The following is a 113,097-nucleotide window of genomic DNA, read 5'->3' as shown; positions in this document are numbered from 1 at the left end:
GCGGCCACGGTCCTGAGCTGTATCGGCCAGATCGACATGAATGTCGTCGATACCCCCGGGGGGACGGCGACCGGTCGCGGCAAGCTGGTGTGCGCGGAACCCGGTAGGCCGGATCTGGCCGCCGCCATCGTCATCTCGGGATCCGTCACCGGCGGCGGCGCGAGGGTGACCGAGACGCGAACGTCCGACACCATCAGCTTCGAGACGGGAAAGGAGTCGCACCTCACGATGGACAGGAGGTTCGAGAGGTCCTCCGACGAAATCAAGGGTGACGCCGGTTCCGCGGGTAACGGCCGGGTCGACAGCGGGGAGTTCGCCGGTGCCGCCGCGCGCGACAAGGGCGTCGGTTCGTTCGTCATCGGAGCGACCGGCACGACCTACAGCATGGACCGGCTCACGCTCACACTCGACCGGTGAACATCGGAGCGACGGGCCCGCGAGGACGGACCGGCCGACCGGCTTCCGGTGTTCCCCCGGGAGCCGGCGGTCCTGCCGGTTCCCTCGGCGACGGGGCCGGGCTCAGCCGCCGAGCTTCGTCGGCGCGGGGAGCCCGCCACCGCCCAGCTTGGCCGGGTCGGGCAGCTGGGCGGCGTCACCCGTCCGCGAGAAGGTGTCCTTCCTGCCGTCGGCCCAGGAGACGACGAGCGTCTTGCCGTCCGCCTGGTCGACCTTGCCGGACGCGCGGTCGGTGTTGCCGTCGGCGCAGGTGAGGGTGAAGGTCACCGGCTTCTTGTCGACGCCCACGGTGCCGGTGCAGGCGCGCTTGCCGCTGTCGGCGTAAAGGGCGGCCTTGCCCTGATAGACGGACAGGCCGACAGGGCCGTCGCCGGACCGCGCGGCGTAGACGCCGTCGAGCGCGCTCCCGCCCTTGCCTCCGGAGGCCCCGTCACCCGCCGGCGGCGAGGGGGCGGCGGACGGAGCGCCGGCCTCCTTCTTGCCTCCGTCCTTGTCGCCACCGCTGCCGCAACCGGTCATCAGCACAGCGGCGACCAGCGCCGCCCCCGTGAACTGTGCTGCTCTGCGCACGATTTCCTCCGTGACGTCCAGTGGGACAAGAGGTCACAAGCTAACACCGGCCCTTCCGTCACGGGGTGTCATGAGCGCACGGTTACGTGGGTGTTACATCTTCCTTTGTCCGTCCGGTCGCGCGCCCGCCGTGAGCCGCGCCTCCCGTGGCGGGGAGGCGCGGCGACGGCCGGCCCGCGTCAGATCACCAGTGCCGCCATCGGCCAGCGCCGTACCTGATAGGGCGCCCACCAGACGTGGTCGCCGACCTCGATCGCCAGTTCCTCCTGGAGGAGGTCGGCCAGTACGGCCGGTGGGACGGAGGCGGCCGGAGCGCCGTCGGCCAGGGTGGCGATCGCACGCCGGTAGCCCGGGTCGTCGATGGTGAACCGGCGCAGCTGCCCGCGGCGGCGGTCGCGGACCTGGAGGAAGCCGGGCCCTTGGCGGTAGGCGCACTTGCAGAGGTAGAAGCTGTCGCGCCAGTTCCTCAGGGCACCCTCGGCGTCCGGGGGCCCGGACAGGGTGCGGGGAGGGTGGAGATGGCCCAGCGGTACCCATGCCTCCGGGGCGTCGGCGATACGGGCCTGCCAGTCCACCGCGACGGCCAGGCCGGTGAGCGCGCCGACCAGGCTCAGCGCACGGACGTCCCAGGCGGGATCCGTCGCGCCGGTCAGGTCCACCGGCCGGGGGAGGGCCACCCGCCGGGCGCCGGCGGCGAAGAGCGCGTCCGCGCCGTCGACGACGGGCCCGGAGGGCACCTCCAAGAGGCCCAGCTCCATGCCGGCCACCCGGCACACCGAACGGTCGTGGTCGCGCCAGGCGGTCACCGCGAACGCGGTGGCGGGCGCGGCTTCGGTGCTCGTGGTCATCGTCCTCCTCCGGACAGGTGCCCGCCCGCCGTCACGCGGGCGCCGACTCGAGCCGCGCCGCGAGGTCCGCGGCCTCCCGGGCGTCGTTCTCCTTGAGGTAACCGAGGCGCAGCAACTCCTGGTTGACGGAGGCCGGCGCCACGTGCACGTACTGACCACCGTCCTCGTAGACCAGGCCGAGGCTCCGCCAGTGCCGCAGTGTTTGCCGCACCCGGTCCTCCCCCGGATCGCCGGGGCCGGCCGGGGCCCGGTCGGCCCCGGCCCCGGCCGCCGCCCGCAGCTTGCGCGCGGCGGCGGTGACCGTGTGCGGCTGGTCGAGCAGGCGGAACAGCGCCGTCTCCTCGGGGCCGGTCAGCTCCAGGACGGTCCAGTCGAAGGCGCGCCGCCTGCTGACCAGCACGATCCGGTCGCCGAAGTCGCAATGGGTCAGACGGCTGCCCGCGTAGGCCCGCTGCCAGGTGGCGACGGCGGCGTTGAGCCGGTCGACGACCTCGTCGGCGATGCCGCGGGGAGGCACGTCGAAGATGTACGCCAGGTCGAACAACTCCGCCTCGGGCAGGTCGAAGATGAATCGATACTGCTGGGCCGGCCGGAGCTCGGAGAAGCCGAGTCCGGGGTTGTCGAAGTACGGGCTGAACCGCTCGACGGCGATCCGGGCGGACTGGCTCGCGGGTGGATTGAGGTGCTCCAGGGCGGGCATCTGGGCGACGGCGTCGTCGTAGTCCCCGGCCTCCTCGCCGGGGAACCCGTGCAGGTAGTTCCAGGCCACCGTGAGACCGGCCGTGGCGGCGTCGCGCAGCATGCGGACGTTCTGGCAGCCGGTGACGCCCTTGTCCATCAGGGCCAGCACCTTGCTGTTCAGGTTCTCGATCCCGGGCTGGACGTAGACGACCCCCGCCTCGGCGAGGGTCCGCAGTTGATTCAGCCGCATATTGGACTTGATCTCGTACTGGAGCCTGAGGTCGTAGCCGCTCTCCTTCAGCCGGGGGAGCAGCGACTTCAGGTAGTTCATGTCGAGGATGTTGTCGACCACGTACATGTCCAGGACACGGTGTCTGCGGGCCAGTTCCACGATCTCCTCGAAGAAGACGCCCGGGTTCTTGCTGCGGAACTGCATGGAGGAGCCGTTCAGGCCGCAGAACGTGCAGTGGTGCTTCTCCCCCCACCAGCAGCCGCGGGCCCCCTCCACGACGAGCTTGGGCTCGACCCAGGAGCGGGCGCGGGAGGACGCGAGGCGTTCGAAGTAGCCGGTGTAGTCGGGCGGCAGGATCGCCGCGGGCGGCAGCGGCCTGGTGTTCATGGGATTGACGACGGAGCGGCTCAGCCCGTCCCGCCAGCAGATCCCCGGCACACCGGCCGGCTCCTCCTTACGGCCGATCGCGGCCAGCAGGGCCGGGAACGACTCCTCCGCCTCGCCCCGCACCACATGGTCGACAAAGGTGAAGTTGCGGTGGAGCGCCTCGCCCTGCTTGCCGTCGCAGTTCGCGCCGCCCAGGACGGTGACGATGCCGGGGGCGAGCCGTTTGACGTGCCGCGCGGCGGCCAGCGCGGCGGTGTTCTGCTGGAAGGTGGAGGTGAACCCGACGACGTCCGGCGCCAGGTCCACGACGCGCCGGGCGACGTCCAGGACGAACTCCTCGGCCACGGTGTGCAGCATCCGGGCCTGCTCCAGCCGGTCTTCGGAGAGCCTCGCGCGTGTCGCCTCGGTGAACTCCTCGACCCGCCACCCCGGGTCGCCGTACAGGGCCGAGGAGAACACCCAGTCGCCACACCCGAGGAAGTACGAGGCGAGGGAGTAGTACTCGTAGTCGCGAAGCGTGAATCCGGTACGCCCGGTCACCCAGTCGACATAGTCGATGTTGGCGTGCATCACTTCGGCGTGGGAGTCCGGGACACGCTCGTCGACACTGCGTTTGAGGATTCCGAGGGCCAGCGACGGGAGGTCGATGGAGGCCCACGGCATGTTCACCAGGAGTATCTGCACGATCGACCTCTTTCGCGGGTCGTCGGTGGTCCGGGAGACGTGCGACGGCGGGGTGCGGCCGGCGGGCCGCCGAGGCGGAGGGGCGGGCCAGGGTCGCCTGGCCCGCCCCGGTCCGTTTACTCCCTGACGGCGGGGATGGGGATGTCGATGAGGCGCATACCGGTCTGGTACTCGCCGTCCTCGGCCTCCTCGAGTGGATCGTTGTGGATGATGTCCTTCTCCATGTCGTCCCTTTCGCTCGGCGGGCTGAGGTGGTGCCGGGGGATCCGGCCCAGTGCGTAGGGTGCGCCCCGGCCCGCCGTTTTTGAAGGGGTGTCACATGCGAAACGCGTGTGAAGAGTGGAGGAACGGCGTCCATCTTGCCGGGCCGGCCCGGGGCCCGGGCCCGGGTTCACGGCCCGGCCGCGGGTCCACGGCCCGGGCCCGGCTCCCTCATGCCAGCGGGAGCCACATCAGGATGTCGTCGCGGTCGTCACCCTCGCCGACGCGCAGCCCGCCGGGCACCCGGCCGACCTCCTTGAAGCCGTAGCGCGCGTAGAAGTCCTCGGTGCCCTCGCCGCCGCGCACCTCCAGCCGCAGCGCCTCCAGGCCGAGCGAACGGGCGAACGCGATCGTTTCCGTCAGCAGTGCCCCGCCCATGCCGGTGCCCTGGTGCGAGGGATGCATCATGACCAGGACCACCATGGCCCAGTGCCTCATCTTGAAGTCGGAGTTGAGCCTGAGGAACGCCGTGCCGACCAGGCGCCCGTCCGCGCCGCCCTCGTAGGCGCCCAGCATCCGCTGCTCGCCGGAGCCCACGACCTCGGCGACGCGCGCGGTGGCCGAGCGGACGGCCCCGGGGTCGACGGGCGGGACGAACCCGACGGCGCCACCGGCCTCGGAGACCTCGAACCAGAGCCGGAAGAACTCCTCGCGAGCCTCGGGGGTGAGTCGCGGGTCACGGAGAAAGGTAAGTGTCATGCCCGCGATGCAAGCATTACGGACGAGGGGTGCGCAAACCGAGGGCGCCGACGGGGGCGCGGGGCCCGGGGCGGCCGTGGCACGCGGCGGATCCGGGGCAACTGCGGTACGGACGGGACGGGTTGAGGGTTCTTCTGGTCCGGGGTGGCCGCTCTCGGAGCGAGGGGTCAGTCGCCGGCCGGGCGGCCCTGGGAGGCCAGGGTCTGGAGCGCCCCGGCGAGTTGGCCGGGGGCGAGCGGCGGTACGGGCAGCGGGCGGGCGGCCTCGGCCCGCAGGCCGTCCAGGAGCAGGCGGAGGTGACGTCGCCAGGCGCCCGGGGCGACGGTCTCGGAAGCGGGCACGACCCGGCCCAGGGCGGCCAGCGCGAAGAGCAGGTCCTCCACGACGACGTCGCCGCGCAGCGTGCCCTGGTCCTGGGCGCGGTGGATCAGCAGGGAGACCGTGCCGTGGTGATGGGCCTTGAGGGCCTCCAGGGAAGGGATGCCCTGAACGCCGGTGGTCATCAGGTCGTTGGCGCCCCGGTCCTCCGCCAGGCCCGCGAAGATGTACTCGAGGTAGCGGACCAGGCCTTCCCAGGCGTCCTCGGCGTGCCGGGCGTCCTCGCCGCGGCGCAGGGTGTCGGTGAGGCCCTCGCCGAAGACCGCCTCGATGAGCGCGCCCCGGGTGGGGAAGCGCCGGTAGAGAGTGGCGTTGCCGACGCCCGCGCGGCGGGCGATGTCGTCCAGCGGGGCGTCCACGCCCTGCTCGGCGTAGATCTCCCGGGCGGCGGCGACGAGCAGCTCGCGGTTGCGCCGGGCGTCGCGGCGCAGGGGGGCCGGGCGTTCGTTCCCGGCCGGTGACCCGCCGCCCTGTGTGCCGTCGACGCTCATTGCCGTCCCCCGCCCGATGTCGTCCTCGCCCTTGTGAGCAGCACCTTAGCAAGAAAGCGTGGACCACTCCCCGTTTCGTTGCTAGCGTTTCGACCGTCAAACGGGGAGCACTCCCCATTTGACGGGTCGTGGCCTGTCCGGGGTCATGACCGGACGACGAAAGGGCGACAACCCATGTCCACCATGCCCGCGTTCGCGGCCCTCGCCCCGGCAGGCACGGACTTCACCGCCGACCCGTACCCCGTCTACGCCCACCTCCGCGACAAGGGCCCCGTGCACCGGGTGGCCACTGAAGGCGCCGGGGACATCTGGGTGATCCTGGGATACGACGAGGTACGGGCCGCGCTCACCGACGCCCGGCTGAGCAACGACGTACGTCACTCCGCCCGCTGGGCGGACGACGGCGGCCACGCCATCGGCCGCAACATGCTCCAGACCGACCCGCCCCACCACACCCGGCTGCGCAGGATGGTCGCGGGGGAGTTCACCGCCCGCCGCATCGAGGCCCTGCGGCCGCGCGTGCGACAGCTGACCGACGAGCTCCTGGACGCCATCGCCCCGCTGGGCGGCGCCGACCTCGTCGAGTCCTTCGCGCGGCCGCTGCCCATAGCGGTCATCTGCGAGCTGCTCGGAGTGCCGGCGGCGGACCGCGAGGCGTTCCACGAGTGGTCCCACGACATGATCTTCCCGGCGACACCCGAGGCCGGGGCCGCCGCGGCCGGGGCGATGACCGACTACCTCACCGGCCTCCTCCGCGCCAAGGACCGGTCACCCGGCGACGACCTGCTCAGCGCGCTGGTCCGGGCCCGGGACACCGAGGACGGCCGGCTCTCCCCGGAGGAACTCCTCGGCATGGCCTTCCTGCTGCTCGTCGCGGGCCACGAGACCACCGTCAACCTCCTGGCCAACGGCACGTACGCCCTTCTCACGCACCCCGAACAGCTCTCCGCCCTGCGCGCCGGACCGGAGCTCCTCGACGATGCGATCGAGGAGATGCTGAGGTACGAGGGCCCGGTGACCTCCGCGGCGTACCGCTGGGCCACCGAGCCCGTGGAGATCGGCGGCGTGACCGTCCCGGCCGGCGAGGCCGTCCTGATCCTGCTCGGTTCGGCCTCCCGGGACCCGCGCCGCTTCGCCGGACCGGACCGCTTCGACATCCGGCGCCCCCGCACGGGCGGCGGCCACCTCGCCTTCGGCCACGGCGTCCACCACTGCCTGGGCGCCCCGCTGGCCCGCCTGGAGGCGGCGGTCGCCTTCCCCGCCCTGCTCGACCGCTTCCCGGACCTCGCCCTCGCCGTACCCCCGGAGGAGGTCCCCTGGCGCCCGGGCCTGATCCGGGGCCTGTCCCGCCTCCCGGTGCGCTTCCGGCCGCACGGCTGACGGCCGACCGTCCGTTCACGACGGTTCGGGGGAAGACGGGGAGGAACCGGCGCGGAACGAGGGCCGTGCGTCAGACTGACGGCATGGCTGCCGACATCTCGGAACTGGTGGAGTCCCTCGGCCTTCGGCCCCTTCGCGAGGGCGGGTGGTTCCGGGAGACGTGGCGGAGCCCGGCGGAGGCGGTTCCCGACGGGTACGGCGGGGCGCGGGCCTTCGCCACCGGGATCTATTACCTCCTGCACCCCGGCGAGACCTCGCGGTGGCACCGCGTCCGTTCGGACGAGCTGTGGCTGTGGCACGGCGGCGGACCGCTCCGGATGCGGCTGGGAGGGAACGGTCCCGCGCCGCGCGCGGCGGGGGCCGTCGAGGTGACGGTGGGCGGTGCCGTCGCCGAGGGCGAGCGGCCGCAGTTCCTCGTCCCCGGGCGCTGCTGGCAGACGGCCGAACCCGCCGGGGCCGAGCCGGTACTGGTGACGTGCGTGGTCGCCCCGGGCTTCGACTACGCGGACTACGAGGAGATCCCGTCGGAGTGACGGCGGCGCAGGCGCCCTTGACCCGGTGAGGCGCGCGGGCGGGACCGTGCCAGGAGCGGGTGACCGGGGGCGTTCGCTCGGCTGCCCCGGTGCCGAGCGGCCGTGTCCGGCACCGGGCGAGGCGCGGTTACGCGCGAGGGCTCGGAGCGCTCGCCGCCGCGTCACCCCGGAGGTGGGCGAGGAGCTCGTCCCCGCTCTCGTACGGGCGCTCCTCCGGGAGCAGGCGTTTCGCCGCCTCCGGGTCACCGGCGGTCACCAGGGCGTGGATCTCCCGGGCGAGCGGGGTCACGTCCGTGATGGACACGGTCCACTCGTCGGCGTAGCGGCGCGACGCCTCGCCGGCGAGGCCGAGTTGGAGGGAGCGGTGGGGGAGCGCCCGCAGGTTCAGGTCGCGCTCGGGGTCCCACTGCACCCTGGTGGGCGCGGACCTGAGGGCGCTTTTCCACGCGTCGTGGTCGGCGTGCACGGTGCGGTCGTAGTGGGAGAGACAGGCGTTGCCGAGCGCCCAGTCGAATCCGGCGCGGTCGATCTCGACGGCCAGCACGCACTCCTGATCGGCCTTCGTGGCCCAGCCGCAGCGGTACATCATCCACAGGAACGACGGCTTGATCCACGTCATGCGGTCGCGCTTCCAGGCGGCCGGGAAGCGGCCGTCACGGGCCGCGGGGAGGCCGAGCCGGGGTGAATACGCCTGGTAGACGGTGATCGTGGTGGGGGTGTGGGTCGCGCGGATACGGCGGTAAGGCTCTTGCATAGGCGTGAGTATCAGCCGTCCGGGCGAGCGGGGGAAAGCGAATTACACGAGGTGGGAGAGGGCGCGGCTCCTTCGCTCCTTCGCTCCTCCTATCCTTCGCTCCTCCTCTCCTTCGCCGACGCCGGGCGTCGGACGCTTCCGCCGGACGGGCCCGCGGGCTCCACCGAACGGGTGGATTGCGATGGGCTTGTCGGGCAACAGGCTTTACCTACGGCCGGGCGGCCCCCTGAATCGGGAGTGAAGGACGGTGCACACGGCGAGGAGCGCCCCGGTCCCCGCGGGCCCGCCCTCACGACCCCGCCGGGAGGCGACGACCATGGACGCGCACGACGAGAGCCGAGCCCACCGCCCCACCTTCCTCAACCGCCCTCCCTTCCTCAACCGTTCCGTCCGCCGCGGACGTTCCGGTGTGCTGCCGGGCGCGCTGGCGCTCGCCGCGGCCGCCGCGCTCCTGGGTACGTACGCGGCGGCCGCGCCCGCGTCCGCGACTCCGTCGGCCGCGTCCCCGCCCGCGGCGGACCTGTGCCCGACGGGGAACGTCTGTCTCTACGTCGGCGGCGTCGGCGTCCCCGAGCCGCTCCAGATCCGGCAGTGCCAGAGCCGGAAGTTCGGCACGCCGTTCCGGGCCAGGAAGGTGGAGAACAACACCCGGGTGAGCGCGCAGATCTCGACGGCCGGAGGCGACACGGTCACGGTGCCGCCGGGCCAGGCGGTGAACTTCGCTCCGGACCTGCGGGTCGCTTCGGCGGGGACCTCCTGCTGAGGCCCACCGCCGAAGCCCGGGAAGGGAGCCCGCCCGCCGCCCCGGCCCGCGCGAGCCCCGTCCTGGGGCCGGTGGGCCCGGGTGTCAGGGGCCCGTCACCGGCGCCTGAAGTTCGGTCACCCAGCCGTCGCGGTCGTCCGGGCACTCCAGGCTGATCTCCCGGGGGTGTCCGGCCGGCCTGAACCCGTTCTCGTCGATCCAGAGCGCCAGGGCCTGGGCCGTGGGCAGCACGGTGTCCATCGAGCCGCGGTGCACGATGGTCGCCGCCCGGTCGACGGGCGGCAGGTCGAGCACCCGGAAGGCACCGTCCTGGAGCGGGGCCGCGACCTGGACGGCGGCGTGGACGCTGATCCTGCCCCCGCCCTCCGGGGAGTCCTCGTAGTAGGCGACACCGGGCCCCGTGGGCGTGACACCGGCCGCCTCCAGGCGCCGGAACAGCTCGCCGTAGAGCGGCCCGATGACCGGGCCGATGTCCTCGGGCCCGAAGCTCGCGGCGGTCGCGGTCAGCTCCGCCACCCGGATCGCCGGCAGGCTCTTGACGACGACGTCGTTCGTGGGCATGTGCCCCTCGCTCTCGATCGACCGGAGCCTCGCCTCGACCTGGACCAGCCGCGCCGCCGCGGCGGCCATGGTGGCCTCCAGCTCGGCCCGCCGCAGCCGCAGCATGGCGCGCAGTTCCCCGGTGGTGACCCGCTCGTCCAGGATCCGTCGGACCTGCTGGAGGGTCAGACCGAGGTCCTTCAGCGCGATGACGCGGTTGAGACGGGCGAGCTGGGCGGCCGAGTAATACCGGTAGCCGGTGGCGGGGTCGACATGGGCCGGGCGCAGCAGTCCGACGGCGTCGTAGTGACGCAGCATGCGGACCGATACGCGGCCGTGCCGGGCGAAGTCTCCGATGGTGAACATGACGTCTCCGAGTTCAGCGCCTGACACGGTGTGAGGGTCAACACCCCTTCCCGCCCGGCACGCGACCACCCGCCGGTGGTGCTCCCGGTCCGCCCGGCGGCGCCCACGACCCCGGGTCCGGCGGCGTGCGCACGGCCCGGCGGCCGTTCCGTCGGCTCAGCAGCACTGCCAGGTGAACATGGCCGCCTCGAAGCGGCGTTCGGCGAGGTCCTCCGGGCGTATGAGCCAGTAGAGCGCGCCGCAGTCGCCCCACATCATGTCGGCGGCGTCGTCGCTGTCGAACTGGGCCAGCAGCGTCCAGCCGCGGGCCTCCTCGGCCAGGCGTGGGTCGTCCCAGGCCGTACCGGCGCCGAGGACGCCATGGGCGACCTCGGCCTCGACCGGGTTCTGTACGGGGTCGGCGTGCCCGCCGAGGCGGTGGGCGGCGCCCTCGCCCGCTTCCCCGAGGGCGTCCAGGAACTCCTCCCCGTACACGGGGTGGTCGCTGTGGCCCGTGTGGGCGAACGCCTCCTCGATCAGGGGGTGGTACGGGTCGGGCGCCGTCTCCTCCACCCGGGCGGTGAGCGGCACCATGGGGTACGGGTCGAGCTCCGGAGGCGTCGCCCGCTCGGCGGTCGGCGTCCCGGCCGGGGTGTAGAGCACGCGCGCTCCGGCCCAGCTCTCCCGGTCGTCGGGCAGGACGAGGGCGTCGCCGTCGTCGATCTGGCCGTCGAAGTAGAAGAACGAGAGCGTGCCGTCGGCCGGCAGGGGTATGTCCAGGGCGTCGGACGGGAGCGCCGCGCAGTCCACGGCGGCGACGAAGGCCAGCGGCCCGTGTCCCTCCCACGTCGGCCACCGGACGTCGGCCGGCAGTTCGGGGACCCCGCCCAGCCGCCCCACCACGGCCTCCGGGCCCTCCGCCGCGGTCAGGCCGACGCTCGGCCGCAGCAGGCCGATCCAGCGCTCGGCCATCTCGGCGGGGAGGAGCTCGCGGGCGATGGCGCGCAGGGGAGTGGTGGCGGGGCCGGTGGCCACGGAGTGCGTTGTCCGGTTCATGGCTCGATCATGCACGCCCCCACTGACAATCCCCGTCCGCCGGTTCCGCCGCGCCTATATTCGTCAGGGTCCACCGGCCCGTGCGGAGCCCGTGGGCGCGCCGGTGAGCCTACGCGAAAGGCGGACCGGCACCCCGTCACCGTCCGGCTCCGGTCGCAACCGGCCGCGCTCCGGCCGGTTATGAGCGGGAGGGCCGGGGCCCTGGTGAGTGTTTCCGCATGATGGATGTAGTGTGCATGTGGTCGACGTCCGGGGAGGGTGTGAGCTGTGACGGATCAGCGTGTGGTGATCGTGACGGGTGGGGGTACCGGTATCGGTGCCGCCACGGCCCGGCTGCTGCGTGCGGCCGGCCACCAGGTGGTCGTCTCGGGCCGCCGGGCCGAGCCGCTGGAGCGGGTGGCGGAGGAGACCGGAGCTCTGGCCCACCCCTCCGACGCCGGTGACCCCGATGCCGTTCAGGAACTCGTCGACGCCACCCTCGCCGCCTACGGGCGCATCGACGGCCTGGTGCTGAACGCCGGGATCGCCCGCCCCGGCGCCGTCGGGGACCTGGCGCCCGAGGTCTGGGAGACGGTGATGCGGACCAACGTCACCGGCCCGTTCCTGCTCCAGCGCGCCGCCCTGCCGCACCTCCTGGAATCCCGGGGCTCCGTCGTCGCCGTCGCCTCCGTCTCGGCGCTGCGCAACGGCACGGCGAACGCCGCCTACGCCACCTCGAAGGCGGCGCTGCTCCAGCTGTGCCGCTCCCTGGCGGTGGACTACGGCTCCCGGGGTCTGCGGGCGAACATCGTGTGCCCGAGCTGGGTCCGCACGGACATGGCCGAAGGCCGGATGGAGCGCTTCGCCCGTGAGGCGGGGCTGGGCGACGGCGGCGCCGACGCCGCCTACGAGGAGGCCACCCGCCTGATTCCGGCCGGTCGCCCCGGGCGGCCCGAGGAAGTGGCCGAGGCGATCGCGTGGCTGCTGTCGCCGGCGGCCTCGTTCGTCAACGGCGCGACGCTCACCGTGGACGGTGGCGTGACGGCGGTGGACCCCGGCATGGCGGCGTTCACCTTCCGCGTCGAGCCACGGGAGCGGGCGGAAGGCTGACCCCGCCGCTCTACCCGCCCCTCTCGCCCCCTTGTCTCCCGTTCCCAGGTGCGCCCACCCCTCGCGGCCCTTGGGAACGGGTGGTTCCGTCACGGTCCTGATCCCCTCCTGACCGTGTCGGGACCTTCCCCCGTGCCAGGAGCGGCTCATCCCCCTGGAGCCTCCTCCTGGCCGGGGGCCCTGCGTGCCCGGGCCCGTCACGAGGCCGGCGGTCGGCGTCCCCTGGGCACGGCAGGACGCCGCTTCCCCGGCGGCACGGTGCCCGCTGAGTAGGGTCTGGCCATGGCATACACATTTCAGGTGACGATCGATTCGGCGCACCCGCACACCCTCGCCGACTGGTGGGCCGACGCGCTCGGCTGGGAAGTCGAGCCGAGCGACGAGGCGTTCATCCGCCGGATGGTCGACGAGGGCCACGCGAGCGAGGACGACACCACCACCCACCACGGCACCCTGGTGTGGAAGGTCGGCGCGGCGATCCGCCACCCCGAAGGGCCCGGCCACGCGCCGCGTGTCCTCTTCCAGCTGGTGGCGGAGCCCAAGACCGTCAAGAACCGGGTCCACCTCGACGTGCGCAGTGGCTCCGACGACCCCCGGACCGTGGTCGAACGGCTGATCGCCAAGGGCGCCACGCACCTCCACGAGGGCAAGCAGGGTCCCTATACCTGGACCACGCTCGCCGACCCGGAGGGCAACGAACTCTGCGTGTCGCGATAAGCCGCGGAGAAGCCATGGCCTCCCGCGTACACATGCGCGGGAGGCCGAGGTGCCAGGGAGCGCGCGACAAGCGTGGTGCCGGCCGCGCCCCGGAGGGCGCGGCCGGCCGGGACTACGCGTCCCGCGCGCCCTCCGGCGAAAGGGCGAACGCTGCGGGCGGAGTGGCGTTTCCGGCGTTGTCGTAGCCGATGGCGCAGTACGTCCACGGACCCTCAACGGCCTTCAAGGATGCGGGAATGCCCAGGTAGAAGCGGTAGCCCGCGGTGTCCGCGCAGTCGGTCGTGGCGCGCGGGCCGTACTTCACCTTGTAGCCGGTGATCTCCCACGGCGCGTACACCGGGGAGACCCGGTACGAGGCGTCCTCGCCCTCCCCGAAGAGCCGGCTGTCGATCGTCGGGGCGATGGTGGGCGCGGTGTTGTCGACCCGGGCGTACGCGTACGCGGGGTGTGCGAGGGAGGCCGCCCAGGCGGCGCCCTTGAGCGTGCCGTCCGGCCCCGCGGCCACGCACAGGACGTAGAGGTTGTCCTTCTTCGGCAGGACCTCCTTGTGGTCCACGCCCGCGCCGGTCAGCCGCCGGGGCTTGGCGTAGCCCTCGGGCCTGGTGCAGTCGACGGCCCCGAAGGGTCCGCTCTTGAAGGCGACATGGGTCCCGTTCCCGGTCGTTCCGGGTGTGACGTGGACGTTCCAGCGGGCAGGTCCGTCGGCGGTCGTGCTCTGTGTGTGCAGGCCGCCGCCGGTGACCTTCGCCTGTTCGCCGCGGTCCAGGCGGCAGCCCTTCTTCCGCAGCCGGAGCCCCTTCGCGTCGAGGCAGGACGCGACGTCGTCGACGGGGGTGACATAGGCGGCGTTGTCCTCGGGGACGATCAGGCCCTTGGCGCCGCCCTCGCAGGGACGGCCGGGGCCGCAGCCCGGATAGCCGGGTGTGGCGATGGTGTTGAGCATTCCGACGAGCCGGCCCGTGTCGTCGGCGGTGGTGACGGCGCCCCCGGACGAGCCGCCGCTGATGCCGAGGCAGTCGGTGCGGGTGGAGCCCTTCCACAGCCAGGTGTTCTCGTGCAGGGCGACGCCCGAGGCCGTGGCCTCGCACCTGGACAGGCGCAGGAACCGCCGGCCGTCCTCGACGCCGTCGGTCGGGGCGTGGGCGGCCCGCAGGGCGGTACCGGCTGCCGGGCGCCCGGTCGCGAGCGTCCGCGGGGTCACGTCCAGCCGGGCGAGGTCCCCGTAGGTGGCCGAGAGCTGGAGGACCGATACGTCGATGTCCTTCATCGTCGCGTAGACGACGCGTTCGACGGAGAACTTCCTGTGCTCCGCGACATTGTCGTGGAAGTAGGCCGGGGTGTAGCTCCAGTCGGCCGGCGCGGCCTTGTCGACGACGACGTCGTTGGTCCCCATGGCGTCGTCGACGCAGTGGCCGTTGCTCAGCACGAGGGCCTTGGCACCGGGGTCCGGCTTGCCGGTCGCGTGGACGAGCGTGGCGGTGCAGGTCGTGCCGCCACCGCCGACCAGACGTCCGGAGGCCCGGAACCGTTGCCCGTCGGGGGACCCGGCGTCGAGCAGCGGCGCGGGCTCCGCGACCACCGCGGCGGGCGAGGCCGGGAGGCCCGCCGCGCGCGGCGGTTGTACCGCCTGAGCCGGAGCGGCTCCCCATATCAGGCCCGTGGCGACGCACCCGGACGCGCATGCCGCCAACGCGGCGCGTATCCGGGTCCGGACGGCACTGTTCACAGCACATCCCTCCTTTTCGGTGAATTCGTGGACGTGCACGTGTGCTTCACGGCGACGCACGCCCCGACCCTGGCAGAAGCCCGGAGGGGCGACGAGACTGCCGATCTTCTTCCGGACGATCACATTCGGTGACGGACGGGAGGTGAGGGCGTGGTGGAGCCGTGGTCGTGCGGTGGGCGGGTGACGCTGCGTCGTACGGCCGTCGGGGCGAGGTCCGCAGGGAAGCTCGTACCGGAGCCTTCAATATCGTCCTGAAACAGCCGCTGTGCCCATGAGATCAAGGGGGAGTCGTCCGTCCGGCCGCTTGTCGGGAAAGCGGTAGAGGTTTCCCACGTTGTTAGGAGGATTGCTCCTTAAGGTGCTGAAGGGACGTGCCCGGGGATGTCCGCCGGTCCGCGGGGTATGCAGCCACTCCGCTGACGGCGTGGACCCAGCCGCCCCCGCCCAGGCGCGTCACCGCGGGCGCCCTGGGGGTGGCGAGCGCGTACCTCCTACGTCCACGCGCGCGCACCGAAACGTGGGAGACACCATGAAGACCGTGCTCATCTCCGGCGCCAGCGTCGCCGGGCTCACCACCGCCTACTGGCTGCGGAGCAAGGGATACGCGCCGACCGTGGTCGAGCGCGCTCCCACGCTACGCCCGGGCGGGCAGGCCCTCGACGTCCGCGGGGTGGCGCTCGGCGTCCTCGACCGGATGGGCCTGCTGGAGGAGGCCAGGCGGGTCCGCACCCGGATGCGTGGGATGACGATGCTCGACGCCGAGGGTAACGAGCTCTGGCGCTCCCATGAGATGACCCTCAGTGGCGGCCGGTTCGACAACGACGACATCGAGCTGCTCCGCGACGATCTCGTCCGGCTGTTGTACGGGCGGACCCGCGACGACGTCGAGTTCGTCTTCGGCGACTCCCTCAGTGCCTTGGAGGAGGACGAGGACGGCGTCCACGCGGCATTCGAGCACGGGGGACCCCGGACGTTCGATCTCGTCGTCGGAGCGGACGGCCTGCACTCCAAGGTGCGGCAGCTGGCCTTCGGCGCGGAGCGGCAGTTCGTCCACCACCTGGGCCGTCACCTCGCGGTCTTCAGCTCCGAGAACTTCCTCGGACTGGACAACTGGCAGGTGTGGATGCGCGACGAGACCGCGCGCTACTGCCTTTACCCGGCCCGCGACAACACCGAGATGCGCGCGACGCTCGGCTTCGCGTCGGAACCCCTCGACTACGACCACCATGACATCGGCCATCAGCAGGCGCTCGTCACCGAGCGGCTGTCCCATCTGCGCTGGGAGACCCCGAAGCTGCTGGCCGCCATGCGGAAGGCACCGGACTTCTTCTTCGACGCGATGGCCCAGGTCCGGATGCGGAGCTGGTCCGTCGGCCGGTCCGTGCTGATCGGGGACGCGGGCTACTGCCCGTCACCGATGTCCGGCCAGGGCACCAGCCTGGCGATGGTGGGCGCCTATGTGCTGGCCGACGAACTCGGCAGGGCGGGAGACGACCACCGCGCCGCGTTCGGCCGCTACGAGAGGCGCATGCGACCCTACGCGGAGCTCAACCAGGCGCTCGCGACGGACCATCACGGCGGGCCGGCACCGGAGGAGTCCCTGGAGCGAGCCAAGAACGCGATCGCGCTCGACGCGTGACGGGGCGCGGGCGCGGACGGGCAGCGGTGCCGCCGACCGGCGTCACCGCTGCCGCGACCTGCGCCACGCCACTTCCTCGGGCGTCGTCGGAGCGGTGATGCTGTACACGTCACCGATCCGCAGATTGCCCGGCGTGAGGAATTCCTCGTGAGCGGCGATGACGCTGAGGGACACCTGCGAATCGGGCTGCCAGTACGCGCGGTAGTTCGGCGCGTTCGACGGGTCCGGGATTTCCAGCAGGGGAGTGCCGCGCCTCTCCAGGAGTCTCCGCAACTTCTCGAACCGCAGCCGTCGGTCGAAGCGTCCGTACCGGTCCCGGATCGACTGGTTGACGATCTTTCCGCCGGAGCCGGCCAGCCGGCGCACCTGAAGGGTGAAGTGGTGGCCCGCCCATGACTGGTCGGCGGACGCGCGGCTCCAGAAGAACTCGACCATTCCGTAATCGCGCCACATGCTGTGCTCGTCGAAGGAGTTCTCGGCGAAGTCCGGGCCCAGGGCCTTGGCGACCTGGTCAGGACTGTCCGTCGGCTTCGCGCCGAGAACGGTGCCGGAGGCCACGACGTCCATGTAGAACGCGAGGGAATAGGGGGTCACGTGCGATTCCTTGAGCAAGAACACCAAGAGGCGGATCGGTCGAGACGGCGCACGCTACATGAGCCTCCGGCGCGCACCAAGTGGATTACGGCAGGGGTTACGGCTTCACCCACCGGCGTCCCGGAAGTGAAGAGTTGTCTTCCGGCGCAACAGATGGAAGCGGATTGCGATTGTCTTCGCGAGAGGAGGGAAATTCCACGGCACACCCGCGCCCGGGTGCCGTCCTCGTGCCGCGTACGGAATTCGGCGGATCCACAGGAAAGGACTCCCCATGTCTCGTTCTCCCGCTCGTGCGATTCTCCGTCTCCTCACCGCGCTCGTGGCCGTGCTGTCGCTGGGAGCACTCATGGCGGGGCCCGCGGCCTCGGCGGCCCCGCCCGCCAAGCCCGCGGCCGAAGCCATCGTGTTGATCCAGGACTTCCAGTTCGACCCCCCGTCGGTGACCATCGCGGTCGGGGACACGGTGCGCTGGACCAACAACGACAGCGCCACGCACACTTCGACCTCGGACAAGGGTGTGTGGGACTCCGGCAACCTCACCACCGGAACCAGCTTCCGCCGCACCTTCCGGACGGCTGGAACGTTCCCGTACCACTGCGCCATTCACCCTTCGATGACCGGCACCGTCACGGTCCGGTAGCCATGGTGTAAGAGCCGCGGCATGCCCGGGAACAGGTATGGCCGCGGCGGAGTTGACCCTGCGACATGTGTACGTCGTGTAAGGAGCAGGATGTTCGCCATATCGCTGGGTGACGACGGTGCCGAGCTGCGACCGCTGGAGCCGTGGAACGCCGGGGAGTACCTCGCCCACATCGACCGTTCCCGGGAGTACATCGGCCGGTTCATCCCGCTCGCGGACCGCGCCGCCGACCTGGCGTCGGCGACGGAGTTCCTCCAGACGTACGCGCGGAAGCAGGCCACCGACACCGGGCGGATCTACGGCATCTGGGTGGACGGCACGCTCGTCGGCGGAGTCCTCTTCCGCACCTTCGACGTCGCGCAGGGGAACTGCGAGGTCGGCTGCTGGCTGGAGGAGACGGCAGTCGGCCGAGGGCTGATAAGCCGCGCCCTCCGGGTGCTCATCGACTGGGCGGTGGACGAGCGCGGGATGCACCGTGTGACGTGGGAGGCGTCGTCCGCCAACACCGCGAGCCTCAATGTCGCCAGGCGGCTCGGGATGGAGCGGGAGGCGGTGCTCCGGGGGAGCGGCCTGTACCGGGGCGTACGTCATGACGCGGAGATCTGGTCGATCCTGGCCCCGGAATGGATCAAGCGGCGGCAAGCGGCTCAGTGATCTTCCCGGAGGGAAGGGACAACCACCCCTCGCCTTGAACGATTGTTCGAGATGAGGGGTGGTTGTTGCGCTTTTGTCCCGATTTGTGGCCCCGGTGGCGGGGTGGTATCGGCTCGACCGGCACCCCCCGGTCGGCCGGAACGGCATGGGGTTAGCATATGAGCGCCAGCTAGCTCGAAAGTTCAGCGCCGCCTAGCTCGAAAGATAAACCTGTGACTGTCAATGACGACTCGTTCACGAACTGGAAGAACCGCGAGGAGATCGCGGAGTCGATGATCCCGATAGTCGGGAAGCTGCACCGCGAGCGGGACGTCACGATCCTGCTCCACAGCCGCTCCCTGGTGAACAAGTCGGTGGTCAGCATCCTCAAGACCCACCGCTTCGCCCGCCAGATCGCCGGTGAGGAGCTCTCGGTCACCGAGACGCTGCCCTTCCTCCAGGCCCTCACCACCCTCGATCTCGGTCCCTCCCAGATCGACATAGGCATGCTGGCCGCGACCTACAAGGCCGACGACCGCGGTCTCTCGGTGGAGGAGTTCACCGCCGAGGCCGTCGCCGGCGCCACGGGTGACAACAAGATCGCGTGCCGCGAGCCGCGCGACGTCGTCCTCTACGGCTTCGGCCGCATCGGCCGCCTCGTCGCCCGCCTGCTGATCGAGAAGTCCGGCTCCGGCAACGGTCTGCGCCTGCGGGCCATCGTCGTCCGCCAGGGCGGTGACCAGGACATCGTCAAGCGCGCCTCCCTGCTGCGCCGCGACTCCATCCACGGTCAGTTCCAGGGCACGATCACGGTCGACGAGGCGGACAGCACGATCACCGCCAACGGCAACGAGATCAAGGTGATCTACGCCAACGACCCGTCCGAGGTCGACTACACGGCGTACGGCATCAAGAACGCCATCCTCATCGACAACACCGGGAAGTGGCGTGACCGCGCCGGTCTGTCGAAGCACCTGCGCCCCGGTATCGACAAGGTCGTCCTTACCGCCCCGGGCAAGGGCGACGTCCCCAACATCGTGCACGGCGTCAACCACGACGTGGTCAAGCCGGACGAGCAGATCCTGTCCTGCGCGTCCTGCACCACCAACGCGATCGTCCCGCCGCTGAAGGCCATGGCGGACGAGTACGGTGTGCTCCGCGGCCACGTGGAGACCGTCCACTCGTTCACCAACGACCAGAACCTGCTGGACAACTACCACAGCTCCGACCGTCGCGGGCGTTCGGCGCCGCTTAACATGGTCATCACGGAGACCGGTGCCGCCTCCGCCGTCGCCAAGGCGCTGCCCGACCTCAAGGCGCCGATCACCGGCAGCTCGATCCGCGTCCCGGTGCCGGACGTCTCGATCGCGATCCTCAGCCTGCGGCTCGGGCGCGAGACCGACCGCGAGGAGGTCCTCGACTACCTCCGCAACGTGTCGCTGACCTCGCCGCTCAAGCGCCAGATCGACTTCACCACCGCCCCGGACGCGGTGTCGAGCGACTTCATCGGCTCGCGCCACGCCTCGATCGTCGACGCAGGCGCCACCAAGGTCGACGGCGACAACGCCATCCTGTACCTGTGGTACGACAACGAGTTCGGCTACTCCTGCCAGGTCATCCGCGTCGTCCAGCACGTCTCCGGGGTGGAGTACCCGACCTATCCGGCGCCGGTGGCCTGAGCCCGTAGATTCGTCCGATCGATCCGATCCGTCCGGTCCGGCGCCCCGGCGGGCGGGGCGGCGGGCGGCGACCGGTCCCTCACCGGACCGTCGCCGTTCGCCGCCCCTCCGTGTTCTCCGGCGCGGGCCGGGGAAGATCTGAAAGGGATCCGCCATGGTGAAGTTCACCGGTGCCGTACCGGTCCTGACCGCCGTCGACGTGCGCGCCGACGTCGCCTTCTGGGTCGGCACCCTCGGTTTCGAGGAAGACTTCGTGGAGGCGGACTTCGCGGGTGTCCGCCGCGGCGACGTCCATCTCTTCATCAGCCGTACGGAGCACCAGATCGTCGCGGACAACACCTCGGCGTGGGTGGAGGTCACGGACGCCGACGAGCTGTTCGCGGAGTGGTCGCGCGTGGTGTCCACCGACTACGCGGACACCTCGGGGCCGGCGATGACCGAGGTGGGGGAATCCCCCGCGGGCCGGGAGTTCGCGGTCCGCGACCCCGCCGGGAACTGCGTCCACTTCGCCACCGGGAGCTGAGACGGCCGGGCGTACCGCCCGGCTCACCCCGCCTCCCCTTCCCGGGGATTCCCCGCCCTCGATCGCCATGTCGTGCGGACCCACCACGCCGCTCGGCGCCGGTGGGGGCACGGCTTACGTAAGGAAGACGTCCGTACCCCCCGTCAGGGCTCACACATGCTTCCGCAGGTGCGCCGTGACCTGCGCTCCCGTCTCCGGGGAAAGGCGCCCCTCCGGTACGTCGAAGCCCAGCTCACGCGCGAGCACGGCGGCGCGCAGGTCGAAGGCGGCCTCCGTGAGATGGGCCAGCGTGTCCACGGCGGCACGGGTTCGGCGCAGGCCGACCGCGAAGACGCCCGCCGCGACGAGCGGGGCCGGCCACCACCAGACGGCGGGCAGCAGACCCAGTACGCCCCAGCCCGCGAGGGTGACCGCCGTGTCGAGCTCCGCGCGGGCGGCCCGTAGCGCGTTCTGCTCGGACTCCTCCAGCACCAGCCACAGCCGTGGCCACGCGAATACGACGTCGAGCCGGTACCAGGCCCAGACCCGGGCACCGACCGCGCCCAGCCGGTCACCCGTCCAAGTGGGGTGGCCCGGAGGCCCCAGCGCGACGGCGTTGCGCCGGGCCGCCAGCGCGTCGATCCGGGCCCGCGCCTCCGCCGGCGGCCGCGCCCCCGAGCCCTCCAGCTCGGCCAGGTACGCCCGGTCGGCCGCCCGCCACCGCTTCGCACGCGCCGCCGTCCGCCGTCGCGCGAGCCGCCGCAGACCGTAGGGCCAGGGGTCGAACCACAGCCGGCCGAGCGCCGCGGCGGCACCCCGGGCCGCCAGCCCGGCGGCGGCCGAAAGCACGGGCAGTACCACGAACGCCAGCACCCACAGGGAGGTACGGCCACCGCCGAGAGGGCCTCCGGGATCCAGCAGGCCGGCCAGCCGGCCGACGTCGGCCCAGTGCGCGTGTCCCAGCCGGTGGGCCGCCACCGCGCCCGCCACGTAGAGCAGCCCCGGCAGGACCAGCACGGCCACCCACCGCTCCACGTACCTGCGGCCCAGCTCCGCCAGCACCGTGTTCATCGCGCCCCCGCTCCTCCAGGGTGTCCGCCGCGCGCGGTCAGGCGAACCGCAACGGCCGGGCGTGGAGGGCGCAGACCGGCAGGTCGTCGCCCGGACGTGGCCGCTCCGCCCGGCGGCAGGCGCCGGCCGGGCAGCGGTAGCGGCCCAGCGCCACATGCCCGGCGCGGTCGCCACCGGGCAGGGACACCAGACCGGCCTGCTCGCCGCCCGCCGGCGCGGCACGGGTCGTCGAGGACTCCAGCAGACGCAGCAGCCCCAGGGCCCGCAGCCGGTCGGTCACCGGCTCCCCGCGCCGCGCCGCCGCCAGGACCTCCTCCAGGCCGTCGCCGTCGCCGGTCTCCTCGGCGACCGCCCGCAGCCCGGGGAGTTCCCGGCACAGCACGCCCAGCAGCTCCGAGGTCTCCACAATCCGCCCCCTCCACGACGAAGTTGATGGAGCATCATGTCATGTGGGGGTTACGGGACAAGACCGCGGGGGCGGAAGATGCGGATCGGGACTGATGGGGTCGAGCCGGACCGGGCCGAGCCGGACTGGGCCGAGACCGAGCGGCTCGCCGTCCGCCTGGGCGAACGGCTCGGCGCCTTCTGGAACGAAGGCGACCGGGAGGCGGTGACGGCCCCGGACGCCCTGGCCGAGGCCACCGCGCTGCGGATGAGCGTCCTCCGCGTCCCGGACGAGCCGGACGAGCCGGGGGAGACGCAGGAGGAGGCGGCAGGGCCCCACCAGCCCCTCTACGTCCTCGACCAGTCCGTCCTCTACGTGGTCGCCTGCCTGCACTACGCCCGCTGCGTGGCCCTGGGCCCCGGCACCGACGAGGCCCTGCCCGACGCGCGGATGACGTTCGGGCTGTTCGCCCTGGTCGCCCGGTTCGCACCGGAGGAAGTGCCCGCGGACATCCGGGAAGCCGTCGCCGCGATGGACGTACCCGAATCACAGGACCTGGCCACCCTGTGGGAGCGCGCCCTGGAACTGTTCGGCCGCTGGCAGACCGCGGGCGACGCCGAGGCGCTGGAAGGCGCGACGGCCATATGGCGCGGGCTGCGCGGCGTCCTGCCCGCGTCGCACCCCGTCCGCCCGATGCTGCTCGCCAACCTCTGCGGCGCGCTGCGGAACCGCTGCGCGGCGCTCGGCGACTTCACGGACCTGGAGGAGGCCGTCGACATGGGCCGGCAGGCGGTACGGACCGCCCCCGCCGACGACCCGGACCGCGCGCTGTACCTCTCCAACCTCTCCGCCGCGCTGTTCGTACGGTCCGGTGTCCACGGGATCCCCGCGGACCTGGACGACGCCGTCACCCACGGCACGGCGTCCGTGCGGGCCGCGCGGGAGCCCCACGCCCTCTTCCACTCCAACGCGGGCATGGCGCTCCTGGCCCGGTACGAACGGGACGCCGCCGTGCCGGACCTGGAGGCCGCGGTCGACGCCCTCCGGCACGCCGAACGCCGGTCGGCCCCGGACGACCCCCTGCGGGCGATGTACCTGACGAACCTCGGGCTCGCCCTCGACCAGCGGTTCCTGCGCCTCGGCGACCGGGCCGACCTCGACGCCGCCGTGGACGCGGCGACGCGCGCAGTGACGGTCTGCCCGCCCGGCCACGCGGAACACCGCAGATGCCTGGCCAACCTCAGCGGCGTCCTGCGCTCCCGGGCCGACCGCTCCAGGGCGGCCACCGACCTCGACGCGGCCGTGGACGCGGCGCGGCGGGCCCTGGCCGACACCCCCGGCACCCCCGGCGGCGGGGAGGACCCGCACCGGGACCTGTTCCTCGGGGTCCTGGGAAAGGCCCTGCGGCTGCGGTTCACCCACCTGGGCGCGCGGGCGGACATCGACGAATCCGTGGGCCTCCTCCGGCGGGCCGCACCCGGACCCGGCGACGACAGCGCTTTCACGGCCGTACGCCTGCACGACCTGGGCGGCGCCCTGCTGACCCGCTTCCGCCGCACCGGCGATCCCGCCGACGCAGACGCCGCGGTCGAGGCGGCCCGGCGCAGCGTCCGCGCCACCCCCGTCGCACGGGCGGACCGGGGCGTTCCGCTCAGCCTGCTGGGCGAGGCCCTGCTGGAGCGGGCCCGGTGGACCCGTTCCTCCTCCGACGAGGAGGAGGCGGCCATCGTCCTGGAGGAGGCCCGCGGACTCCTCGCCGGCTTCCAGCCCGTCGCCCTGCGGAAGTGCCTGTCCGAGCTGGGGCGCGCCCGTACCCGCCGCTTCGACCGCACCGCCTCCCTCGCCGACCTGGACGCGGCCCTCGACGCCTACCGGGACGCCGTCAGGCAGAGCCCCGACGACCCGGAGCGGATCATCGACGAGTCGCACATCGGCGGCCTCCTGCTGGAACGGTTCGCGCTCACCGGGGACCAGGACGATCTCACCGAGGCGCTGGACCGGCACCGCCGCGCCGCTCGGTCACTGGTGGGAGGCGAGGACGACCGCAACGCGCCACAGGTGCTGTTCAACCTCGGCCGGGCGCTCCAGGCCGCGTACGAGCAGAACGGCGACCTCGCTCTGCTGGACGAGGCCGTGCGGCGGATGGAGGAAGCCGGACGGTCCACCCGACAGCCCGGCCCGGACCGGGCGATGCGCCTGTCCGGCCTCGGCGCGGTGCTACGGGTCCGGGCCGAACGCCTCGGCACGGACGCCGACCGGGACCGGGCCGTCGAGCTGAGCCGGCAGGCCGTGGACGCCCTGCCCACGGACCACCCGGAGCGCGCCACCTACCTCTCCAACCTCAGCACTACCCTGCTCGCCCGCTACATCCGCTCCGGGGCCCAGCAGGACCTGGAGGAGTCGGTGCGGGCGAGCAGACAGGCGGTCGAGGCCACCCCCGAGTCCGACGCGCCCGAGCGCGTCGTCCACCTGGCCAACCTGGGCATCGCCCTGCGCAGGCGGTACGAGTGGTCGGGCGCGCTCGCCGACCTGGACGAGGCGATCGACGTGGCGGGCGCCGCCGTCCGAGGGCTGCCCGCCGGTCATGTGACCGGTCACCTGCTCCTCACCAACCTCTCCACGGCCCTCACCACCCGGTACGAGCGGACGGGAGACCTCGCCCACCTCGACGAGGCGATCGAGGCGTCCCGCGCCGCGGTCCGGGCCGTACCCGAAGGCCACCCGTCCCGCGTCGTGCACCTGTCCAACCTCGGCAACTCGCTGCGCCAGCGCTACGGGAGCACGCGGCGGCGGGCCGACGTCGACGAGGCCGTCGCATGCCTGCGGCAGGCCGTGGACGGCTGCCCCGAAGGCCACCCGTCCCGGGCCGTGGGACTGTCCAACCTCAGCGGCGCCCTCCTCGCCCGTATCGACGACGGACAACTGCTCGCGCGGGCGACGGAGGCGACGGAGGCGACGGAGGCGGCCGAGGCGGCCGAGGTGAACAAGCCGGCCGAGGCGTCCGGGGCCGCCGACGCCGATGAGGCGGCCATCACCGCGCGGGCCGCGGTCCGCGCCGTGCCCGACGGTCACCCGCAGCGCGCCAAGTACCTGTCCAACCTCGGCGCGGCACTCCTGGTCCGCGCCTCGCTGGGCGGGAGCCTCGGTGACATCGGGATGGCGTTCGACCTGTTCCGCCAGGCCACGGGCATCACCACCGCGCCCGCCCTGGTGAGGTTCCGCGCCGCGCGCGCCTGGGGCAGGACCGCCGCGGGCCTCGGGGACTGGCGGGAGGCGCTGGACGCGCACCGGGCCGCCGTCGCCGAACTGCCCCTGCTCGCCTGGCACGGCCTGGCCCGCGAGGACCGGCTCGACGCGCTCGGCCGCGCGGCGGGACTGGCCGGCGACGCCGCCGCCGTCGCCCTCAACGCCGGCCGCCCGCAGGAAGCGCTGCAACTCCTCGAACAGGGCCGCGGCGTACTCCTGGCACAGGCCCTCGACGCCCGCGACGACATGACGGCGCTGCGGGAACGGGCGCCAGGCCTGGCCGCCCGCGTCCGGGAGGTACGGGCCCTGCTGGACGCCGACGCTCCGGCCGCCTCCCTCCCGGACCCGGCGGAGACCGGGACCGACCCCGCCCGGGCCGTCCGGGAACAGCGCGCCGCGGCGGAACGGCACCGCGAGCTGGCCCGCGAGATGGACGAACTGGTGCGCCGGGCCCGCGAACTGCCCGGAATGGAGGACTTCCTGCGGCTCCCCTCGGTCGAGCGGCTGCGCGAGGCCGCCGGGAACGGGCCGGTCGTGGTCGTCAACACCAGCGCCCTGCGCTGCGACGCGCTCGTCGTCACCCGGGACGGGCTGCGCGCGGTACCGCTGCCGGAGCTCGCGCTGACGGGCCCCGGCGGTCTGGAGGAACGGACCGGGGCCCTGCTCGACGCGCTCGCCTCGGCCGGCGGCTCACCGGCGGAGGCGTGGCGGGCCCAGCGGACGCTGGTCCGTACCCTGGGCTGGCTGTGGGACGCCGTGGCCGAGCCGGTCCTGGCGGAGTTGGGCGAGGTCCCGAAGAACGCGGGGCAGCGGCCGCCCCGCCTGTGGTGGTGCCCCACCGGCCTGCTGGCCCTGCTACCACTGCACGCGGCCGGGCACTACGGCCCCGGGGCCACTGGGAACGACGGGTCCGATGGGGCTGACAGGACTGACAGGACTGACAGGACCGATGGGGTCGGCAGGGCTCGCGCGACCGGCGCGGCGGGCGGCGGGCCGCGGGCGCTGCCGGACCGGTACGTGTGCTCGTACACGACCACGCTGCGCGCCCTCGCCGCGCAGACGGCGTCCGGTAGCGGCCCGGGAGGAGCGTCGCGGGGAGGAGCGTCCGGGCCCGGCGGGGGCGGTGGTACGGGCGGGCCCGGCCGGGCGGGTGCGGGTGAGGGCAGCGGTGCGAACGGGAACGGACGGCCGGACGGCGGCGCCCGCGCGCGCGGCGCCTCCCGGCCCGGCCGGATGCTCGCCGTCGACCAGTCCGACACCCCCGGCCTGCCCCCGCTGCCCCACGCCCGGGCCGAAGTGCGCCTGCTGTCCGGCCGGGTGCCGCGGACCACGATCCTGGCGGGGCGCCGCGCCACCCGGGCGGCGGTGCTGGACGCGCTGCCCGCCCACTCCTTCCTGCACTTCTCCGGCCACGGCGGCCAGAACCCGCAGGACCCGGCCGGCGGCGCCCTGTACTGCCACGACCACGAGCGGTCCGGCCCGCTGACCGTCGCGGACATCTCACGACTGCGCCTGGGCCACGCGCGGCTGGCGTTCCTGTCGGCCTGCGAGACCGCGCGGGGCGCCACCCGGCTGCCCGACGAGGCGGTCCACCTGGCCGGGGCCCTGCAACTGGCGGGGTTCGCCCATGTGGTGGCCGCTCAGTGGGCCGTCGACGACGAGTCCGCGCTGCGAGCGGCGGAGGACTTCTACGCCGGCCTCGCCCCGCCGCGGTCTCCCGGCGGACCGGGGGAGCCCGGCGACCTCGATCCGGACCGCGCCGCGAACGCCCTCCACGGCGCCGTCCAGCGGCTGCGGCAACGGGACGACGACCCGCTGTGGTGGGCGGCCTATGTCCACACCGGCCCGTGAGGAGCGACCGGCGAATTCGCACAGGACGCCGCGCACCTGCGAGGGTGTCGGCCATGAGCACCGATCCGGGCGGCCCGGCCCGCCACCACGACCGGGGGACATGGCTGGTGGGGTTCACCGACCGCGTGGCGGTGGTCTGCCCACGGTGCGGCGGCCGCGCCCTCGTCGTCCCCCGGCCCGGCCTGCCCGAGCCCAAGTACTTCAGCGAACTCCTCTTCCGGCCCCGCCGCCTCGTCTGCGCCGGGTGCGGCGCCGTCGACTCCTGGGAAGCCGGGACGCGCGGCGGCGGACTGGTCGGCGTGGCCCCGGGCGGCACCGAGGACCCCTTCTTCCGGCGCCCGCTGTGGCTCCAGACGGCCTGCGCCGGGCACGTCCTGTGGGCGTACAACACGCGGCACGTCGACGAACTGGCCGCCTACGTCGGCGCCCACCTGCGCGAGCGCGGCGGCGCGAGCCCGACGAGGGCGATGATCCCGCGCCTGCCGGCGTGGATGAAGAGGGCCGAGAACCGCCCCAAGGTCCTCGCCGGCCTGGAGACCCTCCGCGCCCTGGACCGCCGGTCGTCGGCCGCGGACCGGTCCGCGTCCGCCCATGAACGCGGCGACCGCCCCCGGCCGTACGGCAGCCTGTACTTCCGCGGCGGGGCGTACTAGCCCGCCCGCACCGGCGGCTCCCGCCGCGTCGGCGCGGGATGTGCGTGCCGCGCGGGGGAGTACGCCCATGAGGAGCCCCGGCCCGCGGTCGGCGTGAAGTCTGCCTGTACGTTCGGACGGCCGGTACCCGGACTGTCTTTCGATGACAGGGTGGGGGCGGGACGGGGGGTACGTCCGAGAAGGCAGAGGGTGGAGGGGCTGATGGGTGAGGCAGGTCGTGTCGTGGTGGTCAGCGGTGGCGGTACCGGCATCGGCCGGGCCGTCGCCGAGCGGTTCGCCCGGCAGGGCGACAGGGTGACCGTCCTCGGACGCCGGGCGGAGGTCCTGCGCGCGGCGGCGCGGGAGATCAAGGGTGCTCACACCGTACGGGCTGTCCCGGTCGACCTCGCGGTGCCGGAGGAGGTCGAGCGGGCGCGCGAGGAACTCCCGGCCGAGATCGACGTGCTGGTGAACAACGCGGGCGGCCGGGGCGGGCCGTCCCCGGCCGGGGGCCTCAAGGAGGTCGCCGAGCACTGGCGGCGGGTCTTCGACAGCAACGTCATGCCCGCGGTCCTGCTCACCGAGGCCCTGCTGCCGCGCCTGGCCCGGCCCGGCGGCCGGGTGGTCACCATCGGCTCCGTCGCCGCCCTGCGTGGCAACGGCGCGTACGGCGCCGCCAAGGCGGCCCTGCTGGCCTGGAACCATACGCTCGCGAGGCAGTTGGGCCCGCGCGGCGCCACGGCCAACGTCGTGGTGCCCGGATACGTCGCGGGCACGGGGTTCTCCGGCGCGCCCGCCGACGAGGACGAGCTCGCCGCACGGCGGTCCGGCACCCTCGTCGGCGAGGTGGCCGAGCCGGCGGACATCGCCGCGGCCGTCGCCTTCCTGGCCTCCCCCGAGGCCCGTCACATCACGGGTGAGTTCCTCAACAGCAACGGCGGTGCCGTGCTCGGGCGGTGACGGGTGGCCGGGACCTGTCGCCGGGGGGCGTCCGGGGAGGCAGGGGCGTGACCGGGCCCGAAAGCGTCGCGCGGGCTCAGTCGTCCCCCGTGGCCCCGTTCCTCCGCAACCCCTCCAGAACCTTCCCCTCCGTGCTGAGGTACCCGTGGGCGTAGTCGAAGCGCGGGGTGCCGGAGAAGGTGAGGTAGAGCCATTTGAAGTTCTCGGCGAAGACGTACCCCGGGCAGTGGTCGCCCTTCCGCATGGGACGCCGGGTGACATCGGTGATCACGGTGTAGCCGTCCCGGACGCGGTGGTGCTCCTTGAGGTTCTGGAAATAGCGCCAGGCCGTCGTCCGGTAGTACGGGTCGCCGGTGTTCCAGTACAGCTGGAAGGCGCAGTTCGCGTACTCGGGGCGCAGGGCGTTGCCGCGGCCCACGGCCTCCAGCCGCCGGTAGTCGATCTCCTCGGGGATGACGTCGTACTTGTCGAGGACCGCCGTCCACGACTTGTAGTAGTCCGCCGCCAGCTCGTCGTCCCCGCCGACCGGAAGGACGGCGACGGACAGCGCGGACTGCCGCCTGTTGAGCAGGGCTCCGGTGCGGAAGTCGACGTGCTTGAACCAGAGCAGCCCGTCGACCCACTCGACCTGGTGTCTCTTCAGCGCGGCGGCGAACATCTTGAACCAGTCCCGGCAGTCCTCGTCGCGGAACATCACCCACGCGCCCCACAGGTACTCGTAGAAGGAGTCCGCCGGAGGGTCCACGGCGATGCCCGCCCGGTCGGCCCACCGGCCGCTCTCGACGTTGATGCGGGAGGCGAGCAGGTCGAGCGACGAGCGCCGCTCGACGACGGCGCGCAGGGCGCGCTTGGCGGCCCGCTCGTACCGGCGGTCGCCGGTGAGCCGGGACAGGGTGCCGAACTCCAGGATGTTGGTGCCGACCTCGGCCAGCGGCAGTGTGGCGCCCGAGACGCGCCCTGTACGCAGGTTGACGTATCGGTAGGGCATGCCGGTGCGGGACGAGGTGAAGGCGGGCAGCAGCCGGTCCGCGAGGTCGGCGCAGCGGTCGAGCAGGGCCTTCTCACCGGTCGCGAGGTAGCCCGAGAGGAGGCCGCCGACCAGCCGGATGGTGGTCTCGAACACCTGGAAGTCGGCGTTGATGTCGAAGCGGAGATAGTCCTTGATCCAGGAGACGCAGCGGTCGACCTCGGTGTCCAGCTCCATGAGGTGCAGCGTGTCGAGCGCCTCGACGATCGACAGGCCGACAGGATGGCCCTTGGCGAAGAACTCGCGGTGGCGTCCCGAGACCGGGAGCACCTCGTCGTAGCCCCAGGCGAGCCGTTTGTAGCCCTCCCACGCGTGGACGAATTCCTCCCGGACCTCGTCCGCCTTGGCGCGGTCCGGCCGGAGCGCCTCCGCCCGTACCGCCTCCGCCGGTACTGCCTCCGTCGGTACTGCCTCCGGCCGTACGGGCGCCGCCGGGGTGGGGGCCGCGGCCCGGGCGTCCGCCGTGGCGCGGTGGGCGCCGCCGAGGCCGCCGCTCACGGTGAGCCCTCCCGTGGCGGCGAGCACGTACAGCAGGCGTCGACGGGTCGTGCGCGCGGGGAGCGGGTCGTACGTCATGACGGGCAAGGCCCTCCTGGCCACCTGTTCCGCCCCCGGACACTGATCGCAGTATGCGTCGGACCGGCCGCTGCGGGCGGAAGGCGCGACGGCGGATTGTCACACCGGCTCTCGGGCCCGGCGGGAGCCCGGAGCGCCCGCCTCGCCACGGCCGGACAGCCGGACCCGTCCCACGGGGCGTCACACGGCGGGGGCCTCGAAGACCAGCCGGATCTCGGTGTTCCGGTAGCCGGCCCGACAGCCGGACCCGTCCCACGGGGCGTCACACGGCGGGGGCCTCGAAGACCAGCCGGATCTCGGTGTTCCGGTAGCCGGCCCGTTCGAAGGCCGCGGCCATCGGCGTGTTCACCGTGTCCGTGGTGGCCGTGATGCGCCGGGCGCCGTTGCCGTGATGAATGCGGGTGATCTCGCCGAGTATCTCGTCGATGTATCCCTGACCGCGCAGTTCGGGCACCACGCCGAGATAGCCGACGTTGGGGTGGTAGGGCGTACGGGAGGGGACGGCCATTCCGGCGAGGGTGCCGTCGGGCGTGCGCGCGAGGCGCCACCAGCCGCGCTCTCCCGGGCAGTCGAGGTAGAAGGCCATGTCCTCGCGTGCCTGCCGGTCGGCGTCCATGGTGGCGAGCTCGCGCCGGGTGGCGACGTCGAGGCTGCCGGCCGCGATCCGCCGGAACACCTCCACGAACCGCTCGTCGTCCGGCTCGGGCGAGAAGACGAGCCTCCCGGTGGGCTCCGGCACGCCGGCCTCGGGCGTCCATTCGTAGCGGAGCCGTTCGACCTCGTCCGTGAGCCCGGCCCGCCGCGCGGCGGCCTCGCGCCATGCCACGGCGTCCACGGTGCCGGGATCCTCCCGCCAGTCACCCGGCAGCGAGAGGTTGTACTGGGGCTTCTCCGTGGCGCCGCTCTCCTCGAAGGCCCGGTGCCCGGCGCGGAGGAGCCCGGCGGCCACCCCGGCGCGGTCCGCCACGCAGTCACGGACGTGCAGGCAGTCCAGCGCGACCGGGTGTGCGCTGTCGCTCCTGCCCCACCACAGGGCCCGGCCGAGGATCTCCCCGCCTTCCTCGGCCACCCATGTCCACCCGGCACGGAACCGGCGCTCCGCCCACTCCGCGCGAAAGCGCTCCTGGGGGATCCAGCTGACCGGACCGCCGGCCGGGTAGGCGATGACACGGTCCATGTCGGCCTCGGTCATGGGACGAAAGAGCATTCTGCCTCCGGAAGGTGTGATCGGCCCTGTGGGCGATCCGGGCGATGATCACACCTCGGGCGACGCGCGGCCACTGATTTCCGATCGCCGTGTGCCGCGCGTGAAGAGCGACGGAGGCGCTCAGCGCCGGCGGTGCCTGCCCATGAGGACGGCCAGGACGAGCAGCGAGACCGCCGCGGCCGCCGTCCACGGGCTGGATCCGTCCTTCCAACTCAGCACCATGGCGGTCGCGGTGAGAACGGCGGTGAACGCCGAGACGCCCACCGCCAGCCCGGACGTGGATCGCGGGTCGCTCATGCGTGCACTCTCCTGTACGTGGTTCGGCGTCGCGGTCATGCAGAGACTAGTGGCCATGCCGGGACCACGGGACGCGCCGCGATCGCCCCCGCCGGCGTCAGCGGCCGAGGAACCGCTCGACGACCGCGGCGAGGGCCTCGGGGGTCTCCTCCGGCGCGTAATGACCGGCGTCCTGGAGCACCTCGAGCGCGGCGTTCGGATACCACCGCAACCAGGTGGCCCGCATGGCCTCGGGGCCCAGCGCCGGGTCGTGCGCGCCGACGACCAGGAGCACCCGGGCCGGATTACCCCGCACCCGCTCGTGGAAGTCGACGCCGGACCAGGAATCCAGGTACGCGCGGAACGCGGTCGCCGACGAGCGCTCCACCGAATGCCCCACCATGGCGTCCAGCCACGCCTGGTCGTACCGCCCGCCGGAGGTGTGCTCGATGATGGCCCGGCGGTTGCCGGGGTTCCGCGCGGCACCCGTGAACAGCTCCCGGCTCTCGTCGTCGAGGGGGAACCCGGACGCGGGCACCGGCGAGATGCCGATGACCGACGTGACGCGCCGCGGGGCCTCCAGCAGCATCAGCTGGGCCGCCTTGCCGCCCATGGAGTGGCCGACGACGGAGAAGGTCTCCCAGCCCAGGTGGTCGGCGACCGCGAGGGCGTCCGCGGCGACCTCCTCCATCGTGAAGGCGCCGTCGAGGTCCTTCGCCTCGCCGTACCCGCGGCAGTCCAGGAACGCGTAGCTGAAGGCGTCCCCGTTCAAATGCGCGCGCAGCCGGTCGTAGCTCGTCCGGTCGCCGAACCAGTTGTGGAGCAGCAGGACGCGTGCCGGTCCCGTGCCGTGTACCTCGTGCGGAATGACCTGTCCTGTCGCCACCATGCCCCCTGGTATCGAGCCGGCCGCCGCCCGCGGCGGACGCCGCGGGTCTCCGGCGACCGAGTCTCGCGACCCCGGCCCGGCCCGGTCAACACGGCGGGCGGGTGACAACCTTGGCGGTGGTGGGGCGGCCGCGGAGTTCGCCGCGGCCGTCGGGGCCGGTGAACCGGCCGCCTCGGCCTCCAGTGCGACGTCGTCCTCACTCCGGCAGAGTGAACACCATCAGGATCACGAACAGCGGCGGCAGCAGCGCGGACCACGCGACGATCCTGCGCGCGGTCGAGAACCGCACGCGCCGTGGCAGGAGCCAGGCCGTCAGGAGCAGCGCGGGCGTGCCCGCGAGCATCGCGTACAGGCCGCCCATGACGCCCGCGAGGGCCGTGTCCAGCGCCTGCGAGCAGTTGTCGGGCCCGCAACCGTCCGTGGCCATCGGAGCCAGGCCGCCGAACAGCAGGGCCACCGGGGCGAGCAGCAGCGCGGACAACGTGGCCCAGCCCGGAGCCGACCCGGCCTTCTCGTCGCGGTCGTCAGGCCCGGGCGGGCGTACGGCACGCGTGTCCGCGGCGGCGTCCGCGGCGTTGGCGGCGGCCCACGCCCGCCGCAGTTCGCCGTCCGCGCGTGCTCCGTGATCGTTCATGGTGCAAGTGAATCCTCCGGCGCGAGGGAGGCACCTCGGGCCGGGTACTCAGACGGTGTCGGTACACGTACTCAGCCGCCGGGAACCGGGCCGCCCGCCGGGCGCCCGCCGAGGCGGAGCAGGCGCCGGGCGGCCCGTCAACGCCGCCCGGATCCGTGCCGGCCCGCCGCCAGACGTGCTCCCGCGGCGGCCCTGACCTCGCGTTCCTCCATCGGATCGCCCCGCAGCTCGGCGAGCCGCCGGTGTACGCGCGGCAGGTCGGGCGCGGAGGCGATCCCCAGAAGGCGGGCCTCCGCTTCGCAGTCCCACAGGGATTCGGTGTAGCAGTCCCACAGGGATTCGGTGCGAGCGGAGCCGGGACCCGCGGGTGCGACGGCGGCCAGTGCCCCGAGCAGGGCCGGACGCTCGTACGAGTGCGGGGTGCGCAGCCAGAGGCGGTGGAGCACCGGGGCGGCCTCCGCGGCCGCCGGGCCGAAGCGGGCGAGCCCGGAGGCCAGCGGGCCGGGGCCGGACCACCGGCGCGTCGCCTCGTGGACGGCGAGTTCCCCGATCAGCGTGGGCAGGTCGCGCGCCTCGCCGTGCCGGGCGAGAACCAGGAGGCCGGTCCAGGACAGCCACTCCCGTCCGTCCACCGCCCACGCCCGTGCCGCCGGCACGGCCAGGGCGCCGAGCCTCTCGACCGCGCGCCCGAGCCAGGGCAGCGGCCGCTCCCCGTCCGCGGTCCCGAGCCCGGGTACCAGCGGGAGCAGGCCGGGCTCCGGCGGACGCCCGGCCAGGGTGTGCAGGGCATGCGCCTTGGCACCGTCGGCCGCACCGGCGTCGGCGAGCACGGACAGCAGCCGACGGCCGCCGGGACCCACCTCCACGGTGTGCGGCCCGGTGCGGCGAGGCGAGGCGGGCCGGGCTCCCGTGCCCCAGCGCGCCCAGGGTTCCGAGTCGCCCGCAGGAGGCTCTTCCCCGGCCGACCGGGCACGCGCGACCTCGGCCAGATCGTCCCACCACTCCACCGGCCAGGCGTCCGCCACCGACTCCAGAACGTCCGCCCAGTGCTCGCCGTCCCGGACGTAGGCGCGCAGCGCCGCCCGGGCCTCGGCCGATCCCGCGAGGGCCAGCAGCTCCAGCACGCGGGTGGCCCGCTCGCACTCGTCCTCGTCGCCGGCCAGCAGGCCGAGCAGAGGATCCAGCGGCAGGCTCAGCGCGTGGACCAGGCGCGCCAGATAGAGGTGGCGGTCGTCCACTGAGTCCCAGCGCCAGTCCCGCCGGACGGCATCGCGTACGAGACCGGCGGCCGTCCCCGGTTCGTCCAGCGCCCGCAACGCGCCCGCGCCCCGGCCGCGTTGCAGCAGCCCCTGGAGCGAGTCGGCCGGGGCGTAGGCCCGATCGTTCGGGTCGAAATGTTCCCTCACCGGCGCGGCACGCCTCCGTACGGGCTGCCGGCCGCCCACGGGGCGGACCTTCCGGCCGGGTGGCCGAGGCGCGGAGGGAGCGAGGGGTGCCCTACGGGCCCCTCGCCCTCGGCGGCCGTGTCCGCCGCGCGGTGCGTCTCCGCTGCCGACGCTGCCGTGTCCCCTTCGCCGTGCGCGGGGTCACGGATGATGCTCACCAATGGTGCTCCTTCGGAATCGGACCCTCATGATGCCTGCCGTCCTCCGGACCCGACCCGGCACCCCTGACCCGCTCGGCACCCCTGACCCGACCCGGCGCCCCGGGCCCCGCGGAGGTGCGTCCGTGGCCGGACGGACACCGCGGCGGGCGGACCTCACCCTGCCCGGCACGGCTCCGGTGCCCCGGAATCCGGGTGGCCCTCCCGTACCCGCGTATCCTGGATCTTTGCTGCTAGGAGGCGCTCGGTCGATGGAATTCCGGATACTCGGGGCGGTGTCGGCCGTCACCGGGGCCGGCGACCTCCCGCTCGGCCCCGCCAAGCGGCGCAGCCTGCTCGCCGCGCTGCTGCTGAGCCCCAACCGCCCCGTCCCGGTCGAGCGGCTGACGGCCTCTCTGTGGGACCACGAACCGCCGGCACGCGCCCGAGGAGTCGTCCAGGGCCACGTGTCGAGGCTACGGGCCCTGCTGGCCGGAGTCGACGCCCGGTCGTGCGGTGTCGAGCTGATCACGCAGGGCGCGGCCTACGCCCTGCGGATGCCGGAGACCCTGCTGGACGCCCACCGCTTCGAGGAACTGGTGACCCGGGCCCGCGACCAGCGCGCCCCGGCCGACGCGGTGGCGACGTACCGGGAAGCACTGTCCCTGTGGCGGGGGCCCGCGCTTGCCGACGCGTACCCGAGCCCGCCCCTCCAGGCCGCCGCGCACGCGTTGGAGGACCTCCGGATCGCCTCGGTGGAGCAACTGGCCCACGGGTACGCGCGGCTGGGCGAGCACGCCCGGGCCGCCGCCGTCCTGCGCGCGGAGGCGACCGCCCACCCCCTGCGCGAGTCGCTGGCCGCGGCCCTCGTGGAAGCGCTCCGGAAGGCGGGCCGCAGGCCGGAGGCGCTCGACTGGTTCCACCGCACCCGGCGACTGCTCGCCGACGAGCTGGGCGTCGACCCCGGCCGGGAACTGACGGACGCTTACACCGCGGCTCTACGCGGCGAGGCGGACGACCCCACCGCGACCCCGTCCCGAGCCTCCACCACGCTCGCCCCGCCCCCCGACCCCGCACCACCGGCCGTCCCCGGCGCCGAAGTGCCCGACCTGCTGCCACGCGCGCCGCGCGGCTTCCACGGGCGGGCGGCCGAGCTCGCCGCCCTGTCCCGGGCCGCCGCGGGCGAGGCACCCGTCTGCCTGGTCACCGGCCCCGCGGGGGTCGGGAAGACCGCTCTCGTCGTGCGCTGGGCGCACCGGGGCCGGGCCGGGTTCCCCGACGGGCGGCTCTACGCCGACCTGCGCGGCTTCGGCGGCACGGGCGAGCCGACGGTCATCGAGGTGCTGCGCGAGTTCCTCGCGGCGCTCGGCGTCGACCGACGGCGGATACCGGAGTCGGCGAACCGCGCGGCGGCGCTGTTCCGCTCGCTCGTCGCCGACCGCCGGCTCCTCGTCGTGCTCGACAACGCGCGCGACTCCGCGCAGGTAGCGTCGCTCCTGCCGGGCGGACCCCGCTGCGTCACCGTCGTCACCAGCAGGAACCGGCTGCGCGGGCTGATCGCCACCGACGCCGCCCGGCCCGTGCCCGTGGACGTGCTCGGCCCGGAGGACGGCACGGCGCTCCTCGCCGGGGTGCTCGGCGAGGAACGCGTGCGCGCGGAGCCGGAGGCCGCGCGACGGACGGCCGAGCTCTGCGGCGGACTGCCGCTCGCGCTGCGGGTGGCCGCCGCCAGGCTCGCCGACCGGCCGGACCGGACGCTGAGCGCGATGAACGCCGAACTGTCCGACGCGACGCGCCGGCTGAACCTGCTGGACGTGGAGGACACCGGCGTCCGGGCGGCGCTGCGCCTCACCACACGACAGCTCCCCACGCACGTCTCCCACCACTTCGCCCACCTCGGCCGCCACCCCGGCGCGCACTTCGACACCTACGCGGTGGCGGCCCTGGCGGGCACGGACCCGGCGACCGCCGAGGCGGCCCTCGAACGGCTGGACACCGCGCACCTCGTCACGGAGACCGCGCCCGGCCGCTGGGTGCTGCACGATCTCGTACGGCTCTACGCGCGCGGCATGGACGCCGGGCCCGACGCCCTCCCGCGCGTACTCGATCACTACGTCGCCACCGCCCTCGCCGCCGCGGCCGTGGCCGAGCCCGGCAACGAGGCGTGCTTCGCCATGCCGGCGGATTTCCATGCACCCGCCGCCGTAAGGGAGTTCGCCACCCGCGCCGACGCCGTCGCCTGGTACGCGGCCGAGCGGGACGACCTCGCGCTGGCGGCGGCCGCGTCGCGCGCGGCCGGACTGCACGGCCGGACCTGGCGGATCGTCATGGCGCAGTGGCCGCTGATCGTGTGGCGGGTGCTGGACGGCTGGGCCCCCCTCCTGGAGACCGCGGTCGAAGCGGCACGCGCCGACGCCGATCCGCGCGGAGAGGCGCGGGCGCGGTCCGTGCTCGGCTGGGTGCTGCTGGCGGAAGGGCACGCGACGGCGGCGCTGACCCGTATGGAGGGCGCCCCCGCGCTCGCGGCCCGGGCGGGCGATCCGAGCGGTGAGGCGACCGCGCTGGTCGCTCTGTCCCTGGCGCAGGCGGCGCTCGGCGACCCGGCCGGCGCCGCGGAGGGGTGCGCACGGGCGGCGGGGCTGGCGCGTGGTGCCCGCGACCGGACCACCGAACGACTTGCCCTCCAGCATCTCGCGCAGCACCGTCTCCAGGCCGGGGAGTACCGCGCGGCCCTCGACACGGCCACCGAGGCCCTCGCCTTCGACGGGGTCGCCGGAACGGCGGCCGTGTCCCGGGTGCTGTTGCTCACGACCATGGGAGAGGCGCTGCTGGGGCTCGGGGACGAGGACGGGGGCATCCGGCGGCTCGACCTGGCGGCACGGGAGGCGGAGTCGTCCGGCTACGAGGACGGGGCGGTACGGGCGCTCAGGGCGCTGCTCAAGGTGTCGGCGGACGAGGGGTTCCGGGCGCGGCACGACGCGGCGTCGAGAGGTCTCATGGCACGGCACTGACCGGGCGCCGTCGCGCGCGGCCGGGTGAACGGGTCTCATGACCCCCGCGTCCCAACGTCGCCCCGCCGCCGTCGCCCGCGGCCGCGTCGGTGGGACGTGAGCCGCGCGTGAGCGGAACGGCAGCGGGCCTCTCCAGACTGGCTCTCGCGGCAGAACACCGCCGTGAACAGCGCAGCCAATGGGAGAGCAGCCTTATGCGTACATCTCGAACCCGCACCGCGGCCCTGACGGCCACCGCCACCGCCGCCGTCACGCTGGCCATGACCGCCTTCGGCGGCCCCGCGAGTGCCGGCCCGGCCGACACGGGTGCGGGGAGCCGGCCGGCGCCCCGCACGTCCGCCGCGCCCCATGCCGCCGCCTCCTTCTCGGCCGCCGGTCCCACGGCCACCCGCGCGTGCGACGGCGGTGAGATGTCCTACTCCGTCCTGCACCGCTTCCCGAAGCAGCGCGGGGAGCACCTGCTCATCACGGCGACGAACGCGGACTCGAAGCCGTGCTGGGTCACGTCGTCCCCGTCCGTCATCCTGGGCGACACCGCGAACGTCCTGCCGCACTCGGCCAAGGACGCCCCCGGTGGCACGACCCGCATCACGGTCCGGCCCGGCGGCAAGGTCTACTCGGCCGTGAACCTCTTCACGGACGGCGCGCCCACCCGCACCGCCGAGGACTTCAGCATCGCCATGCGCGACCTGACGGGCGACACGGGCCCGGCGAGCGAGCTGACCTCCTTCGACGCCAAGGGCATCCCCTCGAAGTTCACCTGGTCCGACGCCGACGTCACCAACTGGAACACGGCCAAGCCCTACGACTTCTGACCGGTCCTCCGTCCTCGGGCAGGGGGTGTTCCGGCGGCGATCTCCGGGGTGAGCGGCCGGACCACCCACTGGATAGGGTGTGTGCATGTCACGCATGCGCACCACCGCTCTCGCCACCGCCCTGGGCGTCCTCGCCCTCACCTCCTGCTCCTCCGGCTCGGACGAGGAATCCAAGCCCATCACGAAGCAGCTGGGACAGGGCGAGCTCACCCAGGCGGTCCCGGGAGTGGGCGAGCTGATCCCCGGTTGGGAGCCGTACCGCGCCAAGGGCGAGATAAGCAAGGCCGAGTACTGCGCGGACAAGGACAAGTCCCCCAAGGGCTGGGTGCGCGGCAGCGAGGGCACGTACATGTACAAGGGCTCGACCAACAACATGATGCAGGTGTCCATCTGCCTCTTCGACACGCCTGAGAACGCCAAGAGCTCCTACACGGAGTGGAAGGGCAAGGAGTCGGACAAGGAAGAAGCCCTCAAGAAGAAGGTGGGGGACGAAAGCGTCCTCGTCGTCAACCCCGGGCTCAGCAAGGACAACGTCTACGGCTTCAGCCGTTCCGGCGTCGTCACCATCAGGGTGACGTTCGACTACCCCGGGGGCGACACCACCGGGACCCAGGACATGCTCGCCACCACGCTGAAGCGGCTCCAGCAGGTCCAGGACGGGAAGCGGGCCACGGCCACCGTCGCCGAGCAGGCGTCGAAGGCCGACAAGTAGTCCTACGGGCCGGGGCGGCCGGCCCCGGCCCGTAGCGGGGACGGGGCCGCCCGTCGGGACTTAACCGCCGGACGTCCCCCGCCCCGCCGTCGCGGCCCCTCAGTCCAGGAGCCGGTCGCGCAGCCGGTCGATCAGGGCCTCGTCCACGCCCACGTGCTTGACCGCGTAGTCGCGCACGGAACCGTAGGTCTCGGCGAGGTCGGACAGGAACAGCCGGATGATCTCCTCCGGGGCCCGCCCGTAGCCGGGCCACGTCAAGGTCCGGCCCGGGTGGGCGGCCTTCCAGTCCGCGATCAGCCGCTCCGTGGCCCGCTCGGTGAGCGCGAAGTCCTCGGCGATGTCGTCCACGCCCACGCCCAGGAGTGACAGCACCAGGGCGGCCAACAGACCGGTACGGTCCTTGCCGGAAGCGCAGTGGAAGACCTGCGGGCCGTCCCCGGCCGCGATGACCTCCAGCGCCTGCCGCAGTTCCTCGGCGCCGTCCAGGGCGACCTCGGCGTAGCGGTCGGCGAGGAACCGCCACGGGTCGAGACCGGGGTCGATCTCCGCCTGGTCGTAAGGGCGGTGCTCCACGCTGAGGTTCACGTAGGCCATTCCGTCGGCCTCGGGCACCCGGCCCCTGGCCTCGATCTCCCATGGGTAACGCAGATCGATGACGGTGCGTATGCCCAGGGCGCGGAAGGCCTCCCAGTCGGCTCCCCGAAGCTTCGAAAGCGCGTCGGACCGGTACAGCCGTCCCCAGCGCAGCGTGCGGCCGTCCTGGGCGCGATAGCCGCCCAGATCCCGGAAGTTGTGCAGGCGCTCGAATGCGATGTGTCGTCTCACCCGCACACTCTAGGCATCCGTCGGCCGGATTCCCTCGGCGGGGACGGCCGCCGGGCCGTCACGGCAGATCGGTGCGACCCAGCCACGCCGGTTTCACCGGCACACCGTCGTCGTACCGCGCGTCCGACGGCACCGGCACTTCCTCCACGGGCTCCGGCTCGGGCTCCTCGTACGGGACGGCCGGCGCGGGCGCGTCGCTGTCGTCCAGCAGTTCCCCGATCGTGAAGCGTGCGCTGTAGGACTGCCAGGCGCCGTCGATGACCAGCAGGAAGCCGTCGCTCTCCCGGAAGAGCCGCCGCCGCTTGGGGCTTCTCGGGTGCTCGGGTACATAGCGCCGGGCCCGCCTCTCCAACTCTGCCAGGGCCTCCTCGCGCGTGCCGTCCACGTGTGCCACGACGTATGCCTCGGCGTGCTTGCGGTCGCCCATTCCCACGGTCGTTTCGAGGACCAGTCCCCATGTGGCCATCCGTCACCCTTTCCGGTTCGGTTTAGGGCACAGCCTATTGAGGCGTTCCGGCCCGTGACCCGTAAGGGTGAGGGTCTCCGGCCGGATCACTCAAGGCATTCGCGGTCCCGGCCGGCCGGTTGCGCTGTCGTGCCGGACTCCCCGTCAGGACCTCGGACCCCCGTCTCCGGGCGCGTCCCCGCGCGGTAGTGGCGGGCGAGGGCCAGGAGGAAACGGGTCTCGGCGGTGAGGGTGGTGGGCGGCGTGGAGTGCGGGGCCTCCGGGCGGGGGGTGGGAGGCTGTCCGGCGAGTTTGGCGCGGCGCGCGTGGGTGAGGGCGCGGGCGAGGGAGACGGCGGCGCATTCGGTGCAACCGCCGCCCGTACCGGCGGGGGCGGCGTGGAGGCAGGTCCCTCCGGCCGGGGCGTCCGTCATGCCCGGTGTGCCGGGCGGGGTGTGGGGGTGGAGGGCCAGGATGGCGTCGTGGGTCTCGATGATCTTGCGGTAGGCGAGGAGGTGGTAGGGGAGCGGGGGCTTGAGGACTTCGAGGAGGCGCGGACGGGGCGTGGTGAAGGCGACATGGGGAGCGGCTTCGATGAGGTCGCGCCAAAGGGGATGAAGACGCCAGATCGTGGTGACGTCCGTAAGGGTCTGACGGGAGGTGGCCAGGGTGGGGGTGAGCAGAGCGGTCGCGCGCAGGATGGCGTGGAGGGCCATGAGGAACGGCAGGTAGGGGAGGGGCGCTTCCGTGCCGGTCAGGAGATGGGCCAGGTGGCCCGTCCAGAAGAGCCCGGCGAAGGCGGTGCCCGCACCGAAGGTGCTCAGACCGATCTTCAGGGAACGGCTGTCCGCCTGCCTGCCGTAGCGCCAGCACAGGTGGGCGCACGAGATGTTCGCGGCGAGATGACTAGCGATCATCACCAGCCAGTAGGCGGTGGAGGGGACGGGGGCACCGCTGTGGGGGATCGTGTGTTCCTGGTGGGGCGGCGCGGCCAGATCGAGGACGACGAGAGCGGCGAGGGCGCCCGCCGTGGCGAGGGACAAGCGGTTCCGGAGCCGGCGGCTGCCGGTGGTGGCGGTGACGAAGTAGAGGACGGCCCCGGCGGACAGGACCCCACTGAGGTTGCGGATGAGCGCGGTGGTGTGGGCGGAGCCGGTGACCCGCTGGGCGAGGCGGGCCGCCTCGGGCAGGTTGAGGGTCATGGCCACGGCGGCCGTGGCGACCGCGAGCCACAGCCCTCGGCGTTCGGGTGAGCGCAGGGAGGGGCCGGCGCGCAGGGCGACGGCGAGCCAGAGCAGGCCGGTGCCGACGTACTGGAGCTCCTGGCCGGCGGTGGCGAGATCAGCGGACATCGGTGACCGGTGCTCCCAGAGCCGCGCCGAGACGTCCCAGCACACCCTGGGGTGTGCCGGTCTCGGGGAGGGTGGAGGCGCGGAGGCGGAGGAGGGTGGCGAGCATCTCGGCTTCTTGTTCCTGGCGGGTGGTGTAGCTGGCGCGGCCGAGGAGTCTTTGGATGAGCTGGGGGCTGAGGTCGGGCAGCAGCGCCTGGACGCCGGCGTTCCCCTCGGCCGCCGTGCCTTCGCCACGGACTTCGGCGCCCGCTTCCGTGGCGGCGGTAGATCTCGTCCCCGCTCCGGTGGGAGCTCTCGAGCCCGTACTCGTGAGGATGCCGGGTGGTGGGGTGGTGGGGCGGATTCCGTGGTGGTCGAAGAGCATGTGTCCGATCTCGTGGAGGATGATGTGTTCTTGGTGGACTTGTGTGGTGCGTTGTTCGTAGAAGATGTGGTCGTCGGTGGGGGTGGCGAGCCAGAGTCCGCAGATGTTGCCGTCGGCGGCCTGGTCGGGCAGGGCGTGGAGGTGGAGGGGGCGGTCGCGGGTGCGGGAGAGTTCGCGGCAGAGGGCGTCGATGGAGAAGGGGCGCGGTAGCGTCAGCTGGTCCAGCACGGCCTGGCAGCGCCGGTGCAGTTGGGTGTACTTGGTAATCATGTGTCTCCCATAGCCTGCCGTGGAGGGAAGAAACGACCGTGCACCCCCGTGCGTCGACCGTGCGATGACCGTGAACCCCTCGCGCGGTGCCGGCCCCGTCCGCCCTCGGCCCCCGGCGGCGGCCGGTGGTACGGGCGGACGGGGCCGGCACCGGGGGCGAAGGGCCCCGCCCCGCCCCGGGTGTTCAGCCCCCGGGACGGGGGACGGTGTGGTCCGGATCGTCGATGTTCGAGAGGTTCTGTAGTTTTCGGGCTTCGGTGACCATGGTGAGGAGGGCGTCGAGGCTGGCCGAGGAGAGCCCTTCCGCGCGCAGCGCGAGGTTGCGGATCTTGGTGTCGCGCAGTGCGGTGGCGAGGGCGAGCTGGGTGTTGACGCGTTCGCAGACCTCGTCGCTGAGGAAGTACTCCAGCGGGACGCCGAAGAACTGGGCGAGGATGTCGAGCTGCTCCAGCGTCACATTGCGCTTCTTGCCGGTGGCCAGCTCCCATAGATACGTGGCGGAGATGGCGCCGCCGGTGTTCTCGCGGATCTCCTTGGCCAGCCGGGCGTAGCCCGGGCGGGTGCGCTCGTCGGGATAGAGCGTCTCGATCAGCTGTCTCAGCCGCCGCTCCAGTTGCAGCAGCAGAGGCCTGTCGACCTCTTCGCGCGCCGACTCGGTACTGCTCATCCGTTGTCCTTCCCCACGGAGATGGAACCCACCGCGGCCGTCCGCCGGGACACCCAGAATTCTAACTCCGGCCGCCAAGCCCCTCCCTGTGAACCGGTCACTACATGATCCAAAGAGGCGGCCGCCACCGTGTTCAAGGGCTGGGATCCCGGCACGGAGGCTGCGCGATGTCCATGCCGACCGTCGGCGACGAGAGCGCGACCGTCGCCGGAAGCCGGGCGGGTCCTGCCCGATCGCGATCGGGCAGGAGCCGGCAGGAAGGTTTCAGCGTCCTGGTACGCGGATGACCGGTGTCAGGAACTCGTGAGGATGACGAGTCGCTGGGTGGCGCGGGTCATCGCGACATAGCGGTCGACGGCCCCTTCGACGCCCTCGCCGAACGTCTCCGGGTCGACGAGCACGACCAGGTCGAACTCCAGCCCCTTCGACAGTTCCGGCGTCAGCGACCTGACGCGGGACGTCTCCCGGAACGTGGGATCGCCGATGACACAGGCGATCCCCTCGGCGTGCTCGGCGAGCCACGTGGCGAGGACCGAGTCCAGATCCCCGACGGATCCGTGGACGACGGGGATGCCGCTGCTACGGATGGAGGTCGGCACATTGGCGTCCGGGAGCGCGTCGCGGATGACGAGCTCGGCCTCCGCCATGACCTCTTCCGGCGTGCGGTAGTTGATGCTCAGGGAGCTCACGGTGATCCGGTCGAGCCCGACCCGCTCGAGCCGTTCCCGCCACGACTCCGTGAACCCGCGCCTGGTCTGGGCGCGGTCACCGACGACGGTGAAGCTCCGCGACGGGCAGCGGAGCAGCAGCATCTGCCATTCGGCGTCCGTCAGTTCCTGGGCCTCGTCCACGATGATGTGCGCGAACGGTCCGGCGAGCAGGTCCGGTTCGGCGCCCGGCAGCGCGCTCTCGTCGATCAGGGTGTCCTGAAGGTCCCGCCCGTGCAGCATCCCCACCGCGCCTTCGCTCTCGTCGATCACGACGTTCTGGAGCAGGCTGTCGATGGCGTCGGCCCTGCGCGCGCGTTCCGCGGCGACGGAGGCGTCGTGCCGGCGCTTGCGCACGGACGCCTCCGGGTCGCCGAGCCGCTGCCGTGCCGCGTCCAGGAGCGGCAGGTCGGACACCGTCCAGGCGTGGGCGTCCGCGCGCTGGAGCTTGCGCACGTCCTCGGGACCGAGCCGGGGAGCGCACCTGCGCAGGTAGGCGGGGACCGACCACAGGTCCCCGACGAGGTCGGTCGGCTCCAGCATCGGCCACGCGCGGTTCAGGGTCCCCATCAGCTCCCGGCTCCGGAGCAGCGACCTGCGCAGCAGCTCGGGCGAGATCTCGTCGTCCTCGTACTCCTCCGCGTGCTTGTCCATGAGGATCGTGAGCAGCTCCTCGAGGATCTGGTCGCGCGCCTCGTTGTGCGGGGTGCCCGGTTCCACGGCCGCGAACGCCGAGGCCCAGTCGGCGGCGCTCAGCCAGACGTCGGACCAGTGGCTCGAGACCGTCATCCCCTCCGTGGGCGGCTCCTCGTAGAGGGCGACGGCCGGTTCGATCGCCTTCACCATGTCCGCGGACGCCTTCAGACGTGCCACCTCCGGGTCGCTCTCGACGCCCGCTCCGGCTCCCTCGGCGACGAGGTCGCGCAGGACGCAGGTCTGCACCCCCTCCTCGCCGAGGCTGGGCAGGACATCGGCGACGTAGGCCAGGTAGGGCCGGCTCGGGCCGACGAACAGCACGCCGCCGCGGCGGTGCCCGAGACCGGGGTCGGAGTAGAGGAGGTGGGCGGCGCGGTGCAGCGCGACGACGGTCTTGCCCGTACCCGGACCGCCGTCGACGACGAGGGCGCCGCGGGATCCCGCGCGGATGACGGCGTCCTGGTCGGCCTGGATGGTCGAGAGGACGTCGCGCATCCGCTCCGACCGGTTGCCGCCCAGACTGGCGATGAACGCGGACTGGTCGTCGAGCGCGGCGTGCCCCTCGAGCCCGTCGGCGGTGAACACCTCGTCCCAGTAGTCGCTGATCCGGCCGCGGGTCCAGCGGTAACGGCGGCGGCTCGCCATGCCCATCGGGTCGGCGTGGGTCGCCGCGAAGAACGGCTCGGCCGCGGGGGAGCGCCAGTCGAGCAGGAGCCGGCGTCCCGTGCTGTCAGTGAGGCCGAGGCGCCCGATGTACGCGGGCTCGGAGCCGTCCGCAGGGACGACGCGCCCCAGGCACAGGTCCAGACCGAAACGGCGCAGCGTCCGCAGGCGGCCGGTCAGGCGGTGGATCTCCATGTCCCGGTCCATCGCCTCCCGGCCGATGCCGCCGGGCGCCTTGCGCGCGGCCTCGAGACGCTCGGACAGCTCGGCGATCGCTTCCTCAAGGGTCTCCGACACGGCCGCGAAGTGACGCTCGTCGGCATCGATCAGCGCCGGGTCGGCCTTGGGGGACAGGTGCTCGGGCAGGTCGAACGCGCTCACCCGCGGCGCGCTCCCCTCCGCCGACTCGATGTCACCGTACGACCCATGAACCGACAACAACTCACGCACTGAGTGATTCTCCAATTTCGGCAAGTTCTGGCCTAGGCCGGTGATTCTGACCCACGACCGGGGCCTTGCCGCAAGCCCCCTGGTGCGCTATACATTAAGAGTGGCAAGGAGTGGGTATTCCTCCTGCCCTCATCGCCCGCTCCGGGCAAGCATGATCTCTCTGACCCGGTCCACATACTTCGGCACCCCCGCCGCCGCCTCCGCCGTGTCCGGCATATTGACCACCAGGTCCGCCCGGTCGGGAAACCAGTTGATCCACAGGGATACGCCCCGGGCGTTGTCGGGGCCCGCCAGTACGGTCGCGTCCGCGCCGAGGTAGTCGCGTGAGCCGGGCGCGGAGCGGCCGTCCAGGTAGGAGACCATGGGCGGGATGGAAGGGACGTCGCCGCCCAGGAGCTCGATCGCCCGGTACATCGGTACGTCGTATCCGGCACGGGCGCGCTGGAAGCCCTGCTGGGCGGCGGCGATCGCGTCGGGCAGGGTGGGGGAGGCGGGCAGCCGGAACAGGAGCGGTACGAAGTTGACGAGCCAGCCGTGGACCTGGAGCAGCTGGGGGTAGGCCCTGGTCGACACCACGGTGAGGACGCGGTAGACGTCGTTGCCGGTGAACTCCCGCTGCGCGAGGGCCAGTGCGGCGAAGGCGCCCGCGCCGAAACCACCGCCGTGCCGGGCGCAATAGGCGCGGAACGCGCGCGCCTGGTCACCCGTGAGCACCGGATACCGGACGCGCGTGCCGGGCAGCAGTTCGTCGGCGTCGTTGCCCACCCCGACCGGGAAGTCGGGGAAGCCGCCGCCCCCCGCCGCCAGGAACTCCGACCACACGGCGAGCTCCGGCGCGGCCGTCGTCAGCGACGCGGAGCGGTCCCGCTCGCGGAGGTTGCAGTCCAGGTAGCCGGGCGCCGGCGCCAGGCCGGCCGGGGCACCGCCGAGGGCCGCCTGGTAGCGGGTGCGGATCTCGTCGAAGAGCAGCGCCAGGGAGTGCCCGTCGGTATAGGCATGGTCGACCGCGAAGTACACCGTGGAAGACGTGTCCCGCCGGATCACCCCGGCCGTCAGCCCCGGCCAGCTCACCGCGGTCTGCTCGTCGATCCTCCGGTGCAGGTAGGCGCGCAGGCCGGCCGGGTCCGTGAAGTCGCCGACGCGCGACGGCCGCACCGTGAGGGAACCGGGTGGCAGACGGAAGCCGGGCAGACCGTCGGCGTCCGGCTCGTACCAGGTGTGGAACGCCTCGTGGCGGCGTACGAGCCCCTGCCACGCGGCGGTGAGCGCGTCGAGATCGGCCCGGCCCGGCAGGTCGAACTTCACACCGGCCCAGGGCGACTGCCGTCGCCCGCTCGCGCGGTGGTCGGCCGCCAGCCGCAGGTGCACGCGCTGGAAATGCGACGCGGGTACGTCGTGCGGTTCGGGCACCCGGTCGGTGGTCAGCTCGAATTCGACCACTTCGCCGGGCTCGGGGCGCCAGTCGAGGATCTGGGTCATGTGCACGGTGGGGGTCTCCTCCCATCGGTCGATCAGCCGATCGGCCGGTCGGTCAGGCGGATGCGGGGACGGCTCCGGCCCGGTGGGCGTCCGCGACGCGGGCGGCGGCCCGCGCCGCGGCCGTCACAAAGCGTTCGACGTTCGTACGTGCCACGGCCGTGTCGGGGAAGCGCGCCGACAGGTGCACGCCGCGTTCCCCTCTGGTCAGCCACAGGTACACCGCGGGCCGGCCGTGTACACGGCTGCGCAGCATGACGTCGTCGGGCCGCGGCGGGGTGCCGGCCACCCGGCGCACGTCGAGATAGGACACGACGAACCGGGGGCGGATCTCCCTGCGCAGCAGCCGGTTGATGTGGGGCAGCGAACTGCCCGGCCCCGGCCCGCGGCGGCGCAGCTCGGCGGTGGCGAGGGCGACGGTGTCGGCGAAGGCCGCCCCGGGAGCCGTCGGGATCCGCACCGGGTGCAGCCCGACGAGCCAGCCCGGCACCGCTCGCCAGTGGTCGAGCCGGGTGTTGGCCAGACTGATGACGGAAAGCTGCCGCTCGCCCGCGACCTTCGCGGCGGCGAGCGCGAGACAGGCGAGCAGCCCCGAGGCCGTGGTGCCTCCGGCCGCGCCCGACGCGGCCGCGAACCGGGCGGCCGCCGGCCCGTCGAGAAGCCGGTGGTAGGCGCTGCGCTGCGGCAGCGGCTCCTCGGACGCGCCGAGCGGCAGGGGGAAGGCGGGCGTCCGGCCGTGGGCTCGGCGCAGCAGCGACCGCCAGTGGTCCGCGTGCTCGGGTCCCGCCGGGGCCCGGTCGGTGAGGACCCGCTCCTCGGCCCCGACGTCCAGGAAGGTCGGCCCGCGCGTCACCGCTCCTTCGCCCCTCAGGACGTCGCGGACCTCCCCGGGGATCATGGCGAGCGTATAGGCGTCCACGACACCGTGGTCCGCACCCGCGAACACCGTCACCCCGGCCACCCCCTCGACCGTCGCGAAGACCACCTGCGGCCAGCCCAGCGGGCCCGTACCGCGGTCGAAGAACGCCTCGATCTGCCGCCGGACCGCGCGACCGTCGGCGAACACGCCCACGTCCTCGCGCCGCAGCGTGACAGCGCTCGCGGGGAGCGTACGGCGCGCACAGCGCTCGCCGTACGTCACCAGCCTGCTGCGCAGGTGCTCGTGCCCGCGCAGCCAGGCCGACAACGCCGAGCCGACCTGGCGCGGGCCGACCCGGCCCACCCCGAACGACACCCCGATCCACGCCGGATCCACGCACCGCGCCCCCCGCGACGCCGCGGCACGCACATGGTCCTCGTGGACGAGCGCGGGTGCCCGCGGGTCGTCCGCCCAGGCCGGGGCCGAGGCGGTGGGTGTCCAGAACACCAGCCGGCCGTCGGGAACGGCGCTGTCGCCCAATTCTGTGAATTCCAATGTCTCACCGATCAGGAAATGTGCGGCGCCGGCCTCGGACCCTCATCACGATGCTCTCCTTATGACGCCTCGGTGCGGGCCGCCGAAGCTAACCGCCCGTGATGAAACCGCGATGAAACGAAGATGAAGCGGAAGGGTGTTCGCTGGTCACGTCCTTCCGCGCGCCGACACCTCAAGAAAGCCTCTTGTTGCCCTCCTGCCGCGCTGGTAGCTTCGGCGCCCGTCATTCATTCCGCGCTGCTCCGATTCATCGACCGCAGCCGACGGAGGGTCAATTGATGAACGCACGGACAGAAAGCGAAACACCCCGGGCAGCAGCCGACGCGGAACCTTCCACGGACTATGCCGCGCTGCGCCGCGACCCGGAATACGCCGAATTGAACCGCGCGCTGCTCGACCTGGTCCCGGCCGGCTCCGGACCGTCCGTCCTCGATCTGGGGTGCGGGGACGGAGCCGTCAGCGAGCAGCTGCTGCTGCGCGACCCGTCCCTCTCCCTGGTCGGCGCCGACCCCGAGCCGTCCCTGCTCGACGCGGCGCGGGCCCGCCTGGGCGACCGGGCCCGCTTCGTCGTGGGCGACGCGGCCTCCGTCTCCCGGCTGTTCCCACCGGACTCCTTCGACACGGTGGTGCTGGCCAACTGCATCCACCTCGTCCCCGACCTCGGCGAGGCGCTCGACGCGATCGGACGGGTCCTCACCGGCGGCGGACGCCTGGTCTTCAACTCGGCGTTCTACTCGGGCGCGGAGACCACGGCCGACCTGCCGCTGTACGCCGAGCTGGTCGGCACCGCACGCCGCGTCGCCCGGACGCGGGGGCTGCCGCTCGCCAGGTCGGCCGCGGGCCGGCCGCCGGGGCTGCGCCGGAGCGCCGGGGACTACCGGACCGCCCTCGACGCGGGCGGCTTCACGGGAGTCGTCACCACGGAACGGGAGTTCACCCTCGGCCGGCGCTTCCTCGCCGCCCTGTGCGCGACACCGATGTTCGCCGCCGCCGCGTTGCCCGGGATCGACCGGCGCGTCGCCGCGGAACTCCTCACCGAGGCGCTGGAAAGCCAATACGAGCGCGCCCCCTTCACGATCACCCGGCGCTGCGTCTACTTCTCCGCCGTCCGGTCTTCCGCCGTCCGGTCTTCCACCGTCCGGTCCTCCGCCGTCCGGCCATAGAAAACCCCACGAGAGGAATGCGCCATGACCGAGGCAATGAACGTGGTCACCCGGGCCATCATGGGTATCCGGCCGGACCTGGGTGAATACCCGGCGGCGATATCCCGCGACGCCGCCATCTTCTACGCGGCCGACCCCGACCAGCCGGTACTGGGACTCGATTCCATGGAGGCACTCGAACTCATCGCCGTGCTGGAGCAGGAATTCGGGGTCCGGCTGGCGGACACCAGCATCAGGATCGCCGACCTCCATACGGTCGGGGACGTGGTCGACGCCATGTCGGGGACACGGTGATATTCACGGCGGCGCGCAACCGCGTGCTGGTGACCGGCATCGGCGTCGAGTCGTGCGCGGGCGGCACACCGGACGAGCTGTGGGCCGCCCTGTCGGCGGGCCGGCCCGCGATCTCGCCCCTGGAACTGGAGGAGCCCCTGCCGTGCCGGGTCGGCGGCGTGGTCAAGGACTTCGACCCCCGGGACCACATGTCCGCCCAGCAGGTCCGCCGCACCTCGCGCTTCCAGCAACTCCTGTTCGCCGCCGCGGCCAAGGCACGGGCGGACGCGGGACTGCGTACGCCCCCGGGAGCGCTGTACGTCGGCACCGGCGGCGGAGGACTCGACGAGACCGCACGGCTCGTGACCGTACTGCGCCGGGACGGGTGGTCGCGGATGAACCGGCTCGGTCTGCTCCGCCTGCTGCCCAACCAGGCCGCCGGACTCGTCGCCCAGGAACTGGGCGTCACCGGCCCGGTGCTCACGCTCTCGACCGCCTGCGCGTCCTCGACGGACGCCATCGGAGCCGGAATGCGCGCGGTGCGCGACGGCACCGCCGACGTGGTCCTCGTCGGCGGCGTGGAGAGCTGGCTGGACCTGCCGTGCCTGGCGTCGTTCTCCCTGCTGGACGCGCTCTCCCAGCGCCCCGCGGCCGAGGCGGCGAGCGCGTCGCGGCCGTTCGACCGCGACCGCGACGGCATGGTTCCGGCGGAAGGGGCCGCCGTGCTCGTGCTGGAGTCCGAGCGGTCGGCGCTGCGCCGTGGCGCGACCGTGTACGGCGAGGTGCTCGGCGCCGCGTCCACCTGCGACGCCCACCACCCCCTGGCCCCCCGGGCGGACGGCTCCGTGGCGGCCAGGACGATCGAGCTGGCCTGCGCCGACGCCGGCCTCGACACCGCCGCCGTCGACCTCGTGAGCGCGCACGGAACCTCGACACCGCTCAACGACCTGGCCGAAACCGAGGCCATCAAGCTCGCCTTCGGCCCCCACGCCCGGCGCGTGGCCATCACGGCGCCCAAATCGGTCATCGGGCACTCCTGCGGAGCGTGCGGGGTGCTGGAGAGCGTCGGCGTGCTGCTCGCCATGCGCGAGAAGTACGTGCCGCCCACCGCGAACCTGGAGAACCCCGACCCCGGCTGCGACCTGGACTACACCCCGGTCGTGGGACGACCCGCCGCGATCAACGTCGCCGTCAAGCAGAACTTCGGGTTCGGCGGCCAGAACTCGGCGGTCGTGTTCGGGTCCGCCTGACCTGACCTGACCCGATCTGACCGGCCCCGCCGCGCCGCTCCGGGACGTACCTCCGGGGTCCCGGCGCGGCGCGGCGGGGGCCGCCCTCAGCGGACGGGCGCGGCGTCCCGTGGCCCGGTCGGCTCCCGGGGAGCGAGGGACTCCCGGTAGGTACGGGCGAGATGGTCCTGGAGGCGGGCGTGGCGGAACTGGTAGACCGCGCCCGCCTGACGGAGCACGCCCCGCCGGTAGGCGTCCTCGAGGAAGGCGACGACGGCCCAGGGCAGCCGGCCGGTCAGCGGCAGCCAGATCCGGGCGAAGACCATCCACTGCCCCCAGGCGGTCAGACCGAGCACATAACCGAGCGCGCCGCCGAGCCCGCTGATGACGCCGAGCTTGGTCGAGGCCGTGACGTCCCACACGAGCGGGCCCAGCAACGCCGACATGGGCCGGATCGCCAGCCCGGACGCGACGCCGACCAGGACTCCGAAGACGGTCGCCCAGACGATGAACTGGGCGAGGACCGTCCGGCGGTTCGTGCGCAGCAGACTGACCGGATTGACGGCGGACCGGATGTCGAGGGGGGTTTCGAGAAGGACCAGGAGCACGAGGGTGGGGCCGGCTCCCAGCGCGAACACGACCCCGTAGAGGGTGCTGTTGTCGAGACCGATCTGCAAGGCGGCCGGGAGCCCGACGCGGCGGAGGAAGCCGACGAGCACTCCTTGCATGAAGCCGTAGCCGCAGCCGAAGACGAGACCGAACAGCGATCCGATCAGGAAGCGGCCGGCGGTGCCCCGCGCGGCCTTCCGCGCCCTGCCGAACATCTTCATGCCCACGTTGGCCGGTGGCACCGTCACGTCCTTGGCCGCGACCATGAACCAGTACGCGACCCCGAGGGTGAGCCCGGAGAGGAACCCCACCATCAGGCCGTCCGCGAGCTGGAACCCGAGCGGGCTGAAGAGCACGCCGACGGCGCAGTCGACGAACCCGATGGTCAGACAGATCACCCACGCGATCACCAGCGTGCGGGTGGAGCGGCGCAGCCCCGAGCCGAACCGCCACCACTCCAGATTGGGAGTGTCGAGCCGGGCCAGGTGGTGGGCGAGGTAGCCGAGCCAGTACCGGGCGCGTTCCGGCTCGAAGCCGCGGCGCGACCCGCCGGCCGGGTGGTGCCCCGGCCGGAGGCGGTAGGCGGTGGTGATGAAGTTGTCGAGGAGGTGGTTCTCCAGCTCCTCGGGGCCCTCGAAGCGCCGGGTGTCCAGGAGCGAGGCCGGGTCGCGGCCGGGAGTGTCGCTGTAGACGGCGCGGGCGAGCGTGACCATCAGCGGGGTGGTCAGCACCGCGGCGAGGTGGGCACCGCCCGGGCCGTGCGGCCGCTCGCGCAGTTCGCTCAGTACGGGGTCCCACGCGCTCGTCGCCGGGTCCCCGCCGCGGGCCTTGCGCGTGGTGCGCGGCAGGTAGTCGGCCAGATCGCCCAGGGTGAGATCGGTCAGATCCACCGCGGCCGCGGACGTGAGCACGTCGGTCTCCGCCACCGCCGCCGCGTACTCGGACGGACGGCTCGTCAGCAGCAGCGGCAGGGTGGTGGCGTTGAGCGCCTCCAGCGCGGGACGGTTCAGACCGTCGGCGATCTCGTCGAAACCGTCCAGGACGGGAAGTATCCGGCCGGACTCCACCAGCGCGGCGGCCAGGCTCTGCCCGCCGGGCCCCGGGGCGGCGAGACCGGGATGGTCGCGGGTCAGCTGCGCGGTCAGCCAGTCCCGGAACGTCACGGCGGTGGGATCCCACGCGCCGATGCTGAAGATCACGGGTACGGGCTCGGCACGTGCCCTCGACTTCAGATAATCCAGGACGAACCGCATGGTGAGGATCGTCTTCCCGGAACCGGGCCGGCCCAGCACCACCAGCCGCCCGGAGGGTATCCGCCGGTACACGCCCGCTATCTCGTCCAGGCGCCCGCTGAGGTCCAGCGGCCCGTGCGTACCCCCGGCCGGCAGGCGCCGGATGTTGGCCCAGTGATCGGTGAGCTCCTCGGGAGCCGGCCGCCAGTGCACCGGCAGCGGGTACGGATCGTGCACCTGCCGCTGCTCCTCCTCGCGCTGCCAGCGCGCGGCCACCGCGTGGGCGAGTTGCTCGGCCACGCCCGCCAGGGTGTCGTGCAACACCGAAGCGGGCGGCCCGGAGGCCGGTCCGGCGCGGCCGGCCGGATCGCCCGCGTCTCCTCCGTCGGCCGCGTCGCCCGGCCGGGTCGCGTGCCCGGGCGGATCGTCAGGCGTGGGCGCGCGCCCGGCCGGGCCGTCGGGCCGGATCGTGTGCCCGGGCGGATCGTCCGGCCGCACCGCGTGCTCGGCCGGGTCCTCCTGCCGCACCGTGTGCCCGCCCCGGTGGACGGCCGCCGCCAACAGGTCTTCGCGCTCGGCCGGTTTCAGCCCGAGCGCGTCGGCCAGCAGCCGCACCGTGGTCACCCTGGGGTCGGCGCGCTCACCGGTCTCCAGCCCGCGGACGGTGCGCACACCCACGCCCGCGCGCTCCGCCAAGGTCTCCTGGGTCATTCCCGCGTTGTGCCGCAGCCGCCGTAACAGCGTGCTGAACTCACTGGCCACAGGTAACGGCCTCCCGCTCGGATATGGTGTTTTTCCAGGTGGGGAATCTAGCGCGACCACCGGCCGGATACGGCCGGTACCCCTGGCCTGTCCGTTTTCCCGCGCCGGGACCAGCCTCGACGGCACGCGCCGCGGGAAGCGGCCCGGAGCCAGGGGAGCCACGATGCCGATCACCACGACCACCGGCCGGCCGGCCGTCACCACGCTCGGGCAGCGGGAGCGCGAGGTGCTCTACGCGGTCGGCTGCGGCCTGAGGGACGACGAGATCGCCGCCGCCCTCGCCATACCCGAGGACGCGGTGGCCGGACACCTCGCCCGGATCCTCGCCCAGCTCGGCCTGCGTGACCGCGCCGCCGTCATCGTCCACGCCTTCGACTGCGGCCTGGTCGCCCCCGGCCGCGGCCCCCGCAGACAGACGACGGGCCCGGTGCGGCGGACGGCGACCCGCCGCCGGCCCGGACCGCGATGGGAGATCTCGGTACTCGGACCGCTGACGGCACGGCGCGACGGGCACCCCCTGGACCTGGGGCACATGCGCCAGCAAGCCGTGCTGACGGTGCTGGCGCTCTGCCCCGGCCGCACGGTCAGCCGGCAGGAACTCCTCGACGGGGTATGGGGGGAGGAACCGCCGAACACGAACGTGGTCCCGGTGTACATCTACCGGCTGCGCAAGATCCTCAGCGTGGGGGACGGCCCGCACTCGGCCATCGAGCGCGATCAGTGCGGCTACCGGCTGCTCCCCGGCGCGGTCGCCGTGGACGTGGCACGCATGGAGGAACTGGTCACCGAGGCCGGTGCGGCCGAACGGGCGGGGGAGCTGGACGAGGCGGTCCGTGCCTCCTCCCGGGCGCTGGACCTGTTCCGCGGTGAGCCGCTGGCGGGTCAGCCCGGACCCTTCGCCGAACTGGAGCGGCTGCGGCTCACCGAGCGCAGGACCGTCCTCGTACAGCGCAAGCTCGGCTGGCAGCTGCGGCTGGGCCGGCACTCCGAAGTCATCGACGAGCTGTCGGCCCTGACCGTGGCACAGCCGCTGAACGAGACGGCCGCCGCGATGCTGATGCGCGCGCTCTGCCTCAGCGGCCGGCAGGCCGACGCGCTGGCGGTGTTCGACCGCACCCGCCGCCTGCTGGCCGACGACCTCGGGGTCTCACCGGGCCGGATACTGCGACGGACGCACCAGCTGATCCTGCGCGGGGACGAAGCCTGCCTCGGCCTCACCGGAACCGCGCGGTGACGGGACGGGCACCGCGCACGCCCGGTGAGGAACTGCTGCTGGCGAGGATCTCGGCGGCGGCCGGCCGGGAGCACCTGGGCAGACGGCGCGCCACGTACACGGGAGCGGCGCGTACGGTTCACGCGAACACCGTGCGGGTCCGGGCGGTCCGCTGCCTGCTGACGCTCGTCCGGTACGCCGGGCCGTCGGCGGTCAGCGGGTACGACATCGCGCGACTGGACCTGTACGAGCACGGGATGACGGTCGCCGCCAAGGGGCGGATCCACGTCATCCGCTACGACACCACCCAGGTCCGTACGAGCCCCCCGCGCCCGTACGGACCGGCTCGCGGCGGCACCGCCCACACGCTCACCGACGTCGGCGGACGGCGGGTCGTGCTGCGCGGCGGACCGGAGCGGGGCGACGCGGCGGAATGGTGGGCGGAGATCCAGCGGGGCGTCGTCCGCGCCCGGCTGCCTCGGGCGCTGGCCGCGCTCGACCAGGGCGAGCGGCTGACCTTCGGCGACGTGTGGCTGACCAGGGAGGAGGTCGGCTACGGGGAGGTCCGCGCGACGTGGTCGCGGGTCCGGCGCGTCCGGGCCCGGGACGGAGCGGTCGAGCTCGACATCGACGGGACGTGGCACGGGCTGGGCTCCAAGGCGGCGGGAATCCCCGACCACTTCGTGCTCCGGGCGCTCGTCGAGCGGCTCGGACCGGACGGCGGGCGTTGACCCGCGGGGGCCCGGTGCGGACCCGACCGGCCCAGGGCGGAGTCCGGCAGTCCGGAAGCGGGTCCGACGGTCGTTTCATCGCGATGTCAACGGCCGTGCCTAACGTCGAATCCCGGCAGTTGCCTGCCGCATCGACTCGAGGAGGACCAGAGAGATGGCCCTGACCCGTAGATGGAAGAGGGCGATCGCCGCCGCCGGCGCGGTGGCGGCCATGACGGCCGCCACGGCCGTCGCGCCCACCGCCGCCCAGGCCGATCCGGTGCGCCATTACTACCTGGAGCTCGGCGGTACGGGCTCGGCGGCGCCCGCACCCGACTGCACCAGCAGCTACACCTTCGCCAACAAGCATCTCAACGGGGGCATCCCGGTTCCGGTGTGTTACCCGGCGAGCGCCGGACCCTGGCTCAACGGCCGGAACCTCCCGGACCTGGGCGCGCCGAGCTACGACGTCAGCGTGCGTCAGGGGTACCGCAACCTGCTGGCCGCCGCCGAGGCCACCCACCGCCGCGACCCCGGCGCCCGCCTCACGATCGTCGGCTACTCGCAGGGCGCCCAGGCCGCCGACCAGGTGCTCCAGACGATCGCGGCCGGCGGCACCGACATCCCCCGCTCGCAGGTGAACGGCATGCTCTACTCCGACCCGATGCAGCCGGACACCGGCGTCTGGGCCCGGACGCCCCAGGGCTGGAGCGCCCTCGGATTCACCTCCACCGGCCCCGGCCCGGCGAAGTTCGACGGGATTCCGGTGCAGCGCTTCTGCATCCGCACCGACGGCGTGTGCGACGCGACATCGGTGAAGTCCGTCGGCGGCTTCCTGATCCAGCACCCCAAGTACACGCAGGAGGGCAACATCATGGCGAAGACCCTCGGCAACGACGGCGGCGAGGGAGTCGTCTGGTTCGATTCCTGACCGCCCCCGGCCCGGTTCCCGCCCGCCCTCCCACGCGGTCCCGGGACGGCCGGACCGGTCGGCGACACACGGGGGAGTGCCCGGGGGCGGCCAAGTCGCCGGCCCCCGGGCGCCGGTGCGTCCCTCGGCGCGCGGTCCTCAGGGGCGGGCCTTGTCCTCCACTCCGGGCGATTCCTCGATGTCGTCGCTCAGCACGGCCTCACCGGTCGCGGCGTCGACGTCCACCTCCCGTTCCGTCCCCTGAGGGTCCTTCAGCCGCACTTCCCAGATGGTGCGCCCGTTCTCGGTGTCCAGGTCGCTGGAGGCCACCGTGGCGCCGGGCAGCATCTTCAGGGCGGCTTGTTCGGCGCGCTGTTTGTCCACCGCCGGCGACCCGGACGGCGCCGGGCCGCTCGGGCTCGGGCCCGTATTCGCCACGCCGGGTGAGGCCGAGGTGGCGGCCGGGGGCGATGTGACGTCGTCCTTGTCCTTCTCGCCGTCGCCTCCGCACCCGGTCAGCACCAGCATCGCGGCCGCGACCGCCCCCGCCGCACACCACCGGCTCGTACGGTGCGCCGTGCGGGCGCCCCGCCTGTCGTGCCACTGCATCGAATCGCCGACTTTCCTGTTCGTGCCGAGCTTTCCCGTTCGTGCCGAGCCGGCGGCCGGGGCCACGGAGGCGTCGTACCCGTGGTCCCGGCCGCCGACGGAGGCGAGGGCGGCTACTTGTCCTTCTTCTCCGGAGCCTTCTCCGGAGCCTTCTCCGCGGCCTTCACCGCAGTCTTCTCCACGGACTTCTCCGAGACCTTCTCCGCGACGATGCCGACCTTCTTCTCCACGGTGAGGTTCTTCTTCTCCGCGGTGGGGCCGCGCAGGACCTTGCCGCTGTGCGGGTCGACCCACACCTCGTAGGTGGTGCCGTCGCACTCGACCTCCACCGTCCACACGGTGCGCTTCTCCTTCGTGCCGAGCTTCTCCTCCTCCAGCTCCGCGCCGGTCACCCGCCCCTGGACGGCCTTCTCGGCGATGTGGACGGCCTCGTGGATGGACACCTTGTGGTGGTCCGAGCCGTGCTCGGAGTGGTGCTCCGACTTGTCGCTGACCGGCACCACCGGCTGGTGGATGCCCGTGGCGGCCCATGCCGTCACCGGTGCCCCGGCCGCCAGCAGAGCCGCCGTGATCACGCCTGCGGCCGCCGCGCGGCGCCGGGACGAGTTCTTCACAGTCATCACGTTCTTTCTCCTCGACTATCGGTGGGCAGCGGCTGGCCGCTGCCACGGGTATCGACGCGTGCGTCGCGCCCACCCCGGGAGAGGGGATCATCGTATTCGCGGGGAATATGAATAGCCTATGGAACTCACGGGACCGATCAAGCTTCGGCGCAGGTGTGTCCGCCCGGTGATTCGCCCGTGACTTGCCCGGGGGATCGGAGGATTGACCCCGCATCACTTGACGGGCGGAAGCCGAACCCGCGGCGGAATCGGTGAGCTGTCGTCGGATTCGCCGCACGGAAACACCCACATGGGTGAACCATCTGATACGGCAATCCTTGTCGTTCGCAATTGGATAAACTGCGTTACCGGCTTCTACGTCGAAAGCGGTTGAGGATGTTGGTCATGCGAGGGCCCGGCGGTTCGAATGCGGTGCCGGGTGGCCGTGCCGCCGCTCCCGCGCGGGCCGGGCGATTCGCGTGACGTCGACGCCGTCGACTCCACATGCCGTGGAATCTCTCGCCCGGCCGGTCAATTCCCACAATGAGTGGGACCCGTTGGAGGAGGTCGTCGTCGGGCGTGTCGACGGCGCGACGATCCCTTCCGATCATCCCGTCGTGGCCTGCAACCTCCCGCCGTGGGCGGCGCGGCTCCAGGGGCTCGCCGCCGGCCTCCCGTATCCGCGCGCGCTGATCGAGCGGGCGCGGCATGAACTCGAACAGTTCGTCGCCCTCCTGGAATCGCTCGGCGTCACGGTCAGGCGCCCGGAAGCGGTCGACCACAGGCGGCGGTTCGGAACGCCCGACTGGACGTCGCGCGGCTTCTGCAACAGCTGCCCGCGTGACAGCATGCTGGTGATCGGCGACGAGATCATCGAAACCCCGATGGCATGGCCGTGCCGGTACTTCGAGACCCACTCCTACCGCGAAATCCTCAAGGATTACTTCCGCCGCGGCGCGCGCTGGACGGCGGCGCCGAAACCACAGCTCACCGACGCGCTGTTCGAGAAGGACTTCCGTGTCCCCGGACCGGGCGAGCCCATGCGTTACCTCCTCACCGAGTTCGAGCCGGTGTTCGACGCGGCGGATTTCGTACGGGCGGGGCGCGATCTGTTCGTCACGCGAAGCAATGTCACCAATCGCATGGGAATCGAGTGGCTGCGCCGCCACCTCGGGCCCGGTTACCGGATCCACGAGATCGAGAGCCGCTGCCGCACACCGATGCACATCGACACGACGTTCCTGCCTCTCTCGCCGGGCAAGGTGATGGTCAATCCCGAATACATCGACGTGGATCACCTGCCCGGCATCCTGGGCTCCTGGGAAATCCTGGTCGCCCCCGAGCCCACACCGCTGGACGAGCGTCTGCTCAGGATCACCTCGATGTGCGGGAAGTGGCTCAGTATGAACGTCCTCGTGGTCGGCGACAGCCGGGTGATCGTGGAGCGGCACCACACCGGCATGCTGCGCGCACTCGAGAGGTGGGGATTCGAGCCGATCCCGTGCGACCTGCTGCACTACGCGCCGTTCGGCGGCTCGTTCCACTGCGCGACGCTCGACGTCCGGCGCCGCGGGACGCTCGAATCGTATTTCGACTGACCCTTTCGCCGATCGCCCCGGCCCTGCGGGCCGGGGCGGGGGCTGTGGCGGATGCGGAGGGGGCCCTCGGATTTCCTCGCGCCAACGTGCGCGCCGAAGGCGGATGACCGGTGGTCCGTCCGGATGGGCGGGCTCGAACGTCGCGATCCGGCCATGCGCGCGCAAGGGAGGCGCCTTACGGTCGAAAGGGGAGTGATCATCCGGCGGTGCGCGCCCGCCTCGCTTTCCCCGGCCTCATGACCGCTCCTACCTGCGGCGATCACCGAACGTGCACGTGGGACCGCATTCCGGTGAGAAGCGTCTCAAAAGCATCGAAATCTTGCGTTTAGCCGATAAGCGCCCGGGGATTGATCACTCGCTCTCAAGATTGCTCAACACGACTGCGCCGCCGCAACAGCACCATTCCGGCCGCGCAGTCCCAGCCACCAGACAGGAGCCCGGCACATGCTGCCCTCCATGCCCAGTCCCGACCGCGAACGCTTCCTCGCCGAACCGCGCGTCGGCGTCCTGGGGGTCACCGACTCCCGGGGCGGCGACCGCGCGCCTCTGATCGTGCCGGTGTGGTACGGCTACGAGCCCGGCGGCGACGTCGTCGTCCAGATGGGCCGGGAGACCATCAAGGCGCGACTCCTGCGCGCCGCCGGCCGGTTCAGCCTCTGTGTGCAGGACGAGGGCCGGCCGTACCGCTACGTCAGCGTCGAGGGCCCCGTCACGGCGATCGAGGAGACGGTCGACCCGGCGCTGCGCGAGGCGCTGGCCCGGCGCTACCTGGACCCCGAGGAGGCGAGCGCCTACCTGGTGGCCACCGCCGACCAGCTGAAGGACGACATCGTCTTCCGTATGCGCCCGCGGCTCTGGCGCAGCGCCGACTTCTCCGCCTTCGCGGCGGACTTCGCCGAAGCGGGCGCCGGTCAGGACGGCAGCTGAGCGCCGACGCCTCCTCCGCACCCCCTACCCGCACCAACGGCGCGCAGCCGCGCCGAAGCCCCACAAGCAAGAAGGACTCGATGACCGACACCGACGTTTCGTCACACCTGCTGTTACCCCGTAGCCCGGCCCCCTCGCCGGCCCCGTCGCCGGCGGCGCCCGGCACGCTCGCGGCCGGCTACCCCCGGAACAGCCTCATACCCGAGCTGTTCGAAGCGCAGGCCGCCGCGCGGCCCGACGCGCCGGCGGCCAGGCACGGGGAGCGCAGCGTGACCTACGGGCAGCTCGACGCCCACGCCGACGCCCTGGCGGCCCGCCTGCTCGCACGCGGCGTCCGTCCCGGTGACCTCATCGGCGTGTGCGGCGGCCGCTCGCTGGAGGCGCTGGTGGCACTGCTGGGCATCCTCAAGGCCGGCTGCGCGTACGTACCTCTCGACGACGACCTTCCGCCGGCCCGCCTGCGGGCCATGGCCGAGGACGCGGGGCTGAGCGCCGCCGTCACCCTGCCGGGCAGCACGCGTCCCGTGCGAGGTCTACGCGCGTCAGTCGAGGTCGGTTCCCTCGACCGCCCCGCACTCCGGACCGAGCCCCTCGACCGCCCCCGCACCGACTCCGCGACCGACTGCGCCTACGTGGTCTTCACCTCCGGGACGACCGGCCGCCCGAAGCCCGTCGCGATACCGCACCGGGGCGTGGTCCGCCTCGTGCTGTCCGACCCCGAGCTGCCCCCGCCCGCCCCCGGCGACGGGGTGCTGCACGCCTACGGGCTCTCCTCCGACGCCTCGACGATCGAGATCTGGGGCGCGCTGCTCACCGGCGCCTGCCTGGTCATCGCCGACCGGGAGGAACTGCTCTCGCCCCTCGCCCTGGAGCGGCTCTTCCTCGCGCAGGGCGTGACCATGGCCTACCTGACGACGAGCGTCTTCCACCTCGTCGCCCGCACCCGCCCCGAGGCGCTGGCCACGCTGCGGCACGTCTCCGCCGGCGGGGAGGCGATGGACCCGCGGTTGGCGAACGCCGTCCTCGCCGCCTGCCCGGCCACCACCGTGGTCAACTTCTACGGCCCGACCGAGAACGCCGTGGTCTCCACCGCCCATGTGCTGCGCCCGCTGCCCGAGGACGCCACGACCGTCCCCCTGGGCCGCCCCTTCGGCGCCTCCACCTGCCACGTCCTCCGCCCCGACGGCTCGTTCGCCGGGCCGGGCGAGGAGGGCGAACTGTACGTCGGCGGCGACGGACTGGCCCTCGGCTACCTCGGGGACGCGCGGCTGACCGCCGAACGCTTCGTCGCCCTGCCCGCCGTCGAACCGGACGGGCCGCTGTACCGGACCGGCGACCGGGTCGTGCGGACCGCCGACGGCCTGCTGGAGTACCGCGGCCGCCTCGACCGGCAGGTCAAGCTGCGCGGCGCGCGCGTCGAGCTCGACGAGGTGGAGACCCGGCTGCGGGCACACCCCGAGGTCGGCGAAGCCGTCGTCGAGGTCGAATCCGGCTCCCTGACCGCCTACGTCACGGCCGCCCGCCCCGGCACCCCCCTGCCGCTCCCCGCCCTCCGCGCGTACTGCGCGCAGTGGCTGCCCCCGCAGGCCGTCCCGGCCCTGGTGCCCATGGACCACTTCCCCGTGACCAGCGGCGGCAAGGTCGACCGCGCCCGCCTGAAGTCCGCCGCACCACTGACCGGCCGCGACGACGACGCGGTGACGGCCGAGGAGACGGACGAGCCGAAGATCGAGGGCCTGCTCGACGTCCTCACCGAGGTGTGGCAGCGGGTGCTGCGCGTACGCCCCGCGCCCCAGGACGACTTCTTCCTCCTCGGCGGCGACTCCCTGCTCGCCTCGGAAGCCGTCACCCGCACCCTCGCCGTGCTCAGCCTCGACGCCGCCCTGGGCTCCACCCTCATCAGGGCCCTGCTGGCCGCGCCCACCCTGGAGGGCTTCACGGCCGCCGTGCGCGAGGCCCGGGGCGGCTTCGGCGCGGCGACGGACGGCGAACCGCACGTCGACTTCGCGCGCGAAACCGAACTGGGCTTCTCCCTGCCGGTCGCCGAAGGCCCGGCACCGTGCCCGCACGACCCGAAGGACGTCCTGCTCACGGGCGCCTCGGGATTCGTCGGAGTGTTCCTGCTGCACCGCCTGCTGCGCTCGACGACCGCCCGCGTCCACTGCCCCGTACGGGCGACGAGCCCCGCACACGCCCAGCAGCGGGTGCGCACCGCCCTCACCCGCTACGGACTGAGCCTCGACGAGACCGAGTGGCGGCGGGTCGAGTGCTTCCCCGGCGACCTGACCCAGCCGGGGCTGGGGCTGTCGGCCGTGCACACCGCCGAACTGACCGGCCGGCTGGACCTGATCGTGCACAACGGCGCCCGGGTCAACTTCCTCTACCCGTACGAGCAGTTGCGGCCGGCCAACGTCGACGGCACCCGGGAGGTCGTCCGCATCGCGGCACCCCGCCGGGTCCCGGTGCACTTCGTCTCGACCGTCGCCGTCGTCGCCGGGTTCGGCACCGCCGGGGTGCACGAGGTGGACGAGGACCTGCCGCTCGACCACGCGGACGGGCTCACCATGGGCTACGCCGAGAGCAAGTGGGTCGCCGAAGGCGTCCTGCGGCGGGCCGCCGAACAGGGCCTGCCCGTGGCCGTGTACCGGCCGTACGAGGTGACCGGCGACCGGACGACCGGGGCGTGCAACACCGAGACGGCCATCTGCTCGTTGTTCAAGACGGTCGCCGAGACGGGGCTGGCCCCCGACATCGAGCTGCCGATGGACTTCGTCCCTGTCGACCACCTCGCCGAGTCCCTGGTCCACATCGCCACGCACCGGCCCGCCGACGGCCGGGTCTACCACGTCACCAACCCCCGCCCGGCGATGTTCTCGGACGTCCTGGACCGGATGCGCGCGGCGGGCTTCACCCCGCGCACGCTGCCGTACGACCGCTGGGTCGGTGAGCTGGTGCGCTACGTCGCCGAGAACCCGACGAGCGCCACGGCGCCGTTCGTGTCCCTGTGCGTCGACCGCAGCCGCAACGCCGACATGTCCGTCAAGGAGATGTACCTCAAGGACGTCTTCCCGGTCCTGGGCCGGCGCAACGCCGAGGAAGCGCTCGCCGACAGCGGACTGCACTGCCCGCCGGTGGACTCCGCGCTGCTGGACCGGTACCTGGAGTACTTCTTCGCCTCCGGCTACCTCACCCGCCCCGCGCCCGTACCGGACCACCCGACGCCGCACCACGCCGCGGCGGGATCGGAGCACACCGCGTGAACCCGCCCGAAGCACTCGTCCCGGTCCCGGAGGTCGAGCCCGGCACCGCGGGCCCGCCCTGCGCCTACGCCCGCCTGCGCACCGAGCGGCCCGTCGTCAAGGCACAGCTGCCCAACGGCGAGACGGGCTGGCTGATCAGCCGCTACGACGACGTGCGCGCCGCGTTCGCCGACCCCCGGCTCGTCCGGCCGCTGCTGTCGGCCTGGCCGCCCCGCGAAGGGGCCGACGCCCCGCCGCCGTGCCTGCCGACCTTCCTGGAGATGACCGGCGCGCACCACGAGCGCGTACGCCGCACCGTCCTGCCGATGTTCGGCCGGAAGCGGCTGGAGTTCATGGAGCCCCGGATCCGGACGATGGCCGGGGAGCTCATCGACGCGATGGTGGCCGGGTCCGAGGACGGCACGGCGGACCTCGTCGCCGCGTACGCCGACCCGCTGCCGCTGCGCGTGCTGTGCGAGACCACCGGCCTGCCCTACGAGGACCGCGACGTCTACCTGCCGCACACCCTCGCGCTCCTCGGCGCGGCCGGGCTGACGATGGAGGAGGTGCTCGCGGCGCTGTACGCGCTGCAGGACTACGCCGAGGAGCTCATCTCCCGCAAGGAGAAGGACACCGACGGCGAGGACTACATCCGGCTGCTGCTGGCCGAGGCCGGCCGTCCGGGCAGCGAGCTGACCCGCGACGACGTCGTCAGCTTCGTCGTCACCATGCTCATGGCCGGATACAAGACCAACATCCAGCACACCGGGAACGCCCTGCTCGCCCTGCTCACCCACCCCGAGCAGCTGCGGACGCTGCGCGAGGCGCCCGAGCGGATCGGCACCGCGGTGGAGGAACTGCTGCGGTACGTCCCGCTGATGAACGCCATCAACATCCTCGTCGCGAAGGAGGACCTCACCCTGCACGGGCAGCACATCCGTGCCGGGGACGCGGTCGTCCCGGTGCCGGCCTCCGCCAACCGCGACCCGGAGGCGTTCGCCGACCCCGACCGCCTCGATCTGACCCGGACCCCCAACGCGCACGTCGCGTTCGGGCACGGCCCGCACGCGTGCACGGGCGGGCACCTGACCCGCATGCAACTCACCATCCTGATCGAGGTGCTGCTCGAACGGCTTCCCGGCATCGAGCTCGCCGTGCCGGCGGACACCATCCCCTGGGACGAGTCCACCCCGCTGCGCGCCCCGGCCCGGCTGCCCGTGCGCTGGTGACACGCCGCCCCGGCGCCGCGTCCCCGCGCGCCGCGACCCCAGGAAACCCGGCCCGAGACACGCACGGAAGAGAGACCCGCACGCCATGACCGCACCCCAGGCACCCGCTTCCGAGGAATCCCCCCACGAAGCGCCCCTGCCGCACTACCCCTTCAGCACCCGGGGCGACCGGCTCGCCCCCGAACTCCACGAGCTGCGCGGCCGCTGCCCCGTGGCCCGGGTCAGCACCAACTCCGGCGACGAGGCGTGGCTGGTCACCGGCTACGAGCTGACGCAGCACGTGCTGCGCGACCGCGCCTTCGCCCGCTCCGTCCTGGCCGAGGCGGACAGCCCCGGGCAGGACGCCCCGATCCTGGCGCCCGAACTGCTCGACGCCATGAACCACCTCCAGAAGGCCGGGCTGCGCGACGAGGTGCTCAAGGCCCTCGGCCGCAACCAGCCCGAACTCCCCGCCGACTGGGTCGAGGCCATGACCCGCGAGGGCCTGGAGGCGATGGTCCGCGAAGGCGGCCCCGGCGACCTCCAGCACCACTTCGCGGAGTGGGTCGCGGGGCAGTGCATGTGCCGGCTGCTCGGACTGCCCTTCGAGGACCACGCCTGGCTCGCCGTACGGGCCGATCTCGACCTGACCATGGTCACCCCCACCCACGAGGAGCTCGCCCGCAACTGGGAGGAGATCCGCGTCTACATGCACGAGCACATGGCGGCCCGCCGCCCCGGCGAGCCGCGCGGCCTGGCGGACCGCCTGGCCGACCTCAACGCCGCGCACCAGGGGCTGACGGACCGGCAGCTGTCGAACATCGTGTCCGTCCTCTTCGTCAGCGGCTACGAGGACTTCGCGAGCTTTCTGGGCGTCGCCGCCTTCAACCTCCTCCAGCACCCCGAGGTCATGAGCGGGCTGCGGGACCGCCCGGAGACGATGCCGCAGTGCGTCGAGGAGCTCCTGCGCTGCAGCGTCGTCCTGGGCAACGCCATCCCGCGCTTCGTCACCCGGGACGCGCGGCTCGGCTCCGCGGAGGTGAAGAAGGGCGAGATGGTCCTGCTCTCCCTGGACGCGGTCAACTACGACACCGCCGCGTTCGCCGACCCGGAGGGCTTCGACCCCACCCGTTCCCCCAACCCGCACCTGCGCTTCGGCTACGGCCGTCACCACTGCCCCGGCGCCCACCTGGTGCGCCGTCAGTCCGACATCGCCTTCCGCGTCCTCCTCGACCGCCTCCCCGGCGTCCGTCTCGCCGTGCCGCCGTCGGAGGTCCCCTGGCACCCCGACCGCATGGCCATCATGGCGGCCGGGATCCCCGTGACCTGGTAGCGCCGGCACCCGGCACCGCCACCGCCTGAAGTGACGAGGCCACAGCCCCATGGGCTGTGGCCTCGTCGTTTGCTCACTCGGGGGCCGGAGCCCCGCCCGCTTCCGGAGTGCCGACGCGGGTGGCGGCCAGCCGCAGGGCCCGGTCCCGGTCGCGGCCGTCGAGGGCGTCGACGAGGGCGGCGTGACGGTCGTACCGGGCCCGGAGGAGCTCGGGGCCGGCGGTGTGCCCCGCCTGTTCGGCGACCGTCAGCAGGCCGTCGTACAGCGAACGCAGCAGTGTGCCGGGGCTGAGGGCGGCGAGGCGGGCGCGCAGCAGCCGGTCGGCGTGGGCGAACGCGACCGGGTCGGCGGCGTCGGCGGCCTCGGCGAGGGCGGCCAGGTGACGCCGCAACCCGGCGACGTCGGCGGGGGACGCGTGCCACAGGGCGTCCTCGACGAGCAGGGGGTCGAGGGCGTCGCGGATGCGCGCGGCCTCGTCCGGGTGCTGCTCGTCCAGGTCCCGGGGCCAGGCGTCCGGGCGCGCGGCGGGGGCCGGCCGGGCGGCGAAGAGCCCCCCGCCGGGGCCGGGCCGCACCGTGACCAGGCCGCGCGCCTGGAGGAGCCGCAGGGCCTCGTTGAAGGTGCCGACGGACACTCCGCACGCGGTGCGCAGTTCGTCCTTGGTGCCGAGGCGGGCACCCGGTTCGGTGCGGGTGACGCGCTGGGCGATGCGCTCGGCGGCCATCTCGGCGCGGGAGGGGGAGGAGGGGCGCTCCCAGTCGTCGCGGCGCAGGGCGGGGGGTTCGGCACCGTCACGCGGGTGGCCCGTGTCGCGCCCGCCTGTGCGGTGGTCTGCGGTTCCCACGGCGCCTCCTCGGTCCCCGACAACCCGCCGGAATTGATTATGACGAATAGCATCGCACCTCTTGACGTCTTTCGTAAACCACATGCATGATCACCGTAATCATCATGATGATTAGAGGGGAGCGGGCATGGCCGCAGTGACCGGTGCGACCGGTTCGATCGAGCAGGACTTCCGCGACGCGATGGCCGGGGTCTGCGCCCCGGTGACGATCGTGACGGCCACTCAGGACGGCGTCCCGTACGGAGCGACGGTCAGCGCCTTCACCTCGCTGTCACTCCACCCGGCGATGGTCTCGGTGGCCCTGGACCGTTCCTCCGACGTCCTCGCCCGCATCCTGGCGACCGGGCGTTTCGGGGTGAACGTGCTCGGCCACGACCAGGACGACCTGGCCAGGACCTTCGCCCGCCGGGTGCCCGACCGCTTCACCGCGTCCGGGGCGCCCTGGCACTACGACCACGGGCTGCCGCGGCTGACCGGTGCCCCGGGCTGGCTCGTGTGCGAGCTCGGCTCCGCGGTCGAGGGCGGCGACCATCTGCTGCTCCTCGGCGACGTCGGCCACGTCCGTACGGCCGAGGCCGCGCCCCTCGTCTACGGCTACCGCACCTTCGGCACCCACTCCGCGTTCGCGCGATGAACCCCAGCCGGACAAACACCGACCGGACCCACCTCGACCGGACCCGCCTCAGCCGGTTCCACGTCAACCAGGAGACCCGTATGACCACCACGCATTCCCGTCCCGCGCCGTCCGCCGCCGCGCACGCCCCGGCCCCGACCCGTGCCGAGCTCGTGGCGCGGGCGGAGGCGCTCCAGCCGCTGCTGCGCGAGCACGCCGCCCGGATCGAGGCGGAGCGGCGGGTGACCGACGAAGTGATCGAGGCGCTGACGGAGGCCGGGCTGTTCAAGCTGACCGTGCCGCGCCGCTTCGGCGGCTACGAGAGCGATGTGCGCACCCTGATCGACGTGACGGCCGCGATAGCCGAGGGCGACGGTTCGACCGGCTGGGTGACCGCCGTGGTCAACACCTGCAACTGGCTGGCCGCGCTCTTCCCCGAGCAGGCGCAGGAGGAGGTCTTCGGCGCCCACCCCGACGTCCGGGTCACCGGGGTGTTCGGCCCGACCGCCACCAGCCGCAAGGTCGAGGGAGGCTGGCGGATGACCGGCCGCTGGTACTACAACTCGGGCTCCTCGCACTCCTCGTGGGCCCTCCTCGGCATGCCGGTCACCGACGAGGACGGCGAGGTGGTCGACCAGGCCATGGTCCTGGTCCCGCGGTCCGAACTGACACTGGAGGACACCTGGTTCGTCGCCGGACTGCGGGGCACCGCCAGCAACTGCGTGATCGCCGAGGACGTCTTCGTGCCCGGGCACCGGGTGATGTCCGTACCCGGCGCCATCGAAGGGGACGTCCCCGCCGACCACGGCCCGAGCGGCCTGTTCCGCACCGCGTTCGCCCCGCTCCTGGCGGTCGGCCTCGCCGGCCCCCAGCTCGGCCTGGGGCGCGCCGCCTTGAAGCTCGTCACCGAGAAGACCGCGACCAAGCCGATCTCGTACACGTACTACGAGACCCAGAGGGAGTCGGTCGGCGTCCAGCTCCAGGTCGCCGAGGCCGCCATGAAAATCGACACCGCCCATCTGCACGTGCACCGGGCCGCCGACGACCTCGACACGGCCGCGGCGCGGAGCGACGACCTCGACGTGCTGACCCGGGCACGTGTGCGCGCCGACACCGGACACGCCATCGACAACCTCATGTCCGCCCTCGGCACCCTGCTCAATGTCCACGGCGCCGGATCCTTCGCGGACACCAACGCCCTCCAGCGGATCTGGCGCGACGCGAGCGTGGCCGGCCGGCACGCGGCGTCCACGCCCGCGGTGGGCATGGAGATCTACGGAAAGCTGCTGCTCGGGGTCGAGGAGCGGATCACCCCGTTCGTCTGACCGGGCGGGGGGGGGGCGCCCGGCGGCGGCCCCCTTCACCGGCGGGAGTCCGTTGTGCGCCTCCGGCGCGGTGTCCGGTTCCCTCCTTGGATGTCTTGTGAAGAGCGTGAAGAATCCCCACCGTCACGCCATGTATCTCATGTCACGTCGGTGAGGAGAAATCATGCGCTCGATGAAGACGGTCCTCGCTCTCGGCGCCGCGGCACTGGCCGCGGCGGGGAGCCTCATGACCCCGACCGCGACCGCCGCGACCCCTTCCGGGAACGCCAACGGCAAGGCCATGACCTGGACACTGCTCGCGGACGGCCCCAGCGGAACGGTCCAGGTGGGCGGCGGCCCGCTGAGCAACGCCTACCAGGGTGACACCGCCACCTCCACGGCGCTGCCCCTGCTCTGCCTGAGAGTCGACGGACAGCCGGCCCCCGCGGGCATCACCCCCGGTTTCTACGCGGGCTGGGCACGTGGCACGGTCGCGGCCACCGGCCCGATCCGCGGCACCCGCCTGACCAGCCGCGCGGTCGCCGACGGAGTCTGCGCGAACAACTTCGGCCCGGGGTGGCGCATGGCCGAGTTCCACGACGGCAGATACGGCCCCAACCTCGAGAGCTCGGGGGGCTGGAGCTTCTGGGCCTACGGAGACGTCCCCGCCGGCACCCGCTTCTGGACAGCCATCAACGACCAGCCGGCCAACCCCTGGAGCTGACCGCGCAACGGGCCCTTCCTCGCTGTCATGTCATAGTGGAGCCTTTCATTCAGCAAAGGACCAAAGGCCCTGCCTGAGGTCCCGTCAGCTATGAAGACTTCTGAGCAAGGGCTCGATCGTCACGCGGCGGCCGGAACCCCCGGGACACCGTGGGCGCGGTTCCGTGCCCGCCGCGCTGCCGCCGAGTCTCCACCACCGGAGATCGGAGACCAAGTGACCACCAAGACCCCCCACATAGCGCTCGCCGCCGCCGGGGCCGCGCTGATCCTGTCACCCCTGCCCGCCGGAACGGCCATCGCCGCCGAGAAGGCCCCGGTCATCAGCGTGATGGCCTTCAACGTCGAACAGCTCCCCTCCATCACCGCGGTCGCCCGCACATGGGGCAGCGACCGCCGCACCGAGCGCGCGACCGCGGCAGCCGAGGTCGTCCGGCGGGAGAACCCCGACGTCGTGGTGCTGGACGAGGCGTTCAACAAGTACGCCCAGGCCATGCGAGAGGACCTCCGGAAGACCTATCCGCACCAGAGCTCGCTCGTCGGCGAACACTGCGGCGGAAAGGGCAACTGGACCAGTTACGCGGGCAATTGCAGCAACTCCCCGTTCGTCGTCAACGGTGGTGTGACCATTCTCAGCAAGTACCCCGTCCTCGAATCCCACCAGCTCGTCTACCGGAGCGCCGACAGCAAGACCAGCGACTACAAGTCCAACAAGGGCGCGGCCCTCGTACGCCTCTCGGTGGACGGCGCCCCCGTCTGGGTCGCCGGTACCCACCTTCAGGCGGACGAGGAGTCGGGCAGCCCCATCGCGAACACCCGCAAGGTCCGCCTCGAACAGCTGAGGGAACTGCGCGCCTGGGCCTCGGAGAAGTCGGGCGGCCGCCCCGTGATCGTCGCGGGAGACCTCAACGTCGAGTACTACGCGCCCGACGCGGGCGACGGCCGCGCACCCACCGGGGCGGTCAGCGGTGACGTGGCCGAGGCCGATAAGGCCCTCGGCGGGAAGCTCGCCCCGCAGAACATCACCCAGTACACCTACGACATGGTCGGCAACGCCCGCGCCAAGCTCCGCGACGACGCCAAGGGCAGCTACGCCAAGTACCGCAACCGCCTCGACTACATCGGCTACATCAACGGCAACGGCCCCGCTCCCACCTTCACTGACGGGCGCGTCGTGAGCTACGACGGCCTCCACAAGGGAGGGGACCCCCTGGCGGAGATCCCCTCCGACCACCAGCCCCTGGTCGCCCGCGTGACCACCGCCCCCTGACCCGTCCTCGGATGCGCGTGTACGGGCCGCGCCACGTGGCTCGTACACCCGTCCAGGCCGGTTCCCGCTCCGGCGGCCCCACTCAGGTGCCCGCCGACGACGCCGTACGGCCCGTCCGGCACGGAGCCGGGGCGCGCGCCCCGTACGCGCACGGCGGCACCCGCCGGTGACCGGCCGGCGCCATCGGCCCGAACGGGTAGCGGAGACCGTGGCCTCGGCACCCCTGCGCTCATTCGCCTGATCATCGTTCGCCGGACGGCGGTGCGGGGGAGGGATCCTCCATGCCCAGGACCCCCGCCTTCTGCTACGCCTTCATCAGCCACCGCCTCATCCGGGCCGCCCTGGGCGACAGCCCGTCCCGCGACGTCCGCTGGATCGCCCCGGTCCCCGGCACTCGCTGCGCCGAGATCGGCAGCGGCGGCGGCTTCTACACCCCCGCCCTCGCCGCCCACCTGGGCTCCGGCAGCCTCCTCGTGGCCCTGGACCCGGCCGCCCACGACCCGCGCGCCCGACGCGCCACGGGAACGGGCGCCACCACCGCCCACATCGCCGGGGACGGCCTCGCCCTGCCCTTCGCCTCCGCGAGCCTCGACGCCCTGCTGTACAGCTACAGCCTGGAGGAGATGCCCGACCAGCGCGCGGCGCTGGCGGAGGCGGAACGCGTACTACGCCCGGGAGGGCAGCTCGTGCTGTTCCTGTGGCGCCCCCTGATGCCCCGTCGCCGCCGCGCGTCCGCGCTCACCGCCCCACGGCCCCAGGGCGAAGGGCTCGTGCTCGTCCGGTCACACCACGGGCTCCAGAACCTGCGCCTCGCCTACAGGAAGCGGTGAGTGTGCTTTGGGCGACGGCGCCGCACGGTGGTGTGATTGGCTACGCCGCATGGATGTCAGGCAAGAGTTCTCCGGACGCGTGTGTGTGCGATCGAGCTGTTTCCGACGGGATGCCGGGTGGCGCGCCGTCCACGCGGGGGGTGCGTCATGAGCGTCCGCCGCGTCCCGGAAACCAAGGCGGCACCTCCCTTCGACCCCGAACTGGAAGCCGCGCTGACGGCGGTCGCCGGGACGGAGCCGAGGGAGCCGCTCACCCCGGACAACCTCGAGGCCCGGCGGGAGCGGGACGCCGCGTCCCGGCCCAGGCCGACGGCCGAGGACCTCCGCGCCGACGGCCGTTTCGACGTGACGGAGTTCCGTGTGCCGGGCCCGCCCGGCGGCCCGGACGTGACGCTCGTCAGCGCCCGCCCCGCCGGGCTCACCGGCCCGCTGCCCCTGCTGTACTACATGCACGGAGGCGCGATGATCATGGGAAACGCGTGGTCCGTGCTGCCGCGCATCCTCAGTGAGTGGGTGCTGCCACTGGAGATGGCCGTCATATCCGTCGAGTACCGGCTGGCACCGGGGACGCGGTACCCGGGACCGCTCGAGGACTGCTACGCCGGACTCGTCTGGGCGGCGACGCACGCCGCCGAACTGGGCGTCGACGCGGACCGCGTCATCATCGGAGGCAAGAGCGCCGGAGGCGGACTCGCCGCCGCCCTCACCCTGCTGACCCGTGACCGCGGCGGCCCCCGGCCGCTGGGGCAACTGCTGCTCTGCCCGATGCTCGACGATCGCACCACCTTCTCCGGCCGGCAGATGTCGGGTACCGGCATCTGGGACCTCACGTCCAACGAGACCGCGTGGCAGGCACTGCTGGGGGAGTGCTACGGCGCCGCCGACCTGTCGCCCTACGCGGCCCCCGCCCGCGCCACCGACCTCTCCGGCCTCCCCCCGGCCTACATCGACGTCGGGTCGGCCGAGATGTTCCGGGACGAGGACATGGCCTACGCGAACGCGATCTGGCAGGCCGGCGGCCAGGCCGAACTGCACGTATGGTCGGGCGGTTACCACGGATTCGACGGCCTGTCACCGAAGGCGGCCGTCAGCCAGGACGCGCGCGACGCCCGCACCCGCTGGCTCCGGCGCCTCCTCGCGCAGTCCGGCAAGGAGAACCGGCCCGCCGGGTGAGGCACCCTGGGGCGCCGGCCGGGGGCGGGCGCGCCTTGTCAGCCGCCTTCGCCGGGCGGCGTGCCGCAGCTCATGCCGCCCGGCCCGTCGAACCGCACCGAACTGAAGAAGTCCCGGTAGGTGGGGAAGAAGTTGCCCTTGCCCGTCGGACCGGCGGAGGTGACGGCCGTACAGCCGGAGTAGTTCACGTCGGACCAGAGGTACATGGTCGAAGAGGTCCGGTTCCAGTCCGACTTGGCACGGTCGTTCATGCCGACCGCCGTGAGATCCGGGGTGCTCGCTCTCAGCGCGACCATGTCGCCGGTGCCGTCGAGGCCCGAGAACATGCAGTAGGAGCCCACAGGGCACCGGTCGTACCCGTCGGCCGCGTGGGCCGTGGAGACCGGCAGCACCGGCAGCACGACGGCGGCCGCGACGGCCGTCAGCACGCGAAGGGCACGCTTCGTGTTCCTCATCCGCTTACGCTCCTTGATCCGAATCCCGGGACTCGCCACCTCATCAAGGGAGCCGCCCGTACCGTCACCACGTGCCGTTCCGGACGGGCGCCGCGGAGGGCTGCCGGCCCGGTGAGCGGAACGCGGTTCGTCCACGGCTCGGCCCGCCGCCCGACGGTACCGGGAATCGGCCGCACGGGGCAGGCCCTGTGCGGCCGGACGTCTGTTCAGGGGAGCCTCGCGTGCCGAGGCTGTCCCGAACCGGCCGCGGAACCGGGCGTGACGTCGCCCGGTGTTGTGTCGTTGTCGTGGTGGGTGCACGAACCCCGTGTGCCGGTGGTCCGGGCGTAGTCCTTCGGACACCGGCACACGGGGGACTCCCCGGAGGAACGGGGCTCTTCCACACCGCCGCCTGGTTCGACCGGATCGCCGCGGGCGACCCCGGCGCGCTGCGCGGGCCGCACACCGTGCTCACCGGCGGCGAGGCCGCCGACCCGCGGGCCTTCGCTCAGGTCGGGGCGGCCTGCCCGGACCTGGCGCTCGGTGCCCGCTTCCGCCTCGCCGACACCGCGGCGGGCCTCTCCGACCGCTCCGCGAGGCCGTCCGCGTGGGGCAGGGCAGGTGCTCCGGACGACTCGCCTCGCGACCGCGGGGGCGCGGACCTAGGCTGATGCCGTTGCCTTGGTCCCCGGACGACAGGAGCGCACGCCGTGAAGCCGTCCCTCGCCGGGCTGTACCGGGCCTGCGTGGCCGCTGCCGCCGCCGGAGTGCTCGTCGCCCCGGCCGTCGCGGGCCCCGCGTACGGGGCCGCTGATCCGGCGCGGTCCACTCACACGGCCCTCGCCTCGCCCCCGTCCTCGTCCTCGTCCTCGGACACGGATTTCGCGCGGCTCACCCCGGCCGTCGCGGCGAAACTGGATACGGCGGTGCGCCGGACCATGGACGAGGCGCGGGTGCCGGGAGTGATCGTGGGGCTGTGGGCTCCCGGTAAGGGAAGCTACGTGCGGGCCTTCGGCGTGGCGGACAAGACGACCGGCGCGCCGATGAGGCCCGATCTCCACGTCCGCATCGGCAGCGAGACCAAGACGTTCACGGTCACCGCCCTCCTCCGGCTGGTCGACAGGGGAAAGGCCGGCCTGGACGACGCCATCGGCAGATACGTCAGCGGTGTCCCGAACGGTGACCGCATCACCCTGCGTCAACTGGCGGAGATGCGCAGCGGCCTCTACAACTACAGCGAGGACGCGGGCTTCGACAAGGCGCTCTTCGCCCACCCCGAACGCCCCTTCACCCCGCGACAGCTGCTGGACTATTCCTTCAGGCATCCGGTGGGGTTCGCGCCGGGGGCGAAGTTCGAGTACTGCAACACCAACCTGATCCTGCTCGGGCTGGTGGTGGAGAAGGTGACCGGCCGGCCGCTGCGCGAGGTCATCGAACAGGACGTCCTGAAGCCCGCCGGGCTGCGCCGCACACTCTTCCCCACGGGGGCGGAGTTCCCCGCGCCGCACCCCCACGGCTACACCGAACAGCCGGCCTCCGGCAAGATCGTGGACGCGACCCACTGGAACCCCAGCTGGGCCTGGGCCGCGGGAGCGATGATCTCCGACATGCGGGACCTGCGCAGCTGGGCCCACGCCCTCGCCACCGGCACACTGCTGACGCGCGCCACGCAGGCCGAGCGCCTGAAGGCCCTGCCGACGGGCATTCCGCACGCCGGCTACGGCCTGGGGATCTTCGACGTGAACGGCTGGATCGGCCACAACGGATCGCTGCCCGGGTACGAGAGCCTGACCGTCTACCTGCCTCAGGCGCGGGCGACCCTCGTCGTTCTCCTCAACACCGACGTCCTGCACAAGGGCCAGGAGCCCAGCACGCTCCTCGGCCAGGCGGTCACCCGCATCGTGAGCCCCGGGCACGTGTACCCCGGCCACAAGCTGTCCGTGACCAGGGGTCGCTGACGGGCGCGTTCACGGGATCTCGACGCGGGTCCGCGACGGCCGCCTTCTCGAGGGCCGTCGCGGAGCGTCCACCACCTGTCGCGAACTGATTTAGACCAGTTCCGGTTGCGGTTTCGCCTGCCGAACCGGTGCGGCCTTCGGTTCCCAGAGCCTGCTGGTCCGCACATATCCGTAGATCACGGAGACCATCGCCAGAATGAGAAGCGGTCCGAACACCCACGGGTATTCGGCCATCTCCATCGGCAGATAACGGTAGGACACCAGGAATGCGGTGAATACCGTCGCGCCGTAGGCGACCAGCTGAATTCCGGCCCGGTCCCAGCCCCGGTCGAGCGAGCGCAGTGCCGCTTCGATCGTGAGCGTGAACACCACACCGGCGATGATGTCCGTGCCGTAGTGGTAGCCGAATCCCAGCGTCGCGCCGAGCGTGGCGACAAGCCAGAACGTGCCCGCCCATCGCAGGATTCGCGGGCCCTTTCGGGAATGGATGAATATCGCGGTGGCCCACGCCGTGTGCAGGCTGGGCATGCAGTTGCGAGGGGTGATCTCGTCGAACGGCATCTGGTGCGGGGTGCCGACCGGCGGCGGTGTGTTCGGCCACAGATCGGCCACCGCCCAGTGCCCGCCGTCGGCGCCGTAGGCGAAGATCGGCCCGACCACCGGGAAGATCATGTAGATGCCGGGTCCGAGGAGGCCGATCACCAGGAAGGTGCGCACCAGGTGATGGCCCGGGAAGCGGCGGTCGGTCGCCACGTTGCGCAGCTGGTACAGCGCGACGGCCACCGCGGCCACCGCGAGCTGGATGTACACGTAGTCGAGAACGTGCTCACCGATCGTGCCGGTGGCCTCGACGATCCGGCCCGCGACCCACGACGGGTCGCCCAGCGCGTGATCGGCCGTCGCCACGTACTGGTCGAGCACCATGGGGCGGGTCTTCGACGTGATGAGCAGCCAGGTATCACCTGTCTTGCGGCCGGCCACCAGCAGCAGGCCCAGTCCGACGCCCTTCAGGAGAAGGACGCGTTCCCGGCCGGAGCGGCGTGTGACGGCCATGACCGCACAGCCCAGAATCACCCACAAAGCGCCGTTGCCGAACATCATCTTGGCATCGACGGCCCACCGCACCAGAAAGAAGACGATGTCGATTCCGACCGCGACACCAGCCGCTATGAACCGTTCCCGCCAGGTGAGCACCACCATCATCAACGCCATGCTGGCGTACAACAGCGGTCCCGATTTGGGAGCGAGTATCACCTCTTTCGCCTGATTGGTCATCGGCCCCGGAAGGCCGTAGTGGCGCGCGGCGATCTCCAGCATGATGAAAAACCCGAGTGCCACCACGCTCGCCGCGGTCCACAGCATCACCCGTGGTTGACGCCACGCGGCGAATGGAATTCTGGAATTTATTCGCGAAAGCACCCGCGATGCTATAGATATCAAGTGTTTGGCCGATTTGTTAGGTGTTTTGGTCAAATAAGGCACTCTTCGTGCCGGACAGTATGGTTTCCGGTGAAGGACGGGCGATGGCGGCGCTCGTCACGAGTTCGGTCATGCTATCGAAGCGATGCGGGTGGGTTTCGCTGGTCACGGGTGATGCCCGGGTCGGTCGATCCTGCGCTCGGCGGCCCGCGTCCGGCTGTCGCGAACCCGCTGATCAACAGGATCACTCCGGCGCACGGGCCCCGGCTGACGGCACTGCCGTGCGAGCTGGTGTGGGCCACGGCATCCTCGACCGGGCGGCCGGGCGCCCCCCGCCCCCAGGCTCAGGCGCGGGCCTTGGAGCTGGCCTGTGACTCGCCAGGCACCGGCCGGTGTTACTTCGAGTGGTTCGACCGCTCGGGGAACCGGACGGTCGTGCCGGATCCGGAGATCGGCGTCTGCTACGAGACGGCCGCAGGGGCGATCAGGGGCGCCAACCACACCAACCGCACGGTGGACCTCTGGCCCAGGGCCACCTGTCGGGACAGCGCGACATTCCTGGTTCCGTCAGGCCGCTTCTGGAGCGATCCGTTCCAGCCGTACTTCTCCTTCATGCCCCGCTGAGAGTGTCGATGTCGCGGCCCGCACCCGGAAGCGGCGACCGGGGTGCGGGCCGCTCCGCGATGGTCGCGCGGCGACCTGGGGGTGAAACCGCTCGTTCAGGTGATGGCCGAGGCGGCCATCGGTTCCTCGGGGCGGTGTCCTAGATCACTGATGCGAGTTCTGTCAGGAATCCGCTATTCCGGCTTCTGTCACCCTACGCTCACCGAACGCGACAGGAGCACCACGGAAACGATACGGACGCAGACTCACCACGGAAAGTGATCATGAAGAGAACCATCAAGAGAGCCGCGAGACTCGTCACCGCGCCGGCCGCCGCCCTGACCCTTCTCCTCCCCGTCCTCGCGGCGACCGCGCCTCCCGCGGCCGCCGCGACGGACGCCTACACCTTCACCAACACCGACGGCACCCTCAACGCGACCGGCAACCGTGACGGGAACCAGATATCCGTCACCCCCGACGGCGCCAACTACAAGGAATGGCGGCTGATCAAGCTCGGCGCCCCCGGCACGTTCAACATCGCGAGCACCTCCTCCGGGAAGTGCGTCTACGCCTCCCAGCCCGCCGTGCAGCAGTCCTGCGGCAAGGACGGCGAGCAGTGGCACTTCCGCCCCGTGGACGGCAAGCCCCACTCCTTCGGCATCGTCCGCCGCGACGACTCCACCGGCGCCGAGTACTGCATGGACAACCGGGGCGGCCTCCACCTGTGGGGCATCCTCGCCCAGCCCAACGCCTGCAACGGCAGCGCGAGCCAGGAATGGACCGTCCCCGCGTCGAAGGCCGCCGAAGCCAAGAGCCTCGCCCTCGACTACTACGCCGACCTGTGCGCGAAGAAGACCTCCACCTGCACCTGGACCCAGAAGTCCGAAGGACAGCCCGAAGTCCTGCCCCGTCAGCCCGCCTCGTCGGTCTGGTACAACGACACCAGCGGCACCATGAAGCAGGTCTTCACCACGATCTACCACTCCGGCTGGGCACAGTCGTACTCCGCGGGCCTTTCGTCCTCCATCGGTGTCTCCACCCCGGTCCAGGCGATGATCTCCAACCAGCTCACCGCGACGCAGACCTACCAGTCCGACGAGACCACCGTGAACGGCATCGCGATCGACGTCCCGGCCAAGAACTACGGATGGGTCGACTTCGCCGCCGTCGGCAAGAAGGTCACCGGCACCTGGACCTTCAACACCGACAACCAGCCCTGGACCACCGACGCGACCGTGACCGTCCCCGTCGTCAACTCGGCCGCCGGCTCCACGATGTACGTCGCCCGCACCAGCACGGACGCACCCGGCAGCGGCGCCGGCGGCACCGGCGTGAAGCCCGCCGCTCTCGCGAAGACCGCGACGGCCGCCATGGAGGTGCCCGCCGGCGGCAAGCTGACCGCCTACAAGGGCGGTGTCCAGGTCAATGACGCCGACGGCAACACGATCGCGACGGTGCAGCCCGGCACCGTCACGGACACCAACGGCACGACCCACAAGGTCAGCCTCGCGGTGGACGGCAACAACGTCACCCAGACCATCGAAGGCGTCACCGGCGACACCGTCACCGGCACGATCACGCCCCCGACCTACTCCCTGGGCAGCGGCACCGCCGCCGCGAAGACCGTGAAGACGATGACGGCGGCGAAGTCCTTCACGGCCGCCCCCGCTGCCAAGAACAGCGACGAGCACGACAAGTGCATGGCCAAGAAGATCGGCACCAGCATCGTCACCGGAGGTGTCGTGGGCGCCCTGACCGGCCCCGAAGGAGTCGCCATCGGCATGCTCACCGGCGCGTTCAAGGGCATCGCCAAGGGCGTCATCGAGTGCTGACCGAGCACGTGACCTGACCACCACCTTGAACGACCGCGTCCCCCTGCCGCGGATCGGCAGGGGGACGCGGTGTTCGCGTCCGGCCGGCGAGCCCGCCCGAACCGGCCGGGTCCACGGCGTGGACGGCGGACGCGAAATATATCGCTCGCAGCGAGACGAGCCGTCTTGTTATGGTGGGGGCATGGCCTTCTTCTACTTTCTCTGAGTCCGGGCACGGCCGACGCCGCCGTTTCTGCCGCCCGTAGACACTTCGCACTCCCAGGGAAAGTCAGATGCGCGAACGCGCCCGTACCGCCGCGCCCGCCGCCGTGGCCCAGCTGTCCGTCCAGGACGTCACCAAGACCTACGGCACCCGGACCGTCCTCGATCAGGTCTCCTTCACCGTCCGCCCCGGTGAGAAGGCCGCCGTCATCGGCGAGAACGGCTCCGGAAAGTCCACCCTGCTGCGGCTGCTCGCCGCGTCCGAGACACCGGACGCCGGAGAGATCACCGTCAGCTTCCCCGGCGGCACCGGCCACCTCGCCCAGACCCTCGGCCTCGCCCTCGACCGCACCGTACGCGACGCCGTCGACCTCGCCCTCACCGAACTGCGCGCCATGGAGCGCCGGCTGCGCACGGCCGAGGAACGCCTCGGCGAGGCGTCGGAGGACGAACTCGCCGCGTACGGCGAGCTGCTGATCGCGTACGAGGAACGCGGCGGGTACGAGGCGGACGCCCGTGTCGACGCCGCCATGCACGGGCTCGGGCTCGCCGGGATCACCCGCGAGCGCGTGCTCGGCTCGCTCTCCGGCGGTGAGCGGTCGCGGCTCGCGCTCGCCTGCGTGCTGGCCGCCGCCCCCGAGCTGCTCCTCCTCGACGAGCCGACGAACCACCTCGACGCGCCGGCCGTGCGCTGGCTGGAGGAGCACCTGCGCGCTCACCGCGGCACCGTCGTCGCGGTCACGCACGACCGTGGCTTCCTGGAGCGCATCGCCACCACGATCCTCGAGGTCGACCGGGACGCGCGCACGGTGCACCGGTACGGCGACGGCTGGACCGGCTACCGCGCCGCGAAGGCCGCCGCCCGGCGCCGCGCGGAGCGGGAGTACGCGGACTGGCTCCAGGAGTCGGCCCGTACCGAGGAACTGCTGGAGGCCGCCGGCCGGCGGCTGGCCACCACCGGCAGGGACCCGGGCCAGGGCTTCGGCAAGCACCGCCGCTCGCACGAGGCGAAGCTCGGCGGGCAGGTGCGGGCGGTCCGGGAGCGACTGGCCCACCTGCGGCGCAACCCGGTGGCGGAGCCTCCGGAACCACTGAGGTTCACGGCGGCGCCGACGACGGCGGGCGGCGCGACCCCGGCCGACGGCCCGCTCGCCGAGCTCGACGGCGTCACGGTCGGCGAGCGGCTGCGCCTGGACGGGCCGCTGGTGATCGTGCCCGGGCAGCGGCTGCTGGTCACGGGCGGGAACGGGGCGGGCAAGACGACGCTGCTGCGCGTCCTGGCAGGCGACCTGGAGCCGGACGCGGGCACCGTGCGCCGCCCCGCCCGGATCGGTTACCTGGCGCAGGAACTGCCCACGCGCTCCACACGGTTCCCGCTGCTCGCCGCCTTCGCGGCCGGGCGGCACGGGCCGCCGGAGGAACACGCCGGCCGGCTGCTCGCGCTGGGCCTCTTCCGCGAGGAAGACCTGTACGTTCCGGTCGCGGCGCTGTCGGCCGGGCAGCAGCGGCGGTTGCAGATCGCGCGCCTGGTGACCCGGCCCGCGGACCTGCTCGTACTCGACGAGCCGACCAACCACGTCGCGCTCGACCTGGTCGAGGACCTGGAGGCGGCGCTCGCCGCGTACCCGGGAGCGGTGGTGGCGGTCTCGCACGACCGCGGCTTCCGCGAGCGGTTCCCGGGGGAGCGGTGGGAGCTGCGCGGCGGCCGGATGCGCTGACCTTCCCGGCCGGGCCTTAGGCGTCGGGCCGGGCCGGGACGTACCGGCCGCGGCCCTGAGGCTCGGACGCGGCCACGGTGAAGACGACCGGCGCGGGGCGCGCGGGCGATGCCCGAGGGCGCGCCGAGGCGGAGACACGCGTGCGCCGGCGGTGGCGCGCCCGCGTGCGGCCCGTACGGCCGTCAGCTCGGCGTGACCGCTCCGGCGTCCTGGGGCTCCGGCCGGTCGCCGCCCTCCAGCGCCGCGGAGACGAGATCGGCTGTCTGCTGGAGGGTCGTCTCCTCGCAGGCCAGCGAATCGTCCAGCTGGACGCCGTAGTGGTCGGAGAGCGTCACGAACATCTCCACCTGGGCGATGGAGTCCAACTCCAGGCTGCCGAAGGTGCGGTCGCCGGTGAGCTCGTCGGCGCTCAGGCCGAACACCGAGGCCAGGTAGTCGCGGATGTAGGCGAAGGGGGGCTGGGCGGCCTCGCTCATGAACGTGGGGTCTCCTTCGGGGTCAGACCGCGGGCTTGAGGTCGGGCCAGGTCAATCCGATCGCGCCCCACACGGCGCCGCCGCCGAACGCGGTCAGCAGCGTCCTGGCCCCGCAGGGGACGGTGCCGGTCTTGACCAGGTCGTCCATGACCAGGGGGATCGACGCGGAAGAGGTGTTGCCGACGTCGCGGATGTTGGCGAAGCGGCTCGTGGCGGGCACGCCCACCAGGTCGGCGACCTTGTCCAGGATGCGCTGGTTGGCCTGGTGGCCGATGAACGCTCCGACCGAGTCGACGGGCCACTCCAGCCTCGCCAGCAGCAGCCGCGACACCTCGGTCATCCGGCGTACCGCGTGGGCGAACATGTCGGGGCCGCGCATCCGCAAGCAGCGGTCGGCCAGGGCGGCGGCGCCCTCGGGATCGGGGTGGCGCGAGCCGCCCGCGTTCACGACCGCGAGGTCCTTCCGCGTGCCGTCGCTGCCGAGAAGGACGGCCTGTACGGCCCCGGGCTCGCCGGAGTCACCCCCGCGCAGGACCGCCGCGCCGGCGCCGTCGGCGAAGACCACGGCCGTTCCCCGGTCGGTGGGGTCGGTGATCGTCGACAGCGTCTCGGCCGCCAGTACGAGCACGCATTCCGCGGAGCCCGATCTGATCCAGGCGTCGCCCACGGCCATGCCGTAGGTGAAGCCGGAGCAGGCCGCCGCGATGTCGAACGCCGGGACCGTGCCCAGCCCCAGCCGCGCGGCCACCCATGGCGCCGTGCCCGGCGAATGGTGATCGGGAGTCGTGGTGGCCAGCACCACGAGGTCCACCACCGGGTCGCCCGCGCTGCGCAGCGCGGCCCGGCCCGCCTCCACCGCCAGGTCGCCGGTGCTGGTGCCCGGCTCCACCCAGTGTCTGCGCTCGATGCCGGTCCGCGTGCGGATCCAGTCCTCGGTGGTGTCCAGGCCCGACAGCGGGGGATCGCCGTTACGGACGACGCGCGGTGGCAGAAAGGACCCGACACCGGCGACAACCGAAGCCAAGCAGGATGCCATCAAGATCCTCAGTAATCGATCGGCGGCTGTACCTGATTACTCGACATTTCCCGGCTCCGCGCACAGCCCCCAGGGGTCGCTCCGCGCACCGGGCTGCCCCATATTAATGCCTGCGTATACCCGTCAGAAGAGGAAGAGAATTTTCCTGAGAAACCCAGCGCCTTTATCAAACAGGTATCTTGTCGGTTTATCAGGATCTGTGTGTGCCGCTAGCATCCGCACATGGATGCGAACACCGTATTCGACCCCTGGTCCCCCCGGTTCGTCGCCGACCCCTATCCGGGGTACGAGCGGCTGCGGGCCTCCGGGCGTGTGCACTGGTTCGAGCCGAGCCGTCAGTGGCTGGTGCCGCACCACGAGGACGTCCGGACACTGCTGCGCGACCGGCGGCTGGGTCGTACGTACCTCCACCGGTTCACCCACGAGGAGTTCGGGCGCACCGCTCCGCCGGCGTCCCACGAACCGTTCCACGTCCTCAACGGCAACGGTCTGCTGGACCTCGAACCACCCGACCACACGCGCATCCGCCGCCTGGTGTCGAAGGCGTTCACCCCGCGCACGGTCGAGAACCTGGCGCCGGTCGTGGCGCGGCTCGCGGCCGGGCTGGTCGGCGAGCTGCTCGCGGAGGGCGGCGGGGACCTCATCGGCGCGGTCGCCGAGCCGCTCCCGGTCGCCGTCATCGCGGAGATGCTGGGCATCCCCGAGGCCGACAGGAGGCTGCTACGGCCCTGGTCGGCGGCGATCTGCGGGATGTACGAGCTCAATCCGGACGAGGAGACGGCACGGAACGCCGTCCGCGCCTCCCTCGAATTCTCCTCCTACCTACGGGAGCTGATCGCCGACCGGCGCGCCCGTCCCGGCGACGACCTGATCACCGCGCTCGTCCACGCGCACGACCAAGGCGACCGGCTCACGGAGCAGGAAATGGTCTCCACCTGCGTCCTGTTGCTCAACGCCGGTCACGAGGCCACTGTCAACACCACCGGAAACGGCTGGTGGGCGCTCTTCCGCAACCCGGACCAGCTCGCCGCCCTGCGCGCGGACCCCGGGCTCCTGCCGAGCGCGGTCGAGGAACTCATGCGCTACGACACCCCGTTGCAGCTCTTCGAACGCTGGGTGCTGGACGACATCGAGATCGCCGGCACGGTCGTCCCGCGAGGCAGTGAGGTGGCCCTCCTCTTCGGCTCGGCCAACCGCGACCCCGCCCGTTTCCCCGCCCCGGACCGCCTGGACATCACTCGCGCCGACAACCCCCATCTCAGCCTGGGGGCGGGCATCCACTACTGCCTGGGCGCGCCGCTCGCCCGCCTGGAACTCGTCACGTCCTTCGGTGAATTGCTGCGGCAGGCGCCCCGACTCCGGCTCGTGGCCGAGCCGGAGTGGAAGCCGGGCTTTGTCATCCGGGGGCTGCGGGAACTGCTCGTCGCGTGCTGATCCCCTGCGCGGGGCGTGTCCCTGAACGCCCCCTGGTGGTCTCCCTAGGGTTGACGGTCGAAAGCTTGCCTTGATCAACCAGTGGGAAAGCGGCGATTCCGCGCAGGCTGGTACGGACCGCTGCCGCACGACGGCATCCGGCATACGGGTGACCGGACTGCTCCAGTGTTCGGAGGGGGCGCGGGACCGCCGCGTTCGGGGCCGGTCGGGCCGCGGGCCCGGCCGGTGCTCAGGTCGTCGGTGCCTCCGTGGCGCTTGTCGTGCCTCCCGCGCGGTGAACCGCCGGGGCGCCGCACGCGGTCGCGCTTTCTCTGGGTTCTCGGTGCCGGGTGAGTGCGTAGAGGGAGGCGGCCGAGAGGAGGGTGAGGGCTGTCTGGTAGAGGGCGATGGGCCAGAGGCGGTTGTCGGTGAGGGTGGTGAGGGTCTGTGTGGTGGCGGGGGCGGTGCCGCCGAAGACGAGACTGGCGAGCTGCTGGGCGAGGCTGATGGCCGTGTAGCGGATACGCGTGGGGAAGGCGTCGTGGAGGAGGGCGGCGATGACCGTGTAGGTGATGGCGCTGGCGGCTTCGAGGGCGGCGATGCCGGCGGTGATCCACCAGATGCTCGCGGTGTGGAGGCAGTAGAGGTTGAACGGGATCGCCACGAGGTAGAGGGCCAGGCCCAGGGCGCAGACGCGCGCGGGGCCGTAGCGGTGTGCGGCGAAGGCGGTGAGGGGCTGGAGGAGGCAGCGGCCGGCCGCGGAGCAGAGGATGACGGTCAGTACGGTGTGCCGGGGGAAGCCGAGATGGACGGTGGCCCAGGACAGGACGAAGGTGCCGGCGAGGTACGTACCGGCGATGGGGATGGCGCAGGCTCCGGCGCACAGGGCGAGGGCGCGGCGATGGTGACGCCAGGCTTCGGCCAGTGGAGCGCCGGCGGTGCCCTGGGGGGTGGCGGTCAGCCGGCGGTACTGGGGGGACTCGGCGACGCGCAGGCGGATGAGGAGTCCGGTGGCGGTGAAGGCGGCGGCCAGGAGGAAGGGGACCCGCCAGCCCCAGCTGAGGAACTGGTCGTCGGCCAGCCGGGAGAAGGGGAGGAAGACCGCCGTGGAAAGGAGGGAGGCGACGGGGGTGCCCTGCTGGATATAGGCGGTGAAGAGGGTCCGGTGGCCGCGGGGGGCGTGTTCGCCCGCGAGGAGGACGGCACCGCCCCATTCCCCGCCGACGGCGATGCCTTGGAGGAGGCGCAGCGCGCACAGCAGGGCCGGGGCCGCGAGGCCCGCGGTGTGATAGGTGGGCAGGAGGCCGATCGCGGTGGTGGTGGTGCCCATCAGGGTCAGGCTGGTGATGAGGCTGCGTTTACGGCCGTGACGGTCGCCGAGGTGTCCGAAGAGGACGGCGCCCAGGGGGCGGCCGAGGAAGCCGACCCAGAAGGTGGCGAACGAGGCGAGTATCCCCCCGCCGGGGGTGGTCGAGGGGAAGAACAGCTGGGGGAAGACCAGGCTGGAGGCGGTGGTGAAGACGAAGAAGTCGTACCACTCGACGGTGGTGCCGAGCATGCCGGAGAGCCCGGCGCGGTGGGCCTGGGTGAGGCGGGCGGGGTCGCGGGGACCGATGCCGGCGGCGGGGTCGGGCGGTGTTGTGTCGGGCATGGTTCTCCAGAAGGGATCATCGGGCGGGGACATGCGTACGGGGCCGGGCGGGGCGCGGGAACGGCGCGCGGGGCGCGGGGGACGGAAAGTGGTCGCAGGCGCGTGCCGCCGGTGAGGTGGCGGCTCCGCTGCCTCCGTCCCGCCGCCCGGACCGGCGGCCGTTCCCGCTCCTGTGGTACGGCCGCCGTCCGGAACGCGACCGCGCCGGCGCGTGACGCCGCCGTATACGGCCGGCTCGCCCGCCGCCGTCCCGGCCGTCCCGGTCGTTACGGCCGTCCCGGTCGTTAGGGCGCCGGCCCGTGCCCGTCGTGCGTGCCGTCCTTCCGCCACGGGCCGGTGACGCCGTGTCAGCCGACCGGGTCGTACGTCCCGTCGCCGGTGCGCGCCCTGCCATGGGCGAGCGCGGCACCGCCACCGCGTGCGCCGTCGCCTGCCGCCGGAACCGGGCCCCTGACCGGCCGCGCTCCCTGCCTCCGCCGGCTCGTCGCCCCGCTGCCGAGCCCGCCGCCGCCCGTGCCGGCGGCCGGGCCGGGGTGCCCGTGCGCCGTTCCTCCCGGGCCGCCCCAGGGGGTCGCGTGGAGCATGCTGGCCCGTCATCTGCCTGTGCACCAGCGCTCCTTCATGGCGTTTTCCCGCCCCCTCGGCCGGACCGTGACGGCGGCGAACGCCTTGACCTGCGGGGTGGCTGTTCATGGTGCCGCGTTCGGCCGACCACCCTCATCATCCGCTATAGCGGATGCCTTGACGGGTTCGGGTCCGCTGAGTAACGTTCCGGATACTCCGGCCACTTGGCCTGTGCGGGCGGAAACATCCGCCCGCGCACACACTCACGCGGCTGGTACGGGGGCGCAGCCGCGTGAGTGTGGTGGTACCGGGGACGCGCACATGCCGCGAGGCGCCCGCACTGCCGGTGCGGGGGTCTCACGGCGGTGCGGGTGCCCGTCTCCTGGCGTGCTGCCCTGCGGCCGGGAGCGATATCCGTCGTCCGCTCAGCTCTTCCCCCGTGGCTACCGCTCCACCCTGCGCACCGCCCGCGCGACCGCCGGTTCCCGACCCGGTGGCGGTGTGGGCGTTCTCCCGCTCCGGAACACTGCCGGCACCTCAGAGATGGGTGAAGATGCTCAAGGAAGCCGTACCGGTCCACGTACCCGCACTCGCGACACCCGCGACTCCCGTAACCGCCAGGCATTCCGCGGCGGTGACGCACGCCCGCCACCGCGCCCCGGCTCCACCGGCACCCGTACCGAGGACCGCGCCCGGCCCCACCGCCGCTTCCCCGCGAGTATCCGCGTGGGCGGACGTCGACGGGACGCCCGTGGCGGGGGTGGGGGAGTGCGCGCTACGCCTGTACGCCTACGCGTCGGGACGGTCGTCGGTGACGGTCGGGGAGGCCGCCGCTGTGCTGAGTGTGCCGGCGGACCGGGTGGAGCGGGCCGTGGCGGAGCTGCGAGAGCTGCGGTTGCTGGTGGGCGCGGCGGGTTCCGGAGGCGGGTTCGCGGCGGTGGGCGCGGAGGTGGCACGTCGTGAGCTCGCGGTCCCGCTGAATCGGGTGATCGAGGACGCGCACCGGGAACTGGACGGTGTCCACGAGCGCCTGGCGTCCTTCACTGCCGCCCTCCGCACCTCCTCGCGTCATGCTCCGTCGTCACCCGGCCCCGCGGGCCCCCCGCTCGCGCCCGTGAGCGTCTCCCCCCTCTGGGCCGCCCCGCCTCCCGCCGCCTCTCCCTCGGACGATTCGGCGGGGGGTGCGCGTCAGGCTCGTGCGCGGTTGGTGAATCTGGCGGGGGGTTGCCGGTTCGAGGTGGTGGTGATGCTGTCGGCGCGGGAGGTGTCCGGGTCCCGTCCGTTGGTTGTGGAGTTGCTCGGGGAGCCGTTGCGGAACGGGGTGGGGGTGCGGGTGTTGTGCCCGCATACGTTGCGTGGGGACGCGGTGGCGCGTTCGGTGCTGTCTCGTCTTGTGGCCGGGGGTGCTGAGGTGCGGACGTGTACGGAGGCGTTCGATCCGGTGGTGGTCTTCGACGGGCAGGCGGCGTTCCTTCCGGCTCAGGAGGGGGACGAGGCGGGGGAGGAGGGGGGTTCGCTGGCGTATGAGCGGCATTTGGTGGGTTTTCTCGGCCGGATGTTCGAGCGTTTGTGGGGGTCGGGGAGTCCGGTCGAGGGTGCGGCGCCGGGGTACGGCGGTGACGCGCTGGGTGATCTGAAGTCGACGATTTTGCAGTTGCTGGCGTCGGGGCTGAAGGACGAGGTGATCGCTCGGCGGGTGGGGATGTCCTCGCGGACGTTCCGTCGTCATCTGGCCGCGCTGATGCACGAACTGGGCGCGGGCAGCCGCTTCCAGGCGGGCGTACGAGCCGCCCACCTCGGCCTGGTGGGCTGACAGCCCCTCATATAAGTGATCCTCCGTGTGCGTGGTCCTCGTCCTCCATTCCCACCCCCCACCCTGGTCCGGGGTCCGGCCCGGTCCCACCACCGGGCCGGACCCCGGCCGGGAACCCCACGGCGGGAACCACGGCCGCTCCGGCCGGCATCCACGATCCGAAGGCACCGAGCCGCTACGGTCTCCTCGGGACCCGCACGGCTGGTGGCCCCGCACGGTCCGGGGCTGTCCCACCACGCGACGGTCGGGAACCCGGCCGGCATGGGATCCGCAGGTCCCCGGCCCTGTCCCGGCGCCGGGGCGGGCGGCCGCCACGAGTCCCACGATCCGAACACCGAACCCCTTGAGCGCATCACGACCCGATGGCTCAGGCCCGCCGCCCCGGAGAGCGTCCCATGAGGATCCATCTGACCAGCGTCTTCGTCGACGACCAGGACAAGGCCCTGCGCTTCTACACGGACGTGCTGGGCTTCATGAAGAAGACCGAGGTCCCGTTGGGCGCGGACCGGTGGCTGACCGTCGTCTCGCCGGAGGACCCGGACGGAACCGAACTGCTCCTGGAGCCGGACGGCCATCCCGCGGTGAAGCCGTACAAGACGGCGCTGGTCAAGGACGGCATTCCGGCGGCCTCCTTCGCCGTGGACGACGTGCGCGCGGAGTTCGACCGGCTGCGCGGGCTCGGGGTGCGGTTCACCCAGGAACCGGTGGAGTCGGGACCCGTCACCACCGCGGTTCTGGACGACACCTGCGGCAACCTCATCCAGATCCTCCACAGCGAGTAAGGGCCCGGCAGGGGCGCCGGCCACGGGCGCTCGTCGCGTCGACGGCCGCGTTCCGGCGGTCGCCCGGGATCCCGCCGCCGGGCTCCTACGGCCAGGCCGCGAGGATGTCGAGCACCGCGTCCGCCACCGACCCGCCGCTGGGGGCGCCTTCCGAATCCTTGCCACCCGTGCCGAGGCCCACCGCCAGGGCGTAGCCGAGAGCCGCCTCGGCGGGGAGGACCTTGGAGTCGGTGCGCCACCCGGCCGGGGTGACGTGCCCGCCTCCGGGGGAGACGCGGAGTTCGCCGAGGACGACCTTGTCCCGCATGAGGCGACTCCGCGTCTCGCTGTAGGGGACGAGACGGTACGTACGGCCGCCGCCGTCGGGGAAGCGGACCGTGTACGCGCGGCGGTTCACGTACCCCCTGCTCAGGGCCGGCGGTTCGGCCTCGGCCTCACTGCCGAGGGTGAGGCTGAGGAGGTCGGGGTCGCTGGTGCCGATGGGCGGCCATGACGTGGGTGTCGCGCCGGGATCGCGGCTCAGCGTGGTCCGGGGCAGCCAGCCACCACTGACCTCGACGGAGCCCCCGCCGGTGTCCAGGGTGATGGTGATGTCCCCGAAGACGAGGTCCTCGACGACAACGGTGGTCCGGCCCATGGGTGCTCCTTCGCGTGCGATGCGGCTGCCGGGGCTGGTCAGGCGCTCTCAAATGATCATGGTTATTGTCGCGAACGGTGCGCCCCGCTGCGGACGGGGGGCGGCCGGAGGCCGCGGGCACGCCGCCACCCGGGCGGCACTGGAGGACCGGAGCGGGTTCCGCCGGCCTCTTGGCGAACGAAATCGTGGACCGCATCGTAGAGAGAAATACGAGGAGGGCGGAAAGAGGACTTCCTCCTCGATCCCGGCGGCTGTGCGATCGGAGCGGAAATGGCTGCTCGCGGTGTGTGGGACCAGCACGAACGGAGCTCGGGAAGCCATGCGCCACCGGCGCCTCGGGGGTGCGGGCGGAAGTCCGGCATAACGAAATACGGGCATTGCGGGCAAGCGTTCAACGGGAATTGACATGCTTAGCCTTGCCTAACCTATGGTCTCCCCGTGAACGCGACCGATGTCCGGCCAGACCGGCCACCCAGGCCCGTCGCCGGGCGCCCGGCGGCACTCCGCGGGGCCCTGCTGCTGACCGGCGGCCTGGCGCTCCTCGTGCTGTGCGTGGTGCTGAGCCTCGCCCTGGGCTCCCGCGCCGTGCCGCTGAGCACCGTGTGGCACGCCCTCGCCGACGGGGACCGCAGCAGCGACGGCCTGGTCGTCACCGGGCTGCGCGTGCCGCGTACGGTCATCGGCCTGGTGGTCGGCGCGGCCCTCGGCGTCGCGGGCGCCCTCGCCCAGGGCATCACCCGCAACCCCCTGGCCTCGCCCGCCACGCTCGGCATCAACCACGGAGCCGGCTTCGCCGTGGTCGTCGCCAGCTACGCGCTGCACCTGACGCACCCGGCCCAGTACCTGCCCTTCGCCTTCGCCGGCGCGGCGCTCGCCACCCTCGCCGTCCTCGCGCTCGCCCGCCGCGCCGGCGACCTGGACCCCGTACGGCTCGCCCTCGGCGGCACCGTGCTGGACGCCGTGCTCATCTCCTGGACCTCCGCGGTGATGCTCACCAGCCACCGCACCCTGGACGAGGCCCGCTTCTGGCTCGCCGGCTCGCTCGCCGGGCGGCAGACCGACATCCTGCTGCCCGTCCTCGCCCCGCTCGTCATCGGCTTCGTCCTGGCCCTGGCCGTCACCCCCGCGCTCAACGCCCTCGCCCTCGGCGACGAGACCGCCCAGGCCCTCGGCGTCCCGGTCGCCAAGGTCCGCGCCGCCGGCGGCATCGCCGTGATCCTGCTCGCCGCCTCCTCCGTGGCCGTCGCGGGCCCCCTCTCCTTCGTCGGCCTCGCCGCCCCCCACCTCGTACGCAAGCTCGTCGGCGCCGACCACCGCCGACTCATCCCCGGCTGCCTGATCGCGGGCCCGCTGCTGCTGCTCACCGCGGACGTCCTCGGCCGCCTCGTGCTGCGCCCCGTCGAACTGGAAGTCGGCATCGTCACCGCCCTGCTCGGCGCGCCCCTGCTGGCCCTCCTCGCCCGGAAGGTGGCGCGATGACCCCCGTCACGACCGATGCCGTGCCCCGTACGGCAGGCGGCGCGATCGCCCGGCAGCGCCGACGGACCGCCCTGCTGAGCGCGGCCGCCACGGCCCTGCTCGTGGTGCTCACGGCGATCGGGCTCGGCACCGGTGAGGTCTCGATCCCACCGGTGGACGCCCTGCGCGGCCTGCTGGGCCTCGGCGATCCGGGCAACGTGATGCTCGTCCAGGAACTGCGCGCCCCGCGCGTGCTGTCGGCCGTCGTCGCCGGGGCGGGGCTGGGCGTCGCCGGTGCGATCCTGCAGCGCGTCGCCCGCAACCCGCTCGCCTCGCCCGACGTGGTCGGGGTGACCGGCGGCGCCTCGCTGGGCGCGACGGCCGTCATCGCCTCGGGCGCCTCGGCCTCGCTGATCTCGCCCGCCGCGCTCGGCGGCGGCCTGCTCGCCGCCGGCCTGCTCGGGCTGCTGGCCTGGCGGGGCGGGTTCACCGTCTCCCGGCTCGTCCTCGTCGGCCTCGCCGTGCAGTCCGGCCTCGCCGCCGCGGTGAACCTCCTCATCGTCCGCTTCCCCGCCGAACTCGCCTCCTCCGCCCTGCAGTGGACCACCGGCTCGGTGTACGGACGGACCTGGACCGAGGTCCAGGCCGGAGGAGGCATCATCCTCACGGGGCTGGTCCTGGCCCTGATCTGCCACCGCAGGATCGCGGTCCTCGACCTGGGCGACGACAGCGCGGGCGCCCTCGGCCTGCCCCCGGGCACCGCCCGGCCGCAACTGCTGCTCCTCGCCGTCGTGCTGGCCTCCGTCGCCGCCGCCCTCACCGGACCCGTCGGCTTCGTGGCCCTGGCCGTACCGCACATCGTGCGGTTCCTGGCCGGACCGCCCACCACCGGCACGCTCGCGCTGACCGCGCTCACCGGAGCCGTCCTGCTGCTGGGCGCCGACCTCGTCGTCCTGCACGTCCTGCCCGTGCACGGGCTGCCCGTCGGCGTCGTCACCGCCACCCTCGGGGCGCCCTGGCTGCTCGTACTGATGCTGCGTCAAATGAAGCCCAACGCTGGGAGTGCCACCCGATGAGCGCCACGACGAACGCCAACGAGCTGGCGACCCACGGCCTGCGGCTCGGCTACGGAAACACCGTCATCGTCGACGGCGTCGACCTGACGCTGCCCGGCGGCGCCGTCACCGCCGTCGTCGGCCCCAACGCCTGCGGCAAGTCCACCCTGCTGCGCGGCATGGCCCGGCTGCTGGCCCCCGCCGCCGGCACCGTCACCCTCGACGGCAGCGACATCCACCGGATGCCCGCCCGCGCCCTGGCCCGCCGCATGGGCCTGCTGCCGCAGCAGGCCGTCGCCCCCGAGGGCATCACCGTCGAAGCGCTCGTCCGCCTGGGCCGCTACCCCCACCAGCGGATGCTCACCCCCTGGTCGAAGGCCGACCAGAACGCCGTGGAGGACGCGCTCGCCCGCACCGGCACCGACGCGCTGCGCGACCGCGCCGTGGACGAACTCTCCGGCGGCCAGCGCCAGCGCGCCTGGATCGCCCTCGCCCTCGCCCAGGACACCTCGCTGCTGCTCCTGGACGAGCCCACCACCTTCCTCGACCTGCGCCACCAGCTCGACGTGCTCGACCTGGTCGAGGAGCTCAACGCCGAGGCCGCCCGGACCGTCGTCATGGTCCTGCACGACCTCGGCCAGGCCGCCCGCTACGCCGACCACCTGGTCGTGATGTGCGACGGCCGCCCGGCCGCGGCCGGGCCCCCGGCGGACGTCCTCACCGCCGAACTCGTCGAGGAGGTCTTCCGGGTGGAGTGCCGGGTCGTCCCCGATCCCGAGACCGGCACCCCCCTGGTCGTGCCCCGCGCCCGGTCCGCCAAACGCGCGGCATCACCGGCCTCCTGACGCCCCCCACCCCACCCACCGCTCGAGAAGGAACCCCACCATGACCGTGCTCCGGCCGGCCCACACCCGTATGCGCAGAGTGTTCGCGACGTCCCTCGCAGTGATCATCGGCGCCGGCGCGCTCGCCGCGTGCGGCGCCGACGAGAAGAAGTCGGACGAGGCCAAGCCCGCCGCCTCCGACACCGGCTTCCCGCGCTCGATCACCCACGCCATGGGCAAGACCGAGATCAAGAAGAAGCCCCAGCGCGTCGTCGTCCTCGACACCGGCGAGCTGGACGACGTGACCATGCTCGGCATCACACCGGTCGGCGCGGTCTCCCCCCACATGAAGACAGAGGGCGGCTTCCCCTCCTACCTCTCCGACAAGGTCAAGAACACCAAGGACGTGGGCCCCATGGCGGAGCCCGACATCGAGCGCATCATGTCGCTCAAGCCCGACCTGATCCTGTCCTCCAAGGTCCGCCACGCCAAGGTCTACGACAAGCTCAAGGGCATCGCCCCCACCGTCTTCACCGAGACCACCGGCGCCCCCTGGAAGGAGAACCTGAAGGTCCACGCCCAGGCCCTGGGCCTGGAGAAGGAGGCCGCCTCGGCCATGGAGGCGTACGAGAAGCGCGCCAAGGCCCTCGGCGAGGAGATCAAGAAGAAGAACGACGGCAAGGCGCCCACCGCCTCCGTCGTCCGCTTCGTCGCCGGCCCCACCCGCCTCTACCAGAAGCAGTCCTTCAGCGGCATCGTCCTGTCCGACACCGGCCTGCGCCGCCCCGAGTCGCAGGACGTCGACAAGCCCATGCTCGAGGTCTCCCCGGAGCAGATCGACAAGGCCGACGCCGACATGGTCTTCGTGACCGTCGCCGACGACCCGAAGAAGACCCAGCAGGAAGCCGTCCAGGAGAACCCGCTCTGGAAGGGCCTCGGCGCCGTCAAGAACGACAAGGTCTTCCAGGTGCCGGACGAGACGTGGATGTCCGGCATCGGCATCCAGGCCGCGAACCACGTCCTCGACGACATCGCCAAGGCCGCCGGCGTCGAAGCCCCCAAGTAGCCACCCGCGCCCGCCGGTCCTCCCACCGGCCCGGCTACCGCATCCCACCCTCGCCGCGAGACTCCCTCCCACAGCCTCGCCCGAGACCGGCCCCCGGGCCCGGCCGTGCACATCCGCACGCCGGGCCCGAGGGCGTCACCTCTTGAACGATCGCTCGAACCGAGCTGCTGGAGGGAGACACATCGAGGCTCTCCACCCGCCCCCCGGATCAGCGGTTCTTGAACTCCTCGATCGCCGCCCGGGCCGCGTGCTGCATCGCGTCGCTCCCGGCGTGCCCCGAGTCCTCGAAGATCTGGAGCCGTGCGTCCGGCCACACCTTCGCCAGCTCCCACGCCGTCTGTACCGGGCCGCCCATGTCGTGCCGGCCGTGGAGCAGAACCGCCGGGATCCCCGCCAGTTTATGGGCGTCGCGCAGGAGTTGGTCCTCCTCCAGCCACGCGCCGTTGCTGAAGTAGTGGGCGCAGATGCGTACGAACGCGATCCGCGCGTCGGCCTCGCGGTCGCCGTACATGCCGGGTACGCCGTTGGGTTCGTCCGCGATGACCGCGTCCTCCCAGGCGAGCCAGTCGGCGGCGGCCTTCTCGCGGACCGCCCGGTCGGGGTTCTCCATCAGCCGCGCGTAGGCCGTCAGCAGGTCGCCGTCGCGCTCGTTCTCGGGAACGCCGTCGCGGAACCGGTCCCACGCCTCCGGATAGAACCTTCCGGCGCCCCGGTAGAGCCAGTCGATCTCGGCGCGGCGGGTCGTCGTCACCGCCATCACGACCATCTCGGTGACCCGCTCGGGGTGTTGTTGCGCATAGGCCAGGGCGAGCGTCGAGCCCCAGGAGGCGCCGTTCAGCAACCACCTCTCGATGCCGAGGTGCTCGCGGAGCCGCTCCATGTCCTCGATCAGATGGTGCGTGGTGTTCAGAGCCATGTCCGCCGCCGGGTCACTGGCGTGCGGGGTGCTGCGACCGCAGTTGCGCTGGTCGAAGCGGATGACGCGGTAGCGCTCGGGGTCCCATGCCCTCGTCGGCCGCCGTGCCGCGCCCGACCCCGGGCCGCCGTGGACGTTCAGGGCGGGTTTGCCTTCGGGGTTGCCGAGCTGTTCGTAGTAGATCCGGTTGCCGTCCCCGGTGTCGAGGAATCCACTGTCGTAGGGACTGGTCGGAGGGTAGAGATCCACCATAACCGTCGATCTTAGGGGAGCGGTCGCGACCGGGCCCGTGACCGGACACCGGCAGCCACGGCGCCGTCCCCGCCGACAGCCTTGCCGGCGATTCTCCCTCCCGGCGCTCGGGCTCTCAGCGCTCGGCGCCCGCGACATCGAGCAGCCGGTGCATGAGCTCGGCGGGCAGCGCGGGGTTACGAGCCGCCGAAGCGTTCCTCCACCCAGGCCGGCACGGGGTGGCGGCCCGGGCAGTCCGGTGACGAAGAAGAGCTGAGCGTCCCGGCCAGGGTCACTGAGCCGAGACCTTGTGGACGGTGGTGTCGTCGGGGTCCAGGCGTCGCCCGTCCGCGGACAGCACTTCCAGCGTGCGCAGACGATGCCCGTGCCGGCGGTCGACCAACTCCGAGTGCGGTTCCCCGGGGGCGAAGAAGTTCTGCTCGCCCCACTGCCGCAGGGCCACGATGACGGGGAAGAGCGCCTCGCCCTTCGGGGTCAGTACGTACTCGCGGTAGGCGCTGCCGTCCGAGGCGGGGACGGATGCGAGGACGCCGCCGGCGACCAGGCTGCGCAGTCGCGCGGTGAGGATGTTCTTGGCCACGCCGAGGCTGCGCTGGAACTCTCCGAAGCGCCGGCTTCCGTCGAAGGCGTCCCGCACGATCAGCAGGGACCACCAGTCGCCGATCGCGTCCACCGACCGGGCGACGGGGCATTCGCTGTCGTCGAAGCGCGTCCTGGTCACCATGGCGTCCCTCACTCTCACAACGGTTGCAACATGCTACCAAGAAGGCTACCGTCGCCCCGTCGTTATTGGTAGCAAGATGAAACCAGATGTGCGGAGGGGTGCCGATGCCCGGCAACGACGAGACTGTGACACGACGGACCGAGGTCCGCGGCGGGGGAGGGGCTACGTTCGTCCTGTCCCGTGGGGTCGTCCTGTTGTTCGCCGTCGCCTGCGGGGCCGCGGTGGCCAACGTCTACTTCTCCCAGCCGCTCCTGGTGACCATGGGCCGCGACCTCGCCATGAGCCCGGCGCTCGTCGGCGGCGTGGTCACCCTCACGCATGTCGGATACGGCCTGGGACTGTTCTTCCTCGTGCCGCTGGGCGACGTGGCCGACCGCAGGCGGCTTGTCGTGGCACAGTTGCTGCTCCTGGTGGTGGCGCTGGCCGTGGTGGCCGCCGCCCGCACGGCGGCGATCCTGCTCGCGGGCGTGGCCGCGACGGGGCTGCTCGCGGTCGTCACGCAGACGCTGGTGGCCTTCGCGGCGTCACTGGCCCCTCCCGCGGGGCGCGGACGGGTCGTCGGCCTGGTCACCAGCGGCGTGGTCACCGGAATCCTGCTCGCCCGCACCGCCTCCGGCCTCATCGCCGACCTCGCGGGCTGGCGCTCCGTCTACCTAGCCTCCGCGTCCCTCACCGCTCTGCTCGCCCTGGTCCTGTACCGGGTGCTGCCGCGCCACGGCGGCGCTCCGCGGACACCCCTGCGCTACGGACAGCTCCTGCGCTCAACAGTCACCCTCTTCGCACGGGAGCGACTGCTGCGGCTCCGGGCCCTGTTCGGCCTGCTGGTCTTCGCCGCCTTCAGCACTCTGTGGAGCAGCGTCGCGCTGCCGCTCAGCGAGGCCCCGTACTCCTGGTCCCACAGCGCGATCGGCGCGCTGGGGCTGATCGGTGTCGCCGGAGCCCTCGCCGCGAACGCGGCGGGCCGTCTGAACGACCGCGGGCTCTCCCGGCGGACCACCGGCATCGCCTTCGCGCTGCTCGCCGCCTCGTGGCTGCCCTTGGCCCTCACCCGCGGTTCGCTCTGGGCGCTGGTCGTCGGAGTGATCCTTCTCGACCTCGCCGTGCAGGCGGTCCACGTCACCAATCAGACCCTGATCTACGCGCTGCACCCGGACGCGGGCAGCCGGCTGATCGGCGGATACATGGTCTTCTACTCGATCGGCAGCGCCACCGGCGCCGTCGCCGCGACCTCCCTCTACGCGGCGGCCGGCTGGGGCGCCGTATGCGCACTGGGGGCCACTTTCAGCTGCCTCGGGCTCGCGCTGTGGGCGTTTACACGAGACAGCACTCCCGACCAGGGAACAGTTGTCTGAAAATTGTCGGCTGCGCGGGGTTTGGGGTCCGTCCAGCGGGGGTGGCAACCCTGGCCGGGGCGGAGGCGTCTGGGTCAGTGCCGGTGCCCGTAAGGGAACGGGTCGTAACGAATCGCCCTTCAACCGCCGTTGCCGCCTCGCGGGGTGGAAGCGGCGCTTCCTGTACGGGGGAGGGGAATCGGTCAGATCGCCAAGATCCTCTTTACGTGTCAACTGGGCGCCCTAGACTGCCGGTTGGCAGGCAACTCAGGGGGCCCAGATGACACCCGGGCCCAGGGTCGCCGCCCGGGAATCCGTCACGCCCCACCGCGGGTATTCCCCGGCCACCCACCTCGTACAGCACGCACCCACCGCATCCCGACAGTTCAGCTGCCGCACCTCCCACAGCCCACCCCCCCACCCCCCACTTCCCCCCCATGCGTCCCCCGTATCGCACCCTCTCGTACGACTCGTGTCAGGTAAGCCCCCATGGGCGCGCCCCTTCCCCTCGGCGGGGACGGGCCCCGTTGCCCCTTGTGCCGTGAGGCCGACAGGTGAAGGACGACAGATGCAAGATCTGTATGGCGTCTACCGGGCGCTCGAGGAACAGGTCATGCGGCAAGCGTTGCCGGATCTGGGACCGGTGCGCGGGCTGTCCGGACCTGAGCTGCTGGAGGCGGACGAGGGGGAAGTGGCCAGGTTGTTGATCCTGGCCGCCGTGGGCTCGTACGCCGCGGGCGGACCGCCGGCCACCGACGTCCTCTCGGTGGTGTCCCGTCGTTATCAAGAGCGGTCCTTTCTGTGCACCGGGCGCAGCCTGCCGCGCGCCGTTGAGCTGATCGGTCTCCTGGACGCCGCGGTCGCCGCCCGTTCCCTTCGCCAGCTGGGAGAAGTGGCCGACCATGTGAGCCAGGGCTGGCCGGGCTACTCCGATTCCGTCTTCCCCGCCGCCTTCACAGCCCTGGCCGCCCGTCTGGATCCCATGAGCACCGACGCCGGAGGCGCGGGCCTCGGCGCCGGCACCTTCAACGGGACCGCCTTCCGTCCCGCCGCGGCCTTCGCTACGGCTTCCGCCCCGGGAGCCGCCTCCGAGGCCGCGTCCGGTGACGGCGGTTTCGCCGTCACCTCCTTCACGCGCCGGGAAGCCGGGCTGGGACACGCTGCCGCGGGCCGCGCGGTCCAGGCCGCCGACCTGCTGCGGGAGTCGCTGGGGCGCTACCGGGCCTCTCCCTACCGCGCGGACGCCGTCTGGGTGTTCACGGACCTGATTCTCGCGGAGCTGATGGCCGGGCGGGTGCGCGAGGCCGCGGGGGTAGGCGAGGAACAGCACCGTTTCGTGGAGGAGGTGTTCACCACGCTGCCTCCGGTGACCGGCCCCGCCGGCGCGGGCGTGGCCTTCACCCGGCCCGCGGGCCTACGTCCTCGGGCGCTGGCGCCCGAGGACCACGAACTGCTGCTTCGCCACGTGCGTACCGGCCAGTTCCTCGTCGAGGCCTGCCGGCACCGGTCCGCCGAGGATTTCGCCGCCGCCGTGGACCTGCTCTCCTTCGGATGGGCCCACTTCGCCGACTCCCCGTACCCCCGCATCCTGCGGCACCTGGCCGGCCGTTACGCCGCCCCCGGTGCCCCGTGGGAGGTGTGTCTGGGCGCCGAGGGGTGGTGGCACCGGATGCTGCGCAGCAGCCGGGCCCGCGTCACCTCAGCCCATCTGGTCGCCACCGCCACCGCCCTGCGCGCCCGGCTCGCGCACGCGGGTCTGCTCGTTCAGGGAGACGTGGCGCTGCTGGACGCGGCGGTGGTGCACGCCCGTCTGTACGGGGCCGCGGCGACGGTGGAGTGGGTCACCCGGTACGTAGGCGAGCTGCGCCCGCGGATCCCTGATCTGCTGCGTGCCGCGGTCACCTACCTCCAGGCGCCCACCGCCCAGGAGGCCGCCCGCCTCCTGGCCTCGTACACCGCCTTGCGCGCGGCCTGCGCCGCCCCTGACCTGCTCTGTGCCGCTGGTCTTCACCCCGCCGGTCCTCTTCATCCCGCCGGCCCCCTCCACCCCGCCGACCCCCCGCACCCCGCCGGGCCGGGTGGCGCGGTGGCGAGGGGTGGGCGGTCGCCGCGGCTGGAAGTCGCCTTCTACGGAAGTCTGCTGTCGGTGGAGGGGATCACCGTTCACCGTGTCACCCCGGCGCCGCTGGCGCAGTTGCTGCGGGTGCTGGGCGAGGAGTTCGCGCGGGCGGGGGAGCGGGGGGAGGAAGTGCCGTTCCTGTCGGCCGCCGAGCTCGCGGAGCGTACCGGACGTACGCCCGCGGCGCTGGCGCAGACCGTACGTCGCTTCCGTGCCGTGTGCCAGGAGCGGTTCGCCGAGGCCACCGCCTTCCCGATCGGCCCCGAGACCGTCATCCAGGGCCGCCCCGGCTACCGCCTCAACCCCGACAGTGTGGAGATCTTCCTCCCCCCGCCACCCCCCTTACCCCCGACACTCCCCGAGCCTCCCGAGCCGTCCGCTTCCCACGCGGCCCCCGCGCCCGCCGGGACGGCCGTGCCCGGAGGGCCCGCGGAGCTCCCCGCGCCTCCCGCGCGGATGGCGGCTCGCGCACCCGCGGCGTCCCGTACGCCCCCGGTGTCCCGTACATCCGCGGTGTCCCGGAAGTCCCTCGCGGCCCGCACATCCGGCGGGACGCCCCAGATATCCTCGGCGCCCGCGACCGGTACGCCCCCACCCACCCCCCACCCGCACTCTCCCGACCCGCACTCTCCCCACCCGCACCCCGGCCCCGCCCCCGGCCTGTCGTCCGTTCGCCGTCCGCCTGCCGGATCCGGGCCCGCCCCGAGTACCAGGAGCCTGTTGTGAGTACGGAAACCACCTCATGGGCATACAGCGGAAAACGCTATCGTATGTACCGATTTCAGCCGGATGTCGAGCGTGACCTGCGCGCGCTGAACCAGTCCGACAACTGGCACGTCTTCCTCGCCTGGGTCCACGACGCCCTGTGGATCACCGCGTGCATAGCCCTGTGCGTCTACGGCACCTACTGGGCCTACCCGCTCGCCGTCCTGGTCATCGGGGCCCGCCAGCGCGGGCTGTCCACGATCCTCCACGACTGCGCGCACGGCGTGGGCGTGAAGAACCGCCGCCTGCAGATGTTCGCCGGCACCGTCCTGACCGCCTACCCCATCTTCCAGCAGCACTACGCCTACAAGGTCTCGCACGTCTACACCCACCACCCCAAGCTCGGCAGCCCGGACGCCGATCCGGACCTGCGGTTCTTCATCGAGCAGGGTGCCTACCGGCGGGACTCCACCGCCGCCTATGTGCGCCGTGTGGTGATCATCCCGCTGCTGGGCTCGCAGACCTGGGCGTACCTGCGCTACCTCGTCCGCAACCGGTACCGGGTCCTGAAGGGCGAGGAGAAGCGCCCCGAGGCCGCCTCGCCCGTCCAGCGCCGCAAGCGGGCCGCGGACCGCATCGGGTTCTGGCTGTTCTGGGCCGCCGTGGTCGCCCTCGCCTGGTACGGCGGATGGCTGCTGGGCCTGCTGCTGTTCTGGGTGATCCCCTACCTCACCAGCTTCCAGATCCTGGGCTGGTACATCGAGCTCTCCGAACACACCCCGCTGGTGCGCGACTCCAACATCGACCTGCACATGACGCGCAACCGCAAGAGCCGGACGTGGGAGAGGTTCCTCACCGGTATCCACAACGACCACTACCACCTCGAGCACCACCTCGACCCGCGCACCCCGTTCTGGAAGCTGCCCGAGGCCCACAAGATCCGTATGCGCGACCCCGGTTACGCCGCCGCGGACGCCGAGGTGGGCGGCCTGTTCACGCGCGGCCTGCAGAACCAGCCCAGCGCCATCAGCGCCATCATCCGCTCCATGACCCCCGAGCACCCCGGCCCCACCGCTTCCCCTACGTCCCCCACTTCCGGTTCCACCGGTACGCACCCCCAGGAGACCCACGATGCCGCAGCATGACCAGCCCACCACCCCCGCCGACAACGCCGCATCCGAGGCGGGTTCGCGGCTCACCCCGAAGGCGTTCGCCCGGCCCGAGACCGCGGCCATCCACGGCGGCTTCGAAGCCCGCATGGGCCTCAACCCCCCGATGGTCACCCCGATCTTCCAGAGCGCCGCCTACGAGCTGCCCTCCACGGCCGCCGCGGCCGGCATCTTCGACCTCCTGACCGACGGCCAGGCGTACACCCGTCTGAACAACCCCACCTGCGACGTCCTCGAAGAGCGCATGGCCGCCGTCGACGGCGCCGCCGCGGGCCTGGCGACCGCTTCCGGCCAGGCCGCCACCGCCCTGGCCCTGCTCAACCTCGCCCAGGCCGGCGACAACATCGTCTCCTCCAACGAGCTCTACGGCGGCACCTGGAACCTGCTGGCCAACACCTTCGCCCGGTTCGGCATCGAGACCCGCTTCGTCAGCCCCGAGGACCCCGCGAACTTCGCCGCCGCCACCGACGAGCGCACCCGCGCCTACTTCGGCGAGACCCTGCCCAACCCCCGCCTGCGCCTGTTCCCCGTCGAGGAGGTCGCCCAGCTCGCCGAAGCCCACGGCGTCCCCCTCGTCCTGGACAACACCATGCTCCCGCACGTCCTGCGCCCCATCGAGCACGGCGCCCACATACTCGTCTACTCCGCCACCAAGTACATCGGCGGCCACGGTTCGAGCCTGGGCGGCCTGATCCTCGACGCCGGCACGTTCGACTGGGAGGCCCACGCCGACCGCCACCCGCTGATGACCACCCCCGACGCCGCACACGGCGGCGTGGTGTGGACGCGCACGGGCAAGGAACTCGGCGGCGGGCTGGGCCGCAGCGGCTACCTCCTCAAGGCCCGCGAGACCCTCATGCGCGACCTGGGCCCCTGCCTGAGCCCCTTCAACGCCTTCCTCCTCCTCCAGGGCCTGGAGACCCTGCCGCTGCGCATGCGCGTCCACGGCGAGAACTCCGCCCGCGTCGCCTCCTATCTCCACGACCACCCCCTGGTCGAGCAGGTCCGCCACCCCAGCCTCACCGAGGGCGCCGAGGCCGACCGGGTCCGCCGCTACCTCGGCACCAACACCGGCCCCCTGCTGCAGTTCGAGCTCAAGGGCGGCCAGCAGGCCGGCAGCCGCTTCATCGAGGCCCTGCGCCTGGTCTCCCACGTCACCAACATCGGTGACGTCCGCTCCATGGCCACGCACCCCGCCTCCACCACCCACGCCCAGCTCCCCGAGGCCGACTTGGCCGCCGCCGGAGTCACCCAGGGCTCCATCCGACTGTCCGTCGGAGTCGAGCACATCGACGACATCCTCACCGACCTCGCCCAGGCCCTGGACGCCATATGAGCACCCCTCACACCTCCCCCCGCACGGGCACCGGCCCCGGCGGCAGCGCCCACACGAGTACCCCCGCCACCGGCACCGGCGCCGTCATAGGTACGGGCCCGGGCACCGGTACGGGCGCGGGTGCCCGCACCGCCCCGGCACCCACCGACGGGCGCCCGGGCGCCCGGCCCGCCCGTACCCCGCTGGTGGCCCTCGCCTGTTTCACCGAAACCCTCGACGGCGTCCCCTACGCCGCCGTCCGCCAGGCCTACGTCCGCGCGCTCGAGGACGTCGCCGGCTGCGCCGTGGCCCTGATCCAGGGCCCGGCCCCCTGGCTGCCCGAGGTCCTTGACCGCTTCGACGCGGTCGTCCTGGGCGGGCACGAGTCCAACGTCGACCCACGCCACTACGGTGCCCCGCCCGCCCCCGGCCCCCGCGCCCCCGAACGCGACACCCTGGCCCTCGACCTGCTGCCCCGGGCCGTCGACGCCGGCCTGCCCGTCCTGGGCATCTGCCGGGGGCTCCAGGAGCTCAACGTCGCTTACGGCGGCACCCTGCGCGACCTGATCGGAACCGAGCTGGGGGAGGCCCACCGCGAGGACCTCACCCTGCCCCGCGACGCCCAGTACCTGCCCCGGCACCCGATCACCCTCACTCCCGGAGGCCTCCTGGAACAGCTCGTCGGGCACCCCACCGCCGACGTCAACTCCCTGCACCAGCAGGCCGTCGACCGCCTCGCCCCGCGCCTGCGCACCGAAGCCGTCACCGCCGACGGCGTCATCGAGGCGGCCTCCGTCACCGACGCGGCCGCGTTCGCCCTGGCCGTCCAGTGGCACCCCGAGTGGTACGCCGCCTCCGCCCCGGTCTCCAAGAACCTCTTCACCGCCTTCGGCGCCGCGGCCACCCGGCGGGCGGGGGCACGCGTATGACCGTCACCGTCCCCCGCCACGCCCGCACCCTGACCCTTTTCGAGGACCCCGCCCGCCCGCTGCGTCTGGCGGGCGGGGGCGCCCTCACCCGCGTGCCCGTCGCCTACGAGCGCTACGGGCCGCCCCCGGCCGACGCCGAGGGAACCGTCTTCGTCTGCCACGCCCTGACCGGCGACTCCCATGTCGCCCGTCATGACGACACCGACGCCCCCGGCTGGTGGGACGCCATGGTGGGCCCGCAGCGCCCCCTGGACACCGACCGCTATCACGTCATCTGCGCCAACGTCCTGGGCGGCTGCTCCGGCACCGCCGGCCCGGCCCCCGCCCCGGCCGCCACCCCGCCCGGCTTTCCCGTGCCCTTCCCGGCGGTCACCGTCGCGGACATGGTCACCGTCCACCGCGAACTGCTGCGCCGGCTGGGCATCGGCCGGCTCCACGCGGTGGTCGGCGGCTCCCTGGGCGGCATGCAGGCCCTCGAGTGGCTCCTGCGCCATCCCGGCGACGCCGGCCGTTACGCTCTGATCGCCACCGCCGCCCGGCTGAGCGCCGACAACCTCGCCTACAACGCCATCGGCCGGGCCGCGATCCGCGCCGACCCCCGCTACGCGGGTGGCCGCTACGACCCCCAGGAACCCCCCGACACCGGACTGGGCATCGCCCGCATGATCGGCCATCTCACCTATATGTCCGCACCGTCCCTCGAAACGAAATTCGCCCGCCGCCTCTCCCCGCCCACGACCGCCACGGGTGCCACCAGTGGCGGGTACACGGCGGCCCCCGCCCGCGGCCCGTTCGCCGTGGAGCGGTACATGGAGTACCAGGGGGAGAAGCTGGCCGGGCGTTTCGACGCCAACAGCTACCTGTACCTGACCGCCGCGATGGACGCCTTCGACGCCTTCGCCACCCCCTACGACGCCGCGGCCCTGGCGGGCGCGGACGTCCACCTCTTCAGCTTCGGTTCCGACCGGCTCTTCGGCTACGACCACAGCCGCCACATCGCCGCCCGGCTGGCGAAGGCGGGGGTGGACTGCCCTCACTTCCACGAGGAGAGCGCGCCCGCCGGACACGACGCCTTCCTCATGGACGTGCCGGCCTATCTCCAGGCCGTACGCCGCTGGCTCACCGCGCCCGTCCCCGCCCCGGCTTCCACCGCCGGGCGGGGCGGGCCGACGGTCCGCCCGCGCGCCCTGATGCCCGCTTCTCACGGCCCTCGAAGGTCCCAGGAGTCCCCATGACCCCCACGCCCTCCCGCACCCCCGCCTCCGCCGCCGGCCGTGGGGGCGGGCGGCTGCGCGCCGCCGGCCGCTACCTGGTTCCCGACCGGCCCTCCCGTCGCCTGACCCAACTGCTGCTGGGCCTGGTCCTGTACGGCGTGAGCGACGCCATGGTGATCCTTTCCGGCCTCGGCGTGGAGCCCTGGGACGCCCTGAGCCAGGGCCTGACCCGGACCGTCGGCCTGAGCATCGGCATCTGGACCAACATCATCGGCGCCGCCGTGCTGCTGCTGTGGATCCCGTTGCGGCTGCGTCCGGGCCTGGGGACCGTGTGCAACGTCCTGCTGGTGGGCACGTCCATGGACCTGCTGCTGGTCTGGGCGACCACCCCCGATTCCCTGTGGGGGCGGTGGGCGCTGCTGCTCGGCGGGGTGTTCCTGAACGGTGTGGCCACCGGCGCCTACATCGGCGCGAGCCTCGGCCCGGGCCCCCGCGACGGGCTGATGACCGGCTGGGCCGCCCGCGGCCACTCGATCCGCGGCGTGCGCTGGGTGATCGAGCTGACCGTTCTCGTGATCGGCTTCGCTCTGGGCGCGACGCTGGGCGTGGGCACGGTGATCTACGCGCTGGCCATCGGCCCGCTGGCCCAGATCTTCATCCCGATGCTGGAGGTGAAGTCCCCACCCGCCGCCCCCGCTCCCGGCGCCCGTACCACCGCCGCCGAGCCCGCCGCCTCCGGGTCCGCCTCCGCCGGTCCGGCTTCTCCGGGGCCGGGGCCGGACTTGGCTCAATAGTCCCTCTCCCTTTTGATCCCCGGTGCCGACTAGCGTGCGTCGGCGCGGGGGTCTGTCGGGCGATGAAGGGGACGAAGCCGGCGTGTTCTACCACCTGTTCAAGTCCATAGTGCTGATACCGCTGTTGCGGTGGGTGTTCCGGCCGCGGGTCGAGGGACGCCGGTACCTGCCGGCCACCGGACCCGCGATCATCGCGGGCAACCACCTGTCGTTCTGCGACCACTTTATGATGCCGGTGATGATCAAGCGGCGGATCGCGTTCCTGGCGAAGCAGGAGTACTTCACCACCCCCGGTCCCCTCGGCCGCCTCAAGGCGGCCTTCTTCCGCGGCATCGGCGCGATCCCGGTCGACCGGTCCGGTCGTCACGCCGCCCAGGCGGCCGTTGACAGCGGCCTGGACGTCCTGGGCCGCGGCCAGCTGCTGGGCATCTACCCCGAGGGCACCCGCTCCCACGACGGGCGCCTGTACAAGGGGAAGGTCGGCGTGGCCGCCATGGCCCTGCGCGCCGGCGTCCCCGTCATCCCCTGCGCGATGATCGGCACCTTCGAGGCACAGCCCGCCGGACGCCTGCTGCCCCGCCTCACCCCGGTCACGATCCGTTTCGGCGCCCCCCTGGACTTCTCCCGCTACGAGGGGATGCAGGACGAGCGCCTGGTCCTGCGCGCGATCACCGACGAGATCATGTACGCGATCCTGAAGCTGTCGGAGCAGGAGTACGTCGACACCTACGCCGCCGAGGCGAAGGCGGCCCTGCACACCCCGCCCACGGGATCCGTCGGCGCCGCTGGTGCGGCGGATGCGGCTCTGGCCGCGTCCGGGCAGGGGCCGCGCGCCGCGGCCTGACACCGTTCCGGGGCGGCGGGCCGCAGAGGCCGGCTGTGTCAGCTGGGAGGCCTGCGCGTCCCTAGCGGGCATGAAGAGCCGACCGGCTGACCGGTCACCCCTGGGGTATGGGAGACCAGCACCCACCACTATGGTGGGCCGATGACGTCGATCAAGCAGGTCCAAGTCACCTTCGACTGCGCGGAACCCGAGCGCGTCGCTCGTTTCTGGTGCGAGGTGCTCGGGTACGTTGTACCGCCGCCGCCGGAGGGTTTCGCCACGTGGGACGACTTCACCCGCTCGCTGCCGCCCGAGCGGCAGGGTGCGTCGTTCGCCTGCGTCGATCCCTCGGGCGTGGGCCCGCGGCTGTACTTCCAGCGAGTTCCCGAAGGCAAGGTCGTCAAGAACCGGGTTCATCTCGACGTGCGAGTCGGTACCGGGCTCGTGGGTGAAGAGCGCCTCGCCGTACTCGAGGCAGAGTGCGCACGGCTGATCGAGCTCGGCGCGGTACGCGTGCAACTCCTGCTTGCCGATGACGAGAACGAGTCGTGTCTGGCGATGCAGGACGTCGAAGGCAACGAGTTCTGCCTCGACTGACGGGCCGCGCGAACCCCTCCTCGTCCTTTCCCCACGGGCCAAGACCGGGCATCGGGCATGGGACCGGCAGCCGCGGGCGGTGCCGGGCCCTGCGGACGGGCCGGATGCCGCGCCGGCCGTCGGCAAGGGAGTCCGGCCGGGCCTCGAGCCGGTCGTGTGCGACAACAGCCCCGACGGCCGGATGTTTGCCGACGGTGGACGGCCGCCGCCGGATTCGGATAAGGCGGAGCGCCGACGCGTCCTACGGTTTCGAGGAAATCGGCGCTCTGGAGGCGTACATGGACAGGTATCGAGGTGCGCGGACAGCCGTGATCGTGGGTGCGGGCGTGGCCGGTCCGGCCGCGGCCATTGCCCTGGCACGCGGCGGATGGCAGGTGGAGATCGCCGAGGTCGGCCCGCCCGAGGCGCCTTCCGGGTGGGGGCTGTGTCTGACCGGTCCTTCACTGCGCGCGCTGGACAAGCTCGGGCTGTCGGAGGCGTGCCTGGCCGAGGGCTACGGCATGAGCACGGTCACGCACGTCGACGTGAACGGCGAGCCGGCGGGCGAGGCCCGGTTGCCGCGCCTGATCGGTGCGCGGCGGCCGGCGATGGCCGGTATCGCACGCCCTGTACTGCACCGCGTCCTGTACGCGGAAGCCGAGCGGTGCGGCGTGACGGTACGTCATGGAGTGACCGTCGCCGCGGTGGATCAGGAGGAGGAGCTGATCCGGGTGCGGTTGTCGGACGGGACGGACCGGAGCGTGGCGCTGCTCGTGGGCGCGGACGGGATCCGCTCCTCGGTGCGGGGCCTGCTGGGGATCGAGACCTCGCTCGACTTCCACGGGCAGATGGTCTGGCGGGCTCTGGTGCCCCGCCCGCCGTGGGCCACCGGGATCCATCAGTTCGCCGGGAAGGCCGACACGGCCGGTCTCGTGCCCCTCTCGGATGGTCAGGCGTACGTGTTCCTCACGGAAAACGGAGTGGAGCGGAGCATCGTGCCCGATGCCGAACTCGCCCCGCGCCTGCGGAAACTGCTGGAGACCTTCCCGGGGCGAGGAGAGGAGATCCGCTCCCTGGTGGCCGAGTCGGAATCGGTGGTGCGCCGTCCGGTGCTGACGGCGCTCGTGGAGGGTCCATGGAACCGGGGCAACGGCGTGGTCATCGGTGACGCCGCGCACGCCCCCGCACCGCAGATGGCCAGTGGCACCGCCCTGGCCCTCGAGGACGGGCTCGTGCTGGCCCAGGAACTCGGACGGCACGAGTCCGTCGAAGCGGGGCTCCAAGCGTTCGCCGGACGGCGCGGGCGGCGGTGCCGAAGACTCGTGGAGACCTCGGTGGCGATCGCCGCCCTGGAGCAGGCGCAGCGTCACCACGAGGCGTACGCGCTGGTCGATTCCTGCCACCGGTTCATGGCCGAGCCCGTGTGACCATCCGGCGCGAAGGACGGGCCCGACCCGCCGTTCGCGCGACGGACAAGGAGAAAGAGGGGGCCTCCTGCCCGACCAGCGCGTCCTGGACGTCAACGACTGAGCTGACCCGACGACTGAGCTGACCCAACGAACGAGCCGGCCGGCACGGCTCAAGGAGTGTGCCATGAGCAACAGCAGTCTGATCACTCACCTACGGCACATCGACATCGCCATGCCCAACTTCGCCGAGCAGCGCCGGTTCTACACCGAGCTGTGGGGGCTGACGGAGACCGCAGGTGACACCGGTGTCTCGTTCCTGGCGGCCGAAGGTTCACCGGAGCAGTACGTGGTGCGGTTACGCGAGGCCGCCCGCAAGCGCACCGACCTCATCGCCTTCGGTGCCGCGGAGGCCGATGGTGTCGACGCTCTGGCCGCACAACTCGCGGCTCAAGGCGTGCGCTTGGTCCACGAGCCGAAATCGCTGGACACTCCCGGTGGCGGCTACGCGGTTCGTTTCTACGACAACGAAGGCCGCGTGGTCGAGGTCTCCGCCGACGTCGCCGCCCGCCGGCACCGCAAGGTCGAGGCCCGCGAACCGGTCCCCGTGCGTCTCTCCCATGTGCTGATGAACTCTCCCACCCCCGAGGCCACGGTCGCCTGGTACATCAAGCACCTGGGGTTCCGTCTCTCGGACACGATGTGTCTGGGCGACCGCGGCGAGATCATGTGGTTTTTGCGGTGCAACGCCTTTCACCACAGCTTCGGCATCGTGCGCGGGCCGCACGCGGCCTTCCACCACGCCTCCTTCGAGATGCGTGGAATCGACGAGTTCATGCGCGGCACGGGCCGGATGCGACGCCTGGGCATCGAGCGGCTGTGGGGACCGGGGCGGCACCGGGCCGGTGACAACTCCTTCAGCTACTTCCTCGACCGGGCCGGCAACACCGTCGAGTACACCACCGAGCTGGAGATCCTGGACGAGGACACCTGGCACCCTCGCCTCTTCGACCTCCGCGATCCCGCCAACGCGGATCAGTGGGGCACGGCCGAGGAGATGGACGAGTTCATCGCCGCCGAGTCCCACAACGACGTCGACCCGGGGCTGTTCAAGGCCCCGCCGATGTGAGCGGAGAGGCCGACGCGCCGCTCGACGGAGGCAGCCCGCGGGAGAACGCGGCGTACGGCTCGATGGGTACTCCGCGACGGAACGGCCGACCGCCATGGCTGACAATGGACCCCCGGAGAGGAGGTGACCCCACCATCGTGCCGACGCCGCTGCGCAACCACCTCATCACCAGATCCCGGAACCCCGCCGACCTGCTCAACGCGGCCACCCGCCTGTTCGGCGGCTCGATCGCCACGTCGCCCTTGGACGAACTGAGCGGTGGCGACCACGAACTGCGCGGCGTCGCCGCGGACGGCTTCGCGGTGGGCTACTTCGCCTCGCCGCTCGATGTGCGCGTCGCCTCGGCCGAGTGCCGCGACCGCGGCTCCTACTTCGTCAACATCGGCTTCTCCGGTGCCATCTCGGCCTCGCGCGGCGACCTGCGGGCGACCCTCGACGAGGCGACGGCGGGAGTCGCCAACCCCGGGGACACCCAGGAACTTCGGCCCCTGCGCAGCCGGAGGACGCGGTTCCTGGGCCTGCGGATCGATGCCGACCTGGTCGACCAGGAGTTCGCCGCGCTGACCGGGCGTCCCCCGGGGAACACCGTACGCTTCGACTTCGCCCTCGACCTGGCCGACTCCAAGGGCCGGGCGGTGCGGCTGCTGGTCCGTTCCCTCCTCGAACAGCTGGACTCACCGGACCCCCTGTTCCAGCACCCGGAGCTGCGGCGCGGCCAGCTGCGTTGCCTCGTCACCGCCCTGCTCCTGGCCCAGCCGCACTCGCACACCGGCGAACTGCGCGACGGCCCACAACCCGGTTACCCGCGCTCCTTGCGGGCGGCCCTCGCGTTCATCGAAGCGAACCTCGCCGAGCGCATCAGCCTCGGCGGCATCGCCGGTGCCGCGGGCTGCAGCCCGCGGACCCTCAGCTCGGCATTCCGCAGCCGGCTCGGCCTTTCACCCATGTCCTACGTCCGTAACCTGCGGCTCGACCGGATCCGCGAGGACATCCTCGCCTCCGGCGACCCGATCGGCACGATCGCCTACCGGTGGGGCGTCTCGCACCTCGGCCGCTTCGCCGGCGAGTACCGCGCCCGCTTCGCCGAACTGCCCTCCGACACAGCGGCCCGCAGGTAGCCCGGCGTCCTTCCTTTTTCGCCTCCGGCCGCAACCGATCGGGTCTTAGCGACTGGTTGCGGCGGGCAGGGGCAGGGGCAGGGGCAGGGGCACGGGCGCGAGGCGTCAGGCCGTGTAGACGATATGGCCGTCGAAGACCGTCATGGCCACGGGGATGCCGCTGATGTCGTCCGGGGGAGTGGTGCGGAGGTTCGCTCCCAGTACGCAGAGGTCGGCGGCTTTGCCGATGCTTACGGATCCCTTCCAGTTCTCGGCGTGGTCTTGCCAGGCGGCGGTGGTGGTGTAGGTGGCGAGGGCTTGTTCCAGTGTCAGGCGTTGCTCCGGGCCATGAACGTGGCCGCAGGTGCCGCGACGGGTGATCAGGGCTTGTACGCCCGCGCGCCAGTTCGGTGTGTTGACCGGGGCGTCGGAGCTGCCGAGGAGCGGTACGCCGGCGTCCACCGCGGAGCGCCACGGCAGGAAGGTTTCTCCGGCCGGTCCTTGTGCCGCTTGGTGGATGGCGTTGGCCCAGCTTTGTGCCTGCGGGCCCAGGCCGATGCGGTGCTCGGCCATGGTGGGCAGGAGGCTTTCGGGGACGAACGCGCCGTGCATGGCGATGTGGCGGGCGTCCGCGCGCGGGTGACGGCTCAGGGTGGCGGTGAACGCGTCCACGACGGTGGGTACCCAGCGGTAGCAGTGCACTGCCACCTGGTAGCCGGCGGCATGGGCGATGCGGACCATCTCGGTGAGTTCGGCGACCCGTTCCTCGTGGGTGTCACCGGCGACGAGGAGGTCGCCACCGCTGTCGGAGAACAGCTTGACCCCGCGTACCGCGAACCGTCGGGGGTCGGTGCCCGTCGGCGGGGCGAACTCGCGCAGCGCCTTGTCGACGGCCGCGGCGGATCCGCCGGACTGGGAGCAGGGCAGGAACAGCGCGCTCACCCGTGCGTCGAGGGTGCCGGCACGGGCCAGGTCCACGTAGGCGTTGAGGGTCTCGATGCCCTGGGTGCCGCCGCCGAGTCCGTCGCCGCCGGGCCCGAGGCCCGGGTCGGTGAAGCTGGTGATGCCCTCCGCCCGCAGGCGGGTGAGCGCGTCCTGGATCGCCTGCTTGCGCTGCTCGCGGGTGCGGGGCGGGAGCAGCAGCTGGACCAGCGCCTGTCCTCCGTAGCGCAGGACGCCGGTGGGGCGCCCGCTGGCGTCGTAGTCGACTCCGGGCTTCCGGCTCCCGTCCGGCCCGACGTCGGTGATCCCGGCGATTTCGAGGGCGCGGGAGTTGACCGCGCTGACGTGATAGCCGCTGTCCTGGAGGAAGACGGGGTGGTCCGGGGAGACCCGGTCGAGGTCGTCGCGGTTCGGCTCCCGGTTCTCGGCCAGCCGGCGGGGGTTCCATCCGGAGCCGCGGATCCACTCACCCGCGGGGGTGCGTGCGGCCTCGGCCGCCACGGCGGCGACGATGTCGGTGACGGACTTGGCCGCGGCCGGGCCGAGATCGAGCGCGTAGGGCGGGAGGTTGAGACGGTAGACCGCCGCGTGCAGGTGGGTGTCGTTGATGCCGGGGGTCAGGGTCCGGCCGCGCAGGTCGACCGTCTCGGTGCCTCTGCCGGCGAACGCCCGCGCGCCGGCGTCCGGGCCCACGTAGACGATCCGGCCCGCCCGGACGGCCACGGCCGTCGCGCGCGGCCGCTTCGGGTCCATGGTGATGACATCGCCGTTGTGGAACACCAGGTCGGCCGCGGCGGGGGAGGCCGCGGCGGCGCGTCCCGTGCCGCCGAGGAGTGAGGCGGCCGCGGTCGCTCCTAACAGCCGGCCGACATTCCGGCGGGACATGGTCGTGGGCGGGTGCTTGTCAGGAAACGCCATGGGAGTTCTCCCGTTTCGTGGTGTGGAGGCGGGACAGGGCAAGGCTAAGGGTGTGTGCTGCTGGTTCGCTCTCCTGGGTTCTGACGTGGGCGTGTGTGATGCGCGGCGGCGCCGGCGGATCTCATGCCTGCGCGTGGCCGTACCGCGCCCTGGCTGTGGTCAGGTCGGGTTCACCGAACCGGGCGCGGAGAAGGCCGAACGCGCGGACCTTGTGCGCGCCGAACTTCTCTACGCGCTTGGCGTAGGAGTCGGCGGTGAGGAAGGTGGGCGGTGTCGTCTTGCTGTGGAACTTGTCCGCGTACATCACCAGTTGTTCTTCGGTGGTCTCGGCCAGGTAGTCGGCTTCGGGCAGGGGAAGCCGCTGCGCGCGGATGTCGTGCCGGGTGAGGCCGACTCCTGTGTGGCAGGAGCAGAAGCGGCGCAGGCGTTCGGGGAAGCCCTCCTTGCGGAGGATGGCGTGGCCGAGGACGCCGTGGCGGATGTAGTCGCGGTGGTCGAGCCGGCCGGCCTGGTCGTAGAGCCGGTAGACGCCGATGTCGTGGAGCAGGGCACCGGCGCGGACGAGGCCGATGTCGAGGGGGAGGGGAGTCCGGGCCGCGAGTTGTTCGGCGATGCCACAGACGATTTCGCAGTGGGTGAGGACGAGGTCCAGCGCTTCTTGGGACGGTGCGTACCGCTCGTGCAGTGCGCGTATGTCGTCGACCGTCGGCAGGATCACTCCGGCAGCGTATCTCGCGCGGCGAGTGGGCCGGGGGTCAGCGGGCCGGCCGGTCGGCGGGCGCAATCTCGGTTGTGTTCGACCCGGTTGTCGGAGACATTATGAACCGTTCCGACTTCTCTGCCGCTCCGTTGTGAGCTAGCAGAGAGGATGGGCGCCATGCCCAAGAAGATTGACTCAACGCTTCGTAGCCAGGCTGTGCGGCTGGTGATGGAGCATCGCGCGGAGT

The 113,097-nt window shown here is 72.5% G+C and carries 100 protein-coding genes (1 of these 100 only partly in view); 59 read left to right on the top strand and 41 right to left on the bottom strand.

What is annotated here, in order from left to right; all coding sequences use genetic code 11:
* Positions 1-417 carry the 3' portion of a hypothetical protein gene (locus LUZ64_RS23225; protein WP_095579781.1) on the top strand. The gene continues 114 nt to the left of window position 1, outside the view, so the window shows 417 of its 531 coding nt (coding positions 115-531); its start codon lies beyond the left edge, outside the window; the stop codon is at positions 415-417.
* Positions 418-519: 102 nt separating this feature from the next.
* On the opposite strand, the gene LUZ64_RS23220 is transcribed toward LUZ64_RS23225, so the two are convergent.
* From LUZ64_RS23220 to LUZ64_RS23200, 5 genes are all read right to left on the bottom strand, one after another.
* Entirely contained in the window at positions 520-1,026 is a 507-nt protein-coding gene (locus tag LUZ64_RS23220) for a hypothetical protein (RefSeq protein ID WP_095579779.1), read from the bottom strand.
* A 179-nt stretch (positions 1,027-1,205) separates the two neighbouring features.
* Positions 1,206-1,874, bottom strand: a complete 669-nt coding sequence (locus tag LUZ64_RS23215) for a DUF5825 family protein (protein ID WP_095579777.1) — start codon at positions 1,872-1,874, stop codon at positions 1,206-1,208.
* Positions 1,875-1,905: 31 nt separating this feature from the next.
* Positions 1,906-3,858 carry a RiPP maturation radical SAM C-methyltransferase gene (locus LUZ64_RS23210; RefSeq protein ID WP_095579775.1) on the bottom strand — a complete coding sequence of 651 codons (1,953 nt, stop codon included), beginning with the start codon at positions 3,856-3,858 and terminating at the stop codon, positions 1,906-1,908.
* 432 nt (positions 3,859-4,290) lie between these two features.
* The gene (locus LUZ64_RS23205; protein WP_095579773.1) at positions 4,291-4,818 is read right to left on the bottom strand and encodes a GNAT family N-acetyltransferase; all 528 of its coding nucleotides are present in this window, start codon (positions 4,816-4,818) and stop codon (positions 4,291-4,293) included.
* A gap of 167 nt (positions 4,819-4,985) precedes the next feature.
* Positions 4,986-5,687, bottom strand: a complete 702-nt coding sequence (locus tag LUZ64_RS23200; RefSeq protein ID WP_211304960.1) for a TetR/AcrR family transcriptional regulator — start codon at positions 5,685-5,687, stop codon at positions 4,986-4,988.
* A 183-nt stretch (positions 5,688-5,870) separates the two neighbouring features.
* Between LUZ64_RS23200 and LUZ64_RS23195 the strand changes: the two genes are divergently transcribed.
* Complete coding sequence (locus LUZ64_RS23195) at positions 5,871-7,067, top strand: cytochrome P450 family protein (protein WP_095579854.1); 1,197 nt, start codon at positions 5,871-5,873, stop codon at positions 7,065-7,067.
* 83 nt (positions 7,068-7,150) lie between these two features.
* Positions 7,151-7,600: a cupin domain-containing protein gene (locus LUZ64_RS23190; protein ID WP_095579771.1), complete on the top strand. Its 450-nt coding sequence runs from the start codon at positions 7,151-7,153 to the stop codon at positions 7,598-7,600.
* A 127-nt stretch (positions 7,601-7,727) separates the two neighbouring features.
* Here LUZ64_RS23190 and LUZ64_RS23185 read toward each other — a convergent pair whose 3' ends face one another.
* The gene (locus LUZ64_RS23185) at positions 7,728-8,354 is read right to left on the bottom strand and encodes a DUF4291 domain-containing protein (protein WP_095579769.1); all 627 of its coding nucleotides are present in this window, start codon (positions 8,352-8,354) and stop codon (positions 7,728-7,730) included.
* A gap of 316 nt (positions 8,355-8,670) precedes the next feature.
* Between LUZ64_RS23185 and LUZ64_RS23180 the strand changes: the two genes are divergently transcribed.
* Positions 8,671-9,117 carry a hypothetical protein gene (locus tag LUZ64_RS23180; RefSeq protein WP_095579767.1) on the top strand — a complete coding sequence of 149 codons (447 nt, stop codon included), beginning with the start codon at positions 8,671-8,673 and terminating at the stop codon, positions 9,115-9,117.
* A gap of 84 nt (positions 9,118-9,201) precedes the next feature.
* Here LUZ64_RS23180 and LUZ64_RS23175 read toward each other — a convergent pair whose 3' ends face one another.
* Both LUZ64_RS23175 and LUZ64_RS23170 read right to left on the bottom strand, forming a co-directional pair.
* Entirely contained in the window at positions 9,202-10,023 is an 822-nt protein-coding gene (locus LUZ64_RS23175; RefSeq protein WP_095579765.1) for a MerR family transcriptional regulator, read from the bottom strand.
* 156 nt (positions 10,024-10,179) lie between these two features.
* Positions 10,180-11,058: a YwqG family protein gene (locus LUZ64_RS23170; RefSeq protein WP_095579763.1), complete on the bottom strand. Its 879-nt coding sequence runs from the start codon at positions 11,056-11,058 to the stop codon at positions 10,180-10,182.
* Between the two features lie 267 nt (positions 11,059-11,325).
* Between LUZ64_RS23170 and LUZ64_RS23165 the strand changes: the two genes are divergently transcribed.
* Both LUZ64_RS23165 and LUZ64_RS23160 read left to right on the top strand, forming a co-directional pair.
* The gene (locus LUZ64_RS23165; RefSeq protein WP_095579761.1) at positions 11,326-12,147 is read left to right on the top strand and encodes an SDR family NAD(P)-dependent oxidoreductase; all 822 of its coding nucleotides are present in this window, start codon (positions 11,326-11,328) and stop codon (positions 12,145-12,147) included.
* A gap of 282 nt (positions 12,148-12,429) precedes the next feature.
* On the top strand, positions 12,430-12,864 hold the full coding sequence (locus tag LUZ64_RS23160) for a VOC family protein (protein WP_095579759.1): 435 nt from the start codon (positions 12,430-12,432) through the stop codon (positions 12,862-12,864).
* 112 nt (positions 12,865-12,976) lie between these two features.
* Here the strand turns inward: LUZ64_RS23160 and LUZ64_RS23155 are convergent, their stop codons facing one another.
* Positions 12,977-14,590 (bottom strand): trypsin-like peptidase domain-containing protein, encoded by a 1,614-nt coding sequence (locus LUZ64_RS23155; protein ID WP_170116693.1) that lies wholly within the window; start codon positions 14,588-14,590, stop codon positions 12,977-12,979.
* A gap of 529 nt (positions 14,591-15,119) precedes the next feature.
* Here LUZ64_RS23155 and LUZ64_RS23150 point away from each other — a divergent pair.
* A complete protein-coding gene (locus LUZ64_RS23150) occupies positions 15,120-16,229 on the top strand; it encodes an FAD-dependent monooxygenase (protein ID WP_095579755.1) in 1,110 nt (369 codons plus the stop codon).
* A gap of 42 nt (positions 16,230-16,271) precedes the next feature.
* Here LUZ64_RS23150 and LUZ64_RS23145 read toward each other — a convergent pair whose 3' ends face one another.
* Positions 16,272-16,823 (bottom strand): hypothetical protein, encoded by a 552-nt coding sequence (locus tag LUZ64_RS23145; protein WP_095579753.1) that lies wholly within the window; start codon positions 16,821-16,823, stop codon positions 16,272-16,274.
* 271 nt (positions 16,824-17,094) lie between these two features.
* Between LUZ64_RS23145 and LUZ64_RS23140 the strand changes: the two genes are divergently transcribed.
* From LUZ64_RS23140 to LUZ64_RS23125, 4 genes are all read left to right on the top strand, one after another.
* Positions 17,095-17,463, top strand: coding sequence for a cupredoxin domain-containing protein (locus LUZ64_RS23140; protein ID WP_232390338.1), 369 nt, complete (start codon positions 17,095-17,097; stop codon positions 17,461-17,463).
* A 90-nt stretch (positions 17,464-17,553) separates the two neighbouring features.
* On the top strand, positions 17,554-18,117 hold the full coding sequence (locus tag LUZ64_RS23135; protein WP_095579749.1) for a GNAT family N-acetyltransferase: 564 nt from the start codon (positions 17,554-17,556) through the stop codon (positions 18,115-18,117).
* A 212-nt stretch (positions 18,118-18,329) separates the two neighbouring features.
* Complete coding sequence (locus LUZ64_RS23130; RefSeq protein WP_095579747.1) at positions 18,330-19,775, top strand: glyceraldehyde-3-phosphate dehydrogenase; 1,446 nt, start codon at positions 18,330-18,332, stop codon at positions 19,773-19,775.
* Positions 19,776-19,929: 154 nt separating this feature from the next.
* Positions 19,930-20,298: a bleomycin resistance protein gene (locus LUZ64_RS23125; RefSeq protein WP_095579745.1), complete on the top strand. Its 369-nt coding sequence runs from the start codon at positions 19,930-19,932 to the stop codon at positions 20,296-20,298.
* Positions 20,299-20,448: 150 nt separating this feature from the next.
* On the opposite strand, the gene LUZ64_RS23120 is transcribed toward LUZ64_RS23125, so the two are convergent.
* Together LUZ64_RS23120 and LUZ64_RS23115 are read right to left on the bottom strand one after the other, a co-directional pair.
* Positions 20,449-21,348: a hypothetical protein gene (locus LUZ64_RS23120; protein ID WP_095579743.1), complete on the bottom strand. Its 900-nt coding sequence runs from the start codon at positions 21,346-21,348 to the stop codon at positions 20,449-20,451.
* 37 nt (positions 21,349-21,385) lie between these two features.
* Positions 21,386-21,754: a hypothetical protein gene (locus tag LUZ64_RS23115; protein ID WP_095579741.1), complete on the bottom strand. Its 369-nt coding sequence runs from the start codon at positions 21,752-21,754 to the stop codon at positions 21,386-21,388.
* A gap of 78 nt (positions 21,755-21,832) precedes the next feature.
* On the opposite strand from LUZ64_RS23115, the gene LUZ64_RS23110 reads away from it, so the two are divergent.
* The 3 genes from LUZ64_RS23110 (at position 21,833) to LUZ64_RS23100 (ending at position 28,422) form a co-directional block, all read left to right on the top strand.
* Positions 21,833-26,830 (top strand): CHAT domain-containing protein, encoded by a 4,998-nt coding sequence (locus LUZ64_RS23110; protein WP_095579739.1) that lies wholly within the window; start codon positions 21,833-21,835, stop codon positions 26,828-26,830.
* Positions 26,831-26,883: 53 nt separating this feature from the next.
* Positions 26,884-27,483: a hypothetical protein gene (locus LUZ64_RS23105; RefSeq protein WP_095579737.1), complete on the top strand. Its 600-nt coding sequence runs from the start codon at positions 26,884-26,886 to the stop codon at positions 27,481-27,483.
* 201 nt (positions 27,484-27,684) lie between these two features.
* Positions 27,685-28,422: an SDR family NAD(P)-dependent oxidoreductase gene (locus LUZ64_RS23100; protein WP_095579736.1), complete on the top strand. Its 738-nt coding sequence runs from the start codon at positions 27,685-27,687 to the stop codon at positions 28,420-28,422.
* A 76-nt stretch (positions 28,423-28,498) separates the two neighbouring features.
* Here LUZ64_RS23100 and LUZ64_RS23095 read toward each other — a convergent pair whose 3' ends face one another.
* From LUZ64_RS23095 to LUZ64_RS23065, 7 genes are all read right to left on the bottom strand, one after another.
* A complete protein-coding gene (locus LUZ64_RS23095; RefSeq protein ID WP_095579734.1) occupies positions 28,499-30,025 on the bottom strand; it encodes a glycoside hydrolase family 47 protein in 1,527 nt (508 codons plus the stop codon).
* Positions 30,026-30,287: 262 nt separating this feature from the next.
* Positions 30,288-31,217, bottom strand: a complete 930-nt coding sequence (locus LUZ64_RS23090) for a GNAT family N-acetyltransferase (protein ID WP_232390337.1) — start codon at positions 31,215-31,217, stop codon at positions 30,288-30,290.
* A 135-nt stretch (positions 31,218-31,352) separates the two neighbouring features.
* Positions 31,353-31,529, bottom strand: coding sequence for a hypothetical protein (locus tag LUZ64_RS23085; RefSeq protein WP_170116692.1), 177 nt, complete (start codon positions 31,527-31,529; stop codon positions 31,353-31,355).
* Positions 31,530-31,626: 97 nt separating this feature from the next.
* Positions 31,627-32,397, bottom strand: a complete 771-nt coding sequence (locus LUZ64_RS23080; protein WP_095579730.1) for an alpha/beta fold hydrolase — start codon at positions 32,395-32,397, stop codon at positions 31,627-31,629.
* A 196-nt stretch (positions 32,398-32,593) separates the two neighbouring features.
* A complete protein-coding gene (locus LUZ64_RS23075) occupies positions 32,594-33,031 on the bottom strand; it encodes a hypothetical protein (RefSeq protein WP_232390336.1) in 438 nt (145 codons plus the stop codon).
* A 137-nt stretch (positions 33,032-33,168) separates the two neighbouring features.
* Positions 33,169-34,437 carry a hypothetical protein gene (locus LUZ64_RS23070; protein ID WP_095579728.1) on the bottom strand — a complete coding sequence of 423 codons (1,269 nt, stop codon included), beginning with the start codon at positions 34,435-34,437 and terminating at the stop codon, positions 33,169-33,171.
* Entirely contained in the window at positions 34,434-34,634 is a 201-nt protein-coding gene (locus LUZ64_RS23065) for a hypothetical protein (RefSeq protein ID WP_143593053.1), read from the bottom strand. The genes LUZ64_RS23070 and LUZ64_RS23065 overlap by 4 nt, the downstream gene beginning before the upstream one ends.
* 251 nt (positions 34,635-34,885) lie before the next feature.
* On the opposite strand from LUZ64_RS23065, the gene LUZ64_RS23060 reads away from it, so the two are divergent.
* The 3 genes from LUZ64_RS23060 (at position 34,886) to LUZ64_RS23050 (ending at position 39,151) form a co-directional block, all read left to right on the top strand.
* The gene (locus tag LUZ64_RS23060) at positions 34,886-37,624 is read left to right on the top strand and encodes an AfsR/SARP family transcriptional regulator (RefSeq protein WP_232390335.1); all 2,739 of its coding nucleotides are present in this window, start codon (positions 34,886-34,888) and stop codon (positions 37,622-37,624) included.
* 194 nt (positions 37,625-37,818) lie between these two features.
* Positions 37,819-38,439 (top strand): DUF4232 domain-containing protein, encoded by a 621-nt coding sequence (locus tag LUZ64_RS23055; protein ID WP_095579662.1) that lies wholly within the window; start codon positions 37,819-37,821, stop codon positions 38,437-38,439.
* Between the two features lie 85 nt (positions 38,440-38,524).
* Positions 38,525-39,151: a hypothetical protein gene (locus tag LUZ64_RS23050; RefSeq protein WP_095579661.1), complete on the top strand. Its 627-nt coding sequence runs from the start codon at positions 38,525-38,527 to the stop codon at positions 39,149-39,151.
* Positions 39,152-39,250: 99 nt separating this feature from the next.
* Here LUZ64_RS23050 and LUZ64_RS23045 read toward each other — a convergent pair whose 3' ends face one another.
* From LUZ64_RS23045 to LUZ64_RS23010, 8 genes are all read right to left on the bottom strand, one after another.
* Positions 39,251-39,976, bottom strand: coding sequence for a tyrosine-protein phosphatase (locus LUZ64_RS23045; protein WP_095579660.1), 726 nt, complete (start codon positions 39,974-39,976; stop codon positions 39,251-39,253).
* A gap of 58 nt (positions 39,977-40,034) precedes the next feature.
* Positions 40,035-40,442: a hypothetical protein gene (locus LUZ64_RS23040; protein WP_095579659.1), complete on the bottom strand. Its 408-nt coding sequence runs from the start codon at positions 40,440-40,442 to the stop codon at positions 40,035-40,037.
* 86 nt (positions 40,443-40,528) lie between these two features.
* Positions 40,529-41,773: an MAB_1171c family putative transporter gene (locus LUZ64_RS23035; RefSeq protein ID WP_232390334.1), complete on the bottom strand. Its 1,245-nt coding sequence runs from the start codon at positions 41,771-41,773 to the stop codon at positions 40,529-40,531.
* Positions 41,763-42,407 (bottom strand): hypothetical protein, encoded by a 645-nt coding sequence (locus LUZ64_RS23030; protein ID WP_232390333.1) that lies wholly within the window; start codon positions 42,405-42,407, stop codon positions 41,763-41,765. Before LUZ64_RS23030 ends, LUZ64_RS23035 begins: the two co-directional genes overlap by 11 nt.
* A gap of 184 nt (positions 42,408-42,591) precedes the next feature.
* A complete protein-coding gene (locus tag LUZ64_RS23025) occupies positions 42,592-43,074 on the bottom strand; it encodes a hypothetical protein (protein ID WP_211304947.1) in 483 nt (160 codons plus the stop codon).
* 293 nt (positions 43,075-43,367) lie between these two features.
* Complete coding sequence (helR, locus tag LUZ64_RS23020; RefSeq protein ID WP_095579946.1) at positions 43,368-45,521, bottom strand: RNA polymerase recycling motor ATPase HelR; 2,154 nt, start codon at positions 45,519-45,521, stop codon at positions 43,368-43,370.
* A 198-nt stretch (positions 45,522-45,719) separates the two neighbouring features.
* A complete protein-coding gene (locus LUZ64_RS23015; protein WP_095579948.1) occupies positions 45,720-47,069 on the bottom strand; it encodes a condensation domain-containing protein in 1,350 nt (449 codons plus the stop codon).
* 52 nt (positions 47,070-47,121) lie between these two features.
* Positions 47,122-48,465: a condensation domain-containing protein gene (locus tag LUZ64_RS23010; protein WP_095579950.1), complete on the bottom strand. Its 1,344-nt coding sequence runs from the start codon at positions 48,463-48,465 to the stop codon at positions 47,122-47,124.
* 293 nt (positions 48,466-48,758) lie between these two features.
* Here LUZ64_RS23010 and LUZ64_RS23005 point away from each other — a divergent pair, with 293 nt between their 5' ends.
* From LUZ64_RS23005 to LUZ64_RS22995, 3 genes are read left to right on the top strand one after another with little or no spacing between them, the layout of a single operon-like run.
* Positions 48,759-49,643 carry a class I SAM-dependent methyltransferase gene (locus tag LUZ64_RS23005; RefSeq protein WP_107426583.1) on the top strand — a complete coding sequence of 295 codons (885 nt, stop codon included), beginning with the start codon at positions 48,759-48,761 and terminating at the stop codon, positions 49,641-49,643.
* A 24-nt stretch (positions 49,644-49,667) separates the two neighbouring features.
* Entirely contained in the window at positions 49,668-49,937 is a 270-nt protein-coding gene (locus tag LUZ64_RS23000) for an acyl carrier protein (RefSeq protein WP_095579952.1), read from the top strand.
* The gene (locus tag LUZ64_RS22995) at positions 49,934-51,166 is read left to right on the top strand and encodes a beta-ketoacyl-[acyl-carrier-protein] synthase family protein (RefSeq protein WP_095579954.1); all 1,233 of its coding nucleotides are present in this window, start codon (positions 49,934-49,936) and stop codon (positions 51,164-51,166) included. The genes LUZ64_RS23000 and LUZ64_RS22995 overlap by 4 nt, the downstream gene beginning before the upstream one ends.
* A gap of 86 nt (positions 51,167-51,252) precedes the next feature.
* Here the strand turns inward: LUZ64_RS22995 and LUZ64_RS22990 are convergent, their stop codons facing one another.
* Positions 51,253-53,697 (bottom strand): helix-turn-helix domain-containing protein, encoded by a 2,445-nt coding sequence (locus LUZ64_RS22990; RefSeq protein WP_232390332.1) that lies wholly within the window; start codon positions 53,695-53,697, stop codon positions 51,253-51,255.
* A 214-nt stretch (positions 53,698-53,911) separates the two neighbouring features.
* Here LUZ64_RS22990 and LUZ64_RS22985 point away from each other — a divergent pair, with 214 nt between their 5' ends.
* The 3 genes from LUZ64_RS22985 to LUZ64_RS22975 all read left to right on the top strand — a co-directional run bounded on the left by LUZ64_RS22985 (position 53,912) and on the right by LUZ64_RS22975 (position 56,602).
* Entirely contained in the window at positions 53,912-54,982 is a 1,071-nt protein-coding gene (locus LUZ64_RS22985; RefSeq protein WP_095579958.1) for an AfsR/SARP family transcriptional regulator, read from the top strand.
* Complete coding sequence (locus tag LUZ64_RS22980; RefSeq protein WP_095579960.1) at positions 54,979-55,692, top strand: DUF6585 family protein; 714 nt, start codon at positions 54,979-54,981, stop codon at positions 55,690-55,692. The genes LUZ64_RS22985 and LUZ64_RS22980 overlap by 4 nt, the downstream gene beginning before the upstream one ends.
* A 154-nt stretch (positions 55,693-55,846) precedes the next feature.
* Positions 55,847-56,602, top strand: a complete 756-nt coding sequence (locus LUZ64_RS22975) for a PE-PPE domain-containing protein (protein WP_095579962.1) — start codon at positions 55,847-55,849, stop codon at positions 56,600-56,602.
* A gap of 138 nt (positions 56,603-56,740) precedes the next feature.
* On the opposite strand, the gene LUZ64_RS22970 is transcribed toward LUZ64_RS22975, so the two are convergent.
* Together LUZ64_RS22970 and LUZ64_RS22965 are read right to left on the bottom strand one after the other, a co-directional pair.
* Positions 56,741-57,190, bottom strand: coding sequence for a PepSY domain-containing protein (locus tag LUZ64_RS22970; RefSeq protein WP_095579964.1), 450 nt, complete (start codon positions 57,188-57,190; stop codon positions 56,741-56,743).
* A gap of 113 nt (positions 57,191-57,303) precedes the next feature.
* Entirely contained in the window at positions 57,304-57,810 is a 507-nt protein-coding gene (locus LUZ64_RS22965; RefSeq protein ID WP_095579966.1) for a PepSY domain-containing protein, read from the bottom strand.
* A gap of 491 nt (positions 57,811-58,301) precedes the next feature.
* Between LUZ64_RS22965 and LUZ64_RS22960 the strand changes: the two genes are divergently transcribed.
* The 5 genes from LUZ64_RS22960 to LUZ64_RS22940 all read left to right on the top strand — a co-directional run bounded on the left by LUZ64_RS22960 (position 58,302) and on the right by LUZ64_RS22940 (position 66,097).
* Positions 58,302-59,390, top strand: coding sequence for an amidinotransferase (locus tag LUZ64_RS22960; protein ID WP_211304963.1), 1,089 nt, complete (start codon positions 58,302-58,304; stop codon positions 59,388-59,390).
* Between the two features lie 456 nt (positions 59,391-59,846).
* Positions 59,847-60,317, top strand: a complete 471-nt coding sequence (locus LUZ64_RS22955) for a pyridoxamine 5'-phosphate oxidase family protein (protein WP_232390331.1) — start codon at positions 59,847-59,849, stop codon at positions 60,315-60,317.
* Positions 60,318-60,397: 80 nt separating this feature from the next.
* Complete coding sequence (locus tag LUZ64_RS22950) at positions 60,398-63,577, top strand: amino acid adenylation domain-containing protein (protein ID WP_232390330.1); 3,180 nt, start codon at positions 60,398-60,400, stop codon at positions 63,575-63,577.
* Positions 63,574-64,785 carry a cytochrome P450 family protein gene (locus LUZ64_RS37565; protein ID WP_095583542.1) on the top strand — a complete coding sequence of 404 codons (1,212 nt, stop codon included), beginning with the start codon at positions 63,574-63,576 and terminating at the stop codon, positions 64,783-64,785. The genes LUZ64_RS22950 and LUZ64_RS37565 overlap by 4 nt, the downstream gene beginning before the upstream one ends.
* 85 nt (positions 64,786-64,870) lie before the next feature.
* The gene (locus LUZ64_RS22940) at positions 64,871-66,097 is read left to right on the top strand and encodes a cytochrome P450 (RefSeq protein WP_095583541.1); all 1,227 of its coding nucleotides are present in this window, start codon (positions 64,871-64,873) and stop codon (positions 66,095-66,097) included.
* A gap of 73 nt (positions 66,098-66,170) precedes the next feature.
* On the opposite strand, the gene LUZ64_RS22935 is transcribed toward LUZ64_RS22940, so the two are convergent.
* Positions 66,171-66,941: a FadR/GntR family transcriptional regulator gene (locus LUZ64_RS22935; protein WP_232390329.1), complete on the bottom strand. Its 771-nt coding sequence runs from the start codon at positions 66,939-66,941 to the stop codon at positions 66,171-66,173.
* A 127-nt stretch (positions 66,942-67,068) separates the two neighbouring features.
* Between LUZ64_RS22935 and LUZ64_RS22930 the strand changes: the two genes are divergently transcribed.
* The 7 genes from LUZ64_RS22930 (at position 67,069) to LUZ64_RS22905 (ending at position 72,851) form a co-directional block, all read left to right on the top strand.
* Positions 67,069-67,575: a flavin reductase family protein gene (locus tag LUZ64_RS22930; protein ID WP_095583540.1), complete on the top strand. Its 507-nt coding sequence runs from the start codon at positions 67,069-67,071 to the stop codon at positions 67,573-67,575.
* A gap of 80 nt (positions 67,576-67,655) precedes the next feature.
* Positions 67,656-68,879, top strand: a complete 1,224-nt coding sequence (locus LUZ64_RS22925) for an acyl-CoA dehydrogenase family protein (protein ID WP_095583539.1) — start codon at positions 67,656-67,658, stop codon at positions 68,877-68,879.
* A gap of 163 nt (positions 68,880-69,042) precedes the next feature.
* Positions 69,043-69,582, top strand: a complete 540-nt coding sequence (locus LUZ64_RS22920) for a flagellar hook-length control protein (RefSeq protein WP_095583538.1) — start codon at positions 69,043-69,045, stop codon at positions 69,580-69,582.
* A 213-nt stretch (positions 69,583-69,795) separates the two neighbouring features.
* Entirely contained in the window at positions 69,796-70,848 is a 1,053-nt protein-coding gene (locus tag LUZ64_RS22915; RefSeq protein WP_170116879.1) for a sphingomyelin phosphodiesterase, read from the top strand.
* A gap of 35 nt (positions 70,849-70,883) precedes the next feature.
* The gene (locus LUZ64_RS37220) at positions 70,884-71,018 is read left to right on the top strand and encodes a hypothetical protein (protein WP_267897202.1); all 135 of its coding nucleotides are present in this window, start codon (positions 70,884-70,886) and stop codon (positions 71,016-71,018) included.
* Between the two features lie 111 nt (positions 71,019-71,129).
* Positions 71,130-71,678 (top strand): class I SAM-dependent methyltransferase, encoded by a 549-nt coding sequence (locus LUZ64_RS22910; protein WP_095583536.1) that lies wholly within the window; start codon positions 71,130-71,132, stop codon positions 71,676-71,678.
* A gap of 147 nt (positions 71,679-71,825) precedes the next feature.
* Positions 71,826-72,851: an alpha/beta hydrolase gene (locus LUZ64_RS22905; RefSeq protein ID WP_095583535.1), complete on the top strand. Its 1,026-nt coding sequence runs from the start codon at positions 71,826-71,828 to the stop codon at positions 72,849-72,851.
* A gap of 38 nt (positions 72,852-72,889) precedes the next feature.
* Here the strand turns inward: LUZ64_RS22905 and LUZ64_RS22900 are convergent, their stop codons facing one another.
* Positions 72,890-73,306, bottom strand: coding sequence for a peptidase inhibitor family I36 protein (locus LUZ64_RS22900; RefSeq protein ID WP_095583534.1), 417 nt, complete (start codon positions 73,304-73,306; stop codon positions 72,890-72,892).
* Positions 73,307-73,596: 290 nt separating this feature from the next.
* Between LUZ64_RS22900 and LUZ64_RS22895 the strand changes: the two genes are divergently transcribed.
* Together LUZ64_RS22895 and LUZ64_RS22890 are read left to right on the top strand one after the other, a co-directional pair.
* Positions 73,597-73,956, top strand: coding sequence for a hypothetical protein (locus LUZ64_RS22895; RefSeq protein WP_143593388.1), 360 nt, complete (start codon positions 73,597-73,599; stop codon positions 73,954-73,956).
* Positions 73,957-73,995: 39 nt separating this feature from the next.
* Positions 73,996-75,243, top strand: coding sequence for a serine hydrolase domain-containing protein (locus tag LUZ64_RS22890; RefSeq protein WP_095583532.1), 1,248 nt, complete (start codon positions 73,996-73,998; stop codon positions 75,241-75,243).
* Positions 75,244-75,333: 90 nt separating this feature from the next.
* On the opposite strand, the gene LUZ64_RS22885 is transcribed toward LUZ64_RS22890, so the two are convergent.
* Positions 75,334-76,605: a phosphatase PAP2 family protein gene (locus LUZ64_RS22885; protein ID WP_095583531.1), complete on the bottom strand. Its 1,272-nt coding sequence runs from the start codon at positions 76,603-76,605 to the stop codon at positions 75,334-75,336.
* A gap of 231 nt (positions 76,606-76,836) precedes the next feature.
* Between LUZ64_RS22885 and LUZ64_RS22880 the strand changes: the two genes are divergently transcribed.
* The 3 genes from LUZ64_RS22880 to abc-f all read left to right on the top strand — a co-directional run bounded on the left by LUZ64_RS22880 (position 76,837) and on the right by abc-f (position 81,016).
* Positions 76,837-77,286, top strand: coding sequence for a hypothetical protein (locus LUZ64_RS22880; RefSeq protein ID WP_107426676.1), 450 nt, complete (start codon positions 76,837-76,839; stop codon positions 77,284-77,286).
* A 263-nt stretch (positions 77,287-77,549) separates the two neighbouring features.
* Entirely contained in the window at positions 77,550-79,097 is a 1,548-nt protein-coding gene (locus LUZ64_RS22875; protein WP_095583530.1) for an RICIN domain-containing protein, read from the top strand.
* Between the two features lie 272 nt (positions 79,098-79,369).
* Positions 79,370-81,016, top strand: coding sequence for a ribosomal protection-like ABC-F family protein (abc-f, locus tag LUZ64_RS22870; protein WP_095583529.1), 1,647 nt, complete (start codon positions 79,370-79,372; stop codon positions 81,014-81,016).
* Positions 81,017-81,198: 182 nt separating this feature from the next.
* Here the strand turns inward: abc-f and LUZ64_RS22865 are convergent, their stop codons facing one another.
* Together LUZ64_RS22865 and LUZ64_RS22860 are read right to left on the bottom strand one after the other, a co-directional pair.
* Positions 81,199-81,492, bottom strand: a complete 294-nt coding sequence (locus tag LUZ64_RS22865) for an acyl carrier protein (RefSeq protein ID WP_095583528.1) — start codon at positions 81,490-81,492, stop codon at positions 81,199-81,201.
* Positions 81,493-81,514: 22 nt separating this feature from the next.
* Positions 81,515-82,528 carry a beta-ketoacyl-ACP synthase 3 gene (locus tag LUZ64_RS22860; protein ID WP_095583527.1) on the bottom strand — a complete coding sequence of 338 codons (1,014 nt, stop codon included), beginning with the start codon at positions 82,526-82,528 and terminating at the stop codon, positions 81,515-81,517.
* A gap of 222 nt (positions 82,529-82,750) precedes the next feature.
* Between LUZ64_RS22860 and LUZ64_RS22855 the strand changes: the two genes are divergently transcribed.
* Positions 82,751-83,962 (top strand): cytochrome P450, encoded by a 1,212-nt coding sequence (locus LUZ64_RS22855; protein WP_095583526.1) that lies wholly within the window; start codon positions 82,751-82,753, stop codon positions 83,960-83,962.
* A 229-nt stretch (positions 83,963-84,191) separates the two neighbouring features.
* On the opposite strand, the gene LUZ64_RS22850 is transcribed toward LUZ64_RS22855, so the two are convergent.
* The gene (locus tag LUZ64_RS22850; RefSeq protein ID WP_170116877.1) at positions 84,192-85,592 is read right to left on the bottom strand and encodes an MFS transporter; all 1,401 of its coding nucleotides are present in this window, start codon (positions 85,590-85,592) and stop codon (positions 84,192-84,194) included.
* Positions 85,593-87,027: 1,435 nt separating this feature from the next.
* Here LUZ64_RS22850 and LUZ64_RS22845 point away from each other — a divergent pair.
* Positions 87,028-87,969 (top strand): helix-turn-helix domain-containing protein, encoded by a 942-nt coding sequence (locus LUZ64_RS22845; RefSeq protein ID WP_232390328.1) that lies wholly within the window; start codon positions 87,028-87,030, stop codon positions 87,967-87,969.
* A gap of 395 nt (positions 87,970-88,364) precedes the next feature.
* Positions 88,365-88,751 (top strand): VOC family protein, encoded by a 387-nt coding sequence (locus LUZ64_RS22835; protein WP_095582383.1) that lies wholly within the window; start codon positions 88,365-88,367, stop codon positions 88,749-88,751.
* 85 nt (positions 88,752-88,836) lie between these two features.
* On the opposite strand, the gene LUZ64_RS22830 is transcribed toward LUZ64_RS22835, so the two are convergent.
* Positions 88,837-89,388, bottom strand: a complete 552-nt coding sequence (locus tag LUZ64_RS22830) for a hypothetical protein (protein WP_095582384.1) — start codon at positions 89,386-89,388, stop codon at positions 88,837-88,839.
* A 438-nt stretch (positions 89,389-89,826) separates the two neighbouring features.
* Between LUZ64_RS22830 and LUZ64_RS22825 the strand changes: the two genes are divergently transcribed.
* From LUZ64_RS22825 to LUZ64_RS22810, 4 genes are read left to right on the top strand one after another with little or no spacing between them, the layout of a single operon-like run.
* Positions 89,827-90,867 carry a FecCD family ABC transporter permease gene (locus tag LUZ64_RS22825; protein ID WP_372472024.1) on the top strand — a complete coding sequence of 347 codons (1,041 nt, stop codon included), beginning with the start codon at positions 89,827-89,829 and terminating at the stop codon, positions 90,865-90,867.
* Positions 90,864-91,922: a FecCD family ABC transporter permease gene (locus LUZ64_RS22820; protein ID WP_095582385.1), complete on the top strand. Its 1,059-nt coding sequence runs from the start codon at positions 90,864-90,866 to the stop codon at positions 91,920-91,922. The genes LUZ64_RS22825 and LUZ64_RS22820 overlap by 4 nt, the downstream gene beginning before the upstream one ends.
* The gene (locus LUZ64_RS22815) at positions 91,919-92,746 is read left to right on the top strand and encodes an ABC transporter ATP-binding protein (RefSeq protein ID WP_095582386.1); all 828 of its coding nucleotides are present in this window, start codon (positions 91,919-91,921) and stop codon (positions 92,744-92,746) included. The genes LUZ64_RS22820 and LUZ64_RS22815 overlap by 4 nt, the downstream gene beginning before the upstream one ends.
* Before the next feature lie 40 nt (positions 92,747-92,786).
* The gene (locus tag LUZ64_RS22810) at positions 92,787-93,791 is read left to right on the top strand and encodes an ABC transporter substrate-binding protein (RefSeq protein WP_095582387.1); all 1,005 of its coding nucleotides are present in this window, start codon (positions 92,787-92,789) and stop codon (positions 93,789-93,791) included.
* A 208-nt stretch (positions 93,792-93,999) separates the two neighbouring features.
* Here the strand turns inward: LUZ64_RS22810 and pip are convergent, their stop codons facing one another.
* Together pip and LUZ64_RS22800 are read right to left on the bottom strand one after the other, a co-directional pair.
* Complete coding sequence (gene pip, locus LUZ64_RS22805; protein ID WP_095582388.1) at positions 94,000-94,959, bottom strand: prolyl aminopeptidase; 960 nt, start codon at positions 94,957-94,959, stop codon at positions 94,000-94,002.
* A 271-nt stretch (positions 94,960-95,230) separates the two neighbouring features.
* Positions 95,231-95,683 carry a winged helix-turn-helix transcriptional regulator gene (locus tag LUZ64_RS22800; RefSeq protein ID WP_095582389.1) on the bottom strand — a complete coding sequence of 151 codons (453 nt, stop codon included), beginning with the start codon at positions 95,681-95,683 and terminating at the stop codon, positions 95,231-95,233.
* A 104-nt stretch (positions 95,684-95,787) separates the two neighbouring features.
* Between LUZ64_RS22800 and LUZ64_RS22795 the strand changes: the two genes are divergently transcribed.
* From LUZ64_RS22795 to LUZ64_RS22740, 12 genes are all read left to right on the top strand, one after another.
* Positions 95,788-97,035, top strand: a complete 1,248-nt coding sequence (locus LUZ64_RS22795; RefSeq protein ID WP_211305071.1) for an MFS transporter — start codon at positions 95,788-95,790, stop codon at positions 97,033-97,035.
* A 547-nt stretch (positions 97,036-97,582) separates the two neighbouring features.
* On the top strand, positions 97,583-99,859 hold the full coding sequence (locus LUZ64_RS22790; protein WP_232390327.1) for a hypothetical protein: 2,277 nt from the start codon (positions 97,583-97,585) through the stop codon (positions 99,857-99,859).
* A 44-nt stretch (positions 99,860-99,903) separates the two neighbouring features.
* Positions 99,904-100,983, top strand: a complete 1,080-nt coding sequence (locus LUZ64_RS22785) for a fatty acid desaturase family protein (RefSeq protein WP_095578590.1) — start codon at positions 99,904-99,906, stop codon at positions 100,981-100,983.
* Entirely contained in the window at positions 100,970-102,343 is a 1,374-nt protein-coding gene (locus LUZ64_RS22780; protein ID WP_095578591.1) for an O-acetylhomoserine aminocarboxypropyltransferase/cysteine synthase family protein, read from the top strand. The genes LUZ64_RS22785 and LUZ64_RS22780 overlap by 14 nt, the downstream gene beginning before the upstream one ends.
* Positions 102,340-103,251 carry a gamma-glutamyl-gamma-aminobutyrate hydrolase family protein gene (locus tag LUZ64_RS22775; protein ID WP_269755741.1) on the top strand — a complete coding sequence of 304 codons (912 nt, stop codon included), beginning with the start codon at positions 102,340-102,342 and terminating at the stop codon, positions 103,249-103,251. Before LUZ64_RS22780 ends, LUZ64_RS22775 begins: the two co-directional genes overlap by 4 nt.
* Positions 103,248-104,486: a homoserine O-acetyltransferase MetX gene (gene metX, locus LUZ64_RS22770; RefSeq protein WP_232390326.1), complete on the top strand. Its 1,239-nt coding sequence runs from the start codon at positions 103,248-103,250 to the stop codon at positions 104,484-104,486. Before LUZ64_RS22775 ends, metX begins: the two co-directional genes overlap by 4 nt.
* Complete coding sequence (gene yczE / locus LUZ64_RS22765; RefSeq protein WP_232390325.1) at positions 104,483-105,259, top strand: membrane protein YczE; 777 nt, start codon at positions 104,483-104,485, stop codon at positions 105,257-105,259. Before metX ends, yczE begins: the two co-directional genes overlap by 4 nt.
* Before the next feature lie 82 nt (positions 105,260-105,341).
* Positions 105,342-106,103 (top strand): lysophospholipid acyltransferase family protein, encoded by a 762-nt coding sequence (locus tag LUZ64_RS22760; protein WP_095582756.1) that lies wholly within the window; start codon positions 105,342-105,344, stop codon positions 106,101-106,103.
* Positions 106,104-106,244: 141 nt separating this feature from the next.
* Complete coding sequence (locus LUZ64_RS22755) at positions 106,245-106,679, top strand: VOC family protein (RefSeq protein WP_095582757.1); 435 nt, start codon at positions 106,245-106,247, stop codon at positions 106,677-106,679.
* A gap of 278 nt (positions 106,680-106,957) precedes the next feature.
* The gene (locus LUZ64_RS22750; RefSeq protein ID WP_232390324.1) at positions 106,958-108,085 is read left to right on the top strand and encodes an FAD-dependent monooxygenase; all 1,128 of its coding nucleotides are present in this window, start codon (positions 106,958-106,960) and stop codon (positions 108,083-108,085) included.
* Between the two features lie 166 nt (positions 108,086-108,251).
* Positions 108,252-109,193: a VOC family protein gene (locus LUZ64_RS22745; RefSeq protein WP_095582759.1), complete on the top strand. Its 942-nt coding sequence runs from the start codon at positions 108,252-108,254 to the stop codon at positions 109,191-109,193.
* Positions 109,194-109,330: 137 nt separating this feature from the next.
* Entirely contained in the window at positions 109,331-110,311 is a 981-nt protein-coding gene (locus tag LUZ64_RS22740; RefSeq protein ID WP_095582760.1) for a helix-turn-helix transcriptional regulator, read from the top strand.
* Positions 110,312-110,416: 105 nt separating this feature from the next.
* Here the strand turns inward: LUZ64_RS22740 and LUZ64_RS22735 are convergent, their stop codons facing one another.
* Complete coding sequence (locus LUZ64_RS22735; RefSeq protein ID WP_232390323.1) at positions 110,417-112,150, bottom strand: amidohydrolase; 1,734 nt, start codon at positions 112,148-112,150, stop codon at positions 110,417-110,419.
* 121 nt (positions 112,151-112,271) lie between these two features.
* Positions 112,272-112,868 (bottom strand): HD domain-containing protein, encoded by a 597-nt coding sequence (locus LUZ64_RS22730; RefSeq protein ID WP_095582761.1) that lies wholly within the window; start codon positions 112,866-112,868, stop codon positions 112,272-112,274.
* Positions 112,869-113,097: the final 229 nt, after the last annotated feature.

It is taken from the genome of Streptomyces albireticuli, from assembly GCF_021228125.1.
GTDB classification, from domain to species: domain Bacteria; phylum Actinomycetota; class Actinomycetes; order Streptomycetales; family Streptomycetaceae; genus Streptomyces; species Streptomyces albireticuli.
This window is presented reverse-complemented; position numbering and strand designations above follow the sequence as displayed.

Excerpts from the sequence above, each read along its gene's own strand:
- LUZ64_RS23195 (WP_095579854.1), top strand. The coding sequence starts at position 5,871 with ATGCCCGCGTTCGCGGCCCTCGCCCCGGCAGGCACGGACTTCACCGCC.
- LUZ64_RS22835 (WP_095582383.1), top strand. The coding sequence starts at position 88,365 with ATGAGGATCCATCTGACCAGCGTCTTCGTCGACGACCAGGACAAGGCC.
- LUZ64_RS22820 (WP_095582385.1), top strand. The coding sequence starts at position 90,864 with ATGACCCCCGTCACGACCGATGCCGTGCCCCGTACGGCAGGCGGCGCG.
- LUZ64_RS23215 (WP_095579777.1), bottom strand. The coding sequence starts at position 1,874 with ATGACCACGAGCACCGAAGCCGCGCCCGCCACCGCGTTCGCGGTGACC.
- LUZ64_RS23060 (WP_232390335.1), top strand. The coding sequence starts at position 34,886 with ATGGAATTCCGGATACTCGGGGCGGTGTCGGCCGTCACCGGGGCCGGC.
- LUZ64_RS23080 (WP_095579730.1), bottom strand. The coding sequence starts at position 32,397 with ATGGTGGCGACAGGACAGGTCATTCCGCACGAGGTACACGGCACGGGA.
- LUZ64_RS22830 (WP_095582384.1), bottom strand. The coding sequence starts at position 89,388 with ATGGGCCGGACCACCGTTGTCGTCGAGGACCTCGTCTTCGGGGACATC.
- LUZ64_RS22790 (WP_232390327.1), top strand. The coding sequence starts at position 97,583 with ATGCAAGATCTGTATGGCGTCTACCGGGCGCTCGAGGAACAGGTCATG.
- LUZ64_RS22925 (WP_095583539.1), top strand. The coding sequence starts at position 67,656 with ATGACCACCACGCATTCCCGTCCCGCGCCGTCCGCCGCCGCGCACGCC.
- LUZ64_RS22865 (WP_095583528.1), bottom strand. The coding sequence starts at position 81,492 with ATGAGCGAGGCCGCCCAGCCCCCCTTCGCCTACATCCGCGACTACCTG.
- LUZ64_RS23200 (WP_211304960.1), bottom strand. The coding sequence starts at position 5,687 with ATGAGCGTCGACGGCACACAGGGCGGCGGGTCACCGGCCGGGAACGAA.
- LUZ64_RS22910 (WP_095583536.1), top strand. The coding sequence starts at position 71,130 with ATGCCCAGGACCCCCGCCTTCTGCTACGCCTTCATCAGCCACCGCCTC.
- LUZ64_RS23095 (WP_095579734.1), bottom strand. The coding sequence starts at position 30,025 with ATGACGTACGACCCGCTCCCCGCGCGCACGACCCGTCGACGCCTGCTG.
- LUZ64_RS22850 (WP_170116877.1), bottom strand. The coding sequence starts at position 85,592 with ATGCCCGACACAACACCGCCCGACCCCGCCGCCGGCATCGGTCCCCGC.
- yczE (WP_232390325.1), top strand. The coding sequence starts at position 104,483 with ATGACCCCCACGCCCTCCCGCACCCCCGCCTCCGCCGCCGGCCGTGGG.
- LUZ64_RS22950 (WP_232390330.1), top strand. The coding sequence starts at position 60,398 with ATGACCGACACCGACGTTTCGTCACACCTGCTGTTACCCCGTAGCCCG.
- LUZ64_RS22965 (WP_095579966.1), bottom strand. The coding sequence starts at position 57,810 with ATGACTGTGAAGAACTCGTCCCGGCGCCGCGCGGCGGCCGCAGGCGTG.
- LUZ64_RS23035 (WP_232390334.1), bottom strand. The coding sequence starts at position 41,773 with ATGTCCGCTGATCTCGCCACCGCCGGCCAGGAGCTCCAGTACGTCGGC.
- LUZ64_RS23030 (WP_232390333.1), bottom strand. The coding sequence starts at position 42,407 with ATGATTACCAAGTACACCCAACTGCACCGGCGCTGCCAGGCCGTGCTG.
- LUZ64_RS23100 (WP_095579736.1), top strand. The coding sequence starts at position 27,685 with ATGGGTGAGGCAGGTCGTGTCGTGGTGGTCAGCGGTGGCGGTACCGGC.
- LUZ64_RS23160 (WP_095579759.1), top strand. The coding sequence starts at position 12,430 with ATGGCATACACATTTCAGGTGACGATCGATTCGGCGCACCCGCACACC.
- LUZ64_RS23050 (WP_095579661.1), top strand. The coding sequence starts at position 38,525 with ATGTCACGCATGCGCACCACCGCTCTCGCCACCGCCCTGGGCGTCCTC.
- LUZ64_RS22745 (WP_095582759.1), top strand. The coding sequence starts at position 108,252 with ATGAGCAACAGCAGTCTGATCACTCACCTACGGCACATCGACATCGCC.
- LUZ64_RS23015 (WP_095579948.1), bottom strand. The coding sequence starts at position 47,069 with ATGACCCAGATCCTCGACTGGCGCCCCGAGCCCGGCGAAGTGGTCGAA.
- LUZ64_RS23170 (WP_095579763.1), bottom strand. The coding sequence starts at position 11,058 with ATGAACCGGACAACGCACTCCGTGGCCACCGGCCCCGCCACCACTCCC.
- LUZ64_RS22905 (WP_095583535.1), top strand. The coding sequence starts at position 71,826 with ATGAGCGTCCGCCGCGTCCCGGAAACCAAGGCGGCACCTCCCTTCGAC.
- LUZ64_RS22795 (WP_211305071.1), top strand. The coding sequence starts at position 95,788 with ATGCCCGGCAACGACGAGACTGTGACACGACGGACCGAGGTCCGCGGC.
- LUZ64_RS23075 (WP_232390336.1), bottom strand. The coding sequence starts at position 33,031 with ATGAACGATCACGGAGCACGCGCGGACGGCGAACTGCGGCGGGCGTGG.
- LUZ64_RS22800 (WP_095582389.1), bottom strand. The coding sequence starts at position 95,683 with ATGGTGACCAGGACGCGCTTCGACGACAGCGAATGCCCCGTCGCCCGG.
- LUZ64_RS22990 (WP_232390332.1), bottom strand. The coding sequence starts at position 53,697 with ATGACCCAGGAGACCTTGGCGGAGCGCGCGGGCGTGGGTGTGCGCACC.
- LUZ64_RS23175 (WP_095579765.1), bottom strand. The coding sequence starts at position 10,023 with ATGTTCACCATCGGAGACTTCGCCCGGCACGGCCGCGTATCGGTCCGC.
- pip (WP_095582388.1), bottom strand. The coding sequence starts at position 94,959 with ATGGTGGATCTCTACCCTCCGACCAGTCCCTACGACAGTGGATTCCTC.
- LUZ64_RS22975 (WP_095579962.1), top strand. The coding sequence starts at position 55,847 with ATGGCCCTGACCCGTAGATGGAAGAGGGCGATCGCCGCCGCCGGCGCG.
- LUZ64_RS23105 (WP_095579737.1), top strand. The coding sequence starts at position 26,884 with ATGAGCACCGATCCGGGCGGCCCGGCCCGCCACCACGACCGGGGGACA.
- LUZ64_RS22900 (WP_095583534.1), bottom strand. The coding sequence starts at position 73,306 with ATGAGGAACACGAAGCGTGCCCTTCGCGTGCTGACGGCCGTCGCGGCC.
- abc-f (WP_095583529.1), top strand. The coding sequence starts at position 79,370 with ATGCGCGAACGCGCCCGTACCGCCGCGCCCGCCGCCGTGGCCCAGCTG.
- LUZ64_RS22920 (WP_095583538.1), top strand. The coding sequence starts at position 69,043 with ATGCGCTCGATGAAGACGGTCCTCGCTCTCGGCGCCGCGGCACTGGCC.
- LUZ64_RS22885 (WP_095583531.1), bottom strand. The coding sequence starts at position 76,605 with ATGCTGTGGACCGCGGCGAGCGTGGTGGCACTCGGGTTTTTCATCATG.
- LUZ64_RS22985 (WP_095579958.1), top strand. The coding sequence starts at position 53,912 with ATGCCGATCACCACGACCACCGGCCGGCCGGCCGTCACCACGCTCGGG.
- LUZ64_RS22780 (WP_095578591.1), top strand. The coding sequence starts at position 100,970 with ATGCCGCAGCATGACCAGCCCACCACCCCCGCCGACAACGCCGCATCC.
- LUZ64_RS23140 (WP_232390338.1), top strand. The coding sequence starts at position 17,095 with ATGTCTCGTTCTCCCGCTCGTGCGATTCTCCGTCTCCTCACCGCGCTC.
- LUZ64_RS22940 (WP_095583541.1), top strand. The coding sequence starts at position 64,871 with ATGACCGCACCCCAGGCACCCGCTTCCGAGGAATCCCCCCACGAAGCG.
- LUZ64_RS22855 (WP_095583526.1), top strand. The coding sequence starts at position 82,751 with ATGGATGCGAACACCGTATTCGACCCCTGGTCCCCCCGGTTCGTCGCC.
- LUZ64_RS22735 (WP_232390323.1), bottom strand. The coding sequence starts at position 112,150 with ATGGCGTTTCCTGACAAGCACCCGCCCACGACCATGTCCCGCCGGAAT.
- LUZ64_RS22810 (WP_095582387.1), top strand. The coding sequence starts at position 92,787 with ATGACCGTGCTCCGGCCGGCCCACACCCGTATGCGCAGAGTGTTCGCG.
- LUZ64_RS22970 (WP_095579964.1), bottom strand. The coding sequence starts at position 57,190 with ATGCAGTGGCACGACAGGCGGGGCGCCCGCACGGCGCACCGTACGAGC.
- LUZ64_RS23040 (WP_095579659.1), bottom strand. The coding sequence starts at position 40,442 with ATGGCCACATGGGGACTGGTCCTCGAAACGACCGTGGGAATGGGCGAC.
- LUZ64_RS23055 (WP_095579662.1), top strand. The coding sequence starts at position 37,819 with ATGCGTACATCTCGAACCCGCACCGCGGCCCTGACGGCCACCGCCACC.
- LUZ64_RS23180 (WP_095579767.1), top strand. The coding sequence starts at position 8,671 with ATGGACGCGCACGACGAGAGCCGAGCCCACCGCCCCACCTTCCTCAAC.
- LUZ64_RS23190 (WP_095579771.1), top strand. The coding sequence starts at position 7,151 with ATGGCTGCCGACATCTCGGAACTGGTGGAGTCCCTCGGCCTTCGGCCC.
- LUZ64_RS22785 (WP_095578590.1), top strand. The coding sequence starts at position 99,904 with ATGTACCGATTTCAGCCGGATGTCGAGCGTGACCTGCGCGCGCTGAAC.
- LUZ64_RS23110 (WP_095579739.1), top strand. The coding sequence starts at position 21,833 with ATGCGGATCGGGACTGATGGGGTCGAGCCGGACCGGGCCGAGCCGGAC.
- metX (WP_232390326.1), top strand. The coding sequence starts at position 103,248 with ATGACCGTCACCGTCCCCCGCCACGCCCGCACCCTGACCCTTTTCGAG.
- LUZ64_RS22930 (WP_095583540.1), top strand. The coding sequence starts at position 67,069 with ATGGCCGCAGTGACCGGTGCGACCGGTTCGATCGAGCAGGACTTCCGC.
- LUZ64_RS22775 (WP_269755741.1), top strand. The coding sequence starts at position 102,340 with ATGAGCACCCCTCACACCTCCCCCCGCACGGGCACCGGCCCCGGCGGC.
- LUZ64_RS23205 (WP_095579773.1), bottom strand. The coding sequence starts at position 4,818 with ATGACACTTACCTTTCTCCGTGACCCGCGACTCACCCCCGAGGCTCGC.
- LUZ64_RS23150 (WP_095579755.1), top strand. The coding sequence starts at position 15,120 with ATGAAGACCGTGCTCATCTCCGGCGCCAGCGTCGCCGGGCTCACCACC.
- LUZ64_RS22955 (WP_232390331.1), top strand. The coding sequence starts at position 59,847 with ATGCCCAGTCCCGACCGCGAACGCTTCCTCGCCGAACCGCGCGTCGGC.
- LUZ64_RS23090 (WP_232390337.1), bottom strand. The coding sequence starts at position 31,217 with ATGACCGAGGCCGACATGGACCGTGTCATCGCCTACCCGGCCGGCGGT.
- LUZ64_RS22880 (WP_107426676.1), top strand. The coding sequence starts at position 76,837 with ATGCCCGGGTCGGTCGATCCTGCGCTCGGCGGCCCGCGTCCGGCTGTC.
- LUZ64_RS23025 (WP_211304947.1), bottom strand. The coding sequence starts at position 43,074 with ATGAGCAGTACCGAGTCGGCGCGCGAAGAGGTCGACAGGCCTCTGCTG.
- LUZ64_RS23005 (WP_107426583.1), top strand. The coding sequence starts at position 48,759 with ATGAACGCACGGACAGAAAGCGAAACACCCCGGGCAGCAGCCGACGCG.
- LUZ64_RS23185 (WP_095579769.1), bottom strand. The coding sequence starts at position 8,354 with ATGCAAGAGCCTTACCGCCGTATCCGCGCGACCCACACCCCCACCACG.
- LUZ64_RS22755 (WP_095582757.1), top strand. The coding sequence starts at position 106,245 with ATGACGTCGATCAAGCAGGTCCAAGTCACCTTCGACTGCGCGGAACCC.
- LUZ64_RS22815 (WP_095582386.1), top strand. The coding sequence starts at position 91,919 with ATGAGCGCCACGACGAACGCCAACGAGCTGGCGACCCACGGCCTGCGG.
- LUZ64_RS23125 (WP_095579745.1), top strand. The coding sequence starts at position 19,930 with ATGGTGAAGTTCACCGGTGCCGTACCGGTCCTGACCGCCGTCGACGTG.
- LUZ64_RS22860 (WP_095583527.1), bottom strand. The coding sequence starts at position 82,528 with ATGGCATCCTGCTTGGCTTCGGTTGTCGCCGGTGTCGGGTCCTTTCTG.
- LUZ64_RS23135 (WP_095579749.1), top strand. The coding sequence starts at position 17,554 with ATGTTCGCCATATCGCTGGGTGACGACGGTGCCGAGCTGCGACCGCTG.
- LUZ64_RS23000 (WP_095579952.1), top strand. The coding sequence starts at position 49,668 with ATGACCGAGGCAATGAACGTGGTCACCCGGGCCATCATGGGTATCCGG.
- LUZ64_RS23120 (WP_095579743.1), bottom strand. The coding sequence starts at position 21,348 with ATGAACACGGTGCTGGCGGAGCTGGGCCGCAGGTACGTGGAGCGGTGG.
- LUZ64_RS22750 (WP_232390324.1), top strand. The coding sequence starts at position 106,958 with ATGGACAGGTATCGAGGTGCGCGGACAGCCGTGATCGTGGGTGCGGGC.
- LUZ64_RS22875 (WP_095583530.1), top strand. The coding sequence starts at position 77,550 with ATGAAGAGAACCATCAAGAGAGCCGCGAGACTCGTCACCGCGCCGGCC.
- LUZ64_RS23085 (WP_170116692.1), bottom strand. The coding sequence starts at position 31,529 with ATGAGCGACCCGCGATCCACGTCCGGGCTGGCGGTGGGCGTCTCGGCG.